Genomic DNA, 114017 nt, shown 5'->3' with positions numbered 1-114017 from the left:
GTGAAGGTGCAGGCGCGGGCTCCGGTGAAGGTGCAGGCGCGGGCTCCGGTGAAGGTGCAGGCGCTGGCGCTGGCGCTGGCGCTGGCGAAGGGTCCGGCTCCGGCGCCGGCTCGGGCGACGGCACGGGTAACGGCTCCGGTTCAGGTGAAGGCTCGGGCGCGGGTTCGGGTTCGGGTTCGGGCGCGGGTTCGGGTTCTAGCAGCGAGGGCTCCGGCACGGGTTCAGGTTCAGGTTCAGTTAGCGAGGGCTCCGGCTCAGGCCCGAAGTCCACCTCCGGCCCGAAGTCCGGTTCCGGCTCCAGCTCCGGTTCGGGCTCAAGCAGCGAGGGCTCCGGCTCAAAGGGAGCCACCAAAACCAAGGACAAGTCCAACGACCACAAGAAGGCCGGCCGCGACTCGAAGGGTGGAGGCTCCGATTCTGAGTAAGCGGAGGCTCTGACCAGAGCCATCAGAAGCACCACCAAATGGGCCCACCATTACAAGTGGGCCCATTTGTGTTGCGCTACAAGCGTTGCCGAACAATCCGAAGGTTCAGGCCGCCCCCGAGGAGGAGCCCCAAGGGTGCAATTCGGGCGTCAGCCGAACACGTTCACCCCGTCGACATGACGACGCGCCACAGAACCCCTCCGCGGCTACCCGGCAATATCGCATCAGCGTCAATTTACCCTGCAGAGAGCGCAGTTGCATACATTTACAGCAAACCTACCAACAGACGATCCTGAGCCTGTATTCATCATCGCAAAAATTTGCTGGATCGCCACGACTGGCCCACAAGGCTGAGCAAAAGGCCTGAGATTGACGGTTAGGTAAGCCTATTTATCAGGGATTTCTTGACATTCCTGAGCTAAGACTGAGAATAGGCTTATACTTGTCCACGCATCAGCCTGTTAACCCCAGAGGACTCCTTACATGCAGATCTCAGCCCGCTCGTATCTGACCGCCGGCGTCTCGCTAACTGCCGCGACTGCCATCGCCCTGACTCCGCTTGCGATCCCCGCAAACGACCACGCAGTGACGATCCCGAACGTGACGATCTCGGATATCCAGCTGACTGTCACTCCCGCGGATATCCAGGAGTTCTTCACAAATCTGCAGACTCAGCTCAGTGGCTTCAACGAATCCATCGCCGACCTGGTGTCACTTCCCGGGGCCGCGGTGAGCGATGTTCTGGCCATCACCATCGATCTGACCGACAACCTCTACGCCAGCCTGCGCGGCGCCACCTCCAACGCAACGCTGATCGCACTCTTCGACGCGCTGCAGGCCAGCTCCAACACCGGGCTGGGCTCGCTGCTCTACGCGTCCGAGGGCGTAACCGGGACGGTCTGGTTCACCACCGACGACGTGCTCAACCTGGTGAGCAGCGCGATCACCGGCTCGCTGTCCAATGTCCTTTCCGCCGTCGTCGCGGTGGCCAACAACCCGCTGACCTTCGCCAACTACGCCGGGCTGCTGACCTCGGGTGTGGCATCCGGCCAGCTGGTCATCAACAACGGCCTCGGCCTGGTCGAGACCGTCGGCAACGCCGGTTTCGAGCTCGCCCAAATTGGCGTCAGTACCGTCGGGCTGCAGATCAACAACGTCGTGACGACCGTCCGCGACCTGATGGATGTCGGCGCCGGTGCCACCGGACTCGAGATCATCGAGGCGTTCAACACCGCAGTCCAGGCCATCGTGATTGCACCCATCCAGCTCGGCCTCGATATCCCGTTCTGGGTCTCCGACCTGACCTTCGGCTACCGCCAGTTGGGCTGGGATGAAATCTTCGGGGGATTGATCAGCACCACCCCCGGCGACCTGGGCGTCGTCAACATCCTCGGCAATTCCATCCAGGGCGCGATCACGTCGATCGGCAGCAATCCCCTGGACCTGACCAACTACGTCCTGGCGACCGGCGCACTGATCGCCGGCGGCTTCGACTCGTTCAACCGGACCGTCGAGACCACCGCTGATGTGGCTCAGCTGCCGTTCATGCTCGGCGTCGACCTCTACGACCCGAATCCCGGAGCCGGAGCCATCAGCCTGACCAGCGCCATCACCGGTCTCAACACCGAGATTGCGCAGGCCATCTCCGGCGTCCTGGCGGCTCTCAACATGCCCGAGAGCGTCTACAACCTGCCGCTGGTGATCGCCGCACAGTACAACTCCGTGATCAACGCCAGTGCGGAGTACACGGTCCAGGCCCTGGTGTTCGGCCAGGACCTGATCCAGGACGGCGCCGGCATCGTCATCGGCGTTTCCGACGCCATCCGGAACGCAATCCTCGGCGATCAGTCCGGTGTTGATCCGGGCGCCGGCATTTCGGCGTTGTCGGCACCGGCCGAAACCGCCGCGCTGAAGTCCGCTCCCGCCGGATCGGAAGGGCCTTCGGCCGCAGCCGTTGTCAACGAAGACGACGACGATGCCGATGCCGATGCCACCGACGGTGTGACCGACGAAGCACCTGTTGAGAAGCCTGAGGCTCCGGCCGCGGATGACGTCGACGCAACCGATGATGATGTCGATGCAGCCGATGACGACGTGGACGCAGCCGACGATGACGCCGATGCATCCGAGGACAGCACCGGATCCACCAAGTCCGGGTCCACCAAGTCCGGATCCAGCAGCACCGGATCGGACAGCGACGCATCGGACAGCGGTTCCAGCAGCAGCGGTTCCAGCAGCAAGTCCGAGCGCGCCTCCAAGAGCTCGGCCCGTGAGTCGAAGAAGAGCGCCAGCTCCGAGTAGGTAGTAAGCAACAAGGATGGGCCCACTCCAAAGAGTGGGCCCATTTTTGTTGCAGGACCGACAGATACGGCAGGACTGGCACAAAAAGAAACCGCCCTACCTGAATTCCAGGAGGGCGGCTATGGCGGTGGCGGAGGGATTTGAACCCTCGGACGGGGGTTACCCGTCACACGCTTTCGAGGCGTGCTCCTTAGGCCGCTCGGACACGCCACCGTGTGGCAGCTTACCGGTCACGTGGCTGTGTCCCTAATCGTGTGAAACCGCTCAGCGCTGGCGGGCGAAGAACTGTTCCATGAGGGCGGCGCACTCGTCGGCGAGGACCCCGCCACGCACCTGCGGGCGGTGCGTCAGCCGACGATCACGTACCACATCCCACAACGAACCGACGGCGCCTGTTTTGGGTTCCCAGGCTCCGAACACCACCCGCGCCACCCGGGCCATCACAAGCGCACCTGCGCACATGGTGCACGGCTCGATCGTCACCGCCAGCGTCGCACCTTCCAGCCGCCAGCCGTCGCCGCCTGCGGCCGCCGCCGACCGCAGTGCGAGGATCTCGGCGTGCGCGGTCGGGTCACCCAGCGCCTCACGCGCATTGGCAGCCCGCGCCAACTCGACTCCGGCAGCGTCGAAGACCACCGCACCGATCGGCACATCGCGCGGACCGACGGCAGCCGCCGCGTCCAGAGCGGCCCGGATCAACTCCTGGTCAGTGAGTGGAAAGCTCAACGATCGAATTTGTCGATGATCGCCGACAGCTGATCGGCGAAGCCCATCTCCCTGGCGATCCGGATCAGCTGTTCGTCGGCGTAGAGGTCGACGTCGGCCAGGATCACCCCGAGCACGCCCTCGGTCAGTCCGAGATCGGCCAGTACCCCGAGGTCACCTTCCTCGAAGGGATCGGACTCTTCCAGTTCGTCTTCGTCGACATCGATCTCCAGGTTCTCCAGGACCTCGTAGGCGATGTCGTAGTCCAACGCGGCGGTGGCATCGGACAACAGCAACCGGGTCCCCGCCGGGGCCGGACGCACGATGACAAAGAACTCGTCGTCGATATCCAGCAGTCCGAACATGGCTCCGCTGCTGCGTAACTCGCGCAGCTCGGTCTCCGCGGCGGCCAGGCTGCTCAACGCCGCGCTCTTGAGCGCCGTACAACGCCACTGGCCCTCTTCGCGAACCACGGCCACACCGAACCCGTCGGGGCGTTCAGAACCTTCCGGCACATCTCGCTGCGTCGTGCGTTGCGGTCCCATGGGTGGTAACGCTAATACTCAGCCACCCCGTTGACCAGCGGGTCACTGCCGCCGAGGGCTGATGTGGAACGCTTGGGCGGTGACGCCATCACCCATCTGTGTGCTCGGGCTCGGGCTGATAGGCGGCTCGTTGATGCGGGCGGCCTCCGCCGCGGGCCGACGAGCCTACGGTTACAACCGTTCCGCCGAGGGTGCCGAGCTGGCCCGTGCCGACGGGTTCGAGGTGTACCTCGATCTCGTGGACGCGCTGAAACGCGCCGCCGACGACAACGCGCTGCTGGTCGTGGCCGTCCCGATGCCGGCGGTACCGCCGCTGCTGGCTCGCATCGCCGAGGTCGCCCCCGGATGCCCGCTCACCGATGTTGTCAGCGTCAAGGGCGCGGTGCTCGACGCAGTGACCAAAGCGGGACTGCTCCCCCGCTATGTCGGCGGGCATCCGATGACCGGCACCGCATATTCGGGCTGGGCGGCCGGTGACGCCGGGCTGTTCGCCGGCACCCCATGGGTCCTGTCGGTCGACGACCACGTGGACCCCGACGTGTGGGCGGCAGTGATGGGGCTGGCATTGGACTGTGGCGCCTTCGTGGTGCCGGCCCGATCCGGGGAACACGACACCGCCGCTGCCGCGATCTCTCATCTCCCACACCTGGCTGCCGAAGCGCTTGCGGCCACCGCGGCCGAAATACCGCTGGCGTTCTCACTGGCCGCCGGCTCGTTTCGGGATGGCACTCGGGTGGCGGCCACGGCACCGGATCTGGTGCGGGCGATGTGTGAAGCGAACGCCGACGAACTGCTGTCGGTGCTCGACCAGGCTCTTGATCTGCTCACCACCGCACGCGCGGCCCTGGCCGAGCGCGGTTCCGTCGCCGACCTGGTGGAAGCCGGGCACACGGCCCGCACCGGCTACGACAGTTTCGGCCGACCCGACATCACGACAGTGGCCATCGGGGCCGACGGGTGGCGCGCTGACCTCGCCGCAGCCGGGCGCGCCGGCGGGGTGATCAGATCCGAACTGCCAAGCCGGGATAGTCGACGATGAAACCGTTGCCGTCGACGGTGACCGTGGTTTCGGCGATCGGGGAATGCAGCTTGATTCCGTCGTCACCACCGCTGCTGTAGCTGATGATCGACGGCACCACCTCGATATCGGGGATGTGCACATACACCACCGGCAGACTCACCGATTCGGCGGTTTCGTTGAGCCGGGCCCGCCGGATCGCCAGCGCGTTGAAGAACGGGCTGAACATCATGTCGACGTCGAGCGCCCCGTCGAACTCCGAGCGCGATGTCTGCCCGGAATGCTGCTGGATCACCCACATGTTCTCTTCGTCACGCGCGATCGACAGTTGCCGATCCCGTTCGGCCACTGTGACCGTCAGCGACAGGCGTTTGGTGGCGCCCTTCTCGTCGGTGACCAGGTCATAGGAAGCGCTGAAGGCGGGGGTGGTCTCGGTGGCGGCAGAAACGATCCGACCGTAGGCCTTGATTCGATCGCTCGTGAGCTGCACCCGCACCGACTCCATGCGTGCCCCGTCGGGGGCACGCCACGTCAGGATCGCCGGCCAGGAGCTCTCACTCTGAGCGGTGGCTGCACTCATTCGTCTACCGTAGGCGACGGCCCGCCGCGTTCGTAGCCCGGTCCAGATCTCGATCTGATCCCAGACTCCGGCCCGCGTGATTCCAGCGCCACCTCATCGTCGAGAAGCGGCTGCGGCAGTCTCCGCATCCGCCCTGTTCCAGGCACTGAAGCCCATACCGCCAGCGCCAGCAGCGCGTCGAGGATCAGCGCCAGCAGCGTCACCATCAACGCGCCGACCAGTGCCAGGTAGAACTCGCGCACCTTGATTCCGTCGATGAGGTAGCGGCCCAGACCGCCCAGGCTCGCGTACGCCGCGACTGTCGCCGTCGCCACGATCTGCAGGGTTGCGGTCCTCAACCCGCCGAGGATCAGCGGCATCGCGTTTGGCGTCTCGACGCGCAGCAGGATGCGGGTCTCGGTCATCCCCATCGATCGGGCGGCGTCGACAACAGCACGGTCGACGTTGGCGATCCCGGAGTAGGTTCCGGCCAGCAGCGGCGGGATGCCGAGCAGCATCAGCGCCACCGTGGGGGGCACCAGGCCCAGCCCCCACAGCAACACACCCAGCAGCAGGACACCCAGCGTGGGCAGCGCCCGCAGCGCGTTGACGCCCGTGACGACCAGGAAGGTGCCGCGACCGGTGTGCCCGATGAGCATGCCGAGCGGGACCGCGATCACCGCGGAGAAGAACACGGCGATGGCGGTGTACTGCAGGTGCTCGACGATGCGGGCCCCCAGTCCGGCCGGTCCACCCCAGTTGGCCGCGGTGAAGATGAAGTTCAGCGCCTCGGTCAGGAAGCTCATCGGCCCCATCAGGCACCCACCTTCGCTGTGACGCCGGTGGCCCTGGTCGCGCGTGTCCAGGGGGTGGCCGCCTTACCGAGCAGCATGATCAGGGTGTCGATGATGATGGCGAGGACAAAGATGGCGATGATGCCGGCGACGATCTGATCACTCTTGTTGGACTGATAGCCCTCGGTGAACCAGGTGCCCAGACCGCCGACACCGATCACCGAACCCACCGACACCATCGAGATGTTGGTCACCGCGACCACCCGCAAGCTGGCCACCAGCACCGGAATCGCCAGCGGCAGTTCGATTTTCAGCAGCCGGGTCAGCGGCTTGTAACCAACTGCGGTGGCGGCGTCGAGCACCGCGGGCGAGACGGCATCCAAGGCCTCCGGTACCGCGCGCACCAGCAGCGCGACGGTGTAGAGCGTCAACGCCACGATCACGTTGGCCTCGTCGAGGATCCGGGTCGGGATGATCAGCGGCAGCACCACGAACAGCGCCAGCGACGGAATGGTGAAGATGATGCTGGCCGTAACCGTCGTCAACCGCCGCAGCGTGGTGTTGCGACGCACCAGCGCACCGACCGGCACTGCGATCAGCAGTCCGAGCAGGATCGGCACCAGCGACAGGCGCAGGTGGATCACGGTCAGCGCCCACAGGTTGTCGAGGTGGGTGAACAGGTACTGCACGTCAGGCCCGACTCGCCCGGTGTTCGTTCAACGCGTCGAGCACCTCGTCGGCCTTGACGCCGCCGCTCACCTGCCCGTCGGCGTCGACGGCCACCCCCAGCCCGGACGGTGAGGACAGCGCCGCATCCAGCGCCTGACGCAGGGTGTCATCGGGGCGGAACAGCGAGCCGCCGGCGATGGTGCTGTCGTAGAGCGAGCTGCCGCTTCGGTGTAATGCGACGCCGGCGTGATCGATCCACGCGTACGGGGTGCCGTCGTCCTTGGTCACCAGCATCCAGTCGCCCGGCGCCAGGCGCAGGGCGTCGATGCCGGCTTCGGTGACGTGCGGCAGGTCGTGCAGAGGTATCCCGGTGCCGCCGTAGAACTGCAGGCCGCGGTAGCCCCGGTCGGCACCGACAAACGCCGACACCTCGTCGTTGGCAGGATTGGACAGCAACCGTGACGGAGCGTCGTACTGCTGCAACACCCCGCCGCGGCCGAACACCGCCACCTTGTCGCCGAGTTTGATGGCTTCATCGATGTCGTGGGTGACAAACACGATGGTCTTGCGCAATTCGCTCTGCAATCGCAGGATTTCGGCTTGCAGATCTTCCCGGACCACCGGGTCCACCGCAGAGAACGGCTCGTCCATCAGCAGGATCGGCGGGTCCGCGGCCAGCGCCCGGGCCACCCCGACACGCTGCTGCTGACCGCCGGAGAGCTGCGCGGGATAGCGGTTGCCCAACGCCGGGTCCAACCCCACCCGTTCCAGTACCCCATAGGCGGCTTTGCGTGCGGCCCTTCGTGATTCACCGCGCAGGACCGGAACTGTCGCCACGTTGTCGATGACCCGCTGATGCGGCATCAGGCCGGCACTCTGGATCACGTAGCCGATACCGAGCCGCAGCTTGACCGGGTCGACCTTGGTGACGTCCGCACCGTTGACGACGAGGGTGCCCGATGTCGGGTCGATCATCCGGTTGATCATCCGCATCGAGGTGGTCTTACCGCATCCCGACGGACCCACGAACACCGTCAAGGTGCCTTCCGGCACTTCGAGATTCAGGGTGTCGACGGCGATGGTCCCGTCCGGGTACTGCTTGGTGACGCCATCGAAGGTGATCATCTACCCACCAATCGGCTGGTCAAAGCCATTGTCCTGCACCCATTTCTGGGCAGCCTCGTCCGGATCGACACCCTGATTGCCTTCCACCGCGCTGTTGAGTTCGATCAGCGCCTCGGTGGTGAGCTTGGCCGACACCGCGTTCAGAATCGTCTTGATCTCGTCGGACATCTTCTGCGAACTGAGTACCGGCACCACATTCGCGGCCGGAAAGTTGTTCTTCGGGTCCTTCAGAACAACAAAGTTGTTCTGTGGGATCGCCGGTGAGGTGCTGAAGATGTTGGCTGCGGTGACGGTCCCGTCGGCCAGCGCCCGCACGGTGGCCGGCCCGCCGCCGTCGCTGATCGCGATGAAGTTGCTGGGCGCGATGTCCAGCCCGTAGTTCTGCCGTAATCCCGGCACACCTTCGGTGCGGTTGAGGAACTCCGAGGGGGCACCGAGCTTCACCTCCGCCGAGTGCGCCGCGAGATCGGCGATGGTCTCGAGGTTCCAGCGTTGCGCGGTCTCGGAGGTGACGGCCAGGGTGTCGACATCCTCGGCCGGTGACGGGGTGAGCATCGAGATCGCTCCGGGAAGGGCGCGGTACAACGCCAGTTCGACGTCATCGGGTGTGGTCGCGGTGGCCTCGGGATCGAAGTATTTCAGCAGATTGCCGGTGTATTCGGGGACCAGGTTGATCGAGAAGTCCTGCAGTGCCGGAATGTAGGTCTCGCGGCTACCGATCCCGAATTGACGCGAGATCGTGAAATCGTTGGCCTCCAGCGCCTGTGCATAGATCTCGGCGATGATCTTCGATTCCGGGAAGTCGGCCGATCCGACGGTGAGCGTCTTCAGGTCACCCGATATCTGGCCGCCGCCGAGCGGGTTGGAGCTCCCGCAGGCCGTCATCGCGGCGCCCAGACAGATCACCGACACCGCCACCAGCATGGTCCGCATGCGTTTGCGCAGCGTGGTCATGTGGCCGACCCTAGCGTGATACGGCGCGTGACGAGATGCTTTGACTCCCCCGCAATGGTTTGCTTCCGTGGCAGAAGGGGCAAAGATGGGCCTATGAGCAGCGACCCGACCTTGCCGCCTCTCCCGGGAGAGCCGGATCCGTACGAGGCGTCCGACCCGGTGTATCCGTCCGACACGAAGGCGCCGCCACCACCCGAATCGGCGGTGAAGTTCACCCGGGCCGCGGCGTTGTGGGGATCTCTCATCGTCGGCTTCCTGGTCTTGATCGTGCTGCTGATCTTCATTGCGCAGAACACCGAGTCCGCCGAGTTCGCCTTCCTCGGCTGGCACTGGAGTCTGCCGTTGGGGGTGGCGATCCTGTTCGCCGCGGTGGCAGGCGGGTTGCTCACCGTCGCCGTGGGCGCGGTGCGGATCTTCCAGCTGCGCCGGGCGGCGAAGGCGAACTTGCGCGCCGGACTGTGATCAGCGGATGGCAACCACCTGGTCAACGGAATCTTCGGGCAACTCACCATCCACCACCGCGGTGACAACGCTGCTGTTCAAGGTGATGGAGCCCTTGTGGTTGTCCAGGAACGCGGTGTCGGCGGCGTCGCGTCCCGTGGCGATGCGCACCATGGTCTGCCGGGGCGCAAGACATGTGGCGTCTACTACCCGCCACTGTCCCTCGACAAACGCTTCGGCGACCGCATGGAAGTCCATCGGCCGGCAGCCCGGGGCATAGACCGCGACCAGGCGGGCGGGCACGTTGACCGCGCGCAGCAGCGCCACCGACAGATGCGCATAGTCGCGGCACACCCCGGCACCGGCCAGCAGGGTGTCCACGGCGCCGTCGATCGGATCCGAGGATCCCGGAACGTACGACAGCCTGGTCCCCACCCACGACGACACCTTGGTCAGTAGCCCCGCCGAGTCGAGGTAGTCACCGAATTCGGTGGCGGCGAAGCCGAAGAACTTGTCGGCCTCGGCGTAGCGGCTGGGCCGCAGGTAGGTCGACAGGTCGATGTCGGTGACGGGCACCGGGTCGGCCTGTCCGACGATGCTCGCCCGGTAGCTCGCTTTGAGATTGCCGACACCGGCGTCGAATTTGTGGATCCGGTTGCCGTGCTGGCCGACGATCTCCGTCGCCTGAATCGGCTTGCCGTTCAGGATGAATGACAGCTCTTCGGTCACCGCCGCGCCGGGCTGAGGTGCGACGGCGATCTGGAATTCAAGGGTGGTGGGTGCGGTGATGTCCACATCCAGTTCAGCACCGACGTCACGCTTCATCTCCGCACGCTTTCTTCTGGATGTCCGAACAGCATGCCGCTATCTACCCTGGCCGTCATCTGGTGAAACTGTGACCCCCGCCATACCCCGCGCGTCGACGCCGGCACCGGCACCGCCTCAGGTGTGGCGTTGGTTGCGCGGCAACAGATCCCACACGTGTTCGGTGCCGTTGACGGCGGCCACACTGGCCTGCCCGGTCCGGGAGTAGAGCAGCCGGGTCACCGACACATAGTCGACGGGGAACGACAGCAACCGGCGGGTGCCCAGGATCTCGTGTAACAACACATTGATCACGCCGCCGTGGCTGAAGATCGCGACGGTGTCCTCATGGTCGGAGGTCGCGACGATATCGGCGATGCCCGCCCCGATCCGGGCGCGGAACGCATCCTCGTCGACCCCTCCCGGGAGGTGCCCGTCAGCCATCCTGGCCCAGTCCTGCGGCCGTTCGGATCGCAGCAGTTCCACCGGCACATAGGCTGCCATGTCGCGGTCGTACTCGGCGAGGCGTTCATCGATCTCGACGGGAAGTCCACGGGCTGCTGCCAGCGGTTGCGCCGTCTGCACGGCGCGCTGCTGTGGACTGCTGACCAGTCGGGCCAACGGATAGCGCCGGACCGCCTCGGGAAGTCGCTGCGCCTGCTCTAGACCCGCGGGCGACAGTTCCGGGTCCGAACCCTGCCCAAGCTCGCTGCGATTGGGCAGTGCGTGACGGATCAGAAGCAGTTGCATACATGCAACGATATGGCCCATGCGCGCGTTCGCTTGTCCGGTGTGCCACCACTTCACTCCCTTCGAGTGTGCCAACTGCCCGAACTGCGCCGCAGCCGTCGGCTTGCATCTGCCAAGCAAGTCGATGCTGGCGATTTCCGACGGTGCCGCCGTGCTCGACGGGCAGCTCTGGGTCCGGTGCACCCAGAGCGACACCCTCGGGTGTAACTGGCTGACACCCGCTGAGCAGGACGAGGCCTATCAGCGCGGCAGATGCCCGGCCGACTCCCTGATCCGCCACGAGCCGGCTCCGGACGACACCCTGGCCCGGGAAAAGCTGGTGCCCACGACGCAGGCTCTGCGACGGCTGGTCTACCAACTCACCGATATCGGCTTGCCGATCCGACCGTGGTGGCGAGGTGACGGCGGCCTGGCATTCGACTTGTTGTCCAGTTACACCACCGGGCAGACGGTGATCATCGGCCACGCCAACGGTGTGATCACCATCGACCTCGTGGAAACCCTCGACGCCTACCGAGAACAGTTGCGGGTCAACCTCGGTGAGCCCTACCGCACGATGCTGGGCCACTTCCGCCACGAAGTCGGCCATTACTACCAGAACATCCTGGTGGAAAGCGGTCCGGGCGCGGACCGCTATCTCCAGGAGTGCCGCACCCTGTTCGGCGATGAAACCGCCGGCTACAGCGACGCAATCGCGCGGCACTACAGTCTCGGCGCCCCCGAGGGCTGGCAGGCCTCGTTCATCTCCGAATACGCGACGATGCACCCGTGGGAGGATTTTGCGGAGTGCTTTGCGCACTACCTGCACATCACCGACACCATCGACACCTGCCGCGAAGCGGGCATGGTGTTGCACGCCGACCAGGTGCGGTTCCGCGGCCAACGCGATATCGCCGCTTTGGAGTCCTACGCCGACCAGCCGGTCGAACGGCTGCTGTACGACTGGAAATGGATGTCGTTGTTCTTCAACAGGGTCAACACCGCGATGGGCAAGAGTCCGCTCTACCCGTTCGAGCTGCCACCGCCGGTGGCAGCGAAACTCGGCTTTGTGCATCGAGTCATCCGGGAGTCCTCGACACCTACGGCGTGACGATGTTGAACGCTGGGTCCGGATGGTCGAGCACCGCCACCAACTGCTGTAGCACCGCGGGATCGCCGCCGATCTCCAGGCCCGGCGAGCTGAGGTCGCCGCCGACCAATGTCAGCAGACGCACCTTGGTGGCCAGCGTCAGCGTCGCGCCTGCCGTTTCCGCATGGGCGGGCACCTTGCGGTAGACCAGCACCCCGTTGCGCAGGGCCAACCGATAGTTGGACCCCAGGTCGGTGAACGAAACATCAATTGCCAGATCAAGATCCCACGCTTGCGGGCCGTTGACACTGACGGCCAGGGCATCGAACATCTGCTCCGGGCTGAGCTGGCCCAGCATCGACATCGACGTCGCCTGGGTGGGGGTGCCGAAGTTCCCCACCCGCAGTTCTGTGGCACCGGCGAGGAAGAAGTTGCGCCAGGTCGCGTTCTCCGCACCGTAGGCCAGCTGCTCCAGCGTGTCGGAATAGAGCTCACGGGCGGCGCCGTGATTCTCGTCGGTGAAGATGACGTGATCGAGCAGTGTTGCCGCCCAACGGAAGTCACCGTCTTCGAAGGCTTTGTGAGCAATCTCGACCACCCGGTCGAGACCGCCCATCGCCTCGACGTACCGGGGACCGACGGCCGCTGGTGGGTGAGCCCATAGCCGGGCGGGGTTACCGTCGAACCAACCCATGTAGCGCTGGTAGATGGCCTTGACGTTGTGACTGACCGAACCGTAATAACCGCGGGCGTGCCAGGCCTTCTCCAGAGCCGGCGGCATCACGAAGTTCTCGGCGATCTCGATGCCGGTATGTCCCTGGTTGAGCAACCGCAGCGTCTGATCGTGCAGGAAGCCGTACAGATCACGTTGCAGGCCAAGGTATTCGAGGATGTTCTCGCGGCCCCAGGTCGGCCAGTGATGGGAGGCGAACACCACGTCCGTGCGGTCACCGAAGCTGTCGATGGCCTCGGTCAGGTAACCCGACCAGCCGTGCGGGTCTCGTACCAGTGCACCGCGCAGCGTCAGCAGGTTGTGCAGGTTGTGAGTGGCGTTCTCGGCCATACACAGTGCCCGGAACCCGGGGAAGTAGAAGTGCATCTCGGCGGGCGCCTCGGTTCCCGGTGCCATTTGGAACTCGATCTCGACACCGTCGATGGTGTGCGTCTCACCCGTGGCGACGATGTCCAGCGTCGGCACGATCACCCCGACTTCACCAGTGGACGGGGTCTGCCCCAGCCCACAGCCCACCTGACCTTGCGGTCCCCGATCGAGCACGGTGCCGTACATGTAGCTGGCGCGACGCGCCATGGCGGTGCCGGCGTAGACGTTTTCCTGTACGGCGTGCTCGATGAAACCCTCCGGCGCGATGACCGCCACCGTGCCTGCATCGACGTCGGCCTGGGTGGTGACGCCGAGCACGCCACCGAAGTGGTCAACGTGGCTGTGGGTGTAGATCACCGCAACCACCGGGCGGTCACCGCGATGCGCCCGGTAGAGGGCCAGCGCCGCAGCGGCGGTTTCGGTGCTCACCAATGGGTCGATGACGATGATCCCGGTATCGCCCTCGATGAAACTGATGTTCGACAGGTCCAGGCCGCGCACCTGGTAGATGCCCTCCACCACCTCATAGAGACCCTGTTTGGCGGCCAGTTGCGACTGTCGCCACAGGCTCGGATGCACAGAGGTCGGCGCGTCTCCCGCAAGAAACCCGTAAACGTCGTTGTCCCACACCACGCGGCCATCGGCGGCGGTGACCACACACGGTTCGAGTGCGCCGAGGAAACCCCGGTCGGCGTCATCGAAATCGGCGGTGTCGCCGAACGGAAGGGTGCTGAGGTGCCGAGCGTGGGCTGCGACGATGGGCGCAGTCGGTGGCCTTTGGTGCATGGATGAATCTCCTGCCGCTCGGCTGGTGAACGTGCATGACGACCACAGGGTAGACGGTCCTGTGGAGGAAAACAGGTGTGTGGATAACCCCGGGATTCTGGGGATTACGACGGCCGACATCAATGGATTTGGATAGAATCGAAAGTATGTTCGAGACGCTTTCGGATTCCGAGTCGCGGTCTGACCTCGATGATGCTGCCCTGGTCGCAGCCATCGACGAGTGGACCCGCGCCGCGGCGACGGCAGCAGCGCACCGATTCGCCTTCGTCGCCGAAGTGACCACCCGGCTGTATGACGAGAACTGGGAGGTCGCCGAGGCAGCCCGCGACAACTGGAACTCGGTGGCCGCCGAGATCGCGTTGGCCTCGGGGATCTCTCAAGGCCGGGCGTCGGAGGACATGGAGATCGGAATGGCGTTGCGCCACCGACTACCGAATGTTGCCGCCCTGTTGTTGTCCGGACAGATCTCCGAGCGGTTGGTCCGCCGCATTGTGGCCCGCACCGAACTGGTGCAGGACCCGGCGTTGGTGGCTGCGCTGGATGCTTCGGTGGCCGAGGCAGCGTTGGGGTGGGGCACGTTGTCGGCCAAGGCGCTCGATGAGGCGATCGATGTGTGGGTGACCCGCCACGATCCGGGAGCACTCAAACTGGCCCGCAGCCGGGTCCTGGATCGGGATCTGGATTTCGGCGCTGCCGAGAACGGGACCATCGAGATCTACGGGCGGCTCTCAGCTATCGATGGGGCGCTGTTGAAGCGGCGGGTAACGCTGATGGCCAAAGGGGTCTGTGGGGATGATCCGCGAACCTTCGCCCAACGCCGCGCCGATGCCGCGGGTGCATTGGGAGCGGGGTCATGGCAGTTGCGGTGCCTCTGCGGCAACTCCGCGTGCCCGGCGGCGAGCGTTGACGATGGCCGCGCATCGAGTGTGGTGATCCACGTCTACGCCGAAGAAGCCGCCCTGTCCGCCGAGCCGGACCCGCGAATGCACGGCGATGGCATGCCCGAACCCGAACCGGATGTGACTGCACCCGCCTGCGCACCCGACGGTGACAACGCGACCAACAACGTGGTCACTGAGGCTGAGTCGCCGGCGGCGGCGCCGATCATGTCTGACTGCAGTGCTGGGGTCTGCGCCCCCGACAGCATGGCCGACGGTGTTGTCGATGGGCCGGAACCGACTGTCGTGGAGGACGATCCCCGCGAGAACAGCGCAGTCGAGGCTGATACCGAAGCCGAAGCCCCAATGCCTTCGCCGGATGGTGACGACGACGCGGCGGGTGTTGCTGCTGAGGAAGATTCTGGGGATCCCGAGAAATCACCGGACCCATCGCCGTCACCACCACCCTCGAACTCACCGCGCCGTCCTCTGGGTGCGGTGGCGTTCCTACCTGGGTTCGGGATTGTCCCCACGCCGTGGCTGGCAGAGCTGATCGCTGCTGGAGCAATGGTGCGGCAGGTCAAACCACCCGCAGTCGACCCGGACAACAGGTACCGCATCCCCACCGCGCTGGCCGACTTCGTCCGTGCCCGCGACCTGTGCTGCCGCTGGCCCCACTGCGACCGCCCCGCCGACGTCAGCGACCTCGACCACACCATCGCCTGGGGTGACGGCGGCCCCACCCACGCCTCCAACAACAAGGCCTACTGCCGCCTGCAATGTCGACTTCGTGAAATAGACTTTAAGGCGTGCCCACCGCCGCTGTGTACTTGCGCATCAGTTCCGATCCGACCGGCCTGCAACTCGGCGTCACGCGTCAACGTGAGGACTGCCTACGCCTTTGCGCCGAGAAAGGTTGGGAGTCAGTCGAATACGTCGACAACGATGTCAGCGCGTCGTCGGGCAAGAAACGCCCGTCGTACGAGCGGATGCTCGCCGATGTCCGCGACGGCCGGATCGGCGCCGTGGTCGCGTGGGATTTGGACAGGCTGCACCGTCGCCCGATCGAGCTTGAGGCGTTCATGGCACTTGCCGACGACCGCCAGCTCGCCCTGGCGACAGTCTCCGGTGACGTTGACCTGTCGACTGCGCAGGGCCGCCTGACGGCTCGGCTCAAGGGCAGCGTCGCCGCCCACGAGATTGAGCACAAGCGTGCCCGCCAATTGCGGGCCGCTGAACAGAAAGCGGCGCAGGGCCGCCCGCAGTGGCGCCGAGCGTTCGGGTACCTCGACGACGGCAGCCACCAGCACGACCCGCGTACCGCGCCGCTGGTCGACGAGGCGTATCGGGTGGTGCTGGCCGGTGGGTCGATCAGCGACATTGCCCGCGACTGGAACGCTGCCGGTGTGCACGGGCTGACCGGCAAGCCGTGGTCACCATCGACGGTCAGCCTGTTTCTGCGGGCGCCACGCAACGCCGGGTTGCGCGCGCACCGCGGCGAGATTGTCGGACACGGCACCTGGCCGCCACTTGTCGACGAATCAACCTGGCGGGCCGCACAGGCCGTCCTGAACGCACCTGGCCGGGCCCCAGGCCGCAAGACGGTCCGTCAGCACCTACTGACAGGTGTGCTGCTGTGCGGCAAACCCGACTGCGGCGGCCATCTGAACGGGCAGTGGGTAATGCTGCACCCGACGGGCCGCAAGCCGGGGCGACGCAAGGCCGGTGTACCGCTAGAGCCACCCACCGGCAAGGTGGGGCACCGAATCACGTACGCCTGCCTGAACTGTCACGGGTGCAGCATCCGCGCCGAGCACGTCGAGCCGCTGGTATACGGTGCGCTGACTGAGCGTCTGGCACGCGAGGATGCGGTCGACCTGCTCAAGGCCGAGGTACACGATGAGGCCCAGACCGCGCGGCTCACCGGTGAGGCAAACGCGCTGTACGCGCAGATTCGCGCGGCCGAGGCTGAGTACGACGAGGGCATTATCGACGGTCGACGGCTTGCCGCCCGACGGCAGCGCGTCGCCGAGAAGCTCGCCGTGATCGAGACGGCGCTGCAGGACCAGGAACGGCTGCGCGTGTTCGATGGCATCCCGCTGGGCACGCCCGAGGTCGCTGAGGCCATCAAGGAACTTACGCCGGATCGGCTGCGGGCCGTGCTCGATGTGGTGGTGCGGTTCACCGTCATGCCGGTTGGGAAGGGCGGCAGGGTGTTTAAGCCCGAGCGTGTGCGGATCGACTGGAAGCAGTGAACGCGCTCAAGCGGCGTGATTGAGTTGTAGCGGTTGTAGCGTGTTCAGCGACCCGGTTGGGCCGCGTTGCCGCTGACTCACGACGTGCAGCGCGGGGTACAACTCGCCGGGCCGTGCCCTTCGGGGTGCGTACCAGGAGCGCCGTAGAGCCCTCCCGGTCGCTGCTGTGACGCCCGGAATCGTGGGGGGCGTGCTCGCAGGGCGCCGGGGTCGATTCGTTGACCCCGAGGAGTTCCGGCGATGCCGAACAATCCAAACACTGAGCACTTTCGGGCGATGGCCCGAAAGGCCGCCAAGAGCCGCAGCGCCAACTGCGCACGACGCGACGCAATCGCGGCCCAGCACCGTGCCGACGACGCCCAGCGTGTCGCCGACCAGCTCGCAGCCCGCGCCGACCAGCTCGCTGCCGAGATGACCGCGCCATGACACCCGAAACGGCTGCATACGTGAAACGTCAAGTGGCGCAGGCCCCGCCATTCACCGGCGAGCAAAGAGCCAGGCTGGCCGAGCTGCTAAGGCCTGTCCGTCGCACCGTGCGGCAGTCGGGGCGGGCAGCATGAGCACGCAGACGCTGTCGCTTGAGCAGCGGGCAGAGATCGAGTCGCTGGCTGAGCAGCATGACCGGGCGGCGGCAGCGTGGCTGCTCGTGCAGCATGACATCGCAGACGGCCGCAAGCCCATCGAGCGGTTGATCGTGACTTCGTTCGCGTGCGATTGCCGACCCTGCATTGACGGTTCGGTCGAGCAGGCCCGCGAGCTTGGCGACTGGATACGGCCGACAGCTATTGAGCGGTTCGTCGCCCAGTGCTGCGAACTGTCGCCCAGCGCATCGGCCAAGCCCGCTGAACTACTTGCGGCATACCGAGGTTGGGCACACGGCGCCGGGGAGGACACGACGGTGACCGGGGTCAAGCTCGGCCGCGAGCTGGCCGCGCGCGTCGGTGTCCGGAGTCAGGTGTCGCATAGCCAGCGGACCTACCGAGGAATAGGGCTGCGCCGATGATCGGGCCACCGCTGCCCTTTTTCTGCGGCGGCAGCAAACAGTACAAGTCGCTTGAATCTCGTACTGAATCCCGTACTGCCAGTACGGGATTCAGTACGACTCGCGCGACGGGCCGCCGGGGCTCGTCTGCCCAGGTCAAGGCCCGTAAATCATCGGACCGCATAGGCTTTTCAGTACGAGTCGAAAAGGTAATCTGTACTGGGCAAAGCTGCAGTTCAGCCTGTATAAACCGCCAGATCAGTACGCCAGTACGCGATTCTCCCGGTTGGCGCTTCTATGTGCCCATCGCAGCACTGTTTCTGCAGGTCGGGGTACTCGCCTATACCGTGTGTGGACTCAATGCCAGAAATGCCACGGACTCGTACTGCCGTGGCAGCAGCAAACGTGACCAGTCGGGCGGGAGCGGCGCCACCGCAGGCGTGTCAGCAAACGGCACAGATCCGTGCCAGAAACGCCCCCGCGGGCACAGATCGGCACAGATTGGCACAGATCGCTGCGGCCAAAGTGTGCCGGTGTTTCCGCAGTTCAATACACCTAAAGATGCTCTGGGCACAGATGGCACAGACATTTACAAGTTGGGCTCACGTGTAGAGATTCCGGGCGTTTTCCCTGGTCGAACACTTCGGGCCGCTCTGTGTGGGGCTCATATGCAGAAAGCGTCCAATCTGTGCCCGAGTCGTGCGCAGCTAATCCACGAGGGACCCAAGTGAAAACGCGAGGTTCCGACCCGCAGGTCAGCCACCGCGGCGTGAGTGTGCCGCCGTCGATGACGCTCGATGACGCCAGCCGCGTCATGGCATGCCTGCGCGCCGGTGCTCTGGATGATCTGCTGCCCGCTGCGGCCGTGGCGCTTCTGCGGTGTGAGGCCCGCCGGGTTGCGTCATCGGCGCCGCAATGGGTGCTGCGGCTCGACGACGGCATGGTGGTGCACGCCTCGGCGTTGCGCCGCATGCGCAAAGTGCCCGCCGTCGAGATGGACGAGGCGCTGGGTATCGCTTCGCGTCGCCCAAGTCAGCTCGACCGACTGGTCGCCATCGGGCGCACCGCGTCGGGGGAGCTGGTCAACGTGGCGGTGCTGCCTAGGGGCGGCTGGCGGCCGGTGGATGGGCATTGGCGGCACGACGCAAAACCTGATTGGCGGGCGTCAGCCGAGGACAGGGCGGCGCATGTGTGGCTGTCCGGTGCACCTTATATCGCCTGGGAGTCGCCATCCGGCGGCATTAACCATTCAGCTACCCAATCGAAAACGAAGGAATCGCATGCAAATTGAGCACGACAACCAGGACGGCCGCGACCCGCTACGCGCGGCGTTCACCGACTACCGGCGGGCGCCCCGTGACGTTGTGCCGTGTGTCGAGCACTCGGTCGACGACCTGCAGCGCCTCGCCGACGGCGGCGCCACGGTCCAGATCACGCACTACAGCCTCGACGAGCACGGCATCAGCAGACACGCCGAGCACGTCACTATCACAGCCCCAATCACCCGAAAGGATACAAACCAATGAGCGAGAGCATGATTGACGAACAATCCGCGGGCGTTGAGACCCTCGACGACGCCGACATCATCCCCGACGACGGGGCTACCGTCGCACCCGACGCTGACGTTGTGGACCAGGCCGACGACGACCTCGACGGCACCGGCGACACGTTCCCGCGCAAGGTGGTTGAGAAGCTGCGCAAGGAGTCGGCTGACCATCGCGGCCGAGCCAAGGCGGCCGAGGACCGGGCACAGGCCGCGGAGAACCGCGTCGCAGCGATGCAGCGCCAAACGGCCGAGGCGCGTATCACCGCGGCAGGTATGCGCCCGTCGGCGGTGTGGGCTGTGTCCAAACTTGACGACGTGCTCGCCGAGGATGGTTCAGTCGATATGGCCGCCGTGGACCGGGCGATGAAGACGGCACGGTCAACCCTCGGTATCCCACAGAAGGGACGCGCGCGCTTGGGCTTGGACGGCTTGCATTCTGGCGCAACAGCACCGGGCAGCCACAGGGGTGGGCCGAGCTTCGTCGATTCGTTCAGGCCACGCAAGCACGACTGAGCAGGCAAGCGCACACGCCACCCCGCTGACAGCTCCTCCGGGGTGGCGTGCTGCGGCGAGATTGAGCGCGGCCAGCGGCATGATCGATCCTGTTGCCCGCCTGGCGCGGGCGCGGATTCGATCGCAGGCCCGGCGCCCGCATCAGCCAACACACGCCCCTTGTTGATTCGCGCACGCCATTGATATGCGGCGCAATAGCCCTGAAAGGCAACTGAAATGACTATCACTACTGGATTCTCTGCCGGTGCACACCGCCCCGACGTGTACACCCACGCGCCCGGCGACGTGATTCCCGACGCCCTAATCCTGCAGGCCAGCACCGTAGCGGGCCGGGTCGACGGCGACGCTCCATCTGTTCGCGTGGCCTACCTCGTCGACGACGACGCACAGTTCACCGCCGAGGGCGCCGTCATTCCCGACGCCGCACCGCAGCTCGCCGAGGCAGTCGTGCATACCGCGAAGATCACCAAGCTTGTCCCCGTCTCCAATGAGCAGTGGCTACAGGAACAGACCGCCGGGGAGCTTGCGCAGTCCGTCGCTCGGGCAATCGTCCGTCGCGCTGACCGCGCCTTCCTCGCCGAGGACGCCCCGGTCTCGCCCGCGCTGGCCCCCGCGGCGGGCCTGGCGAACACGGGCGGGCTGGTCGACGGCGGCGCCATCGCCGACAACCTCGACGCACTGGTCGACCTCGTGGCCGAACTGGAAGAGAACCTGTCCACACCCTCACTCATCGTCGTCTCGCCGACCACCTGGGCGGCGCTGCGGCGGTTGAAGGTTGGCGGCACCGACACCAACGAGAGCTTGCTCGGCGCGGGCACCACCGACGCCCAGCCCATGCTGCTGTCACTGCCTGTGGTGCGCAACATCGCCGTGCCCGCCGGTGTCGGATTCGTGATCGACAAGTCCGCGATCGTGTCAGCCGTCGGCGACGTGCGCATTGCCAACAGCGAGCACGAGCGATTCAGCGCAGACACCGTGGTTCTTCGCGCGACTTGGCGCATCGGTCACAGCGTGATGCGACCCGAGCGCATCGGCAAGTTCACCGTCGCCCCATAGCAACACGGTGGTGTGCGGCTGTCGTGTCCCGTTGCCCTGGACTTGGGCAGCCTCCTGGGATGAAGCGCCGCCGTTCGACTCGCGGAAACGCTGCAGCCACACCACCACATTGAGCGCCCTGCGCGTCGCTACAGCCATCGTGCCGCGCAGGGCGCTCACACCCACGGGCGCCGCGAACACGCGCCACCTGGCGCACAGGCCCCCGGGGGGAGGCCCCCGCGAGACGCCGCAGCGCACCTCGGTGGCATATGCATCCGTCTCTCTCTGACCTGAAACGATTGGCCCTGATTGGAGCCCCACATGACTGACCGCCAACCGCCCGACGGCCTCGCCGCCGCAGGTACGGCGCTATGGACCGCCGTCGCCAACGTCCTAGACCTCGATGAGCACGAGGCCCTCGCGCTGCGCGAGCTGTGCCGCACGGCCGACGCTCTCGACTTGCTACAGGCGATCGTGGACCGCGACGGCTTGCTCGCGGAGTCGTCGCAGGGGCTGAAAGCGCACCCGGCCCTCGTCGAGCTACGACAGCAGCGGATCGCCTTCGCCCGGCTCGTGTCGGCCATGCAGCTGCCGTCCGGTCTCACCGCGCCGACCCAGGGCGGCGGCCAGACGGTGCAGCCGACCCAGCAGCGTCCCGGCGTGAGGGGTGTCTATGCGATCGACGGGCGAAGCGCATGAGGTGGAAGCAGGTGCCCGAGGCCCCCGGCGCGGTCGATGCTGGGGTGCCCGACGCGTTGGCCGTGTTCGAGGGCGGCGAACTGGTCAGCTGGGACCAGTCCGCGGTGCACGCCTACTACGCCGAGCGCGGCGAGCTGTGCGACGGTGAATGCGCCGCCCGCGGCCATATCGAACCGTCGTGACCACGATATGCGGGTCACACCCGGTTATCGTGCGGTTGGCTCAGGTACTTGACGGGCGAGTGCCGTTGCAAGCGGCGTCTGGCCGGGCGTTGTAGATGGCAGGAAAGCGGCTCTGCGATGAGACAAAATCGCGCACGTCCTCGCAGATGTAGCCCAAGAGCCTAAGCACCTCGTCGTGGCGGTAGTGGAGCCTTGTCCACCAAATCGGCTCATGGTGAGCAATGCGATTTCGCAGGTCGTAGGTCGTGGAGACCAGCTTGTTTAGGTCGCTCACATCGTTAGCACGTACTGCTTTGGGCGCATTCGGAAAGGCGCCCCTGACTGTTGAGCCGATCGAACTCTCACGGTCCTTGGTGAATAGAAATCGCCAGAACCCGAAGTTGAGTTCGGCAATCACGTGGTCGGTCGTGACCGTGTACTTGCCGCGCCGAGCGGACTTCTCGGCATGCTTAAGCGCGTCGTCAATGTCCTCCTGCGCACGGGAGCCTAACTCTCGCCCGACCTCGGCGTGCCACAGCCAGTCTTCCTCGCCGTCACGGCCAAGTCGTATATGCCGTTGCGTGAGCGCGCTATCGAGCGCATGTCGGATCGCGACCTCAAGGTGTCCGAGCACCTCCCAAAGGGCGGCGCCTGCCGCGCAGTTCCACAGGTAAAGGTTCATCGCCGCGGATTCGTCTTGACCTGTGGCTGCTAGGTACGGTGCCATCCGCACTGGTGAGAGCTTGCGGAATAGGGCACCCGCATCGGGCGACGCCGCATCGCCGAGTTCCGTTGACACCCATTCCCACTTTCGGTACTGTGAACCGCGAAGGCCCCGGAATACACGGGCAGCATAGCTGCCCGTCCCGGGGTTTATTATTTTGGTGTGTAGGTTTTTCGTAGAACGGCCCGCCATCGCAAGATCTGCGATGGCGGGCCGTTCTACGTAGGTGCCTAAGCGGCGCAGTCCACCACGGCAGTCGGACTTCGCGATGCGATGGGTACCGAGTACCGCGCCCAACGGTTAGAAGCGGCTGCGCATACGCATCTGGTTAAAGGATTCGCGATACTGCTCTGTTGCAGCCTTCGCCCGCTCGTAGCCTCCACCGAATAGACCGGCCTGAAGTGGCTCGTAACTGGAATACAGCTTTGAAAGATTCTCGGTGAATTCGTCCAGCGGGTTCTCGTGGCGCTCTGACCGCCAAGTCGACCGTCCAAGCCAATTTGTCTCACGCAGCCACGCTCGCTCCTGATTTGGACCGTGGCGCAAATTCAAGAGATCTTGGTCCACCAACCCCAGAATAACTTCGGTTGCGTCGAAGGCAGTGTCGTATTCTTCGTCGTCCGGAAACTGCTCGTTGAAGATTGGCCGAAGGATAGCGTGGAGCCACGCCGCCGGGGCCGTCTTGTACCTAAAGCCCTCGTTCCTATCGAGGGCAGCCTGAGTAGTTTCGATGCCTTCGCCCATTGTGAGTGAGTTGACGAGCAGTTGTGTGACTGAGTCCTGGTCGAAAGGCTTATACGGATTGACAGCCTCGACTAGCGGAAGTTTGGGCGACGCATCATAACTTCGGTCGGTCACTGTCGTGTCGACCAGCAGTGTCTTGAAATTGACCCACTTGCCTTGACCTGATGACGCCATCGCGGCGACAAACACCGCGACAAGCGACGGTACGTGCCGCAAATTGATCAAAAAGGTATGCCCACCCGCAATTTTGTGGGCCTCTGTCGCAAATGCTTTCAAACCCTTGACCCACGGGGTCAGGTTTTCGGGGGTGCCGTAGCGAGCCGCTACCTGCAGTGACCAGCAGAAAGGTTCCGCGAGGCGCCAGTAGTCATTAGCTGTGCGTGCACCATCGATCGCAAGTTGGCTCGGTGTTCCTCCCTTCCAGTCCGTGGGGAAGCGCTCGGCATCACGCATGGCACTTCTGACGCGCGCAACCTCGGCGCTGACAAGATCGTCGAGTTCGATCTCTCTATCACGGTCTCGAAGCAGCTCCTTCGTGAGCTGCCTAAACGATTGGGGTTTGTCAGAGTCGGGGGTTTCTTCGAGCGCCGCCCGTCGAATAGACGGGTCGATGCCGGTTAACCCCAAGGCGCGCTTGACCGCCTCCATTAGCTTGATTGCGTTGTCGGCGTAGTCGGCCCCGAACAAATCAGCATAGTCGAGGTCACCCAAAGTCTCGGTCGCTGAAAGTGGCCAGACGGGAATGTCGCCACTATCAAAGCGCACGGGGATGAGCCACGTTCGATCTGGCGGTCGCAGTCGATACTGTTCGACTGCTAAGTGCAACTCCTCGTTCATGTACGACTTGTCTTTTTCCCTCGATCGTTCAGAGAAGCAGGCAAGAAATGCGATCGATCCGGATGCGATGGCGTCGCGAATCTTGGCTTTCCATTTGTCGCCCGGGGCGAGGTCTTTCCGATCTCTCCAGTACGGAATGCCAGCGTTTTCCAGGTGTCGACACAACCTATCGACCTCATCCTTGTCCTCTCGGACGTACGAAATGAAGGCGTGCTTGCCGTCGGCAGCGGTGGCGCTCAAAGAACTCCCCTATGGCTCTCGTACTTGCTGTGGCTCGCGCGTCGGGAGACGGCACCACCACATGCGTAAAGCCTAACCGCGACGGACGATCGGGCTGGGAATCATGCAGTTCTGGCGGCTTGGTGTCGCGGGTGCCGTTCTAGTGCTTCCGGTCCTCAATGCTCACCACGTACGCCCAGGCGGTGATAGAGGCGTGTTTAAGTGTTTTCCATGTAGTCGTTGTCACCACATCATCAAAACCTTCGACGCCGGCTGGACCGACCGTCAACTCCCCGACGGCACCATCATCCTGACCACCCCGATCGGTCGGACCTACACCACGAAACCCAGCTCAGCACTGTACTTCCCGACCATCACCACCACCAGCGCGCCCATCGCCGCCGGCCCGTCTCGCCCCAACACCCCGGACAAAGCCACCAAGAAACCGACACGACAACGCAGCCGAGCGCGACAACGCGCCTACCGCATCACCGCCGCACGCAAACTCAACAACGCATACGTCGCCGAACGCACCGCACCACCACCATTCTGACGATCCCGGCCGCCCAGCCCGCGCTATCGGAAGCCGGCCGCAATCTGGAACACGGTGGAGCATTAACCTCCCGGAATGACCTTCATCGAGATCGTCGAGCTCATCGGAACCGTGATCGACGGCGTGGGTGTCGCCGTGATCGCGCTCGGCGCGGTTCTGGCGGCCGGCATGGCCATAGCGCGTCTGTTACGCAAGACTCCCGGTACCTACTGGAAGTTGCGCCAGCAGCTCGGTCGCTCGATCCTGCTCGGGCTCGAACTGCTGGTGGCCGCCGACATCATCAAGACCGTTGCCATCACCCCCACCTGGCAGAGCGTGGCCATACTGGCGGGCATCGTGCTGATCCGGACGTTCCTGAGCTGGACACTGGAGCTCGAGATCAGCGGCCGGTGGCCCTGGCAAAAGAAGGCGGCCGAGGAACAGGAGTCATGAGCGACTCCCGGGCAGCTCGCGCGCTGCGCACATTTCGCAAGTCGGTGCCGGATCCGATCGGTGCACCCGATACCCACGATCGCGCCGACATCGCAGCGATGCTACGCGAGTTGGGGATCGCCCTGGTCGAGGTGGAATTGCCCACCAATCAGATCGCGACACGGCTGAGGCGTATCGGGGCGCGGTACACCACGGAGAAGGTCAGCGTGGTGGTACTGCCGACGGTGCTGCTGATCCAGATCGGCACAGAGGCGTCCGAAGTGGACGTGACCAATCGCACCACCACGCAGCTGAACCTGGCGGGAAAGATCGACGCCATCGCCGAACTGGCCGAGGCCGGTGCCATCAGCCCTGTCGAGGCGGTAGCGGCCGTCGCCGCTGCCCGCCGGACCAAGCCCCGGTTCGGACCGGTCACCACTGTGATCGGGTACGCCATCACCACATTGGGTTTCGGCCTGGTGCTGAACCCGACGTGGGCGTCGCTGTGGGGTTACGTCTTCCTCGGCACGGTGGTCGGTATCATTGTCGTTGCGGCGCAGCCCTTCCCGTCGCTGCGGCCGGTGGTTCCGCCGCTGTCGGCCCTGGTCGTCACCCTGTTGGCCACCTGGTTCGTCGCCGACGCAGCCAATGACGGCCTGCTGCGGGTGATCACCCCCGCCCTGGTGGCGGTGCTGCCGGGTATCGCGCTGACCATCGGCGCCATGGAACTGGCCAACTCGGCGATCATCGCCGGAGCCAGCCGGGTGGTGTTCGGCGTGACACAACTCGGGTTGATGGTCTTTGGGCTGGCGATGGGCCTGCACATCGCCGGACCCCTTGCCCCACAACATCCGTCGCCGCAGATGGGACCCTGGTCGTTGTACGTCGCGATCGTTGTCATCGGGGTCGGTCTCTACATCTACCTGTCCGGCCCGCCGGGCACCTTGATCTGGGTGATGTCCGCAGTGGCGGTGGCATTGCTGGGTCAACAGTTGGGCGGGCTGTTCCTGTCGTCAGCCCATTCGGCGGCAGTGGGTGCCTTCCTGGTGGTGCCTTTCGTGATGGTCGTCCGCCACGTCCGGGGTGCTCCGCCCGGCATCGTGCTGATGCTCGTGGCGTTCTGGACGCTGGTCCCCGGTGCACTCGGGTTCGAGTCGCTGTCCGAAGTTGCCGCCGGTGTCGACGTCAACATCACCACCCTGGGAGTCACGGTGGCGGCCATCTTCTCGATCACCCTGGGCACGTTGATCGGGTGGAGTGTGTTCCACGCCCAAATACGCCGGACAGCTGTTCAGTAGGGCGTTCTGAGATCGGGGAACGTGTCATCGCCGACCACGCTCCCCGACCCCGTGGTTCGATACACGTCTCAGCCCAACGCCACGGTGACCGGCCCGCCCTTACGGTCGGCATCGTCGACGAGACTCGACGGGATCCGGAACACCCGGCCGGGAGCGGCCGGCCACGGCAACGTCCGCCGCCCGATCACCTGACCATCCTGCCGTGCAACCACTTTCGGCACCCGTACGAACTTGTCGGTCCAGGCCAACAAGCGGTGGCGCGCCGGGGCCGGATCACCCGGGCGCAGGATCGACGGGGCGATCCAGCGCAGCGGTGCCTCGACATGGATTGCTACCCCGGCCTCGCAGCCGCGGCGACCGGCCAGGAACGCCCGCACCTGGCCGGCGACGTGCCGGCCGTCGAGAGCGGCGATGTCGGCGGTGTCGACGGGATGCAACAGATTGCCGACCGCAAAAACGCCGGGCCGGCTGGTGCGAAACGCGGTGTCGACGGCCGGGCCCAGGCTACCGGCGTCCAGGTCGAGTCCCCCGAGCCGGGCCAGCTCGTGATCAGGGATCCAATCGCCGGTGAAAACCACTGTGTCACAGTCGATGATCCTCCGTTGCCCGGTGTCGAGGTGCTCGACCTCCACACCTTCGACGGTGGGCTTACCCAGAATCCGGGTGACCCGGGTCCGGGTGGCGACATGGGTGCCCAGCAGCGGGGTGCGTCCGGCGAGATTGAACAGGGCGTAGGACTCCGGTTCGGCATAGCGGCTGGTCATCAGTACCGTCTGACAGCCCGCATGTTTGAGGGTGAGCACCGCCGAGTAGCTGACCAACTCGGCTCCCACCACAACCGCGCGGGTGCCGACCTTCCCGTGTTTGAGGTGCACGGCATTCTGCAGATGCCCGGTCGTGTAGATCCCGGCGGCACGATCCCCGGGGATCAGCCGGGCAGATCGGGGCCGCTCCCGGGCCCCGGTGGCGAGCACGATCGCGGCGGCCGAGATCAGCTCTCTTCCACGCGGTGAGGTGACCTCCAGGGAACCGCCCTCGGACCACCCCGTGACCATGGTGTCGGTCCGTATAGTCGCGGCCGCGGACTGGCGCACCAACCGGCGGGCATACTCCGGGCCGCTGATGAACCGTCTCATGTCGCGGATGCCGTAACCGAGATGGTCACTGTGCCGGGGTATCCCGCCGGCTTCGTGTTCACGTTCCAGGACAACCACATTCAGCCCGCGGGCCAGCTCCGCGGCCGCAGTCAGGCCCGCGGGACCGCCGCCGACGATGGCGACGTCGAAGTTGGTCATCGATGCGCCTCCAGCAGAGACTGCACTTCGGCACCGCAGAAGAAAGCCTGGCAGCGACCATTCATCACCCGGGTGCGCCGACGCAACCCCTCCAGCGCGGCCGGCGGGATGACCGATCGGCAGGCGTCGCGGACCTCCCCCTCGGTGACGCGTTCACAGAAACACACGATGCGCCCGTATGCCGGGTCCGCCTCGATGAGGTCCTGTCGTTGGTAGGGCCGCGGGAACGCCTCACCGAGATTCGGCATCATCGGCGGCGCCGGCAGGTCGGCGCGAACCGTCAATTCGGTTCCGGCTTCCCGTAGTTGGTCACGCGCATACTCCGCGACCGCCATTCCCGAGGTCAAACCCGTCGACCTGATGCCACCGACCAGCAGGTAGCGCTGCTGCGGATCGACCTCGATGAGATAGTCCGGGTGATCGATGGCCGCCCGCAGCCCCGCATAGGTGGCCGTCACCTCCTCGTCGAGCAGTTCGGGCATCAAGACCCGCCCCTTGTCCAGCAGGAATTCGAAACCGGCCTCGGACGTGCCGGTGGCGGTACGGTCCGTCAGATCCTCCGATGTCGGCCCGAGCATGACGTTGCCGTAGATGGTGGGGCTGACCAGAACCCCCTTGCCGCGCGCAGTCGGCACCGGCAACACGATCTTGTCGACCAGCGCCCGGGCCAGTTTGTCGTACACGATCAGCTCTCCGCGGCGCGGAGTGACGGTGAACCGGGAGTAGCCGAACAGCCCGTCGACCTTGTCGGCGCCCAATCCGGCGGCATTGACCACCCAACGCGCCGCGACCGTTCCGGCGCTGGAGTGCAGGATGGTGTGTTCGCCGCCGACCTCGACCGCCTCGATTCGGTGGCCCGTCAGCAGGGTGGCACCTCGATTGACGGCGTCGGTGGCCAACGCAAGATTGACCGTCCAGGTGCAGATGATCGACTCATCGGGCACGGTGAGACCACCCAGCGCCCCCGCACCCAGATGGGGCAGTTGCTCATACACTGTTTCCGCGCCGACGATCTCAGTGCGGTGGTAGCCGTTGGCCTCGGCTTTGACCTTGAGTGACGGCAGGGTGTCGAGCTGCTCCTGATCCCAGGCCACCAAGATCGCCCCGGTGTGTTCGACCGGGATACCGGTTTGCACAGCGTATTTCGACAACAGCTGGTAGCCGCGGCTGACCAGCTTCGATTCCAGGGTGCCGGGGGTGGCATCGAAACCGGTGTGCAGAATCGCGGTGTTCGCCTTGCTGGTGCCGTCACCGACGTCGTCGCGCGCTTCCAGAAGCGCCACCGACAGCTGGTGACCCGCCAATTCACGGGCGATGGCGGAGCCCACGATACCGGCTCCGATCACGACCACATCAAACGTCATCCAAACGTCCTCTCTGCCAACATCCGCCACTGAGAACGGAATTCGCCGGCACGTTCACTGGTCCACGCCGGTTCATAAGTAGCCGAAGGCGTCCACGCCGGGACAACCTCCGGCAGCGGCCGGCGCGGTGTCAGGCTCAGCTGAGCCAGCGCTGCGGCCCCGAGCGCAGTGGCGTGCGGCGACGGGTAGACGTCGACCGGGACGCCCACGATGTCGGCACACGCCTGCATCAACACCTTCGACTGGGTGAGACCACCGTCCACCCTCAGCCGGCTCAACGGTGGGGCGGTGTCGGCGTTGATGGCCGACACCAGTTCCGCGATCTGGGCGGCGATACCCTGCAGCACCGCCAGGACAATGTGACCGCGGCCGGTGGACAGTGTCATACCCGCCAGGATGGCGGTGGCATTCGACTTCCACCACGGGGCGGCCAGCCCGGCCAGCGCAGGCACACACAACACCCCACCGGCATCCGCGGCAGCGATCAGGTCCATCTCCGCGGCGGCCGCGATGACGCCAAGGGAGATCAGCCATTTCACTGCCGAGGCAGCGGTGTAAACCTGCCCGTCGACGCAGAAGGTATCGGTGCCGCCGATCCGCCACGCCACCGACGAGGTCAGACCCGCCGTGGAGCGCACCCCGGAGCCACCGGTGTTGGACAGCAGGAAGGCCCCGGTCCCCAGCGTGCACTTGGCCATACCGGGTTCCAGGCAGCCTTCAGCCAGCAGCGCCGCCTGCTGATCGACGACAACACCACCCACCGGGATATCACCGCCGAAATCTGTTGTGGTGCCGATGATCTGATCATTACCGACGATCTCCGGGAGGCGCTCGTCAGTGAGATCGAACAGCGCCAGCAGGTCGGCACTCCAGCCGGTGTCACCGAGTTCGGTGACCAGCGACCGGCTGGCGGTGGTGGCGTCGGTGACAAAGGCTCCCGTCAACCGGTGCAGCAGCCAGGTGTCCGTTGTCGTCACCACCCCGTCGGATCCGAAACGCTGCCGCAGCCAGGCCATCTTCGGCGCGGAGAAGTACGGATCGAGCACCAGTCCGGTCCGTGCGGCGATCAGCTCCCGGTGGCCATCGAGTGCGGCACAGAGGCTTTCGGATCGACGGTCCTGCCACACGATCGCCGGACTGAGCGGCTGCCCGGTGTCCGGGTCCCAGATCAGCACTGTTTCGCCCTGGTTGGCCAGCGAAACGGCATCGACGGGCCGGCGTGCCTGCGCGACGGCGGCTCGGCCGGCGCTGAGCACGGACTCCAGCAGTTCGGCGGGGTCCTGTTCGACACCACCGCCGCCGAGATACTGCGGATGCACGGGCACCTCGGAGACCCCGACTATTGCGCCGTCTGGTTCAACGACGATGGCCTTGGTCCCCGAGGTGCCCTGATCGATGGCGAGCACCGTCAACGTGCGGCCCGCTGGTCGAGTTCGGCATCGATGGAGTGCATATCGGGCATCTTCAGTCCGTTCTTACCGCGGGTGACCAACAGATAGCCCAGGTACGCCGCACCGATGGCCACCATCACGGCCAGGTAGAGCCACGGGTCGCGGAAGGAGGCGTCACGGAACAGCGACAGCGCAAACACCAGCCAGATGACGGCGACCACCATGATCGGCACCTCCCAGCGACCGAGGCTGAACCCCGCGCTGGGCGGCAGCTTGCGACGGGTCGCGATGTAGAGAGTGACGGTGATGGCGTAGATGATCGCCGGCAGCAGTGTCGCCGCACCGAACAGCTTGAACAGGGCATCGGTGCTGGTGGAAAAGAGCCCGAGGATGATCGCGGAGATCAGCGTCAGAGCGATCGTTGCGTTCAGCGGGGTCTTGGTGCGCGGGTTCACCTTTCGCAATACCTGCCAGCCGGGAAAGCGCTGGTCACGCGACATCGCCCACACCAGCCGCACCCCGGACAGCAGGATCACCAGGCCGCAGGCGAATATCGCGATGGCGACCAGGATCAACAGCGCAGTGCCGACGAAGGAGCCGAGGATGTCGCGGATGACGTCGGCGATCGGGGTGCCGGACTCTGCCAGGGCCACCGGGTCGTTGACCGCGGCCGTCACCACCAGCAGGAACAGGAACCCGAGCACACCGGAAGCCAACACCGCCTGCCACATCGCCCGGGGCACAACCACTTCCGGACGCAGGGTTTCCTCAGCCAAGTTGGCCGCGGATTCGAACCCGACGATGGTGAACGCACCCAGCAGAAAGCCCAGCATCCAGGGGCCGGCGGCTGTGGCGGTCCCGAAATCCCAATAGCCCTCCACCGGAATGGCGCCGCGGGAGAACAGGTTCCCCACCGACAGCTTGTGGGCGATCACTCCGACGATGAACAGCAGCACCACCAACGCCACCATGCCGATGAGCTCTGCCGTCACGGCGAAGTTGTTGACACGTTCGGTCCATTTCATGGACAGCCCGACCAGCAGCGCCTGGAGCATCAGCACGCCCGCGGTGATGAGGAACGCGGTGGCGGGGGTGCCCTCGAAGGAGAACAGGGCGGGCACCACGGTGGAGGCGACGGTGTAGTCGACCGCGACGACCACGATCGCCAGGAAGGTGAAGGAGATCCAGCCGGTGATCCAGCCCAGGATCGGGTTGGCCAGCCGGGACACCCACTGGTAGGCGTAGCCGGTCACCGGGATGCGGGCGGCCAGCGAACCCAGGAGCAGGGCGACGGCGAGCTGGCCGACGATGACGATGGGCCAGGTCCAGATGCCCATCGGACCGGAGGTGTTGAGCACGCTGCCGTAGGTGGTGAAGATGCCGGTGGCGATGGAGACGAACGCGAAGGCAACGGCAAACGAGGCAAATCGGCCCGTCGACCGCTCGAGGGTTTCGGTGTAGCCGAACTGGGCGACCCCAGAGGCTGGAGAGGTTCTGGAAGAATCGGTCATTGGATCGAGCTTTCTGACTGGAATTGACTGTTTGGTCGAGCTGGTTCGGTCCTGCGGGCGGCGCTGCAACGCCGCCCGCACCCGTCTTCAGGACAGCACCACACCTCCTGCCCGTTCGATGGCGGCGGCGACGTCGGTGTCGGTGTTGTTGTCGGTGATCAGCCCGGTGACCGCGCTCAGGTCACAGACCTGGTACGGCGCGACCTGGCCGACCTTCGACGAGTCGGCCAGGATGTAGCTGCGGGCGCTGTTGGCGATGATGGTGCGCCGGACATCGATTTCGTCGAGGTGGAAGTCGGTGAGCCCGGCCTCGGCGTGCACCCCACCGGATCCGAGTAGGGCGATGTCCGGGTAGATGCCGGCAAAAAATGCTGTGGTGAATGCGCTCGAGCACGCCAGGTCACCGGCGCGTACCCGGCCGCCGGCCAGCAGCACCTCGATGCCGGGCCGGTCCGCGAGCTCGACCGCTACGGGCAGTGACGGGGTGGCGACCGTACCGGTGAAGCTGCGCGGGATGGCTTGGGCGACGGCCACCGCGGTGGTGCCGATGTCGATGACCACGGTCTGCCCGTCTTCGAGCAGGCCGGCCGCCACGCGTGCCAGCTGCACTTTTGCCTGGTGGCCGATCATGGCGCGTTCCGAATAAGACGGCTCGATGCCCCGGCGGTTTGCCACCGGGGCCGCTCCTCCGTGTACGCGGCGCAGCGCGCCACGTTCCTCGAGCAGCGCCAGGTCCCGTCGCACGGTTTCGGCGGACACCCCCAGTCGCCGGACCAGCTCGTCGGTGCTGACGGCCGGCGCGGTGCTGATGGCCTCGACTATCGCCTCATGGCGTTCGACGGGCAGCATCTAACGCCTCGATGTGGATTTCTGACTGTGCATGACTGCAAGTGTGGAGTGCCCTGGGTCACTCGTCAACCGGAACGGCGCGACTCGGCACGGCTCGACTCAGGCGGTGATACCTGAAGTGAGAATGGCCGCGAGCTCCCGATAGGCGGCCGCGTCGTCCAGTCCGACACTGCGCTGCACCGCACGCTGCTGGATGCGCACCATCATGGTGCTGGCCAGATCAGCGGCAAAAGCCGCATGCACCTTCCGGAACTCGCCGCGGGCCACCCCGTCGGCAATCATCTGCTGCACCCGCTGCGCCGCCATCCGGGTGTTGAGCTCGTAGGCCTCGCGAGCCGGGGCAAACGCATCGAGGTCGGCCATGAACTGGGGTGACGCAACAGCCAGCACGTCGCCGACGGCAGCCAGGTAGGTGCTGATCAACTCCCGCGCACCGTTGACCTCGGCGACCCGCTTCTCGACGTCGAGGGTGGCGCGCCGGAAGAAGTGGACCACGCCCAGCGAGACCAGCTGCTCCTTGCTGCCGGCCAGCGTGTAGAGCGTCGACTTCGAGCAGTGCAACCGCCCGGCGATGTCGTCGAGTGTCAGATGCACAAAGCCCTCAGCCAGGAAGATCTCGACGAGCGCATCGAACAGCTGGGCACGCCGTTTGGTGCCGAACTCCGAGCGTCCCGCCGTAGCCATGGCCCAAATAGTACTGAGACGACCATTGCAGTACTGGGTACTCCACCGATACTCTGAGCCAGACTTCAGTACTACATGCAGTATTAGCGAAGGAGACCCGATGGCGGTCGAGCGCCTGCTTCCCACGGCCGAAGCCCACGAGCTGATCGAACTGGTCCGCGACATCGCCGACAAGACGCTGTCGCCGATCGTCGATGACCACGAGAAATCCGGCGACTACCCCGCCGAGGTGTTCCCTACGCTCGGCGCCGCCGGGCTGCTGAGCTTGCCCTTTCCCGAAGAATGGGGCGGCGGCGACCAGCCCTACGAGGTGTACCTCCAGGTACTCGAAGAGCTCGCGTCCCGCTGGGCGGCAGTGGCCGTCGCCGTCAGCGTCCACAGCCTCGCCTGCCAGCCCGTGCTGCTGTTCGGCACCGACGAACAACGGGCGAAATGGCTGCCGGAGATGCTCGGCGGGACCACCGTCGGCGCGTACTCACTCTCGGAGCCGCAGGCCGGTTCCGACGCTGCCGCGCTGACCTGCCGCGCCGAGGTCACCGACGGCGGGTACGTCGTCAACGGGGCCAAGGCCTGGATCACCCACGGCGGCATCGCCGATTTCTACAATCTGTTTGCCCGCACCGGGGACGGCTCCCAGGGCATCTCCTGCTTCCTGGTTCCGGGCTCGACACCGGGCCTGACCTTCGGGAAGCCGGAGGAAAAGATGGGCCTGCACGCGATTCCCACCACGGCGGCCTACTACGACGACGCCGTTGTTCCCGCTGAGCGCCGGATCGGACACGAGGGGCAAGGCCTTCCCATTGCGTTCAGCGCCTTGGATTCCGGCCGCCTCGGCATCGCCGCGGTGGCCGTCGGGCTGGCCCAGGCCGCGCTCGACGACGCCGTTGCGTACGCCCTCGAACGCACCGCCTTCGGCCGGAAGATCATCGACCATCAGGGGCTGGCGTTCCTGCTGGCAGACATGGCCGCGGCCGTCGACTCCGCGCGCGCCACCTATCTCGACGCCGCCCGGCGGCGCGACGCCGGGCTGTCGTACTCGCGGCAGGCGTCGGTGGCCAAACTCATCGCCACCGACGCCGCGATGAAGGTGACCACCGATGCGGTGCAGGTGTTCGGCGGATACGGCTACACCCGCGAATACCGCGTCGAGCGGTACATGCGCGAAGCCAAGATCATGCAGATATTCGAAGGCACCAACCAGATCCAACGCATGGTGATCGGCCGGGCACTCGCGAGGTCGTAACCCGGTCACCACTGTCTCGGTGGGCCCGCACCCGTCCCGATCAACCGTACGGTAGCTTCCCTGGAGTGGATGCCCTTGCACCGATCGGCCCATGGATGACCGAGCGCGGTCTCGGTGCGGGACCACTCGAGAACATCACCCCGATCACCGGCGGCACCCAGAACGTCATGCTGCGGTTCGAGCGCTCGGGACGGCCCTATGTGTTCCGGCGCGGCCCCCTGCACCTGCGCCCGGTGAGCAACAAGGTGATCCTGCGCGAGACCCGCGTCCTGCAGGCACTCGCCGGATCCGACGTGCCGCATCCCCGGCTGATCGCGGTGTGTGACGACACGTCGATCCTCGGCGACGCGGTGTTCTACCTGATGGAACCGGTCGACGGGTTCAACGCCGGAGCCGAGTTGCCCGCCCTGCACGCCGGAGACGCACAGATCCGCCACGCCATGGGCCTGTCGATGGCCGACGCGCTGGCCAGGCTGGGCGCCATCGACCATCGGGCCGTCGGCCTCACCGACTTCGGGAAACCTGATGGGTTCCTCGAACGGCAGGTGCCGCGCTGGCTGTCCGAACTGGAGTCCTACAACGGATTCGACGGTTACCCCGGTGCGCAGATCCCCGGACTCGACGCCGTCACGACCTGGCTGCAGCAGCATGTTCCCGCGCACTGGCAGCCGGGCATCATGCACGGCGACTACCACTCGGCCAACGTCATGTTCTCCCCCACCGGACCCGACGTGGTCGCGATCGTCGACTGGGAGATGTCCACCATCGGCGACCCGCTGCTGGACCTCGGCTGGATGATGGCCACCTGGCATCTGCCCGGTGAGCCGGAAGTGCTCCACCACGCGCTGATGCAAGCCGGCGGTGTCGCCTCCCCGGCCGAGATCATCGCCCGCTACGGGCAGAACACCACACGCGACCTGTCCGCCATTTCCTGGTACGCGACCATGGCGTGTTTCAAACTCGGCGTCATCCTCGAAGGTAGCCATGCCCGCGCAGGCGCGGGCAAGGCACCCAAAGAGCTTGGCGATCTGCTACATGCCGCGACGCTGCTGCTCTTCGAGCGTGCGCAGAAGTTCATCGACGGAATCCTGTGACCGATCTGCGATTCCCGATGAGCTGGCCGCGCAGCGCGCCAAAAGTTCACAACCAACCCATAACCCACCGAGTAACGAGGAGCCCGTCACCATGAGTGTGCTCGATTCATTCCGCCTCGACGACAAGGTCGTCATCGTCACCGGCGCCTCCTCCGGGCTCGGCGTGGCGTTTGCGCAGGCATTTGCCGAAGCCGGCGCGGATCTCGCACTCGGTGCCCGCCGTGTCGAGAAGCTCTCGGACACCGCAGCTTTGGTATCCGCAGCCGGGCGTCGCGTGATTGCGGTGGGCACCGACGTGTCCGACCCGGCCGCCTGCCAGGCACTGGTCGACGCCACCGTGGCCGAGTTCGGCCGAGTAGATGTGTTGATCAACAATGCCGGTATCGGCACCGCCGTCCCCGCCACCCGGGAAACCCCCGACGAGTTCCGCAACGTCGTCGACGTCAACCTCCACGGCTCCTACTGGATGGCACAGGCGTGCGGCCGGGTGATGCAACCGGGCAGCGCCGTGATCAACATCGCCAGCATCCTGGGGATCACCACCGCCGGGCTACCGCAGGCGGCCTACGCCGCCTCCAAGGCCGCGGTCATCGGCCTGACCCGAGATCTGGCCCAGCAGTGGGGCGCTCGTAAAGGCATCCGAGTCAATGCGCTGGCGCCCGGCTTCTTCGCCTCCGAGATGACCGACGAGTACAAACCCGGCTACCTGGATTCGCAGCTGCCGCGGGTGCTGCTGGGCCGCACCGGCGACCCGGCCGAACTCGCCGCAACCGCCGTCTGGCTGGCCTCACCGGCCGGCGGCTACGTCACCGGCCAAACCATCGTGGTCGACGGCGGTTTGACAATCAACTGAGCGAATCAGGCTGACTGTCAACCAGTCCTGCGAGCGGCGATCGCAAAGTTCAAGGGAATGCGCGGGACACCGGCAGGCAGGACCCAGCCCTGTGGACTCGGAACCAGTGCGGGAAAGGCCCGCCAGTCCATGTAGGGAAGCTCCGCGAGCGCCTCGATGCGCAAGCCGGCGTCCAGGAGCGCACCGGTGACACAGCAGATGGCCGCAGATCTGCACACCGTGCTGCTCGACGCCCTCACCGAGATGGACGTGCCCGAACCGGCCCTGGAAGCGCGACGGCCGGCCTCCCTGGTGGCCGGCCTGTCCCTGGACGCCGTGACCGCCCACGGGAGCGTCACGCCCGCCACCATCCGGAAGGTCCTGCGACTGCACGTGGACGAGCTTTCACCGGGCCGCGACGGCTGACTGAAATTCTCTGTCGAGTGCGCCCAGACTCCGGACGTTCTGCCCGGGATGACCAGGGCCCGCGTTCGCCAACCGGAACACCGGGCGGATGCCTCTGCACAACAGGCGCGGCGGGACGCCTCCCCAGAGGGCCTGGCGTGGATTACGCGGCGCCCGTATCAGCGGACCATGGCCACCCGTCGTCCGGAACGCCCTGAGCCCGACAAGACACAGCAGCAGCTCTCACACTCCGAGCTGTCGACGACCGAGACGCACTGTCACCACGAGCACACCCGCCCCCCGATATGCGGTCAGCGCTAGAGGGTTTGACAGGCCCTGAGACCGGCGAGTGAAAGTGGGCAAAAAGCAACAGCTCCCGGGCGTGTCGCTCATGCCGCGGGAGTCGTTGGTGCTGCTTCCAAAGTGCGCCCGAAGGGATTCGAACCCCTAACCTTCTGATCCGTAGTCAGATGCTCTATCCGTTGAGCTACGGGCGCTTGGGTGGTGCTATTCAGTTATGTGGCGGAGGCGAGAGGATTTGAACCTCCGGTCCCCTTTAAGGGGGACAACTCATTAGCAGTGAGTCCCATTCGGCCGCTCTGGCACGCCTCCTTGAACGTCCTTTGGAGATTACCGGACCCGCTTGGAGCACCGGAACCGCCGAGGCAAGAGCGTACATGCACTCACATATGCTGACCAAATGACCGCCCGACTGCGCCCACTGATGGCCGACCTTCCGGCCTACACACCGGGCAAAACCGTGCCCGGCGCGATCAAGCTGGCCAGCAACGAAACCGTCGACGGACCACTGCCCAGCGTGCGCGCCGCCATCGCGAAAGCCGCCGACAATCTCAACCGGTACCCGGACAACGGGTACGTCGAGCTGAAAGAACACCTGGCCAAGCATGTGAACTTCGCGCCGGAGAACATCGCGGTCGGCTGCGGTTCGGTGAGCCTGTGCCAACAACTGATCCAAATCACGGCCACCGTCGGCGACGAGGTGATGTTCGGCTGGCGCGCCTTCGAGGTGTACCCGCTGCAAGTCCGGGTGGCCGGCGCCACTCCGGTGCAGATTCCGCTCAAAGATCACATCCACGACCTGGACGCGATGCTGGCGGCCGTCACCGAACGCACCCGGCTGATCTTCATCTGCAACCCGAACAACCCGACCTCGACAGTGGTGGACCCGGCGAAGCTGGCGGCCTTCGTCGAGGCGGTTCCCAGCGACATCCTGATCGCCATCGACGAGGCCTACGTCGAGTACATCCGCGACGGGTTGAACCCCGACAGCCTCGGCCTGGTTCGCAACCATCCCAATGTGGTTGTTCTCCGCACGTTCTCGAAGGCGTACGGGCTGGCCGGGGCCCGGGTCGGCTACGCCGTGGGTGATCCCGACGTGATCGTCGCGCTCGGCAAGGTCTACGTGCCGTTCACGGCGACCAGCCTGAGCCAGGCTGCCGCCATCGCCTCGGTGCAGGCAGCAGACGAGTTGATGGCCCGCACGGACGCGGTGGTCGCTGAACGCGCCCGGGTTTCGGCGGCGCTCCGCGACTACGGCTACCAACTGCCGGACCCCCAGGCCAACTTCGTCTGGCTGCCCCTGGGGCCCGACCGCACCGCCGACTTCGTCGAGCAGGCCGCCAACGCCCGGATCCTGGTGCGGCCGTACGGCACCGACGGGGTGCGTGTCACCATCGGCGCCCCACACGAGAACGACGCCTTCCTGGCCTTCGCTCAGGGCTGGATCTGACGCCGGTCTGGCCTGGCCACCGTCGTGGCACTACCGTCGTGGGCATGAAAGCCCTCGTCGTCGCGGCTCTCACCGTGGGGTGCCTGTTGTCCGGCTGCACCAAAACCACCGACGGCGTGGTGGCTCAGACCACCGAGCCGGTGTCGGCTGCCGGTATGACGTGCAGAGATTTCAACACCCTCGGTGAGCGGGACCGCGCCGCGGTGGTCGACGAGATCCTCGCCGGCGAGGACAGCGAGCCGCCGCCGTTTGTCGCGGGCCTCGCCCAGGTGATCTGCCAGGCAATCCCCCAGGCCGACCTCGAGGACGTCTTGCTCGGCTTCTCCAGGCCCTGACCCGACACCCCGACCAACGGGTCCCTACCAACCGGTTAGCCTGGTCTCTCATGGGTGACGTTTACGAATCGCTGTCGATCGACATCACGGACCACGTCGCACGGGTGACCCTGCTGGGTCCCGGCAAGGGCAACGCGATGGGGCCGGCGTTCTGGGCCGAACTTCCCGTGGCGTTCCGCGGCCTCGACGCCGATCCCGACGTGCGGGCCATCGTGTTGACCGGTTCGGGCAAGAACTTCAGCTACGGCCTGGATCTGGCGGCCATGGGCGACACCCTGTCACCGATGCTCGCCGACGGAGCCCTGGCGCGGCCCCGCGCCGACTTCCACACCCGCCTGCGGCAGATGCAGGACTCGATCACCGCCGTCGCCGACTGCCGCACCCCCACCATCGCGTCGGTGCACGGCTGGTGCATCGGCGGTGGCGTCGACCTGATCAGCGCGGTCGACATCCGCTACGCCAGCGCCGACGCCAAGTTCTCGGTGCGTGAGGTCAAGCTGGCGATCGTCGCCGATGTCGGCAGCCTGGCCCGGCTGCCGCTGATCCTGTCCGACGGGCATCTGCGTGAACTCGCCTTGACGGGTAAGGACATCACGGCTGCCCACGCCGAGAAGATCGGATTGGTCAACGACGTCTACGACGACGCCGAAGCGAGCCTCGCCGCAGCGCACGCCACCGCCGCCGAGATCGCGGCCAACCCCCCACTGGTGGTCCAGGGCGTCAAGGACGTGCTCGACGAGCAACGGACCGCTCAGGTGGCCGCCAGCCTGCGCTACGTGGCGGCGTGGAACTCGGCATTCCTGCCGTCGAAGGATCTGACCGAGGGAATCACGGCGATGTTCGCCAAGCGCCCGCCCGAGTTCACCGGCGAATAGCACTCACCTGGGCTTGGCTGCCGGCCAGCGGGACCATCAGCATCGGCACCAGGAATGGTGGCACCGTCACCATCGACAAGGACGGAAACTTCACCTACACCCGGAATGTCAACAACGCGCAATCACATCAGGCCGCCAAGATCGGCGCGGCCGACAACGAGCGCAATGACTACATCGACATCACGGTGGCAGACGGTTACGGTGGCAGCAAATTGCCGGCAACATCGACACCATCAATGTCAACGATGCCGACGGCGACAGCCTGACGTTCTCGCACAACGGGTCGAGCTTCACGTTCGGTGGTCACGGTGTCTCCACCAGCACCCTGCGGGGCGGAAACACGCTCACCGTGCACGACGGGTACTACGTCGTTGTACACGGCGTGGCCACCAGCACACCGTCGAGCACCACGAGGTCGTGGTAAGCCCGCGCGGAGGCTGACGGACGACACGGGATGCCAAGCACCGACTCGTCTCCCCGGGCCGATACAGCGGCAAAACGGTAACGAGTTCTCGGCACGGCACCGGCAATGGGTAACCGGCCCTGAACAGCGATTATTAGCCAGATATGGCCTTCGAGCCGACTAGCTTAGAGGTTTATATTGCAACGCGTTCTACTTTGATTATTTACGTGACTGTAACTTTATTTTCGGATACGGTCCGCGGTGCCTGACATCACGCTCAACCTAGGGGTCCCCATGCATGTAAGCGCTCGCTCGTACCTCACCGCCGGGGTCGCGATGATGGGAGCAACCGCCCTCATCGCCGCACCGATCTCGGCAACACCGCCCGACATCCAAGTCCCGGCCATCTCCTCGGTCGAGGTCAACCTGGCGGCAGCAGTGGACCCCATCACACCGTGGCTGAACGTCTTCGAAGATGCCTTCAGCAACGTGGTGGGCATCGGCACGGCGGTAGCGTCCGATCCCGCACCGGCCCTGCGCCAGCTGATCATCAACTGGCTCGGCTACAGCGAAACGGTGGTCACCGGCCTCGTGGGCACCGGGGAGTCCTTCATCACCTGGGCGACCGAAAACGTCCCGGCAAGCTTGCAGGCGGTAGCCGCGAATCTTGCCCAGGGTGACGTCACGGGCGCGGCCCAAGAAGTCAACAACCTCATCGTTTCGGTGCTGCTTGCCGCCTTCCCCCTCTTCGATGTCCTGGCGATCCCCAGCCAGATCGCGGACTCCCTTGCCCGGGTCGTCACCACGGTCACGAGTCTGGACACCATGCTTCCGCTCATCTCCGGCGTTCTGAGCCCAATCATGAGCGTCGTCTCGGTACTCGGCACCCAGGGTCAAGCACTGGTCGACGCCGTCGATACCGGCGATCTGCTGGGCGCACTCAACTCCATCATCAACACCCCCGCCGCCGTCACCGGCGCGTTCCTGAACGGCGACGCGGACAACTACCCGGGTCTTCTCACCTTCCTGCCGCATGCCCCGGGCGCCGGCCTCATCGGAGCGCTGCTCGTCGCAATTCCCAAGGCCATCGCGGAGGCCCTCGCTCCGCCGTCATCCGCACGATTCGCCTCGCAGACGACTGGGGACCCCGCCGCCGCCGTGCCCGACCTGACCGCTGCGACGATCACCCTGGACACCCCTGTCGACACGGTCATCGAAACACCGGAGACCGCGGTGGTCCCCGCGTCCAACACTGCCGGCGCCGAGGAAACTGCCGAAACCACCACTGCCACTGCGGATGTCACTGCCGAAGCAGAGCCGGTCGCAGGTGGCACCGAAGCGCCGGACACGGGAGCGACGACTGGCGGCGACTCCGACTCCACCGCGGAGGTGGAAGCGCCGACCAAGAAGGCCGCTGAGAGCCTGAAGCGCTCTGCCGCCACGGATCGCACCGCGGCCGGCAAGACCGGCGACAGTAAGTCCGGTGACAGCGACCGCAGCAGCCAACGCGGCAGCAAGTCCAGCAGCAACGCATCGACATCCGAGCGTAAATCGTCTGCGGGAAGCAGCTCATCCGGCAGCAGCGACAGCGACTAGAGATTTCAGGAGTACCCGTCGGCCCCCCTTCCGCAGCGGCGGGAGGGGTCGACGTGCGTCCGCAGCAGCGCCAGTCGTTTCGTTCGCTTGCCCTGTCACCTCGGGACCAGCCGGTTGTCGTACCCCGCTGTCAGTATTCGCCTATGTTGCCGGTCGCCCACAGCCCCTGCGCGCGCGACGTCGCGCTATGGGTCGCGGGCGGCGATCAGCCGGCGTTCACGTCCGCTCTGGCCGCGCACGAGAACGCCTCGTGGACAAGCGGACATACGGGCGGCGTTGACGAATCCGTGGCGACCTTCGACGACCGGGAGTGGTGGATTGCCCGCCGCCTCGCCCGCCAGGGGTACAACGTCATCGCTCTACCACTGCGGCAAGTCTGCGGCCTGCGCTCGCCCGACGCCGCTGTGGGCAGTCTGCTGGTCGAGTTCAAAACCTACACGGGTCTGGATCCCAAGCAGCTGCTCTGCAGAGTCGGTCATGCGCGGCCGCAGGCAGACCGCGTGGTGGTCGGCCTTGAGGCGCAGTGGGATTCAGCGCTGGTGCGGAGTGTGTTCCGCGTGGCCAGCGATTCGGCTCACCGGCGCGGAATGCGGGCGGTGATGTTCACCGGCGATGACTTCCAGTTCGAGTGGGGCGATTGGAACGCGTCCCTCATCGGTGGCTGACCGACGCTCAGCCACCGATGCGATTCCAAACCTTGCCGCGGCCGACACCCACGGACTCACAGTGCATCCCGAACTGAGCCGAGTCCGGGAACTGCTCCCGGATCGCTGCCAGCAGGTCTTCGCCGAGGGATTCCCGAAGCCGCGCAGTCTGATCGGTGCTGGTCCTCGAACACATGCCGATCGAGCACCGGATCTCCCCTTGCTGAGTAACGGGCACGAATCCCGGTCACACCGTCGCCGAGCACCATCATGGCGGGTCCGGCGGTTCGCGGCCCCCGCAACCAGGAGAGATGGACGATCCAACGAAGTTCACTAGACCGCTATCATCTCGCGGTGACCGACAGCAACGTTCCTCCTCAGTACTCGTACGACCCGCAAAACCCGTACGGAGCATCCGCTCCGCACCCGGCGGCCGTCGAAGTGTCTGAAAAGTGGCGCAGCCGGTTCGACTTCTTCTCACGCTACGGTCAGCCCGGATCCTCCCCCAAAGCGACGGTCGCGTTCAAACAGCTCTCATTCGGACAGCGGATACGGCTGGGAGCGAACGGTCCAGCGTTCGTCTTCGGCCCGATCTACTTTGCCATCAAGGGTCCCTGGCGAAAGGGCCTCAGCCTCTTCGGTATTTCGATCGTCTTGAGCTTCTTCGTTGCGCTCGTCGAGTACCTCCTGGACTTCGATTTCCCGGCAGTCAGCTACGGCGTCGCCATCGGGCTGCTCTACTCCAGCACCGCGAACTGGGCCTACTTCCTCCACGTCACCCGCGGCAGCACCAGCTGGAACCCGTACGAGGGCACCCCATTGTTCCGGCGAAAGAGCTGACGCGGAAGCGCGCAGAGCTGGAGCGCCGATCGGTAAGACAGAGCGTCTGGTGGGTGTAGCACCAGCGACGCGATATTCGGTGACGAGGTAGTCCGATCGGCTGGCGGTAGCCGCGCGGCCTTTTACCGGTCGAGCCGACCCGGTGCGTGCTACGTTGTGCGGCTCGAACCGATCACGCGGAGAGGACATCAGGATGCCCGGCTTGTAGACAGGCTGCCGCCCCCGCAGCCGTACGGACGCTGCGGGCAGCCTGCCGAAGGCAGGGAATCCGATGTCCGACACCGACGCTCACCGCCCCGACTGGGTGCAGTGCAACGACCAGCGAGGCGACGCCGTCGCCGCGCACTCCTACCGATGCCACGAGTCCGGCGGTGTTGCGTGCGACCTGCCCGCGTGGCCGGTCGACAAGCACCACCTCGACACCAGGTGCAGCTACGTCCCCACCGCAGAGCTGTGGCAGCGGATCTACGGGGACACCTACGTGACACCTCGGGGTCGCAGGCTCCACCGCCGTGCCTGGTCCGCCTCCGAGCGCGCCGCGCAGCGGGCGATCCTGCGGAGCCTCACGCGAGACGCGATGCGCGGTGGCCACGTGGACGAAGACGTGATCGACAACCGGCAGACCCACCGTCACGTGGTGTACGGCGGCGGGTGGTGGGACTGAGGCAGGGATACCCGGCCCGATATCGCAGCCCAGGTGTCATGAGGCGGATTCCCGGGCGCTGTACCCAGCCCCGGAAACCGGACTGAAGAGCGGTGGCGGAGGGATTTGAACCCCCGGTCGGTGTTAGCCGACTCTCGCTTTCAAGGCGAGTGCATTAGGCCGCTCTGCCACGCCACCGTCGACCAGCGTAGCGGTGCGGCACCGCGTCCCGAAATCGACATACGGGCCGGTGGCGATCAGGCCCGGCCGAACTTTCCGGGCCGATCCACATGTTTGAGTGCGGTGCTGATCCGACGACAGTTTTCCCCCATCGCCGCCATCTGCGGACGGGAGAGCTGACCGAGAAAATGTGCCCGGACACCGTCGCAGTAAGTGATCATCGCCTGCTGCACCGCCTCGCGGCCCTCATCGGTGATGGCCGCCAACACCCCGCGTCCGTCATCCGGACTCGCAGTGCGTCGGACCAATCCCTGCGCCTCGAGCCGCCTGATCTGACGCGTCACCCGGCTGGGCAGCGACAACAGCGCCTCAGCCAGATCCCCCATTCGCGCCGACCCGGTGGCAGACCTATCCAGAATGTCGAGCAGCCGTACATCGCTGAGCGTCAGCTGATGCGAATCGGTGAGGCCCCGATTCAAAGCGGCGTATATTCGCAGCGCCGAATCGAGGAAGTGTTGCCACGCCCTCTCCTCGGCAATATCGAGCCCAGGCATATCGCTTGCAGTACGCCCGGCAATCATCCCCTCCATCAGCTGATGGTAAGCCCTAGACGCCGCGCAGGGAGCGTGAATTTGAGGGTAGTAGCGTAGCGAATATGCATGCAATTGTCGCGGATTCGCCTGTTCAGCTGGCGTGGCGGGAAACACCGGAGATAACCCCTGGCGACGGAGAAGTACTGATCAAGGTCGCCTGCGCGGGAGTCAACCGGGCAGATCTGCTTCAGGCTGCGGGCAACTATCCGCCCCCACCGGGGGCCAGCACCACCATCGGGCTGGAAGTGTCGGGGACGGTGGCAGCGCTGGGCTCCGGGACCACCAACTGGCAGATCGGGCAAGAAGTGTGCGCTTTGCTGGCGGGTGGGGGCTATGCCGAGTACGTGGCTGTGCCCGCCGGTCAGGTGATGCCGATTCCGGCGGGGGTCGGCCTGGCTGAGGCAGCGGCGCTTCCGGAGGTCGCGTGCACCGTCTGGTCCAACCTGATCATGACGGCTCACCTGTCCCCTGGACAGCTGCTCCTAGTCCATGGCGGCGCCAGCGGCGTCGGCACTCATGCCATCCAGGTGGCGCACGCTCTCGGCGCCCGCGTAGCCGTCACCGCCGGGTCACCCGAAAAGCTCGAACTGTGCCGCGATCTCGGCGCCGACATCACCGTCAACTATCGCGGTGAGGACTTCGTGTCCCGGGTCAGGGAGGCCGCCGGCGGCTCCGGTGCCGACGTCATCCTCGACATCATGGGCGCCGCCTACCTCGACCGGAACGTCGACGCCCTGGCCGTAGACGGGCAGCTGATCGTGATCGGCATGCAGGGCGGGGTCAAGGGCGAACTGAACCTGGGCAAGTTGATCGGCAAGCGGGCCCGCGTCATCGGCACGGCGCTGCGGGGACGGCCCGTTGAGGGCACGACCGGCAAGGCCGCCATCGTGCAGGCAGTCACGGACTCGGTGTGGCCGATGATCGCCTCCGGGAAGGTCCGCCCGGTGATCGGCGCCACCTTGCCGATCGAACGCGCAGCCGAGGCGCACCGCCTGCTGGAATCGGGCGACGTCACCGGGAAAGTCCTGCTGACGGTGTCCTAGCCCGGCCGACGATGCGGGCGTGGGCGCCACCCCCAACGAAGCCAGGGGGCACACAAGCCCGGGGAGTGAGGGCCGGGCTCAGAGTTCCTAGCCGAGACTGGCCAGGGCCCGCACCAGCTGGTCCACCTCGTACATCGTCGAGTAGTGCGCCAGCCCGACGGTCACCGCACCACCGATGTCGTTGACCCCGATGACGTCGAGCACCCGCGAGGTTGCGTTCGGAATGGCCAGTACGCCGTTGTCCGCCAGCCGTTGCACCACACGTTCGGCGGGCACGTTCTGCACGGCGAAGCTGACCACCGGGATCCGCTCCTCGGGCGCACCGATCACCATCACCAGCGGCAACGACCGCAGCGACGACAGCAGATAGGCGTACACCCGGTCCAGGTATGCCGACGCGGATTGCATTGAGACCGCAAGCCTTTCGCGGCGCGAGCCACTGGCTGCCTCATCCAGACCGGCCAGGTACTCGATGCTGGCCACCACCCCGCCCAGCAGGCCGTACTGATGCACGCCCATCTCGAGACGCGCCGGACCCACCGCATAGGGATTCATCGACACCGAACCGAAAGTGTCGATGAGCGCCGGATCACGAAACACCAGCGCACCGATCGGCGGCCCGCCCCAGGCCACAGCATTGACCGCCACCACATCGACATCCAGCTCCTGGATGTCGATCAGTCGGTACGGAGCCGCCGCCGTGTGATCGACCACCACCAGACCGCCGATGTCATGGGCCACCTTGCTGACCTCACGCAGATCGACCAACGTGCCCAGGGTCGCCGACGCCGACGCGATCGCGACCAGCCGAGTGGGCTTGGTGATCAGGCCCTCCCACTGCCAGGACGGCAGCTCACCGGTCTCGATGTCCACCTCGGCCCACTTCACCTTGGCGCCGTAACGGTTCGCCGCCCGCAACCACGGAGAGATGTTGGCCTCATCGTCGAGCCTGGTCACCACCACCTCGTAACCGAGGCCGGCCCGCGACGACGACGCATCGGCCAGGGATGTCAGCAGAATGGCCCGATCGGCGCCGAGCACCACACCGCGCGGATCTCCGTTGACCAGGTCCGCTACCGCCTGCCGTGCCGCTTCCAACACTGCCGCGCTGCGGCGCGCCGACGGGTGCGGCCCGGCCGCGCTGGACATCGAGGTGCGGAAAGCGGTGGAAACCGTGGTCGACACCGAATCCGGCACCAGCATTCCGGCCTGGGCATCCAGGTGCACCCAGCCGTCGCCCAGAGTCGGATGCAGACCACGCACCCTGGCGACGTCAAATGCCATGCCAGCCACCTTAGAGGTCTCGATACACGCCCGACGACGGGTAGCCCCACTACCCAAACCCCCACCGGGCCACTGGCTGGCCATATTAGTCCAGGGAGGGCGCCGCGCGGAGCCCTAACCGGCCTGCAGTTGCTGACACAGCAAACCAGGTTGTTTGAAATGACCAGACACGTGGCGACAACGTTTGCCCGGTCGGTAGGGTCGGCACGTGAACCGGTCGGCCGAGCGGTTACCGGCGGGCGCCGGCACCCGGAGCGGGCGGCGCTCCGAAGCGACGGGCACCGGACGGACTACTGTCGCTAGGCAGACAGCGCATCGAGTGGGCACCACCACGGGCCCAGAACACCACGGGCAAAGAGGACAAAGAAGTGAGCACGGACGACGACAACATCGAGATCATCGGAGTCGACCCGCAGCTGATGGGAGGCGGCGACGACGACAAGTCGGTGACCGACCTGGTGCAGCAGCCCGCCAAGGTGATGCGGATCGGCACCATGATCAAGCAGCTCCTCGAAGAGGTGAAGGCGGCGCCGCTGGACGACGCGAGCCGCAACCGGCTGCGTGACATCCACCGGACGTCGATCGCCGAACTCGAAGACGGCCTGGCCCCTGAGCTACGCGACGAGCTCGAACGGCTGGCGTTGCCGTTCAGCGATGACGCGGTGCCCTCGGACGCCGAGCTGCGGATCGCGCAGGCACAGCTGGTGGGCTGGCTCGAAGGGCTGTTCCACGGCATCCAGACCGCGCTGTTTGCCCAGCAGATGGCCGCCAGGGCGCAGCTCGAACAAATGCGTCAAGGCGCTCTCCCACCGGGGGCCGGCGTGCCGGGCCAGCCACGCAGCGGAACCCATCCGGGCACCGGGCAGTACCTGTAGGACGCCGTGAGCTCCCCCACTCAACCGCATATCGAGACCCGTGAGGCCTGGGTCGAGTTCCCGATCTTCGATGCCAAATCGCGGTCACTGAAGAAGGCCTTCCTGGGCAAGGCCGGTGGAACCATCGGGCGCAACGCCTCCAACGTCGTGGTGATCGAGGCGCTGCGCGACATCACCCTGTCGCTGGAGATGGGCGACCGGGTGGGTCTCGTCGGGCACAACGGTGCCGGCAAGTCCACCCTGCTGCGGCTGCTGTCCGGGATCTACGAGCCCACCCGCGGTTCGGCGACGGTCCGCGGCCGGGTGGCCCCGGTGTTCGATCTCGGCGTCGGCATGGATCCCGAGATCTCCGGATTCGAGAACATCATCATCCGCGGCCTGTTTCTCGGCCAGACACGCAAACAGATGCTCGCCAAGGTCGACGAGATCGCCGACTTCACCGAACTCGGTGAATACCTGTCGATGCCGCTGCGCACCTACTCCACCGGTATGCGGGTGCGATTGGCGATGGGTGTGGTCACCAGCATCGACCCCGAGATCCTGCTGCTCGATGAAGGTATCGGCGCCGTCGACGCCGAATTCCTCAAGAAAGCCCAGACCCGGCTGGCCGCGCTGGTGGAACGCTCCGGAATCCTGGTGTTCGCCAGCCATTCCAACGAATTCCTGGCCCGGCTGTGCAAGACCGCCATGTGGATCGACCACGGCACCATCCGGATGAGCGGCGGCATCGAAGAGGTGGTCCGCGCCTACGAAGGCGACGACGCCGCCCGCCATGTCCGCGAGGTGCTCGCCGAGACGGCACGCGATCGGGCTGTGCCGAATGACTGACACGGTGTTCGCCGTGGTGGTCACCCATCGTCGTCCCCAGCAACTGGCGCAATCACTGAATGCGCTGACGACCCAGACCCAACGACTGGACCACCTGATCGTCGTCGACAACGACTGCGACGATCAGGTACGGGAACTCGTTGCTGCACAGCCTGTTCCGACCACCTACCTGGGTTCGCAGCGAAACCTCGGCGGTGCCGGCGGGTTTGCGCTCGGCATGCTGCACGCGTTGGCGGCCGGCGCCGACTGGATCTGGCTGGCCGACGACGACGGCCGCCCGCACGGCTCCGATGTGCTGGCGACCCTGATGAATTGTGCGCAGACCCATCAGCTCGGCGAGGTGTCACCGATGGTGTGCGATCTCGCCGATCCGCAGCGGTTGGCATTCCCGCTGCGCCGCGGGCTGGTGTGGCGCCGTCACGTCGACGAACTGCGGGTTGACGGCGCCGGCGATCTACTGCCCGGTATCGCGTCACTGTTCAACGGAGCGCTGTTCCGGGCGGCGACGGTGGAAGCCGTCGGGGTACCGGATCTGCGGCTGTTCGTGCGCGGCGACGAAGTGGAGCTACACCGGCGGCTGGTGCGCTCCGGGGTGCCCTTCGGCACCTGCCTGAACGCGGTCTACGTGCATCCGCAGGGCAGTGACGAGTTCAAACCGATCCTTGGTGGCCGGATGCACACCCAGTATCCCGACGACGCCACCAAACGCTATTTCACCTACCGCAACCGTGGATACCTGCTGTCCCAGCCGGGGCTTCGCAAGCTGCTGCTCCAGGAATGGGTGCGGTTCGGTTGGTTCTTCCTGGTGTCCCGGCGCGATCCCGCCGGGCTGCGTGAGTGGATCCGGCTGCGGCGGTTGGGTCGACGCGAAAGGTTCCAGCGATGACATTCGTCGATGCGGCGGCACAGTCCAAGACGTTCTACCGGGCCCGACGTGACCTGGTCGACGGGTTCAACAAGCGCGAGCTGTGGCTGCACCTGGGTTGGCAGGACATCAAACAGCGCTACCGGCGTAGCGTGCTGGGCCCCATCTGGATCACCATCGCCACCGGCACCATGGCTGTGGCGCTGGGCGGGCTGTACTCCAAGTTGTTCAATCTCGAATTGGCCGAGCATCTTCCGTACGTGACGCTGGGCCTCATCATCTGGAACCTGATCAACGCCTCGATCCTCGAAGGCGCTGACGTGTTCGTCTCCAACGAAGGCCTGATCAAGCAGCTACCGACACCGCTGTCCGTGCATGTCTATCGACTGGTGTGGCGCCAAGTGCTGCTGTTTGCCCACAACATCATCATCTTTGTCATCATCGCCATCATTTTTCCGCAGAACTGGTCGTGGGCCGATCTGATGTTCATTCCGGCGCTGGCGCTGATCGTGGTGAACTGCATCTGGGTGGCGCTGTGCTTCGGCATTCTTGCCACCCGGTACCGCGATATCAGCCCGCTGCTGTTCAGCTTGGTGCAGCTGCTGTTCTACATGACGCCGATCATCTGGAACGACCAGACGCTGCGGAACCAGGGCGCCGGCAACTGGGCCAAGATCATCGAGTTCAACCCGCTGCTGCACTATCTCGACATCGTGCGGGCGCCGCTGCTGGGCGCCGAGCAGGAGCTGCACCACTGGGTGGTGGTGATCGTGCTGACCATCGTCGGCTGGACGGTCACCGCATTTGCCATGCGCCAGTACCGCGCTCGCGTGCCCTACTGGGTCTGACCGGCCGGGGATCGGCAGCCGTGGTTCACGGATCGTCGGGGGCGCCGGTCTTGAATTCATGCTGCGTCTGGTAACCAAACCGAGGCGTCGTGGGCCGCCTTGATTTCGACGGCTGGAGCCACAAGTCGCACTACGCTCCCTATCCTGAAGTACGGAGCTCTTCATGGGCGGTCGGTGGCCGTACAGTCGCCTCTCAGAGAATCTGGCGAGTTTCACGGCCTGCGCCCTTTCGCAGCTATTGGCATTATCATTAGCCCATGAGCACTGACAACACCCTGCGGTCGGCGCAGCCAGCGGTTGACGACATTTTCAGTCGCGTGAACGCGGGAAGGGCCTCGGAGCTGATTGTTGATCAGATTCGCTTACTCATCCGTGATGGCTCGTTGCGTCCCGGCGACCGCCTACCCGCCGAACGCGACCTGGGTGAAAAGTTCGGAGTCAGCCGAGTGACGGTCCGCGAGGCCCTCCGCGGGCTCGAAGCCAATGGAATGGTGGCAATCAAGGTAGGAGCCCGCGGCGGCGCTTTTGTGACCGCCCCGACCAGCGCGCGCGTCGGCGAAGGCATCGTCGACCTGATGACCATGTCGGACGTCACAGCCCAGGAGGTGACCGAAGCACGCCAGGTCTTCGAGCTGGGCATCATCCCCATCGTGTGCCATCGCGCGACCCAACAGGACATCGATGACCTCCTGGAGATCTGCGACCGTGGCGACGCGGCATTGGCAGACGGTGAATACTCCATGGAGATCTCGGCCGAGTTCCACACTCGAGTAGCGCTTGCCACCCACAACGCCGCGATCTCGTTGCTCGCTGAATCGTTCCACGGACCCACCTTGACCTCCCTTCAGCAGGTCAAGGAAGACCACCCCGAGAAGGGCGTCAAAGGCAATCGCGCACACCGACAGTTCGTCGCCGCAGTTAGCAAGGGTGACGTCGAGAAGGCAACGGCGATCATGCGGACCCACATCGGGCGTACTGCGCGTCAACTCTCCAAAGACTGAGGACCGAACCGACTCTCGGGTTTGCCGGACTGACCGAGAGACCCCCGTTACAGCTTTTCCAGTTCCGGCCAGATTGGGCCTTATGGTGTTACCATAAGGCCCAATGCCATACTATTGCCCAAACTCGTTAGACTGCAACGGTATCGGCTCCTGCTACCCCCCGGATACTTCAACGCTCCACTTGCAACCTGCACCCGTCGGCAAGTCGTCGTGAGCCTGGTCAGCACAACCCTCGGCCTCCAGGCAATACTGTTTCAGATTGCGTGGGTGGGTGCTCGAATCATGCTTGTTTACAGGGCAATCGACGGCGGTGCCAGCCCGCTCATGCTGGGCGTCCTGACATCTGCCTTCGCCCTGCCCGCCCTGTTGACCGCGCCGCTGGTCGGTCAGTTGGCCACCCGCCGCGGCGGCTCGCGTACCTGCTTGGTCGGCTTGTCCATGCTCGCCACTGGCTGCCTGACGTCCGCCGTGACACCCGAGCTCGGCTGGCTGCTGCTCGGCGCCGTTATCGCTGGCATCGGTCACCTGCTGATCTCGGTCGGCCAACAGATCTATGTCGCGCAGAGGAGTGACAGAAACGCCAGCGACGCCGGGTTCGCATCACTGTCAGCCGCCTCGTCCATCGGCCAGGTTATCGGCCCCCTATTGGTGACTCTGGTGGCATCGACACTGCTTTTCGGGTCGGCTCCCAACGTATCCGGCACCAGTGCAGGACTTTTCGTCTGCGCAGCGGTAGCGGGCGCCGCGCTCCCCCTTGGGTTGATACTCGGCCCACACGACGCCGTTCACACTCTTACCCGGGAGCAAATCACCAGCACCGCATCATATCGATCCGTACTGTCCACACCACAGATGAAGCGCGCGTTGCTGGCAGGTACCGCGGTGACGGTGACCCTCGAATTGATGTACACGTTCGTGCCGATCTGGGCCGTGGAACGCGGCATCGACCCAGTGGCTGTGGGTTGGCTACTGGCTTTACGCGCACTGGTCTCGGTCACCAGCCGGTTCGGTATAACTCGGCTGATCGCCCGATTCGGCCGGAAAGTACTGATGCTGACCGCATTGAGTTCCGGGGTCATCGCGCTCGTGGTTCTGCCGATGTCCGACATCACCGGGGGTGTGGTCGCCATGGTGGCGCTCGGGGTCTGCCTGGGCATCCCGCCCCCGTTGACCATGGCGTGGCTCGTTCAGATCACCAAACGTAATCAACACGGGGCGGCACTCGGTATCCGCGTCAGCATGAACCGCCTCGCCCAGGTGAGTATCCCGTTGGCTGTCTCGTCCACTACTGCATCACTTGGGGTAGCCGGCGTTTTCTGGTCGAATGCGGCGCTGCTGACCGCCGCGATCGCCGTGATCGCTCGGTCGGATCCGAATCAGCCACCAGCCGGATCCGCCTGATCACCGATCGGATCCGGCATTAGAAAGCCGTCCCGGAGAATCATCACCGGGACGGCTTGCCGAAGAGCTGACTACCGCCCTCTCAATCCCCCTCAGCGGCAATGAGTTGGTTCAGACGGTCGATGGTCTCCTGGGGAGTGGCGTAGAGGACCTCGATGATCGCCTGCAGTTCGTCACCGTCGATCGGATCCACCACAAGACCAAGTTGTTCGGCCTCAGCGAGATACTCAGGGTCCTCGGTCATCTCGATGAATGACGCGCGCAACGTCCCGATCATGTTGGCAGGAGTGGTCGGCGGAGCGATGAACGGGTTGGCCCAACGGGCAAATTGCGTCGCGAGCGTGACCATATCGGACTTCTCTTGATCGTCAGCGGGTACCAGCTCTGTGAGGTTCGGCGTACCCGCGAAGATCGGGTCTTCGAGCGGGATCACGCCGATGTATGCGATAGGAACCAGGTTGCCGGCTTCGAATTCGGCACGCTGGTCCACCCAGTTCGGCCAACTTGCCCACGCCGCCGCGACCTCGCCGCGCCGGAGACCAAGAAGCCGCTCACCACTGCCGTCGTATCCATACTTCGGATCGAGCTTCCACTCCAGCGCCTCGTTGGCGGCCAAGGTCACCGCGGATGAGTTGTCACCGGCAGTCTGTTGGGCAAGGCCAAAGCTCTGCTCGGTGACCGTGTCGAGGGTCATCCCGGATTCCTTCGACGCCACCAGCACAGCGCCGTAGGTGCCCGGAGAACCTATCCACGCCATTTTGTCGAGCTCGAACCTGACGCCCTGGGCCGCATCGCCGCCACGAAGCTCCGGCAGAGCCGGTGGTCCGCCGCCCAGGATGGTCAGACCGTCACCGGCGGCCTCGAACACCTGGTTGGTGGCCACAGTACCGTCAGCACCGGTGTTGTTGTTCACGATGATTCGTGGATTGCCAGGAAGGAACTTCGACCAGTGGCGCGCGTTCAGTCGCGCCCAGGTGTCACCATTACCGCCCGCTGAATCGGGCACGATGACAGTCATCGTCTTGCCACGCCAACCATCTGCGAGCGATTCGTCGATGATCATCGGAATATTGGTCGGCAGTGATGCATCAGATGTACCGGGCGGCTGATTCGTACCCGATGGCGGGCTACACGACACGAGCAGCATCGCCGAAAAAAGCGCTGCCGCAGCCGTGGTGGCCTTGGCCAAGCACTTGACAGTGGACATTCTCTTGTCTCCTCCTTGCGATCGGAAATGCTGAATCGTTGGTCGAACTGAACCTGCTCACATCGAAAGCAGGAATCCTTGGAAGAAGTTCAGGGACAACAGCAAAGAGAACAGCCCGAAGAGCGCGGCCGAATTGAGTGCCGTTCCGACCACTACGAACCACCAGGGCGCCTTAGCCGCTCTCCACAGATAGAGAGCGGTGTAGACCGGGATGGCGATCGTGAACCCGAGACCCCAGACCATGAAGAAGAACAGGGCGAACCAACACACTCCGGCACCGACGGTCTCCAAGACTTCACGACGGACCTCGTACTGCCGTTGCACCCGGACCCGCGCGGTACGCAGAAGTGTTCCTCCCGAGCCTGTTTCGTAGACGGGGACAGATGGTCCCGATGACCCGGATCCGCCGCTGCCAGAATCAGATTCATTGGTCACGTCCCGATGAACACCCATGAGTGCTGTGACATCACGGAAGACCTGGATGATTCCGATCGCGATGATGAATGCGCAGAGAATCAAGGGAAACCGACTTGCCCGCGACGGCAGACTGCCGTCGAACATCTGGACCATACCGAAGGCCGCAATCGCAACGATGATCAGCGGAAACGCCACCCTCCCGATGCTGGGTTGATGTGTGTCCTCTACTTCGTCGTCGTGACCTGCCATGTCTTCGGCGGCAACTCGACGCTTGCGCATCGAACGCAGCTGCGGCGTGAACACGCCCAGGAGGATCACCAACGCGATGACGATGACTCCGGGATGGGTGAGCCAGCTGTAGCCACCAGACAGCGAGGTCGCCAGATACAGATTGGTCTCCGCGGTATACCCCAGCACCAATCCGAGCAGGAGCGGCGGCACCGGCCAGCCGTAGCGCTCAGCCGCCACTCCGATGGCACCGAAGATCAGGACGAACACGATGTCGAGCCACTGCTGACTGGTGGCGTAGGCACCGACTGCGATGAAGAACAAGAGGAACGGCACCAGAAAGGTGACTCGCACCTTCGTCACAGCGAGCACGTACTTCAAGCACATGATGCACAGCACAAATGCGATTATGTTGGCCGCGATGATGGTCCACACCATGCCGAACGTGACGTCCAAATGCTCCTCGAGCATGCCCGGGCCTGGCGCAATTCCGGTAACAACAAAAGCTGCCAACAAGATCGCCATGCTGGTACTGGCCGGCACACCGAACGCGATCGTCGGCACCAGTTGTGCACCATCGTTGGAGTTGTTGTTGGAGCCGGCCGCGATCACGCCCTCGATCGATCCCTTGCCGAACTCCTCCGGATGCTTGGAGGTCTGCTTGGCGTGGCCGTAGGCAAGGAATTGCGAAGAGCTCCCGCCGATACCCGGGATCAGCCCCACGCCTGCGCCGATGGCGCTGCAGCGAGTGATCAGCCACCAATGCCGGACCGACTCCATGAAGCCCCCGCGCCATCCGCTGTCGACGGTTGCGCCTGGCGAACTGTCCCCGGAGATGGCCGATCGGCGGATCATCATCACCACCACCGTTGGCACTGCGAACAACCCGATGGTGGCGACGACCAGGTCGACGCCGTCGAAGAGATAGGTCTCGCCGAATGTGAACCGCATGGCGCCCGTTCCCGGGTGCTGGCCCACTGTGGAGATCAACATGCCCACGGCCGCCATGATCAGACCCTTGACGACGGCCTTGCCACTGAGCACCACAACGAAGCTGAGCCCGAGGATTGCGAGCATGAAAAACTCAGCGGGGCCAAAACTGAGCACCAGAGGCTCCACCAAGGGTAGCGCGATCAAGAGGAAGAGCGCGCCCAAGATCCCCGCGATCAGGGAGCCTCCGAGTGCGGCGCCAACTGCTCGGCCGGCTTGGCCGGCACGCGCGAGCGGATGTCCGTCGAACACCGTTGCAGCGGCTGACGAGTCGCCAGGAATGCCGAACAAGATCGACGTGACATCACTCGAGGTACCCGCCACTGCTCGCATCGACAGGAGGAACGCCACCGCGGTGATCGGCTCCATCGTGAACACAAACGGCAGCATCAGCGCCATGGCCGTGGTACCGCCGAGTCCGGGCAGGATTCCGACCCAGAAGCCGATGAAGACGCCCAGGAAGATGTATCCGATGGTCGGCCACATGAGTACGGTGCCGAGACTCTGTCCGAATATCGCGAAGTCGTGCAACAAGACTGCGAACTCCTTTTCATCGCGCATCTGATTGCCAAGGAAACGACGCTATGACGCCTCATCCGGGCTCGTCAATTGGTAGGACAATAAAACCGTATGACGTCACATGAATTTAACATTGACTCGGCCCGCCGTCGCAGAGTTCGGCAAAAGAACCATGGCCCAAATCGAGGCCACAAAGGCAGAATTGCCCGAGCACACCGTATTCGTCGTCGTGCGTTTCCGAATGCCGACGACACAGCCTCTAAGTGACGACGGAGCCTATCCGTGAAAGGTTAGGCTCCGCCGGCTCACAACGCTCGCGTCACGCCTTGACGCGAGCGATCTCACCGTCGATCTCGAAGCTCGCACCGAGGCCCGCCTCACGGCTTATGTGTTCGATGTAGCCGATTACTTCGGCACCCTCGGGATCGGACGCAGAAACAGGAACGGGCTCCTTGTTGGAATTGATCCGCACTGGCCGCATCCCGACATCGGAGATCAGACCGTCGCCGAACTCGACCTCGATCATCAGCCCGAAGTTGGCTTCGAGTTTCTGTCGGTACTCCCCTGGGCCGGGCGTTCCGAACTTGCGATAGACCGCCTTGACGCCCTCTTTCCAGGCCACGTCGGGCTTTCGGCCCTCGTTGAAGTCGAGGGCGAAGTTGCCGATGCCGTAGAAGATGACCTTCCCGTTGTAGACCTCTACACCCTTCGGGATGTGCGCATGGTGACCGAGAATCAGGTCCGCGCCGGCATCGATGGCCGCGTGAGCCACGACAGGCTGGTAGTCGGCGATGAGCGCCGGGATATGGTGCACTCCCCAGTGCAGGCTGACGACCACCACATCGACCTTGCGACGCAGTTTCTCGACATCATCCACCAGCGCTTCGAGATCACGGGCAAGCGGCCACGTGAGGATTTCGCATGGCGTCCCGGGCTGATCGTCCTCTACCGGTTCGTAGTGCGTGATCGCCCGCATCGGCGCAACCCCAGTTCGGCCCTCCACCGCGTAATAGCTCTTGGGGGCAACCGAACAGTATCCGAGGAAGCCGATCGTGGTGCCGTTCACTTCGACGATCGCAGGGGTTCTCGCCTCGACGATATCCCGGCCTGCGCCGATGGTCCGACTCCCGTCGGCGCGCATCTTCTCGATGGTCTCGAGCAAGGCGTCCTGGCCCCAGTCCATCGTGTGGTTGCTCGCCATGGAAACGATGTCGAACTTGCCGTCTCGGAAAGCCGGGTAACCCCTGGGGTCGTTCGGCCCGGCACCTCGAAGCCCGGATGAGCCCATGGAGCCGGACTCGGCGTAGGTGCCTTCCGACTGGCAGAATCGCAGATCTGCACTCTGCAGCACGCTGTGCACATGCTGCAGCATCGTTTCAGGTCGATCCCGGAATATTCGAATGTCGCCTACGGCGACAAGTTTTGACACAGTTCCTCCTACAGTTCATTGAGTTCATCTGCAGCTTCTTAAAAGGCCAGTCCATATTACCTTTGGAGACCACAGGCTGCAGCGAAACAAACAACCCGGGCAAAAGCCGACTACGTGACGGCGGCGATCACTTCCGCCGTGGTCCTCACCCTGCAGGCCCGGGGAAAGATCTCCTCCATGAAGAACGAGCGCTGCGGTTCCCGTCCGTGACACCCGTCGCTGGCGACCAGCACCTGGAAGTCCATGTCCCGCGCGGCGTACATCGTCGCCGCGATGCCGACGTGAGTCGATCCACCGACGAGCACGATGGTGTCGACTCCACGCCGCCGTAACGACAGTTCCAGGTGAGTCCCGAAGAACGCCGACCATCGATGTTTCGGGATGTCGTACTCAGAATCTCGCGGTGCGAGCTCCGCAAGAACCGCCAAACCTGGTTCACCACTTCCAACTTTCGGCTTCGTGCGAATCGGGTTGTCCGGGCCGAAGGGTTTGTGGTTGATGTCGACGTCCGAAATCGTCGCCGCGAGATCCGCGCCGTCTTTGCGGTGATCGGCACGCGCAAAGAACACCGGAGCGTCGTGCTGCCGCCAGTGCTCGAGGAGCATCAGGACGTTGGGCAAGGTGCCGGCTGCCTCGATCGGTGCCCGATAGATCTCGAGCATGTCGAATATCACCAGGCCGGTTGTCCTGGCGTCGAACTGGTGGTCAATGTTCGTCATGGCTGCCACGCTTTCCGCTCCCGGTGTCCGCTAACCGCGGGGCTCGCTGGTCCCGAGCACCTCACCATAGGGCAGCCAACCACGATGCCCGCTGTTGCGAACCCGGAAGAGGCAGCCGCCGGTCTCGTCGCGGTAGCCCGAAGACGTGATGTAGAGATCACTGAGATCCGGCCCGCCGAAAGTGATGTTGGTGGGGCGGTCAACCGGGACCGGATGGGTCTCCAGCACCCGGCCTGTCGGGGAGAACACATAGATCATCGGCCCAGGTCCCGCTTCGCGCCATCCGGTGCAGGCGATGATGTTGCCATCAGTGGTCAGCACCATGCCGTCGATTCCCCGGTGCACTCCGTAGACGCCCCGGTCGCGGTTCAGCTTGTCCTGCCCGAAGGTGAACAACGTACGGTAGTCACCGAGAGTGTCATCGTCTCGCAACGGATAGGCACGGAGCTCACGTCGCACTTCGAGGCTGTAGCCACTCTGCGCGACGTACAGCGTCCGTTCGTCCTTGGATAGCAGGATGCCGTTCGGGAAGTCGGTATCGAAGGTCATCCGCTTCAGCGTGTATCCGCCTTCGGCGTCCGGATCCGGGTCGAGCCGCAGCACCGACTGATGGTCGAGTTCGAACTCGTTTGGATCGAGTCCCCGCCCCGCAGAATCGGTGAACCAGATCCGCCCGAACCGGTCGATGGCGAGATCGTTGGGCCGATTGTGCCTCTTGCCGTCGAGCCGATTGGGCAGCATGACGACAGTACCGTCCGGCTTGTACAGCGCGATGCAATGATCGCCGGCGCGACAACCGAAGAAGTTGCCACGCGAGTCGATCATGTTGCCGTTGTTGCGATTCGTGTCAGAGAACTTGACTGTGGTCTCACCCGTCACCGGGTCGTAACGCAGGATGCGGTCCTGGGCGATGTTGCTGAACAACAGCGCGCGTCCGTCCCAGGCCGGCCCCTCGGTGGTTCCACCGACCGGTCCGGCAACGAGCTCGAAATCCCATTCTTTGGCCATACTCAACTCTCCTCGTGTTGGGGTGGGGAACTGCGGAATCGGGACGAAATTCAGTGGGTCAGGAATGGTCCGAGGTCCACAGCGCTTGACAGGTCCGGCAAACCGTCCACGTACGACTCGAGTGATTCGACCTTCTTCGCCGAGAGGTGTTTGCCCGCCAGCATCCGGAACTTCTCCCTGAGATCCGCGTCGGGCAACGGATTCTGCTCTGTCCCAGTGGAGTACCGGACCTCCACCGGAATCTCCCGGCCGCCGACCGTGGTGACCGTCATGCGGACCCCGCCATGGTCGTGGTCGGACAGATAGTTCTGCTGAATCACCGGGTCGATGTCCCCGCTGATCTTGGCTGCCAGCGCCACCACCGCCGGATCGTCGAGATCCATCTTCCAAGTGTCGGGATCACGTAGGTCGTACAGGAACTGGGCGGCGATGAGGAACTGGAGATGCTTCTGACCCTCCATGACAGTCACCGGCCAGGGCATCCTGACGTTCTCGAGGTTCTTGTCCGAAACTCCGACGGCGATCGCGGCGATGTCGGCCGCCTCGATCCCATGCTGATTGCGCAGAATCCGCACCGCATCGAGACTGGTGTGGGCTCCACCCCAGGATGAGTAGGGCTTGGTTTCCCACGTCCGTATCGCAAAGCTCTCGCCGAGCCCCTTGGTGAGCTCCTCGACGTTGGGTTCGGCGCTACCAGTGGAGAAAGCATGGATCAAGCCCAGCGGTTCTTCGAGTGCGGTCGGTGATGCGGTGAGCCCCCGTTGGCTCAGCAGTGCGGCCGTCAGCGCGTTGTGCGCCGGCCAGCCGCCACCCTGAAGACGTTTGACAAAGTATCCATGCGCAGCCTCAGATCCCGCCGCGAAAGTACCTGCCACACCGATCGCCCTGGTGGTCGCGTCGGCACCGAGCCCGAGGATCTTGGCAGCGGCGCTGGTGGCGCCGATCGTGTTTCGGATGGCACTCCCATAGAACCGGGGCCGGATGGATCCCTGGGTCGCACGCGCAACACGATGCGCCACTTCGTAGCCGGCAACCAGCCCGGTGATGAGATCACGACCGGTCGCGTCGGCCTGCTCGGCAGCAGCAAGCGCAGCTGGTACAGTGGCCGCCCCGTTGTGCAGATCCAAAGCTGCACTGCGATCATCCATCTCGATACCGTGCACAGCTGTCCCGTTGGCCATGGCCGCCAACGCGGGCGCCACCTTCTCGCCGGTAGCGATGATCGACGCCTTACCTGCACCACCGGTGGCGCTGGCGTACGCCGCGACGATCTGGGTCCATTCCAGTTGGGAAGAATACAGTGCGACGCCCAATGCATCCCGGATGGCCGTCTGAGCCAACGCAATAACATCCGGCGGCAAGTCCTCGAATCTGAGGTCACTGACGTACTTCGAAAGAGTTGCGGTCTCGTCCAAGATTCTCCTTCATTCGGATGTTTGCGACTTCGCGTGTTGCTACCGTACAGACTGCCGCACAAATGACCAATGGTCAAACCATTGACGGGCCCGAGGCATGAGCGTAGATTCTCGAAAAATTTGTGACGACCCGGAACCACACACTCGAAACAAAAGGAGTCCCAATGAGAATTCGAATCGATCGATGGCAAGCACTGTTGTGTTTCGGCGCAGCCGGAGCTCTTGTTCTCAGCGGCTGTGGCGGCGCGTCGAAGTCAACCGATGACCAGCCGGAAAGCTTCTCCGCCAGTAGGATCGAGATCTTGGTGGGCCAGAGTCCCGGTGGCGGGCATGACACAACGGCGCGCGCCATTGCGGACAATCTGGGCAATCACCTGCCCAACAATCCAACCATCATCGTGCGCAACATGCCGGGCGCGGACGACAAGGTGATGACCAACTATCTCTACAACGACGCCAAGGCGGACGGCAGCTTCCTGGGCGTGATGAATTTCAGTATCCCGACCTATCAACTCCAGGGCGAGGGACCCGATCAGGGCGTACGGTACGACTCTGGGAAGTTCAACTACCTTGGCAGTCCGACGGTGACGACCTATGTTCTGGTGCTGCACAAACGCCTCGGCATCGGGGCCGACAACCTCGACGAACTGGCCACCAAAAAAGTGCGTATGGCCAACGAAACACCGGGTGACGGTCCACACGCAGCGCAGGCCGCCCTGGAACTCGGATTGGGCTGGGACCTCGAACCCATCTTCGGCTACGAAGGCGACTCGCGCACTCTGGCGATCGAGCGTGGGGAGGTCGACGGTGTCATCACCACTTGGGAGAGCCTGGAGCAGCGCGAGGCCGCCGGCATCGAATCCGGCGATCTCATAGCGGTTCTCACGATGGGCGTCGACGGCCCAGCACTCGAAGATCCGCGACTGAAGGACGCCAAACGTGCCGACGAGCTTTTCGCATCCCGGTCCGAAGAAGACCGTCAGATCCTGGCGGTTGTCCAGTCGAAATTCGGCTATGCACGCGCACTTGCCGCACCGCCCAACATGTCTCCGGAAATGGTCGAGCAATTCCGCACGGCGTTCATGGAGATGAACGAGGACCCGGCCTACATCGAACGGGCCGAGGCCAGCTATTTCGTCGTGCCAACCCCGGGCGACGTGGTTCAGGAACGCATCGAGAAGTTCATGGACACCCCCCGGGAGGCCGTTGACGCCCTGGCCGCCAAGATCGCCGAGGAGAGCCCAAACAGGTAGCCACCGATCTCACTTCCGGAACTCCGACGAATCATCCCGAAGGGCAGAGCTGTTGACAGATATCATCCACTTGCTGGGCACATTCGGAGGGAGCCTGGGGCAGGTCTTGGGCTGGCCCACCTTCGCCTATCTGCTGGCCGGACTCGCACTCGGGTTCGTGGTGGGAATCCTCCCCGGTCTGGGGGGCGGCACAACGATGGCGTTGATGCTGCCGTTCACGTTTGCACTGGACCCCTTGACCGCCGTTGTCTTTCTGTTGGCGATGCACTCGACGTGTGCCACCACCGGCGATGTCACCGCGATTCTCTTCGGCGTTCCCGGTGAAGCATCTTCTGCAGCAACCGTTTTCGATGGACACCCGATGGCTCGCATGGGGCAGGCCGGGCGTGCCATCGGCGCTGCGCTCGCCAGCTCGCTCGTCGGTGCCTGGCTGGGTGCCTTCTGTTTGGCACTGTCGATACCGATCATCAGACCGATGGTGCTGAGTTTCGGCCCGCCGGAAATCCTGCTCTTGACCATCCTCGCACTGAGCTGTGTCGCCTCGCTCAGCGGCGGAGCCGTGGTGAAGGGTCTGGTGATGGCGGCGCTCGGGTTGCTGCTGTCCACCATCGGACAGGACGCCGGCACCGCAGAACTGCGGTTCACCTTTGGGGAGACCTATCTGTTCGACGGCCTGGCCATCGTGCCCGTGGTCATCGGACTGTTCGCCGTGCCCGCCATCATCCAGATGATGGCGACCGGACGCCAGGGTGACACCGCAACCGGTGTCGAGGTGGAAGACAGTTGGTGGGAGGGTGTCAAAGACACCTTCCGGCACAAGTGGCTGGTGTTGCGAACGAGCCTCATCGGCATGTACATCGGAGTGATCCCCGGGGTCGGTGGCACCAGCGCGCAGTTCATCGCATACGGCCATGCTCAGCAGACCTCCAAGCACCCCGAGAAATTCGGCCACGGCTCCATCGAAGGGCTGCTGGCGGCGGGTTCGGTGAACAACTCCAAGGAGGGCGGCAGCCTTCTCCCCACTGTCGCCTTCGGAGTGCCCGGCAGCGGCGCGATGACGATCCTCCTGGGCGCACTGCTGATCACGGGAGTTCAGCCCGGACCCGAGATGTTGACCACGAGCCTGAACGTCACGTTTGGGATGGTCTGGGCCATCGTCATCGCCAACCTGATCGTCGTGTTGCTGTGCCTCTTGCTGATCCGGCAGATCGCCGGATTGACCAAGGTCCGGGTTGCTCTGATGGTGCCGATCCTGATGACACTCATCTCGGTCGGCGCGTTCAGCGAGCACTACCAGATGCTCGACGTCGCCACGATGATCGTCTTCGGTCTCATTGCGTACGCGGCGGAACGGCTGCGCTGGCCCGTGGCACCGCTGTTGATCGGGTTGGTGCTGGGTACCCTCGGAGAAACGAATTTCTTCCTCTCCAACTCGATCTACGGCGGGCCGTCCGGGTGGATCGAGCGGCCCATCGTGCTGGTGTTGATCGTCCTGACCATCCTCGGCCTGCTGCTCCCCACGTACGCCAGACGGCGGCAGGCACAACGGGCCGGCGCACCGACACCGGCGAGTGCCATCGAGGAATCTGGACAGCAACGGGCATTCCAGATGTTGTTTGCACTCGGTGCCGGCATGATCGGCGTGATCGCACTGTGGCAGTTGGCCGTTGCCGGTCTGACCAAGCAGGCCACCTCGTTCCCGGCGATCGTCGCGGTGATCCTGGTGGTCCTGGCACTTGTCCAGATAGGTCAGGAGGGTCTGCAGACGGTCAAGGCGCGGCGACGTGTAGTCGAACCGGTGAGTGTCACTGCGGGCGCCGGTTCAACCGATCCGGACTCCGCCTCCAGTATGAGCCGACTTCGCGAGCTCACCGAGCAAGCCGAGTTGGACGAGCAGGTCACTGGGGGAGCCCGGGACACCTGGCGAGCATTCGGGCACGCCGCGATCTTCTTCGTCCTGCTGTGGCTACTCGGGTTCATGGTGGCAGTACCGCTGTTTGCGTTGATCTACCTGCTGTGGGTGGGGCGGGAGAAGCTGTGGATCGCGGCCGTGACCGCAACGAGCACTTGGGCATTCATGTATCTACTGTTCGTCGAGTTCATCCCGATACCGTTGTTCGGCGGCGTGCTGTTCGGCAGCTAGACACACCAGGTCCATCAGCTTCGAAGACGCTCGGCTCCCGGGACCGATCGTGGTCTCCCCGGGGCCGGGCGTTCCCTGGCGCCGAGGATGAAGCAAGTCCCGGCGCTTGCACCTGGCGGTTTGCGCAAGAGCTGGCGTCGGACTTGGCGTCCGAGAAATGGCAGCTGCTGTAGCGGGCAGCCGCCATAGGGATTGTCCGAACGTAACGGTGCTCAGTCGGCGCGATATCCCATCAATGCCACAATCGCAGAAACCGGCCCGATTCAATCGGGCCGGTCTTTCTGCGATTCGGACAGCCGAGCGGGACAGTTGGATTCAGAGGGCTACGGACGACAGAAAATCGACGACGCGAGCTGGCGCCGACTGTGCCGTCTGACGACCGACTGGCATATCCCAGAACTGCGCACTGGGAAGGCACTCACCGAGATAATGAGCGGCGGAGGGCGCGTGCGAATCGTCTGCCCCGGGCACGATCAGCGCGGGCGTCTGCAACGTCAGCAGCTCTTCGGGCTCGGCGCCGGGAACCGTGTCCCTGTCGAACAGCAGACGGGACATCCCGACAACCACACACTGATACACGTCGGCATCCTGGCTGCGGTAGCCGGCGGTGAACCCCGGATCACTCCGAATACTGTTGGCCCACGGGCCGACCCGGCCATCCTCCGAGAAGCTCGACGTACTTCCCTCTACGAGGTCCACCACACCGGCAAGACCGTGCTCGGCGACATAGGCCAGGTGCGCGGTGAACCTCTCGTGTTGCTTCATCCGGTACTTCACACCTCCCGCCGGTGAGTAGAGCACCATCGCGGCCACACGGTCAGGGTGCTCCGCGGTCATCCGGAGCGCGATCGAGCAGCCGACACAACCACCCATGACAAAGGCGCGGCCGATTCCCAGGTGGTTGAGCAGTGCGATGCCCTGACGGGCAAAACCTGACCACGTGAGCCTCTCAAACCGGCCGCCGGAACGACCAGACTCACGTTTGTCAAACGTGATACAGGTGAACCGCGCGCGCAGGCGATCAAGCATCTCGGTTCGGCGATAGACACCGTGAGTGCGCCAATTCTCCCGCACCGCATTGAAACCGCCCGGGGAGAACATCAGTAGCGGTGGCCCGGATCCGGCAACCTCATACCTGGTGGGGATTCCATCCAGGACGACAGTCGCCTGCCCTTGACTCAAGTCGACCAGGTCCGCGGTCACTTTCCCTCGATTCTCATCGTGCGATCCCACCGGCGATCTGTTGTCCCGATCGCACATCGCGTGTGTAGGCGGTGATCGCGTCGTAGGTGATCTGGGCGACGTTGGCGTAGGTGCTGGGCGGATCGTCCAGCCCATCGGCGCTGTATCCGATTGCCGCGGTGACCATTCGCATTCGGCCATCCAGCCACGGACCACCACCGAAGCCACCCACCACAGGTATCGACACCGCCTCTGCAACTACCGGTCCGACGACCGGGCCAGAATTGGTGAAATTAAGCAGTACCGCGCCGGCTTCCTGCAGCCGTTTCGCGTCTGCCACCATCTCGTCGAGCAACTCGTCGGGAACGGTGTCGCCCGCATCCGGCGTCGCGCTGTAGGCGGTACCGTACTTCAGCGATGTCTGTGGAGTGATCCCGAACTGGGCGAACACCGGAATCCCGGCGTTCGCGACGGCAGTGACGGCCTCGAGTTGGTCGACGGCACCGTCGAGTTTGACCATATCGACCCCGGCCTCCTTCACCAGCCTGATCGCGGCCTTCACGGCGCTCTTGGAGCCCTCCTGGAGCGGTCCGTACGGGAAGTCACAGCTCAACAGTGCGTTCTGAACACCCCGACGGACCGCCTGGCAAACCACGATCATCTGTTCCATCGTGATCTCGAACGGGTTGGACTGCCCCCACAGGTTGATGCCCACGGTGTCGCCGACGGACACGATGTCCACTCCCGCCCGGTCGACGATCCGTGCCACCTGGTAGTCCCACGCGACAACACCGACGATCTTGCTTCCCTGCTGTTTCATCTGCTGTAGATCAGTGATGTGAATATCCATGTCCACGTTCTCCTTCAAGCGCGCAAGGCGGTGAGTACCTCGATGACGTCCCGCTCGTCTTGGCTGGTCATGATCACCCGGGCGTGTGGGCGCAGGGCCGACACGGCGCCGCTGGTCTGTGCTCGTTCGCCGATCACCAGTCCCGCCGTCACGATGGCGCGGACGGTGCACGCGGCGCCGATCTGCGCGACCACCCGGGACTCGGCACGTCCGGTCGCCACCATGACGACCACATCCGCGGAGCTCAACTCGTCGCGCAGATCGGCTGGGCTCCCCCGGAGGGTGCACAGCGGAACGCAGTCGCCGACAACGATATCCGGCTGACCGGGCCGTTCGGTGACATAGAAGAACCGGGCACCGCCCCAGCCGTGCCTCGACACCTGTTCGACGATGGAGCGCGAGCCCCGGTCCAGGGCGATGATCCGCGCCCCCTCACGGCCACGGATGGCGTGGTCTATTCGGTGTCGCATCTCCGAAGGCATTGTTGCCCTGGCGCAGCTGCTGCTCGCGCTCGGCAGCGACGTCCGGTTCACACCGAACTCTGCGGCACGCCCGCGCGAACCGTCAGGTCATCTCGACAGGCTTCTACGAACGAGGCCTCCCGTGGCAGGACAACGGCCGCCGACCGTACATGGTGATGCGCAGGATCCACTCCCGGTGGTGTGATGTTCTTGTCGCGCAGCGCCTCTGCTGCGCGACGCAGTTTCTGTCGAGCCTTGATGATCCCCGTGTCGGCAGAGACCAGCATCTCCTTTGTCCGATCGACAATCGGCCCCATGCTCTCCTGTAACGAAGAATCCTGGATGGCAATACCGGCGATACCCGAGTACGTTTCGCCGCGACGCTGCGCATCACGGTCCATCAAATAGTCGTTGTCCTTGTTTCGTACCGGGAGGTAGGTGCCCGGGATGTTATCGCTGTGCACCCCGTGGCCGGCCTTCATCGCCTCCACTTCGGCGACAGTCAGCGCACGGGTGGGGTGATAGTCGAAGGAATAGGTCCAGCAGTTCTCATCGTCGATCGGGATCCAGAAGTGACCGTGCACCGGATGATCGCCGCGCGGCGGGACCATCGTGAAACAGGGCATTACCCAAGGGGTGATCCGCCAGTAGTAGCTGTCTTCTTCGGCATTGCGGCGCGCGCCGACGAACAGGCCACCGTCAGAGTCCGCCACCTCGAAGTACGGCATGAGATCTGCCATGTTGTAGTCGTTGCCCTTGGTGCCCTTGAACAATGGATCGGTCTTCAGTCCACCGGAATGCAGGAATGAGACGTGACTCGAGTCGATCCCACCCTCGAATGCCTGCAGCCAGTTGCATTCCTGCCAGCGCTTCGAGGTGAACGTCCGCTCAGGGGGAACGAGAGCAAACTCGAATTCAGGCAATGGCGGCTGCCGGGCCGGGTCCCCCATGTAAGTCCACAGGACATCCCCGATCTTCACCAACGGATACGAAGTCAACTTGACGTGGGCGCAGAAGTTCGAGTTCTCCGGCTCGGAGGGAATCTCGATCGCTTGTCCGGTGACGTCGTACTTCCAGCCGTGGTAAGGACACCGCAGACCGGCTTCCTCATTGCGGCCGAACCACAGCGATGCACCACGGTGAGCGCAGAACTCGTCGATCAGGCCGTACCGGCCCTCGCTGTCCCGGAATGCGATCATCCGTTCACTGAGCAGTTTCACACGGACCGGGGGCGAGTCGTTCTCCGGAATCTCCTCGGCCAGGATCGCGGGGATCCAGTATTGACGAAACAGCTCCCCCATAGGTGTTCCGGGACCTGTCTGGGTCAAGAGGTCGTTGATTTCTCTTCTCAGCACCGCATACCCTCCAGCCGCCGGCCGCAACGCCAGCTAAACGTAGTACCAAATTATGGTTAGACCATTACTGTAGCCTGCATTGTCAAGCCAGGGGTAGCCGTGGTGCGTACCGACGCCGCGCTGCCTCCACGCGTTGACCGATCGTAGCTGCAACAGCCGGCGACACCGACTCCCCACTCAACAGGTTCCCGACGTGGAGAATTACCTTCTCGGGATCCGCAGAGATCGGAAACCCGTGAAATGCCAACACCGTCGACACTGCCCCGGGAACCGCCAATGCCTGGAAGTAGCGCTCGACGAACGGCTCTGTCAGTTCCTTGTGACGAGGGTGCCAGAACACCCTGACAGCTGCCGAGCGCTCGGCCACCGTCATTCGCCTCGGATCGCAGAGTTCCTGCCACACATGACTTTTAGCCTCAGCAGAAGCGATCGCGGCCCGGCAGCGGGCTAGCGCGGTCTCCGAAACACCACCTCGCTCGCGATACGTGTAGACATCGTCGGCAGTCACCTGCCCCAGCACAGCCAGCCGGGTCAGCGCCCGCCAGCGCGAACTGTCCTCCAGTCGGGGAAGCACCTTCCGCAGCGGGGTCACATCGGCGGTATCGAGCCAGTACCTTCCTGCAATCGACTGGATGTCAGCAGCTTTCGACGGACTTGTCATGATCCGCCCCAGCACGCCGGCCAACGTTTGCTCGCCCGGCTGCCCGCAATACGGCAACAGTTCACGCGCCACCCAGCCCGCCGTGACATCAAGAACAGCTGCGTCGTCCTCGGACTCCAACAACACCGCCGATATGTCGAGTGCCAGCTCCGGACAGACCTCCTGTCCCGCGACCGCACACTGGAGCGCGGTCCAGAACACGTGTCTCGCCCGACTCGCGAGTGCCGAACCGCCCGCAGCCAGGATTCGCCACTGCTCGTCGGAGAAGCGCATGCGCCACCAACCGTCAGCCCGCTCCGCCACGAACAGCGCCGCCGCGGCCAAGTCGGCGGCCTCACCCGCGGCTCCGGCCCGCCACCCGGTCAGCGTCATTGCCGACAATTCCTGGGGCGCTGGTTGATTGAGCACCCGGAAACGGCCTGATTCGACCACCGCTTCCCCGACTCCAGTGCTGTCGAGCCAGTCCGCACACCACCGGTTTAGGCCCAACGCGCCGGCCTGCCGGAAAGCGGAAATCAACTCTGGCACACCCGCCCGGCCGTCCGCATGCGCAGCAAGGAACCCACGCAAGCCGGCCAACAGCGTCCGCTCGCCCAGCCTGTGCCCGAGCGCGGTGACGGCCGCGGCACCCTTGACGTACGCCAACCGGGTGGGGAGCGCATTCTCGTGCTGCAGGCTTCCTGCACCGAGAAGGGCTACCGCAAATCCATCGGGTTGTCGCCGCAATCTCGTCAGCTTCGGCGCGACGGTGCCTGGCATTCCGGCCGTCACTCTCTGCGAGAAGTACTCCGAAAGTGCCTCGAAAATCCACACATCGGATGTCCGGAGGGGTGTCACCAGGTGGCCGAACCACAGATGTGCCAGTTCGTGGACAAGGATTCCCCGCCAGTCGGCGTTATCTGCATCATCGGGGAGCAGCCGTTCGTCCAGCTGCATACAACCCGGAAATTCCATGGCTGCGCGGACCACATTCGGCAGGTACACCACGTCACACTGAGGAAGCGGAGATGAAGTACCGAGCAACCGACTCAACTCGGCCAGCGCCGACGATGCCACCGTGATCAACTGCGGCCCCAGTCGATCCAGGCGATCGGCGGCTGAAGCCCGCACGTGGAAGGACAATGCCGGTTCGAGACCCGCAGCGGAAAAAGTGTGGAAGGGTCCCGCCGCGAAGGCCGCCAGATGCGCCGCCAGCGGCCGATTCGACTGCGACCGCCAGTGACCGCGCGCCACCTGTTCCGATCCGCCCGAGATCACCACAGTCCAGTCGCCCGGACATCGGACCTCGAGCCGGATGGCGGACTTGTCGGTGCCGTCACCGAATCGGGCGAGCCAGGTCGGTGCACCGAGATGATCGGCTCCTGCCGCGACGTAACGTCTGCCGTCCGCAGGGTCGATCTTGTTGTACAGCACGTCCTGGACCACTTCACCGGTGACCACCAACGTGTGAGACTGCTGCGACCCGCACGCCAATGTGATCCGCTCCGAGACCGCACCGATGTCCACCCCGTCGAGACGGGCGATGGGCTGCTGCAGCCCGGTCAGGTCCATCGCCACCTCTGATGAGTACGACGAGAACTGCATAGTCGTGGTGGAATACACGCTGCCGTCGGAACGGATGTCCGCGACGACAGCGTGCTGGCGTATCCGCACTGTCATGGACGAGAATTCACGAGAACAACAATGACTTGATGACCACCGGGACAACGCCGGGCGGGTCCAGACGTTCTCCGATGTCGACAAAATCCAGCGGTTTCAGCTCGATTCCGTCGAGTGACACCAGCGGACGCCTCAGACCGAGATCAACCTGGAGGATTCGCCCGAGGGTCTGGCCGATATCGCCGTCGTTGACCAGTACCAGCGGCACATCGCTCTCGGGATCCAGCGCACCGACGACACCCTCGGCCATCGCGAGGAGGCGGTCATAGCTGGGTAGGCCCGACCAACCAAAAGCGAGGGCCACCGGACCTTCGATGTCGTGTTCGTGCAGTTGCGCCTCAGCCTGGATGCCACGGCTTATCACGCCAGGATCGATGTCCCCTGTCCCCGTATCTCCCAGATGCACGACTGGGATGTTCTGGAAGGGAAGCACTTCAGGGTCGGTCAGCAGTATCGTCTTCCCACTGACCTGGACAGTGAATTGCGAGGCACCTATCACCGTGGCCCGGATGCGCTGGCCGACCTCTACCGAGGGTACGGTGACACGATTGCGGAGTTGGCTGACGATCTCGGCTGCGAGTTCCAGCGAAATGTCTCCGTAGTAGCCCTTCTCACGACCGAACACATACTCGGAAACACCCCCCGAGAAGCTGATGTAGGCCGGTTGCGCAGACCGGGTGAGGGTCTCGGTGAGTTCGAGTTGTCGGCCCAGTGGGTCCAGTTCGGTGCCGACGATCTGGTCGACCACGAGTTCAGCCAGCCTGCGCGCGATCGTGGCTCGCGTCTCCGGCCGCGACAGGCTCTCCGGCGTGGTGGCGATCCCGAGTTCCTCGGCCACCACCACTGCCGAATCATCAACGCGTGTCCACAGTCCAGTCGAATCCTGGGCCAGCAGACGGCCGCCCACCGCAAAGGCGGCGACGTCCCGGATCTCACCGTTGTCGATCAGGGCCAGTTTTGTGGTTCCACCACCGATGTCGACGTGGAGTCCGACCGCGTGTCGCTTCGCCGACAACGCGACTGCCCCGGATCCGTGAGCCGCCAGGATGGACTCGAGACGATGGCCCGCGGTGGCGCACACGAAACGTCCGGACTGGCTGGCGAAGATCTCGTCGATCGCTCGCGCATTGGACCGCTTGATCGCCTCTCCGGTGAGGATCACCGCCCCGCTGTCGACGTCATCACGAGTGATCCCCGCCGAGTGGTAGGCGTCGTGCACAAAATGCGAGAGCGCATGCGCATCGATCGAACCATCGCTGAGGAACGGTGTGAGCAGAATCGGTGAAGCCCACACGACCTGTCGGTCGATCACCACGAACCGACTCGACAGATCGTGCGTCTGGCGCTGCAGGACGACGCGCGCAAACAGCAGGTGCGACGTCGAGCTCCCGATATCAATGCCAACCGTGAGTAGTTCGAGGGTGTCCTGCTCGACGATCGCTCTGGCGATGACTTCACGCTCGGCCTGGGTCAACCCGACTTCGTGCTCGTGATCGAAATCATCGTCGTGCATCCGGTCAGACCGCCGGCCCGACCGAGGCCGGCGTGTAGATCACGCCGGTCAACCTGTCGTCAGGAAGTGCCATGACGGCTGCCTCGTCGAAGACATCCCCCATCTCCGACGGGAGACCCACCGTTGTCATCTCCTCGAGGAATTTGCGGTGCACCCGAGGGTCCTGCTCGTCGTACTCGATCTGCCGACCGCCTTTGGACACCGAGACGGCTCCATTGCCCTCAGCGCTTTTACGCCTCAGGTCGATGAATGGATACTTGCGTGAACCCAGGCTGCACGCGACGTAGCGGGCCGGTGTCGGTCCGGTGTTGAAGTGCTGGTGGAACATCCAGAACGGCGGGGCGTACACGATCCCGTGGCGCCACGGCACCTCGACGAACTCCGAATCGCCTTCGTACCAGAGGAGCGTGTAGCCGACACCGTCCACGGCGTGCACGTGCGTCCCCGCGGCGTGGCGGTGGCCCTTCTTGTACCGGCCGGCGGGAATCTGCGACACGTGTGAGTGCATGGTTCCGTCCGCCAGAACGAAGTTGACGTTCATCGAACCTTTGCCGCGACCTTCGAACGAATACAGCTTGAAGCTGGTGAGATCGTTGACGAAGTTGGTCTCCCATAGATTCTGGACCTTCACGGAGTCCTTGTTGAAGACCGAATGCTCCCCTTCACCATCGAAGTGCTTTGGGTCGACGATCCTCTCGGGGAAGGCGAACCCGTTGTCGAACACGAAGTCGATGTTGTGGAACAGGTTGATCACTAGCGGCGCGTTGTTGGTGCATGACAGCCGCACCGCCTCACTACCCGATCCGTTGAAGATCTGGTACCGACAGTTGAGCGGTATGGCAAACAGTGCCTTCGGCCCGAATTCGAAAGTCCTGGTACTGCCGTCGGGCATCCATACGACTGTAGAACCGTGCCCCGCCAGGACATAGAAAAAGGCCTCGTATAGGTGGCTCACCGGCCGCGTTTCGCGCCCGGGCTTGACCTCGAGCACATAGTTGGTGATGAAATCGCCACGCCCGATCAAGTGGGCAAAACACCCATGTGCTCCGTACCGGTCCCAGGGCGCAGTCTCCAACGCCAGGAGATCGAGACCGAAGTCGCTGTGAATGGGAATGCCCTCGGCGTTCGCCCAGTCCAGATACGGGTCGAGCAAGTATTTGCTGTCGCTACCCTCGGCCGGCTTGGTAGTGACCATCATTACCTCCTTGTATGGCTGGTCGAGCATTGACCATTCCGCGGGACTCCGTAGAGCGGGACCGGGCGGACTGTTCACCCCATCTGCGGAAGGTGCTGTTGGCAAATCCGAACTGGTCGATCACTTTCCCACAAGTCTGGCTCAACAGATCGCTGATCGACTCGGGCTGATGGTAGAAGGCCATCACCGGAGGAAGGATTGTCCCGCCGGCCAGCGTCACCGTCCGCATGTTCTCGATGTGGATCAGGTTGAGCGGGGTTTCCCGTGCCACCAGCACCAGCCGACGCCGCTCTTTCAACGTGACATCTGCAGCCCGGGCCACGAGATTGTCGGAGTTTCCGGTCGCGACAGCCGCCAACGTCCGCATTGAGCACGGGATGATGACCATCCCGACCGTATGGAACGAACCGGATGAGATGGCAGCGCCCAGATCACGGGGGTCGTATACGACGTCGCCGAGCGCTGCCACCTCGTCAGGGTCGCGCCGCAGTTCCAACTCGATACTGCGACGCGCTCCTTCCGACATGACGACATGGGTCTCGAAAGACTGTAGTTCCCGGGCCAATTCGAGAAACCGGACTGCCAGTTGTGGCGCACTCGATCCGGACACTCCGACCACCAGCCGTGATCGGTCTCCGTCGGGCTGCGTCATCGGTACAGGTGCGGGTACTTGGCGCGCACCTCGGCCGCGAGTTCGCGTGACGTCTGGGCGACCTTCGGGAAGGTATCCCGCCGCTCGTACGGGATACAGGCGTCGATCACCATGCGCGAGTTGTAGAGCCGGTCGTAGTCGGTGACCATGGTGTCCAACCGAGAGGACCAGTTACGGTCCAGCATCGTGGTCATGGTCTTCGGGTCACAACGAGTTCCCATGGCCCAGATGACATCGTGGATGTCGGTCGGGTCGATGTCGTCGTCGACCACAACGATCCACCGTCCGACATAACCGACTGGATTCACCTGTGAGGCTATGAGACCCACCTGGTTGGCATGTCCGAAGTAGCGTTGTTTCACCGAGACCACCACAAACGTGCGTCCCGACCCCGCCTGATGCGTCCACGCACCGACCACATCGGGCACGCCTGCGCCCTCCAGGGAGTCCAGCAGTGCAGCCGACCGCAGGAAGCAACGCTCGAAGAGATGTGCGTGTGGCGGTTTCTGGCTTGCGGCGCAGGTGAGGATCGGGTTGTTGCGGTGGTACACCCGCTTGATCTTGATGATCGGCTCAGTGCGGACCTCACCCGCGTAATACCCGTGCCACTCACCGAAGGGCCCCTCTTCCACTTCCTCGGGGATGATTTCCCCTTCCAGCACGATCTCGGACGCGGCAGGGATCGGCAGCCCGGTCACTTCGCCTTCGATGACTTCCATCGGCCGGCCCAACAGCCCGCCGCACCACTCGAGTTCCGGCACGTTCTCGGCCATCGTGTAACCCGAGGCCAGATAGGTGATGGGGTCACAACCGACCACTATCACGACGGGACATGGCTTGCCGTTCTCCAGGTACTTGTCGCGCTGGATGCGTCCCTGCTTGCCGTTCGAGATGTATGAAGCGCAGATGTCCTTACCCTTCACCTGCACCCGATACGTCCCCATGTTGACGCGTCCGGAATCGGGATCGCGGGTGATCACGCTGCACGCCGTTCCGATGTAGCGGCCGCCGTCGAGTTCGTGGTGAATCGGCACCGGGAAGAGCTTCTCGAGATCGATATCGTCTCCTTCGAGCACGTTCTCCAGCACCGGCCCCTCGGCCACCACCTTGGGCGGGATCCCGTCGAGTCCCCGCTTGATGACCTTGCGGAACTCATTGAGCATCGCCATCCGGTCATCGGCGAGTCCGGGTTCCATACCCAGTGCGAGCGCCAAACGCAGTGGCGATCCGAACATTCCGTACTCGGTCCTGACCTGCTCTGGATAGCCGGGGATGTTGTCGAACACCAGCATAGGGGCCTTCTCGACCTTCTGCCGGTAGAGAACCTCTGTGACGGCTCCCATTTCCTTGTCCCAGTGCGCACCCGAGACGACCTCGAGTTCACCGCCCTCCGCCACCGCATCCATGAATGCGCGCAGATCGGTCTGGATGATGTCCCTCGGGTGTTTCGGCATGAAGGTTTGGACTCCTGTCAGCTCAGCGGATCGGCTTGTCGGCCGGACGGGCGATCCGCATCGGATGCGGTATCAGATTGAATTATGGACTATTGGTAAGGCCATTGTAAAGCGTCGTAGAGAACTATCTACCCTGAGAAACCAGCCGGACATCCAGCAACGGATAGACCCGCCGAGCATTGGCCTGGGTGATCGCACGCAACTCGTCCTCCACGAGCCCCAATTCGCGGATGTATCGGGCGGTGTCGTCCCACTCCACCCCGGTCTTGGGGTCGACTCCGCGCACAGCGCCGAGCATCTCGGACGCGAACAACAGGTTCTCCGAAGGGATCACCCGGTGGAGGAGGTCGATTCCGGCCTGGTGGTAGACACATGTGTCGAAGAAGACGTTGCGCAACAGCTCCGAGGGATCCGGCCGGCCCAACCGTGCGGCCAGACCACGGTAACGGCCCCAGTGATAGGGCACCGCCCCACCGCCGTGTGGGATGACAAACCGCAGTTCTGGGAAGTCCTTGAACAGATCCGCCTCGATCAACTGCATGAACACGCTGGTATCGGCATTCAGATAGTGCGCGCCCAGAGTGTGGAAGTTCGGGTTACACGATGTCGAGACGTGGATCATCGCCGGAACATCGAGATCGACCAATGCCTCGTAGAGGGGATACCAGAACCTGTCCGTCATCGGGGTGGTATTCCAGTGCCCGCCGGACGGATCCGGATTCACGTTGCACCCTACGAAACCCAGATCACTTACACAGCGGCGGAGTTCGGCGATGGCTGGGCGCAGATCACCAACCGGGGTCTGGGGCAGTTGAGCCACGGCTGCGAACTCCCTAGGGAACAACTCGACCACCCGGTGCACCAGATCGTTGGACACCCGTGACCACACGGTCGCGGTCGGCTGATCGGGTACATGGTGTTCCATGCCAGAGGCTTTGGGCGAGAACAGCATCACGTCACCACCGCGCTCCCTCTGGACTCTCAGCTGGTTGCGTTCGACACTGTCGCGGATCTCTTCGTCACTGATGGACGCCAACACCGGCGTGCCCGATCCCTCATCCAGTGCCGCCAGCTGCGCTCGACGGAAGCGCCCGACCTGCTCCGGCGCGGTGGTGTAGTGCCCGTGGATGTCGATGATCACTGGACCGAATCCCGATCCTCGACATACGTTGCATAGTCCACATAGGTCAGGCCCTTGTCGTGCAATGCATCCCGCATACTCGACGTGTCGAGACTCAGTTCACCGGACCGATAGCGGCGTCGCGAGGCAAGCTCCGAGTCGTGGCGTGCCTTCGTCGCCGCCAAGACATCGACCGCCTCGGCACGAGGGACGATGACCACCCCGTCGTCGTCACCGACCACCAGATCACCCGGGTGCACCCGCTGGCCCGCACACACCACCGGGACATTCACCGAACCCAGTCGCTGTTTGACCGTCCCCTGCGCGGACACACACCGCGACCACACAGGGAAGCCCATCTCCTGCAATTCTGCGACGTCGCGACACCCTGCGTCGATCACCAGACCGCCAACCCCGCGGTAGGCCAGCGCCGTCGCCAGCAGCTCACCGAAATAACCATCCTCACAGGGTTCTGTCGGCGCCACGACCAACACGTCCCCCGGCTGACACTGCTCCACCGCGACATGGATCATCCAGTTGTCCGAGGGTGGGACCTCCACAGTGACAGCCGTGCCGCGCAGGCGGGCTCCGGAGTAGATCGGCGTGATGTACGGCGCCAGCAGTCCCACCCTGCCCTGCGCCTCGTGAATGGTGGCGACCCCGAAGGCACCGAATGCGTCCCGGACATGCGCGTCGACGCGGGGAACGTTGCGAACTACGACTGACATGACCGTCACGATTCCTTTCCGAGCCAAGGCATCAGCGAGATGTGGATGACGTCGTCGTCACCAGTCTCTCCTGCCAGCGCCCGAATGGCCTGGTCGACCTGATCCAGCGTGAAGCGATGAGTCGCCAGCTTGTGTAACGGAAAGCGTCCGGAGGCGAGCTGCTGCAGCGCCAGTTCACACGAGCGGAAACTGTGCCCCCTGGCGCTCTTGATGGTGATCGCCTTCTCCGTGAGCAGCTTGACCGGGAAGTCCGGAAACTTCGCGAGCTCGCCCTGGATCAACAGCGTGCCCTCCCGACGCTTGAGGACGTCGATCCCGAAGAGCACCGGACCGACGCCCGCCCGCGATGTGCAATCCAGCACAAAATCGACTCCCCGCCCCGCCGTCGAATTCAGCACCTGCTCAGTGGCATTCGTCTTCTCGATGTCGATCACCTCATCGGCGCCGAGTTCCAGCGCAAGGTCCAGCCGCGCCCGGTCCCTGGACGTGCCGGTGATGATGATCTTCGATGCCCCCGCCTGCTTGCAGGCCACCACCTGCGACAGCCCCTGCTGCCCCGGACCCTGTATAAGCACCGTGTCGGAGTAGCTGACGCCGGCGGCGATGAGCGCCCATTCGATACCGTTGGACAGCGGTGTGACAAGACCGGCAAGCTCCGCAGTGACCGTATCGGGAACCTTGTGCAACACCGCATTCCACGGCAGATACATGTACTCGGAGAAGCCACCCCACAGCAATCCCGGGCGATCCATCGATGTATAGCCGTAGCGCCGTGCGTCCGCATTGGTCCGCCAGTCAGTGGCTTCACAATGCCGAAACTCGCCGATCCGGCACCACTCACAGTTGTAACAACCCACGTAGTGCTCGATGAAGACCCGATCACCCTCGCAAACGCCGTGGAATCGCTTGAATCTGGCTCCCGCCTCCACAATCGTCCCGACGTTCTCGTGCCCCATTATCACCGGGTCCCCGAACGGCGGGTTCAGGTACATCTTCACGTCGGTGCCGCAGATCCCCGCGACCTCGATGCGTAACAGTGCTGAATCTTCGTCGATCGTCGGCATGGGGACAGAGCGCAGCTCCGTCATGCCCGGTGCTGTTCGAACCGCCGCGAGAACCTGATCTGCCATTGGCACCCCTTGAGATCTTGATTTTGGTCCTTTTGAATAATGGTAAGGCCAACATACCAGCCAGCAATGCCGACCCGTAAAGACCGGAGACACAGGTGACTGAAACAAAACCCACGCTGCGCACCCTCACTCGCACTCAAGGCAACAACGCCGCCCTGAAGCGGGGCGAGGTTCAGATCGACAGCGCCACGCTGAAATTCGAGGAGGTCGACCCGCTGGTCCGGGGCTTTCGCAGAATGGTTCGCGGGCTGGACTTCGACGTCAGCGAGATGGCGCTGACAACCTACCTGACCGCACGCGAGCACGGCGTCGAATTCACTGCCCTGCCAATCTTCTTGGTTCGCGGCTTCCACCACGCGGCAATCGCGTACAACACCACATCCGATATCCGCAGTCCTCGGGACCTAGAGGGACGACAGGTGGGCGTCAATCGCGGGTACACCGTCACCAGCGGCGTCTGGGCCAGAGGAATACTGGCCGAGGAGCATGGGGTGCAGCTCGACAGCGTGACATGGGCACCCTTCGGCGACGAGCACGTTGCCGATTACCGTCCGCCGGCCAACGTGCGCGCCATCGAAGGCGGAAACCTCACCGAGATGCTGACCTCGGGAGGTATTGCGGCGGCGGTCGGCGCCGAGATCGAGCACCCCGATGTCGCCCACCTCATCCCCGACCCCGGGCAGGCCGCGGTAACCGCGCTGGCCGAGCGGGGGTTTTACCCCATCAATCACCTGGTGGTCGTCAAGAACAGCGTTCTCGACCAATTCCCCTCTGTGGCAGTCGATCTCTTCAACGCGTTTGCCGAGAGCAAGCTTCGATACGTGGAGCAGCTGCGGTCGGGTGCGGTCGAAACTCTCACCTCGACAGACCAGATGTACCTCAGGGTCGCCGAAGTCACCGGTGGCGACCCACTCCCGTACGGTATCGAGCCCAACCGGGGCATGCTGACCCAGCTCGTGGAATTCGCTACTGCACAAGGAATTCTGAGGAATCCGGTTGATATCGACGAGGTATTCGCGCGGGACACACGCGGCCTGGCCGCCTGACCCGGCCGGGTCAGGCGACCGCCACGATGTGATCGCGAAGCGCGGCAGAGCCGTCGGCCGCGACCTCCGGCGGGATGGTCGCGCCGATGGTCAGCGCCTTGCGGACGGCCATGTAGTCGGCCCCGGCGTTGACCGCATCAACCGCCAGCAACCGGGAGTCGCGATAGTAGACCACCGAAAACGATTCCGCGGCCGGATCCCCACGGACCACCGCGGTGTCGTAGCCCAGCGACAGGCCGGCGATCTGGAGCTTGAGGTCGAACTGGTCCGACCAGAACCACGGCACCGGGTCTATCCGCCCAAGGACGCCCAACAGGGCACCCGCCGCGGTCTTGGCCTGGCTCACCGCGTTCTGCACCGATTCCAACCGGACCTGACCGGCTCCACCCAGCGGATGGGGCTGCACTGTGCAGTCGCCGGCGGCGACGATATCGGGATTGCTGGTGCGGGCGTAGCTGTCGACCACCACTCCTGCGAGACAGCGCAGCGAGAGCTGCTCCGCCAAGCTGGTGTCCGGTACCACTCCGATGCCGACCACCACAAGATCGGCAGTGAGACACGAATTGTCGTCCAACTGTACGCCGATGACGCGGCCCTGCTGGCCGTCAACCGCAACCACTTGCGCACCGAAACGGAGTTCTACGCCCCGGCGGCGGTGCGCCGCGGCGTAGAACTCCGATACTGCGGGGGCGACGGCCCGGCCGATGAGCCTGTCGGACATCTCGACGACCGTCACCGACTTTCCCAGGCCGCGAAGGACAGCTGCCGCCTCCAATCCGATGAATCCTCCGCCGACGACCACAACCGACTGCGCATCGAGCAGGTCGCCGCGTAATCTGTGCGCTTCGCCGAGGTTTCGCAAGTAGTGCACTCCACCGAGATCACAACCCTGTACCGACAACCGCCGCGCCTCGGCGCCGACTGCCAACGCAAGCCGCTCGAACGCCAGAGCGCGACCACCGACGGTGTGCGCAACACCCGACGGGCCGTCACCGTCCAGAGCCAGATGCTCGACCCGCTCTCCCACGATCACCTCGATACGCTTGTCGTCCAGGACCTTCGGCGCCCGCAGCAGAATTGAGCCTTCTGCGACGTCACCCTTGAGATAGGCCTTCGACAGGGGCGGGCGCTGATAGGGCAGATGCGGTTCGTCACCGACGAGTGTGATCGGTTTGTCATAGCCGGCTTCCCGGAGCGACAGGGCCAGCTGTACTCCTGCTTGACCGGCACCGACCACGAGCGTGCCGGGAGAGCTCATCCCTGCACCTCCGGGACGTGGACTCTCAAGCCATCAAGGCACTCTGTCATCGCGATCTGACATGCCAGGCGGCTACCATCTCGGCGGTCGGCGACACCCATGTCGAGGAGGTCCTCCTCCATGTCCCCGACGGGGCCTAGACGGCCGGCCATCTCCTCCTCGACATAGACGTGACACGTTGCACAGCTGCAGTTTCCACCACATTCCCCGATGATCCCGGGTATGCCGGCCCGCACCGCCGCCGACATCACCGACTCCCCTGGCTGCGCGTCCACTACCCGTTCTTCACCGATAAAGCACACGAAAACGACTTTGGCCACATTGCCTCCTCCACAGTAAATTAATTGGTCTTACCATATTACTTCAGTGATTTTTCGCGGTGCTTACTTCCCGATTGGTGTTACCATATGTCCATTATGTACGAAAGTGCACCTCGACGCCGGCGGTTGATCCTTCTGCGGCACGGCGAATCCACAGCCAACGCCGAGGACATCTTCGGCGGTTGGCTGGATTACGCGCTGACCGATTCGGGGAAACACCAAGCCGCAGAAGCGGGCCGCCTGCTTGCCACCTCCGGGTTGATCCCCGATGTGGTGCACACGTCGCGTCTGAGTCGTGCGATCGACACCGCCCGGATCCTCATCCGCAGCTCTGGTGCGCAGCCGAGCATCGCTGAGACCTGGCGACTGAACGAGCGTCATTACGGCCTATTACAGGGCAGATCACGAGCTTCCGTGAAAGCAGAGTTCGGACAGGAGCAGTTCAGCAGCTGGCGGCGGTCCTACGATGCCCTCCCGCCGGGGCTGGATCGGCAAAGCCCGTCGCATCCCCGTTACGATCCGCGGTACCGCACACTACCGCCGCTTGAACTCCCCTGTTCGGAGGCACTCGCCGATGTCCGGCGTCGAGTGGTGCCCTACTGGCAAGATGTCTTGGCGGCACATCTCCTCGATCACCGCACCACGCTTGTTGTTGCCCACAACAACTCACTGCGCGCCCTCTGCATGCACCTCGACGACCTCACACCTGACGAAGTGCAGTCGGTGGACATTCCCACCGGGGTTCCGTTGCTCTATCTGCTCGACACATCGCTGCGGCCGCTCGAACGCGGCGGCAAGTATGTGCAAGCAGGGATCCCGGCTGCCGACTCGCGCCGCTTACCTCGATAAACCCGACAGCAAGCCGACGCCTAGATGGGGAGTTGAGAAAGTGCCCTCACCGCTGAGAGAGTTCGCCGTCAGCGTCTACTCTACAACCGGAGTGCCGGACGCCTGTCTGCAACTCCAGGACCGCCGCGGGGTCGACGTCAACCTGTTTCTGCTCGCCGCATTTCTCGGCGCGGCACAGGGCTGCGCCACCGCTGAGACGACTCTGGCAGAGGCCCGCCGCATCATCGAGCCGTGGCACCGGGAGGTCATCGTCGCACTGCGGACGGTGCGCAGGCGGCTGAAGTCGGGACCCTACCCCGCCCCGAGCCCCGCCTCCGGTCTGCTGCGAAAGCAAGTCGCCGATGCCGAACTGGAGGCAGAGTTCATCGAGCTGGATTGCCTGTCGCTGCTGTGCGAAGCTCCAACACAAGAACTTGGATTCGATGAGCGGCGGCGATTCGCAACCTCGGCAATGCGTTCGCTACTCGATGAGATCGCCCAACCGCTCGACCCAGCCGATAGTCGGGCCATCTCCGCAATTGCCGAGTCCAGTTCACTGGTCGCCATCCAAATGGCCAAAGCGCAGCAGGTATCCGAACGCAAATAGAGAAGGCTTGGGGATTTTCACTCGGCGGGCGGGCTTCCACCCGACTCATTCAGAATCGCGCCCTCCATGATTCGAACACTAGCTCGAGGCACCGACAGGTAGCCGTTGCACTGTGACATTCGAGACTCAAGTGGCGCAAGAGATTTCACCTCCACCGAGTTCCTAAGGTCGAGTTCATCTGGATGGCACCAGGATTTGAGGCGCGGCCCGTTCAATGAGCCCATGGACAGCAGCCACCCCGTGAACGCCGGCAGTGAAAGTGCCGCACCTGGGATCGTCAACCCTGACGACGATGCATTCGCCGCAGTCGAGATGACCGACGAACTCCAGGGCGGACAGCTCGACACCGAACACCTCGACGCCGGACAGCCCGAGCCCGAAACCGTGCGCACCGCAGTCGTCCTGCGGGAGGTCATCGAGCGTCAACTGGTCGCCTGCCGGACGCTGAGCGTGCAGATCACCTACGCCGCCACCGACATCACGGCGGCCGCCGTCGAGTCACCGGCACGGGTCATCTCGGCGGTCCGCGACGGTGCCACGCTGCCGGAGGCCATCGGACAGACCGGCGAGCTGTTCCAGGATGCCGCCGCCGAGGCGGGCAGTCGGCTCCGTGCGGCCGTCGGCAACTACGTCAACTCCCAGTCCGGGCTCTCGGATGCGCTCATCGTCGGCACCGCCGAAATCGCGGGCGCGGTGGCGCGGGCCCACGGCGCCGTCGCCGCCGGCGCATTCGATGCGGCCTTCACCGTCGCCACGGTGGTCAGCAAAGGCGGGGACATCCGCGATGCCGCCGAACACGAATGGCAGGACCTGCTGACCTCAGCGGCCTCGGCCCGCGACGAGATCGACGATGCCCTCAGCACCGCCGGTCATGCCCTCAGGGATGCGGTTCCCAGCTGATCTCAGCCCGGCACCGCGTCTTCATCGGGTTCCGGCCCGAAGACAAATCGCCTGCCGGTGATCTGCTCCGGGATGACCCGGACAAAACGCAATTTGCGGGTGGCGATCCACGGGTACAGCCCGGCCTGTTCGGCGTCGTGGATCTCGTCGGCACCGAACAGCACCTTCGCCGCACCGCGGACGATCACACTCCACCCTCGTGCCACATCGTGGTCGTCGGCTTCGAACAACACTTGGTCATTGGTGACTGCGCCAAACAGCTTGGTGCCCTCGGCAGTTCGGAACAACACGGTGCGGTGCTGCACCACGAAGTTGACCGGGAAGATCTCGGCGCGGCCGTCGACCACCGTCACCAGACGTCCCAGATGCACGCCCGACAGCAGCTGCCAACTCTCGTCGTCCCCGAGCGCGGTGACTGGTTCATCCATAGGGTCATCTTCGCTGACGCACCCGCGGCCGCCAAGGGCCGCAGGACCCTCATCTCAGGGTCGTTCGATCTTCAGTGCCGGTGCGGCGGGTGCACCCGGGTGCTGACACTGATCCGGTTCCAGGCGTTGATGACGGTGGCCATCGCAATCACCTGGCCCAGCTCCGCCTCGGTGAAGACCGCCGCCGCCCGGGCGTACACCGCGTCGGACACGTGGCCGCCGCGGGTCAGATCGGTCATGTCCTCGGTCAGAGCCAGCGCGGCCCGCTCCTGCTCGGAGTAGAGGTCGCCGGCCTCCTCCCACGCCGAGAGAAGGTAGATGCGCTGCTCGGTCTCACCCTGCTTACGAGCGTCATGGGAGTGCATGTCCAGGCAGAACGCGCAGTGGTTGAGCTGCGAAGCGCGGATCTTGATCAGCTCGGCGAGGGTGGGGTCGACGCCCTTGGCCGCCGCTGCAGACAGCGTCATCATGGCCTCGAAGAATTCAGGTGAGACGCGGTTCAGATTGATGCGATTGGTCTTCTCGACTGTCTGTGTCATGGCTCCACCGTAGGACGACAAAGGCCTACTCTGATGGTTCAATTCAGCCATGGTTACCTGGGCCAATTGGGATCTGCACCTCGACCTGAAAGACGCCCTGACGCCGGGAAGCCGAGGCGTCCGCGAGGTGCTGCTCAGCGCCCTACGGGAGGCGGTGCGCTCCGGCAGGCTCGCCGCGGGAACCACGCTGCCACCGTCGCGGGCACTGGCCGGCGACCTCGGATTGGCCCGCAACACCGTGGCCGATGTCTACGCCGAACTCGTCGCCGAAGGCTGGCTCGCGGCACGCCAGGGCGCGGGCACCTGGGTGCTGGACCCCGGGCACCTCAAACACCAACGCACCGAAGCGGCCGCTGCCCGGCCCCGCGGTGCCACCGCCGCCCCCATCCACAACTTCCTGCCCGGTTCACCGGACGTCTCACAATTCCCACGATCGGACTGGCTGACCTCTGTCCGGCGCGCGCTGAACGCCGCCCCCAATGAGGCGCTGCGGCTGGGAGATCCGCGCGGGCGTCCCGAACTCCGGCAAGCCGTCGCCGACTACCTCGCGCGTGTCCGCGGCGTATGCACCGATCCCGAGTCGGTGGTCATCACCGCGGGCACCCGGCACTCGATCGAGGTGCTGGCCCGACTGTTCGGCCCCACCCGGCCGATAGCGGTAGAAGCCTACGGCCTGTTCATCTTTCGGGACTGTATCGGCGCCGCCGGCGGATCCACGGTACCCATCGGATTCGACCAGCTGGGCGCCGTGGTCGACGACCTGGACGACGTGGACACCCCCGCCGTGCTGGTGACACCGGCACACCATTTCCCGCACGGTGTGCCATTGCACCCCAACCGGCGCTCCGCCGTCGTGGGCTGGGCCGAACGCGCGAATGGCTATGTACTGGAAGACGATTACGACGGCGAATTCCGCTACGACCGCCAGCCAGTCGGCGCTCTGCAGAGCCTGGACCCGGCGCGGGTGATCTATCTGGGATCGGCGAGCAAAGCCCTGTCCCCGGTGCTGCGCCTGGGCTGGATGGTGGTGCCCACCGGCCTGGTCGACGCGGTGGTCGCCGCCTCCGGCGGCCAGCAGTGGTACGTCGACGGCATCACCACGCTGACAATGGCCGACTTCATCGTTTCGGGCAGCTACGACAAGCACATTCGCCGGATGCGTCAGACCTACCGGCGCCGGCGCGACCTGCTGGTAACCCGGCTGGCACCCTTGGCGCCCGACGTCACCGTCACCGGACTGCCGGCCGGCCTGCACCTGCTGGTGACGCTGCCCGACGGTGCCGAACCCGAGTTGTTGCGGCGCGCCGGGGAGGCCGGAGTCGGCATCGCCGGACTGTCGCGGCTACGACACCCGCTCGCGGGTGCCGGCATCGCGCGACCCGACGCCGTCGTCGTCAACTTCGGCGCCCCCGGTGACCACGCGTTTCCCCACGCTGTCGACGCTCTGCTCAACGTGGTGACTAGCACCTTGCATTGAGCTTTGCCACACTCATTCGGATGCCGAAGAGCTCCCTGCCCGCACACCCGATCGGAGCCCTGGACACGTGGCCCTCCCTGGCCAACTGGCAGGTAGCCGGCGTGACCCTGGCGGCAATCGGCAGCGCGGTGTTCGGTGGTGTCGCCACGCTCATCGGCACCCTGCTACTGGCCCCGGTGGTCTATGCCCTGGCCCGGTTGCACAGCAGTTATCCGCAGGCCCGCTGTACGTCGGAGCTGATCGCCACGCCGCTGGGCGCCAGGTTCGGCCACGTGACCTCGACACTGCAGATTGTCGCCTACACGTTGCTGGCCGTCGGTGCGGCACGGACGGCCGGACTGTGGCTGACAGCCGTCGTATTCAACAAACCCGAACAGGTGACAGGCTGGCCGTGGCCGGTGTTCTCCCTGGCGGCGCTGCTGGTGGCCGCCGTCGTCGTCTATGCACTACCCACCGCGATACTGGTGTCGGTGGCCGCGGTCCTGGCGGCCGTCGCCGTGCTGATCTACTTCTACCTCGGGCTGGCGGTCACGGCGTGGCGGATGTCCGACAACACAATTCCCTACGAGATTCCGGCGCTCGTCGAGATTCCCGGCGTGGCAGACGATCTGGCCGGCTGGGCCGCGCTGGCCGGAATGGCGCTGGTGGTCACCGGATTCGAAGTGGCGACAGTCCGGAATCGGCGGCTGCGGTCGGGGTGGCCGATGGCAGTGGCGCTTGGTATCACCGCCTTCTGCGCCCTGACGGTGTGGTTGGCCGGCCCTACCAACCTGGCACTTGCGGTCAATGACCTCCTCGGACGCACCGGGGAACTCTTCCTGAACACCGCCGGCGTCGCACTGGCCGCTGCTGCCCTACTGGTGCTGCTGTGGGCGGCGATCACGGTTCTCCGTCAACGGCTGCATGCCCCTGGCGGTCCGCTGGCGATCAGCCTGCTGACCCTGGTCATGGCCTGGCTGGTGGTGCTGCTGTGGTTCGATCCGGCCAACCTCGCGAGCTCCGTCCGCAGCGTGCCCGCGCTACTGCTCATGGTGGTGTATGTGCTTGTCGCCCTGGCCTTCTCCCGACTTCCACAGACCGGGGAGACGGGCTGGTGGCTGCGGGTTCCGCCGGTGACACTCCTGGCTGCCGCAGTCGCCCTGCCGGTGCTCTACGCCGGTTTCACCGCGGACGTCCTGGTCGATGTCGCCCTTGCCGCCGTCGTCACCGGCGCCGCGTTTGTGGCCGCGGCGTTGCTGAACCCCCGAGGAGAACCCAACCTCGGCCGGCAGCGCCCCTCACCGTAACGTCGTCAGCTCGGCATCCATGTTGGCGCGGGCCGCGGCCTCCCACAGCCGTTGGCCCAGCGGGGTCCGGTACAGCCCCGGCCCGGCCAACAGCGCTTCGATCACCGCGGCACGACCGGCACGGAACGCCTCATCGGAAACATGCGCATACTCCTGGCGGATCAGCGCCGAGTTGCGCCGGTACTGCTCCCTCGGCAACGCCAGCACCGCAAGATCGGCATCGGAGAGCACCGCACCGTTGCGGTCATCGGGGGCCGGGTCGTGCTCGACGGTCATCCGCACCAACCGGGCCACCTCGGCGACAAACGCCGCCGACACGCCAAGTGCCGTCAGATCCTCCTCGGCCAACCGGGCGCTGCGTTCCTCGTCGTCGGGACGGCCGGCGTACACGGCATCGTGGTACCAGGCGGCCAGCCGCACCGCGTCCACATCGGTGGCGTGGTCGGCAAGCTCGTCGATATAGGACAGCACCTCGCGTAGATGCGACAGGTCGTGGTACCGGCGATGCGGCTCCGACCAACATTCCAGCAGTACCCGGCCGGTCGCTGTCACTTCCGTGACTTGCACAGCTCGACCGGCATGACGCGACACCGTCGCATCCCAGAGCTGAAGCAGATCCTGCACGCGCCCATTCTTACAGCCAGATCCAGAGCTCGGTCGACGATGCGGCGCGGGGCACACCCGCGAAGCGAGAGACCCGACAAGCCGGGGAGAGCGGAGCCGGGCGACGACACGCCAAGCTAAGCTTCCGGCGATGGCCGAGCCCCCGATGCCCCCGAACCTGAGCCTCGGGACCCAGATCTGGCGCTTCCTGGTGACCGGCGGCCTGGCCGCAGTAGTCGACTTCGGCCTCTACGTGCTGCTCTACCGTGTTGTCGACGTGCAGCCGGACCTGGCCAAAACCGTCGGATGGATCGCGGGAACCACGACGGCGTACCTGATCAACCGACGCTGGACCTTCCAGGCGCCACCGAGCCGGGCCCGACTCATCGCGGTCTGGGCGCTCTACATCACAACCTTTGTCGTCCAAGTCGGACTCAACCACGTGTTCCTTCGGGTGTTCGATTACTCCCCGACCGGTGTGATCATCGCGTTTGTCATCGCGCAGGGCACTGCAACCGTCATCAATTTTGTCGTCCAGCGCGCGGTGATCTTCCGGCTGCGTTGACCTGATCGATGCGCCATTGCTGGCCGCGTCACACCTCGGCGGAGTCGTTCCGCCAGCCAGGGGCGGTACCCTACGTCTCGATGTTCAAGACGACCACCCGCCAGTTGAGCGGCTGGGGACGCACGGCGCCCTCGGTCGCCGAAGTGGTGTCGACCCCAGATGCCGAAGAGATCGTCAGAGCCGTCAGCCAGGCCGGCCCACGAGGGGTGATCGCCCGCGGACTGGGCCGCTCCTATGGGGACAATGCCCAGAACGGCGGCGGCCTGGTGATCGACATGCCGGCGCTGAACCGCATCCACTCCATCAACGCCGACACCGCCACCGTGGATCTCGACGCCGGGGTCAATCTGGACCAGCTGATGAAGGCCGCGCTGCCATTCGGCCTCTGGGTCCCCGTGTTGCCCGGCACCCGTCAGGTCACCATCGGCGGGGCCATCGCCTGCGACATCCACGGCAAAAACCATCACAGTGCCGGCAGCTTCGGCAATCACGTGCGCTCGATGGATCTGCTGACCGCCGACGGGCAGGTACGCCATCTGACACCCGAGGGCGACACGGCCACCCTGTTCTGGGCCACCGTCGGCGGCAACGGGCTGACCGGGATCATCCTGCGGGCCGCCATCGAGATGACACCGACGGAGACCGCGTACTTCATCGCCGACGGTGACGTCACCGCCAGCCTGGACGAGACCATCGCCTTCCACAGCGACGGCAGCGAAGCCGACTACACGTACTCGAGTGCCTGGTTCGACGCGATCAGCGCGCCACCGAAACTGGGCCGCGCGGCGATCTCCCGCGGATCGTTGGCCACCCTGGACCAGCTGCCGGCCAAGCTGCGCAAGCATCCACTGAAATTCGATGCGCCGCAGTTCTTCACAGTGCCCGACGTGTTCCCCAACGGGTTGGGGAACAAGCTGATCTTCGGCGCCATGACCGACGTCTGGTACCGGAAGTCGGCCAGCTATCGCGGTAAGGCCCAGAACCTGACGCAGTTCTATCACCCACTCGACATGATGGGTGAGTGGAACCGCGCCTACGGTCCCGCCGGCTTCCTGCAATACCAGTTTGTGGTGCCGACCGAAGCGGTCGACGAGTTCCGGCGCATCCTCCACGACATCCAGCGTTCCGGGCACTACTCGTTTCTCAATGTGTTCAAGCTGTTCGGCCCGGGAAACCAAGCACCGCTGAGCTTCCCGATCCCCGGCTGGAACGTCTGCGTGGATTTCCAGATCAAGGCCGGACTCAGTGAGTTCGTCAGCGAGCTGGACCGCCGCGTGCTGGAGTTCGGCGGCCGGCTGTACACCGCCAAGGACTCCCGCACCACCGCCGAGACCTTCCATGCCATGTACCCGCGGATCGACGAATGGATCGCGGTGCGCCGCAGCGTCGATCCCGACGGCGTGTTCGCCTCCGATATGGCCCGACGTTTGGAGCTGCTCTAGATGGTGTTCGATGCAACCGGTAACCCCCAGGCGATCCTGCTCCTCGGCGGTACCTCCGAGATCGCCCTCGCGATCGGCCAGCGTTACCTGCGCAACGCCGGCGCCCGGGTCGTGCTGGCCGACCTGCCCGGTCATCCGCGCAAGGATGCCGCGATCGAAGCGCTGCGCGCCGCGGGCGCCAAGTCCGTCGAGTGGGTCGACTTCGACGCCCTGGACACCGAGAGTCACCCCGCGGTGATCGACGCAGCTTTCAAAGACGGTGATATCGATGTGGCCGTCGTGGCTTTCGGCCTCCTCGGCGACGCCGAAGAACTGTGGCAGAACCAGCAAAAGGCCGTGCAGATCGCCGGGATCAACTACACCGCAGCCGTTTCCGTCGGTGTGCTGCTCGGCGAGAAGATGCGGGCGCAGGGGTCCGGCCGGATCATCGCGATGAGCTCGGCCGCCGGTGAACGGGTGCGGCGGTCCAACTTCGTCTACGGGTCCACCAAAGCCGGCCTGGACGGTTTCTACCTGGGCCTCGGAGAGGCGTTGCGCGAGTTCGGTGTTCGGGTACTGGTGATCCGGCCCGGCCAGGTGCGCACGACGACCACGATCGAACACTGGAAAGCCACCGGAGCCAAAGAGGCGCCGCTGACCGTGGACAAGGAAGACGTCGCCGAACTGGCCGTCACCGCATCGGCCAAAGGCAAGGATCTGGTGTGGGCTCCCGGCGCATTCCGGTACGTGATGATGGTGTTGCGGCACATCCCTCGGTCCATCTTCCGTAAGCTGCCCATCTGACATGAGGAACGCGCTGGTCAGCATCACCCAGATGGTGCTGGCGGCCGTGATCGCCGTCGTCGTCTCGGCAGTCACACTGGTCGCGATAAGCCGGGTGCAGTGGCCGGCGTTCCCGTCCAGCAACCAGCTGCACGCACTGACCACCGTCGGTCAATTCGTCTGTCTGACAGCGCTGGTCGCCGCCGGCTGGTGCTGGCGGACCGGCAGGCGGCGGTTGGCGACGGGTACCGCGTGGGTGTTCCTGCCCACCTTTGTGGTCGCGACGCTGGCCATGCCGCTGGGAGCGACCAAGCTCTACCTGTTCGGCATCTCCGTCGACCAGCAGTTCCGCACCGAGTACCTCACCCGGTTCGCCGACAACCCGGCGCTGCGCGATATGACCTACGCCGGGTTACCGCCCTATTACCCGCCCGGCTGGTTCTGGCTCGGCGGGCGGGCCGCGGATATCGCCGGCATGCCCGCCTGGGAAATGTACAAACCGTGGGCCATCACCTCGATCGCGATCGCCGTGGCACTGGCGTTTGTGCTGTGGACCCGGCTCATCGAGTTCACCAAAGCCCTGATCGTGACCACCGCAACGGCCGCGGTGACGCTGGCCTACGCCTCCCCCGAGCCGTACGCCGCGATGATCACCATGCTGCTTCCGCCGGTGCTGATCCTGGCCTGGTCGGGACTGCGGGGCGCAGTGCGGACGAGCGACGAGGACGAAGCGGGCCCATCGGGCACCGGCGGTTGGGCCGCGCTGGTGGGCGTCGGGATCTTCCTCGGGGTCACCGCCACCTTCTACACCCTGCTGCTGGGCCTGGCGGCGATGACCGTCACGGTGATGGCCGTGGTGCTCGCGGTGTCGCGGCGCAGCTTCGAACCGCTGCTACGCCTGACGCTGGTCGCCGCGATATCGGTGGCCATCGCCCTGATCACCTGGCTGCCGTTCCTGCTGCGCACCATGCTCGAACCGCTGTCGGGAACCGGCAGCGCCATGCACTACCTGCCCGCCGACGGCGCCGTGCTCACCTTCCCGATGCTGCAGTTCAACCTGCTGGGAGCACTGTGCATGCTCGGCGCCATCTGGCTGATCGTCCGGGCACGATCCTCGGTACGCGCCGGCGCCCTGATGATCGGCATGCTGACCATCTATCTCTGGTCGCTGCTGTCGATGCTGACCACGCTGGCCGGCACCACCCTGCTGTCCTTCCGGCTGCAGCCCACGCTGACAGTGCTGCTCACCACCGCCGGAGTCTTCGCCTTCCTGGAGATCAGCGTGGCGGCCGCCGCGCGGTGGGGCCGCAAACTGCTGCCGGTGGCGGCGGCCATCGGCCTGGCCGGCGGCATGGCCTTCAGCCAGGACATCCCCGATGTGCTGCGCCCCGATCTGGCCGTCGCCTACACCGACACCGACGGCCACGGCGAACGCGGTGACCGCCGGCCCCCGGGCGCCGAACAGTATTACGCCGAGATCGACAGCATCATCAGAGAACGGACTGGCCGGCCGCGCGACGAGACCGTGGTGCTGACCGCCGACTACAGCTTCCTGTCGTACTACCCCTACTTCGGGTTCCAGGGCTTGACCTCGCACTACGCCAACCCGCTGGCCCAGTTCGACGCCCGCGCCGCCGAGATCGAGAGCTGGGCCGTCCTCGAGCGCAGCGACGAATTCCTGGCCGCACTCGATGACCTGCCCTGGGAACCGCCGACGGTGTTCCTGATGCGCCACGGCGCCGGCACCGGATCCGGTGCCACCTACACCCTGCGGTTGGCCGAAGACGTGTACCCCAACCAGCCCAATGTCCGCCGCTACACCGTCGAACTGGCTTCGGCGCTCTTCGACGACCCGGAGTTCCACGTCGAGACCGTCGGGCCGTTTGTGCTGGCTATCCGGAATCCCAGTTGATGAGCGGGCAATTACCATCTACCTCCGTGCAAGCCAAGGGGTCTGATTACCGGACGGCAAAGATGGTCGCCGTCGTGACCGGACTCCTGGGCGCGCTGGTCGCCCTGGCCACCCCGTTCCTGCCGATCACCCAGACCACCGCCGAACTGAACTGGCCACAGAACGGCGTACTCGACAGCGTCACCGCACCCCTGATCGGCTACGTCGCCACCGACCTGGACATCACCATCCCCTGCTCGGCCGCGGCCGGACTCACCGAAAACCGGACAGTGCTGCTGTCCACCGTGCCCAAACAAGCCCCCCAGGCCGTCGACCGTGGCCTGCTGATCGAACGCGCCAACAACAACCTCGTTGTGGTCGTCCGCAACACGCCCGTGGTCAGCGCACCGATGCAAGCGGTACTGGGCCCCGACTGCCAGCGGCTGGAATTCAGCGCCCACGCCGACACCGTGACCGCCGAGTTCGTCGGCCTCACCGAAGCCGACAACCCCGCCACCACATCCGAGGACGAGAGCAGCCCGCTGCGCGGCGAACGTGGCGGCTACGACTTCCGGCCGCAGATCGTCGGAGTCTTCACCGACCTGGCCGGCCCCGCCCCGCCCGGCCTGGAGTTCTCCGCCACCATCGACACCCGGTACAGCAGCTCCCCCACGCTGCTCAAGCTGGTGGCGATGATCCTCGGGACGGCGCTGACCATCGCCTCCCTGATCGCCCTGCATCGGCTCGACACCGCCGACGGCATGCACCACCGCCGGTTCCTGCCGCCGCGCTGGTGGTCGGTGTCCGGCCTGGACGCCCTGGTCGTCACGGTGCTGGTGTGGTGGCACTTCGTCGGGTCCAACACCGCCGACGACGGCTACATCCTCACCATGGCGCGGGTGTCGGAGAACGCCGGCTACATGGCCAACTACTACCGCTGGTTCGGAACCCCCGAGGCGCCGTTCGGCTGGTACTACGACCTGCTCGCCCTGTGGTCCCACGTCAGCACCGCCAGCATCTGGATGCGGCTGCCCACCCTGCTGATGGCCCTGGCCTGCTGGTGGATCATCAGCCGCGAAGTGATCCCGCGCCTCGGCGACGCCGTCAAACACAGTCGCGCCGCGGCGTGGACCGCGGCGGGCATGTTCCTGGCGGTGTGGCTGCCGCTGAACAACGGCCTGCGGCCCGAGCCCATCATCGCCCTCGGCATTCTGCTGACCTGGTGTTCAGTGGAACGCGCCGTGGCCACCAGCCGGCTGCTGCCGGTCGCGGTGGCCTGCATCATCGGGGCGCTGACACTGTTCTCCGGGCCCACCGGCATCGCGTCGATCGGCGCACTGCTGGTCGCGATCGGCCCGCTGCTGACGATCCTGCGGCGGCGCTCCAGCCAGTTCGGGCTGCTGCCGCTACTGTCGCCCATCCTGGCCGCCTGCACCGTGTCGGCGATCCTGATCTTCCGCGATCAGTCGTTTGCCGGTGAGATCGAGGCCAGCTCGTTCAAATCCGCGGTGGGACCGAGCCTGGCCTGGTTCGACGAACACATCCGCTACGAGCGGCTGTTCATGGCCACCCCGGACGGGTCGATCGCCCGTCGGTTCGCGGTGCTGGCAGTGCTGCTGGCGCTGGCGATCTCGGTGGCCATGGCGCTGCGCAAGGGCAAGATCCCGGGCACCGCGGCAGGCCCGAGCCGACGCATCATCGGCATCACCATCATCTTGTTCCTGGCGATGATGTTCACCCCGACCAAATGGACCCACCACTTCGGGGTGATAGCCGGACTGGCCGGATCGTTGGGGGCGCTGGCCGCCGTGGCCGTCACGGCGCACGCGATGAAGTCCCGGCGCAACCGCACGGTCTTCGCGGCCGTGGTGCTGTTCACGGTGGCCCTGTGCTTCGCCAGCGTGAACGGCTGGTGGTACGTCTCCAACTTCGGTGTGCCGTGGTCGAATTCGTTCCCCCAATGGAAGTTCGGATTCACCACCATCTTCCTGGGCCTGTCGGTGCTGGCACTGCTGGCCGCGACGTACATCCATTTCTCGAAAAGCGGGGAACGGCCCTGGCGCCCCACCCTGTTCGGCCGGATACTGCACTCGCCGTTGGCCATTGCAGCCTGGGCGTTGGTGCTGTTCCAGGTGGTGTCGCTGACCATGGCGGTGGTCGGGCAATACCCCGCCTGGACCGTCGGCCGATCCAATCTGCAAGCGCTGACCGGCAAGACCTGCGGTCTGGCCACCGACGTCATGGTGGAACAGAACGCCAACGACGGGATGCTGACTCCGATCGACGCCGAAGTGGGCGAGGCGCTGGGCGCCATGATGTCGCTCGGATTCTCCCCCAACGGAATTCCCACCGACGTCTCCCCCGACCCGGTGACCGACACGTCCAGCAGCGACAACTTCGCCGACTCCGACGGCTCCTCCGAGGAAACCGGGGAAGCCGGAACCGAAGGTGGCACCACCACCACGACCGGCATCAACGGCTCCCGAGCGCGGCTGCCCTACGAGCTCGATCCGGCCACCACCCCGGTGCTGGGCAGCTGGCGCTCCGGGGTCCAGCAGCCGGCCTTCCTGCGCTCCGCCTGGTATCAGCTGCCGCCACGCGAAGAGGCCGGACCGCTACTCGTGGTGTCGGCGGCCGGCCGCTTCGACCAGCGCGACATCCAGGTGCAGTGGGCCGGACCGGACGGGGAGCCCGCCGGCCAGATCGGGTTCGCCGACGTCGGCGCCGCCCCGGCATGGCGCAACCTGCGCGCTCCGCTGGACGCCATCCCGGCCGACGCCACCCAGATCCGCCTCATCTCCACCGAGGACGACCTGGCCCCCGACGCCTGGCTGGCGGTGACCCCGCCGCGCATCCCGGCGCTGCAGACCCTGCAGGACGTGGTCGGCTCCACCGATCCGGTGCTGCTGGACTGGCTGGTCGGTCTGGCCTTCCCCTGCCAACGCCCGTTCGGCCACCAATACGGTGTCACCGAGGTGCCCCAGTGGCGGATCCTGCCCGACAGGTTCGGCGCCGAATCCAACTCGCCGGTGATGGACAACCTGGGCGGTGGCCCGCTCGGGATCAGCGAGCTGCTGTTCCGCGCCGAGACCGTGCCCACCTATCTGCAGGACGACTGGTCCCGCGACTGGGGTTCGCTGCAGCGGCTGGTGCAGTACTACCCCGGCGCGGAGCCCGCCCGGCTGGATCTGGGCACCCAGACCCGCAGCGGATTCTGGAGCCCGGCCCCGCTGCGGCACTAGCCGTGACGGAGGCGGCTGACAGGCCAAAACACCGGCTTGATCGCATCCGGAACGGGTAGTGGCGGCCTGGCGGCGTGGACCACACAAATAAGTCGCCTACCATCGAGCCTCGTGCCCGCACACCGTTTAGCCCGTCTGATCGCTGTCGTTGCGGGCATTGCAGGGCTACTGCTGTGCGCGCTGGTTCCCCTGCTGCCGGTCAAACAGACCACCGCCACCGTGCTGTGGCCGCAGGGGCTGGGCTCCGACGGATTCATCTCCGACGTGACCGCACCACTGGTGTCCGGCGCTCCGCAGTCGCTCGACATCTCCATCCCGTGCCAAGCCGTCGCGACCCTGCCCGCCGAGGGCGGCGTCGTCGTCTCCACGGTGCCGGCCGACGGTATCGACGCCGGCCGCAACGGCCTGTTCGTCCGCGCCAACGCCGAGAGCGTTGTTGTTGTCGTCCGGGACACCGTGGCCGCCGTCGCCCCCCGGGCCGATGTCGAGGCCGGCGCCTGCAGCGTCATCCACGTCTGGGCCGACATCAGCGGCGTCAACGCCGATTTTGTGGGCATCCCCGACGCCAGCGGAACCCAGCCCGCCGAGAAGCGGCCCCAAGTGGCCGGCATCTTCACCGATCTCGAGGTGGCACCGCAAGACGGGTTGTCGGCCCGCGTCGACATCGACACCCGTTTCATCACCTCGCCGACCGCGCTCAAGCTGATCGCGATGATCGTCGGCACCGGCGCCGTCATCGCCTCCGTGGTGGCGCTGGGCCTGCTGGACCGCCGGATCCGCGCGCCGGGCAGGTGGCGGCGGTTCCTGCGGGTCGGGGTCGTCACCTGGATCACCGACATCGGGGTGATCGCCACTCTTCTGCTGTGGCACATCATCGGCCCCACCTCGAACGACGACGGCTACAACCTGACCATCGCGCGGGTGTCTTCGGAGGCCGGCTACACCACCAACTACTACCGCTACTTCGGCGCAACCGAAGCACCGTTCGACTGGTACCAGTCGGTGCTCGCCCAGCTGGCCTCGATCAGCACCGCCGGCGTGTGGATGCGGATCCCGGCACTGCTGGCCGGGATCGGCACCTGGCTGGTGCTGAGCCGCTGGGTGCTGCCGCGCCTGGGCCGGCGGATCGCCGCCAACCGGGTGACGGTGCTGACCGGGGCCGCGGTGTTCCTGGCGAGCTGGTTGGCGTTCAACAACGGACTGCGTCCCGAACCGCTGATCGCGTTCGGCGCCGTCGTGGTGTGGATGCTCGTCGAGAACAGCATCGGCACCCGCCGATTGTGGCCGGCCGCCGCCGCCATCATCGTCGCCGTCTTCTGCGTCACCCTGGCGCCACAAGGCCTGATCGCGATCGCCCCGTTGCTGGTCGGCGCACGCGCCATCGCCAAGGTGATCGCCGCCCGCCGCGGCACCCTCGGACTGACCGCCCAGCTGGCTCCGCTGGTCGCGGCGGCCTCCCTGCTGTCAGTGGTGGTGTTCCGCGACCAGACGTTGGCCACCGTCGCCGAATCGGCCCGCATCAAGTACGTCATCGGCCCGACGATCCCCTGGTACCAGGATTTCCTACGGCCCTACTTCCTCACCGTCGAAGACAGCATCGACGGCTCCCTGACCCGTCGCTTCGCCTTCTTTGTGCTGCTGCTGTGCGTGTTCGGCATCCTCGCGGTGCTGATGCGGCGCGGCGGTGTGCCCGGAGCGGCCAACGGTCCCGTCTGGCGGCTGATCGGGACGACGCTCGTCAGCATGCTGCTGCTGACCTTCACCCCCACCAAGTGGGCCATCCAGTACGGCGTGTTCGCCGGTCTGGCCGGAGCGCTGGGAGCGGTCACCGCGTTTGCGTTCTCCCGGGTCGGACTGCACAGCCGCCGCAACCTGGCGCTGTATGTGACCGCATTGCTGTTTGTCCTGGCCTGGGCGACCTCCGGCTGGAACTCCTGGTTCGACATCGGCAACTACGGGGTGCCCTGGTTCGACCGGCCGCCGGTGATCGCCGGCCGTCCCGTCACCTCGATGTTCCTGGTGCTGGCGATCGGGACCGCACTGGTCGCCGCGTGGCTGCACTTCCGGATGGACTACGCCGGGCACACCGAAGTCAAGAACAACAAACGCAACCGGGTGCTGGCGAGCACACCGCTGCTGATCGTGGCGACCATCATGGTGATCCTGGAAGTCGGCTCCATGGTCAAGGGCGCGGTGCAGCGCTACCCCGCCTACACCAACGCCTCGGCGAATGTGGCGGCGCTGACCTCGAAGAGCAGCTGCGCGCTGGCCGACGCCGTCCTCGTCGAAAGCGACACCAACGCCGGCATGCTGTCCCCGGTGCCCGGCCAGGAATACGGCGAGTACGGGCCGCTCGGCGGGCAGGACCCGGTGTCCTTCAAACCCAACGGGGTCAGCGACTCACTGGACGCCGTCGAACCCACCTCGATCAAACCGGGAACACCGAACTCCGACGGCTCACCGAACAAACCCAACATCGGCAGCGGCTATCAGGCCGGCACCGGCGGCGGCTATGGCCCCGAAGGTGTCAACGGCTCGACGGTGTTCCTGCCGTTCGGCCTCGACCCCGCCACCACCCCCGTGATGGGCAGCTACGGCGAGAACACCGTGGCGGCCGAGGCCACCTCAGTCTGGTATGAACTGCCCCCGCGTACCGAGGACCGGCCACTGGTCACGGTCGCGGCCGCCGGTGCCATCTGGTCGTTCAACGAAGAGGGCGAGTTCAGCTACGGCCAGTCCCTGAAACTGCAGTGGGGTGTCCGCGGACCCAACGGTGAGTTCACCGAGCTCGACGAGGTCCAGCCCATCGACATCGCGCCGCAGCGGGCCTGGCGCAACCTGCGGTTCCCGCTGGCGTGGGCGCCGCCGGAGGCCAACGTCGTCCGGATCGTCGCCGACGACCCCAACCTGTCCGAAGATCAGTGGTTCGCGTTCACCCCGCCGCGGGTGCCGGTGCTGCAGACCGCCGAGGAATTCCTGGGCGACAACACCCCGGTGCTGCTGGACCTCGGCATCGCCGCGAACTTCCCCTGCCAGCGCCCGTTCTCGCAGCGCCTCGGCATGGCCGAACTCCCGGAGTACCGCATCCTGCCCAACTTCGCCCAGATGCAGTCATCGTCGAACCTGTGGCAGAGCGCCGCCGACGGCGGCCCCTTCCTGTTCATCCAGGCACTGCTGCGCACCGCCACCATCCCGACCTACCTGCGTGACGACTGGTACCGCGACTGGGGTTCCATCGAGAGCTACGAACGGGTGGTGCCGGCGGCGGAGTCGCCGACGGCCGTCATCGACGAGGGCACCACACAGGTGTTCGGCTGGAGCCGGTCCGGACCGATTCGAGCCCTGCCGTGACCGAAGCATTGAAGGGCAGTTCGGTGGCCCAGGACGTGAAGACGGCCCGCTGGGTGGCGATGGTCGCGGGACTGTTGGGGTTCCTGTTTGCGGTGGCGACACCGCTGCTACCGGTGACCCAGACGACGGCGACGCTGAACTGGCCGCAGCAGGGGCAGCTGTCGAATGTGACCGCGCCGCTGATCTCACAGGTGCCGGTGTCGATGACGGCGACGGTGCCCTGCGAGGTGATCCGATCCATGCCGGCCGACGGCGGCATGGTGCTGGGCACCGCGCCCGCCGAGGGCAAGCAGGCGGCACTCAACGGGCTGTTCGTCAACGTCACCGATGAACGCGTCGACGTCACCGACCGCAACGTGGTGGTGGCCAGCGTCTCGCGGGAACGGGTGGAATCGCCGGCCTGCCAGACCATCGAGATCACGTCGTCGGAGGACGGCACCTTCGCCGAGTTCGTCGGCCTCGATCAGGTGTCCGGCCCGAACGCCGGCGACCCGCAGCGCACCGGATTCGCCGACCCGAACCTGCGCCCGGCCATCGTCGGGGTGTTCACCGATCTGACCGGGCCCGCCCCTGCGGGGCTGTCGCTGTCGGCGGAGATCGACACCCGTTTCACCACCACGCCGACCACGTTGAAGATGGTCTCGATCGTGCTGGCGATCGTCTCGACGATGATTGCGCTGCTTGCCCTGTGGCGGCTGGACCGCATCGACGGTCACCGCATGCAACGCCTGATCCCGACGCGCTGGCGGACCTTCACCGTCGTGGACGTGACGGTGATCGGCGCCTTCCTGGTCTGGTACGTGGGCGGGGCCAACTCCTCCGACGACGGCTACATCCTGCAGATGGCCCGGGTGGCCGAACATGCCGGCTACATGTCGAACTACTTCCGCTGGTTCGGCAGCCCCGAGGACCCGTTCGGCTGGTACTACAACCTGTTGGCGTTGATGACCCAGGTGAGCACCGCCAGCATCTGGATGCGGCTGCCGGACCTGGTGTGCGCACTGATCTGCTGGCTGCTGCTCTCGCGTGAGGTGCTGCCCCGCCTGGGCCCGGCCGTCGCGGCCAGTCGTCCGGCCCTGTGGGCCGCCGGGCTGGTGCTGCTGGCCGCGTGGATGCCGTTCAACAACGGCTTGCGCCCTGAAGGCCAGATCGCCACCGGCGCCCTGATCACCTACGTGCTGATCGAGCGTGCGGTCACCTCACGGCGACTGCTGCCCGCCGCTCTGGCCATCATCACCGCCGCCTTCACCCTCGGCATCCAGCCGACCGGTCTGATCGCGGTGGCCGCCCTGCTGGCCGGTGGCCGGCCGATCCTGCGGATCGTGGCACAACGCCGGCAACTGGTGGGCACCTGGCCGCTGCTGCTGCCGCTACTGGCCGCGGGCACCGTGATCCTGCCGGTGGTGTTCGCCGACCAGACGTTCGCAACGGTGTTGGAAGCCACCAGGATCCGCACCGAGATCGGGCCCAGCCAGGAGTGGTACACCGAGAACCTGCGGTACTTCTACATGATCCTGCCCACCGTCGACGGGTCGCTCTCGCGCCGGTTCGGGTTCCTGATCACCGCCCTGAGCCTGTTCGCCGCCATGTTCATCATGTTGCGGCGCAAACGGGTTCCCGGTGTGGCCCGCGGCCCGGCCTGGCGGCTGATGGGCATCATCTTCGCCACCGTGTTCTGCCTGATGTTCACCCCCACCAAGTGGGTGCACCACATGGGCCTGTTCGCCGCCGTCGGCGGCGCCATGGCCGCGCTGGCCACGGTGCTGGTCTCACCGATGGTGCTGCGCTGGGCCCGTAACCGGATGGCCTTCCTGGCGGCGCTGCTGTTCATCCTGTCGCTGTGCTGGGCCACCACCAACGGTTGGTGGTATGTGTCCAGTTACGGTGTGCCGTTCAACAATTCGACGCCGAAGATCGGCGCTGTCTCGATCAGCACCATCTTCTTCGCCCTGTTTGTCATCACCGCGCTGTACGCGCTGTGGCTGCACTTCGCGCCACGCGACCGCGGCAACGGCCGGTTCGCCCTACTGGTGACCAAGGCCCCGATCCCGGTGGTGGCCGGTTTCATGGTGGTGGTTTTTGTGGCATCCATGGCGATCGGCGTGGTTCGGCAATACCCGACCTACTCCAACGCCTGGTCCAATGTGCGGGCGTTTGCCGGTGGCTGCGGGCTGGCCGACGACGTGCTGGTCGAGCCCGATCCCAACGACGGTTTCCTGGCACCGCTGCCCGGAAACTACGGCGCACTGGGACCCCTCGGCGGAGTGGATCCGGTGGGTTTTTCAACCGATGGCGTGCCGGATCGTATTGTCGCCGAGGCACTTCGACAGCCCTTCCCGATGCCGGGCACCGACTACGACTGGGATGCACCGGCGAAGTTGGACGATCCGGGGCTCAACGGCTCCAAGCTCCCGCTGCCCTATGGACTGGACCCGAACCGGGTACCGGTGGCGGGCACCTACACCGTCGGCGCGCAACAGCAGAGCACCCTGGCATCAGCCTGGTACCAGCTGCCGCCCCGCGACGACGCACACCCGCTGGTGGTTGTCACCGCGGCGGGCGTCATCACCGGCAACAGCCTGTTCAACGGCCTCACCGAAGGTCAGACCGTCGAATTGGAGTATGCGACAACAGGTCCCGATGGCACACCAGTGCCGGCCGGCCGGGTGGTGCCCTACGACCTGGGCCCGATCCCGTCATGGCGCAACCTGCGGTTCGACCGCTCGGAGATCCCGGACGACGCCACCTCGGTACGGATCATCGCCGAGGACCTGTCGCTGACCCCGGGCGACTGGATCGCCGTGACCCCACCGCGGGTGCCCGAACTGCGCTCCGTCCAGGAGTACGTGGGCTCGGAGCAGCCGGTGTTGATGGACTGGGCCGTCGGCCTGGCCTTCCCCTGCCAGCAGCCGATGTTGCACGCGCACGGCGTCACCGAGGTGCCGAAGTACCGCATCACCCCGGACTACAACGCCAAGCGCCTGGACACCGACAGCTGGGAAGACGGCATGAACGGCGGCCTGCTCGGCATCACCGACCTGCTGCTGCGGGCACATGTCATGGCGACCTACCTGTCCAGGGACTGGGGCCGCGACTGGGGCTCGTTGCGTAAGTTCGACACCGTCGTCGACGCCGAGGTGGCAACACTGGACTTCGGCACCACCACCCACTCCGGGCTGTACAAGCCGGGCCGAATCCGGATCGGGCCCTAGACGTTCGGTGACGCGGTGAGGTAAGAGAGACAGCATGACCGACCGCGTCGCCCTGGGAAATGCCGTCGTCACCCGAGTTCCGGAACTGGAAGTCGAGGTGACGACGGCGTTGTTTCCGCAGACGCCGCCCCAGGCGTGGCCGGACAACGCCGACCTCCTGGCGCCGACGTTCTGGAACGCCGAGACCGATCGGTGGCGAATTGCCATGCAGACATGGGTGATCGAGGTCGACGGGTTGACCGTGCTGGTGGACACCGGCGTGGGCAACGATCGACATCGACCACACATGCCGCCTCTGCACCAGCTGTCCACGGACTTCCCCGAACGCCTGCAGCACGCCGGATTCTCCTGCGAAGACGTCGATGTTGTGGTCAACACCCACGTGCACACCGACCACGTCGGTTGGAACACCCGGCTGGCCGGCGACCAGTGGGTGCCAACTTTCCCCAACGCCCGTTACCTGATCCCCGAGGCCGACTACCGCCACTTCGCGCCGGACTCCCCCGGTAGCGACGATGGGATGCGAATTGTATTCGCCGACAGCATCATTCCGGTGGAGTCGCAGATGGAACTGGTCAGCGGCGATCACCGGATCAGTGAGTGCCTGACCTTGCGCCCGGCCCCCGGCCACACACCGGGCTCTTCGGTGCTGTGGCTCGAAGCGGGCGCCCCCGCGGTGTTCGTCGGCGATCTGGCCCACTGCCCCATCCAGATCGCCCGCCCCGAAGATCCGTGTGCCTTCGACGTCTCCCCCCAGGAGGCGGCCGTGACCCGGCGGCGAGTGTTCACCGAGGCGTCGCGGCGGCGGGCCGCGGTGCTTCCCGCCCATTTCCCCGGCCGCGGCGGTGCTTCGCTGGTCGCCCGGGGAGACCGCTTCGACGTCGACAACTGGCTGGAGCTCTCGCCCCGCTGAAAGTGCGCTGCTACCGGCGCTGCTTGGTTCGGCGGGCCGACAGCAGGCCGTGACGGGGGCTGAACAGGTAGGCCAGGGAGAAGGCCGCCCCGTTTGCCAGGACCACCATCGGACCGGATGTGGTGTCGAGGTAGTAGCTCGCATAGAGGCCGATGAATGCGCTCACGATCGCGATGGCGGGCGCGATGAGCAACATCCGCTGGAATCGGTCGGTCAGCAGGTAGGCGGTGGCGCCGGGGGTGATCAGCAGGGCGACCACCAGGACAACACCCACCGCCTGCAGCGCCACGACGGCGGTGAGCGCAAGTAGGCCCAGCAGCGTCGCACCGAGTAGTCGTGGGTTGAGGCCGATCGCGTGGGCGTGGCTCGGGTCAAACGCGTAGAGGGTGAAGTCACGGCGTTTGTAGACCAGCACGGCCAGCACGATCGCGGCCAGGACCACCACCTGGATCAGGTCCGCGCGGGACACCCCGAGCAGGTTGCCGAAGATGATGTGGTTGAGGTCGACCTCGCTCGGGGTGATCGAGATGAGAACCAGGCCGAGGGCAAACAGGGTGGTGAACACGACGCCGATGGCGGCGTCCTCCTTGGTCCGGCTGGTGTCGCGCACCACACCGATGAGTGCCACCGCAAGAAACCCGAAGATGACGGCGCCGACGGCAAACGGCGCACCGACGATGTAGGCGAGTACCACGCCGGGCAGCACCGCGTGGGAGACGGCGTCACCCATCAGCGACCACCCGATGAGCACCAGCCAGCACGACAGGATGGCGCACACGGCGGAGGCCACCACGGTGGTGATGGTGGCCCGGACCATGAAGTCCAGCCGCAGCGGCTCGAGGAAGAATTCCAGGAGATTCACCGGTTCTCACCTGCGTCGCCGTCGTTGCCGAGCCCGAAGGCACGCGCCAGGTTGGATGGTTGCAGCACGACGTCCGGGTGATCGTGCATCAGCACGGTCCGCATCAGCAGGACAGCTTCGTCGGCCAGGCCGGGCAGCGCGTGCAGATCGTGGGTGGACACCAGAACGGTGGCTCCGCCGTCGGCGAGCTCCCGCAGCAGGGCGCAGATGGTCGCTTCGCTTCGCTTGTCGACACCGGCAAACGGCTCATCGAGCAGCAGGACGTCGGCCCCTTGGGCGATGCAGCGCGCCAGGAACACCCGCTTACGCTGGCCACCGGAGAGCTGCCCGATCTGACGGTGCCGATAGTCGGTGAGTTCGACCCGGGCCAGGGCGTCGTCGACGGCCCGTTGGTCTGCGGCGCGCGGCCGCCGGTACGGACCGAGGTGTCCGTACCGTCCGGTCATGACAACATCTCGTACCGACAGCGGAAACGCCCAGTCGATGGCCTCGCTTTGTGGCATGTACCCGACGACGCCGGCCTTGCGGGCCCGGGCCGGTACCTCACCATGGATGTGCACGGTGCCGGTTTCGGGCCGCAGCAAGCCCATGACGGCCTTGAACAGGGTGGACTTCCCGGAGCCGTTCATGCCGACCAACCCACAGATGCGGCCCGGGCGCAGCGTCAGCGAGGCGTTCTCGAGCGCAAGTACCGGCCCATAGTGCACGGTGATCCCGGCTACCTCCAGTGCGGCGGTCATCACGCGGGGTCGTCGGTCAGGGCCGAGGCGATGGTGTCGGCGTCGTGGCGGATCAGATCCAGATAGGTGGGCACCGGGCCGTCTGCTTCGGAGAGTGAGTCGACATAGAGCACGCCGCCGAAACTGGTTCCGGTGGCTTCCACAACTCGTTGCATCGCCGCGTCCGAGACGGTGGATTCGCAGAACACCGCGGGCACGTCGTTGGCGCGGACGAACTCGATGACCGAGGCGATCTGCATCGGAGTGGCCTGCTGTTCGGCATTGACCGGCCAGATGTACTTCTCGGTCAAGCCGGCGTCCCGGGCCAGGTAGGAGAACGCGCCTTCACAGGTGACCAGCGCACGCTGCGCCGACGGCACGGCCTCGAGACGGTCGACCAGTCCGTCATGCACCTGCTGCAGCTGTGCCCGGTAGGCCTCGGCGTTGGCCCGGTAGTCATCGGCGTGATCGGGGTCCAGGTCGGCGAAGGCGGCGGCCATGGTGTCGGCGTAGCGCTGGACATTCAGCGGCGACATCCAGGCATGCGGATTGGGGCGCCCGGCATAGGCATCGCCGGTGATGTCCAGAACCTGCACCCCGTCGCTGACCACCACGTGCGGAACATCGAGGCCGTCGACAAATCGGGTGAACCAGGCTTCCAGGTTCATGCCGTTGTCGAGGATCAGGTCAGCGGATGCGGCCCGTTTCAAATCCCCGGGTGTCGGCTCGTATCCGTGGATTTCGGCTCCCGGCTTGGCGATCGACTCCACCACCAGGTGGTCACCGGCCACGTTGGCGGCGATGTCGGCCAGCACCGTGAACGTGGTGAGCACCACGGGACGCTCATCGGCGGGGGTGTTGTCCGCCGAGCAACCCGCCAGGGTCACCAACGCGACGGCCAGACCTGCCGCCAAGAACGCCTGTCCGCGACGACGCATGAGAGCCCTCTTGATTCGAAGTATCGATACTTTGGTTTCGGCTGGCCGAAACTTTAGTATCGGAGGGTCCGCCGCCGCAAGCCCATCGGTCGGCCTCCAGGCTCAAGGCTCAGCCGGACCCGAGCACCTGCCGCGAGAGCCAGGCGCCGATCCCGCGCGGATCAGCGATATGGTCCGGATCCACCCGGCGCAGCGCAGCATTGACCGCCGCCGGAGCTTCACACGTAGCCGGATCCTGGAGCACCACCCGTCCCCCGGCCGCCTTCACCGCCTCACAACCCGCCGCTCCGTCGTCGTTGGCACACGAAAGCAAAACGGCAGTCACCGAATTGGAGAGCTCCGCCGCGCTCGAGAAAGTCACGTCGAGCGACGGCCGCGAGTAGACGACAGGCGCATCCAGCGCCAGCTGGGCCCGCACACCGGGCACCGTCTTGTACTGGGCCACAGGATCATCGGAATCCCTTGCCAGACACCGGTTCCGGCCCAGCAACAGGTGGTAGCCGGCCGGGGCGACGGTCACCGCGCCCACCGGACAATCCCACGGGCTGTTGCCGGGTTCGCCGACCGGCAGTGCGGTATAGCCCTGCAGCACTTCCGTCAGCGGCGAATACTCGGGTGGACGATGCAACACAACACACACCACAGCGTCCCCCATCCCCACCAATGTCTGAAAGACACCTCGGAGCGCTTTCAAACCGCCGGCGCTGCCGCCGATGACGATCACATCCGGGGCCGGCATGTCGCCCTCGAATCGTGACGCTGCCGTAGATTCGTGACATAGACACCGAGACGGCGATCCACCGGCATGAACAGCCTCATCCCGTCACCGGTGAGACTCTCCCGCGGACCGATCACCAGATTGCCGAACGGAGAGAGACTTTCGCGGAAGACCCGCTCGGCCCGGCTCTGCAGAGTGTCCTCGAAATAGATGAACACATTCCTGCACATGATCAGGTTGAACTCCCCGAAGGTGCTGTCGGTGGCGAGATTGTGGGAGAAGAACTCCAGCCGCGATCGCAGATCCGGACTCAGGATGCACCGATCATATTTGGCGACATACCAATCGGAGAACGGCCGCTGCCCGCCACTGGCCTGGTAGTTCCGGGTGGCCCGAACCATCGCATCCGCCGGATAGATCGCCGATGTGGCCACCCGCAGCGACTCGGTGTCGATATCGGTGGCATAGATGGTGCTCCGGTCCAGCAGACCCGCCTCATCGAGCAAGATCGCGATGGAATAGGCCTCTTCCCCCGTCGCGCAGCCCGCGATCCAGATCCGGATTCTCGGATAGGTCGCCAACCGAGGCAACAACTCCGAGCGAATCTTCGCGAACACCTCTGGGTCCCGGAACATCTCGGTGACATTCACCGTCATCGCGGACAGCAGCGCGGCCAGCAGCTGCGGATCCCGCAGCACCCGGCCCTGCGCCTCGGAGATGCTGCCCAAGGAATTCCGGTCCACAAAGGACATCAACCGTCGGTTTCGGGAGGCGTCGCTGTAGTGACGAAAGTCGTAACCCAGATACTCGAACACCGTGTAGAAGAAGGCATCGGCCTCGATCTGGGTCAGATCCCGCGGCCGAACCGAATCACCTTCTTCGGCAGGCTCTTTCATCAGTCCCCTGACAACTTCCGCTGACCTCGTGGCCGGCTGGCCAGCCAGACCCGCAGCACCGAGGTGAGCTGATCCATGTCGACAGGCTTGGTGACGTAATCCGAAGCACCCGAATCCAGGCACTTCTGCCGGTCACCCTTCATGGCTTTTGCCGTCAGCGCCACGATCGGCAGGTTGCGCCAGCGAGGGTCGGCCCGGATCCGGCGCATCGCCTCGTAACCATCCATCACCGGCATCATGATGTCCATCAACACCAACCCGACCTCTGGATGGGCAGCCAGACTGTCGAGCCCCAACTGTCCATTGCGCGCCGGGATCACAGTGATCCCATAGCGCTTCAGCGCACTGCCGAGAGAAAAGACATTCCGGACGTCGTCATCGACCAGCAGAACGGTGTTGCCCTCCAGCGATTCGTCGATCCGCCTCGGGTTGGACAGGATCTCGCGAGCCGAATCCGGCATGTCGTTTGCCACCCGATGGAGGAACAACGCCGTCTCGTCCAACAGCCGCTCCGGCGATTTGGCGTTCTTCAAGACGATCGCGGCGGCCAGCGCCTCGAGGCGCTCCGTCTCGGCGGCCGTCAATTCCCGGCCCGTGTGCACGATCACGGGCAGGCTCTTCTTCTTGAGCTGGTCCTTGATCCGCTCGATGAGATCAATACCGTCGATATCGGGCAATCCGAGGTCCAGAACCAGGCAGTCGTAGGACGTTGCACCCGAAAGCTCGGCCAGCACCTGTTGGCCGGTACCGACACAGGTGATGGCGATGTCGTCACTTTCGATCATGTGCTTCACCACATGCCGCTGATTGGCGTCGTCCTCGGCCACCAGAACATGCCGCGGTCCGGGCCGCAGGAAGTCGGCGGTGGCGGTGAACATCGAACGGAGATCCGAGATCTCGGCAGGCTTGTTCAAGGTGTGGATGGCACCCATCCGGCGGCCACGCCCGTCGTCGTTGGATCCGGAGATGACGTTGACCGGGATGTGGCGGGTCGCGAGATCGTGTTTGAGCACATCCAGGACCACCCAGCCGGCCATATCCGGCAGGCCGATGTCCAATGTGATGGCCGCGGGCTGGTTCTCCTTGGCCAACGCCAAGGCAATCCGGCCACTCGGGGTGACCACCGAATCGAACCCGGCTTCGGTCGCCAGCTCGGCGAGCATCCGGGCGAACGTCGGGTCGTCTTCCACGACCAACAGCACGGGTTTGGCACCTCGCGGCCAACTGATCCCTGAAATGTCCACTGTGCCAAAGCGCGCGGCCGGATCCTCCTCGACGGGCCCAGCAACGGGCGCCGGGGACCGGGCCGCAGACACCGCACGATCGGCAGCCGCCGCGGGTACCTCGGGTTGTTCGGCCCCACTCACCGGTGCCGGCACAACCGGCAGGTAGCAGGTGAAGGTCGAGCCCTGCCCCAGCGCACTGCGCAACACGATGTCGCCGCCGAGCTGACGAGCCAGTTCCCGGCTGATCGCCAGCCCGAGACCGGTGCCTCCATACTGTCTGGTCGAGCCTCGGGCAGCCTGCTGGAACGATTCGAAGACCAGATTGTGGTCCTTCTCGTCGATCCCGATTCCGGTGTCGACAACCGCCAGACTGAGATAGCGCTCACCCGGATCGCTTCCGATATCGCGTGTCCCGGACAACTGCACCGTCACCGATCCGCCCTCGGTGAACTTGATCGCATTCGCCACCAGATTTTTGGCGATCTGTTTGACCCGGGTGTAGTCGCTGGTCAGGGCCTGCGGTGCGGAGCTGTCCACCGCCACCCGGTAGGACACGCCTTTGGCCTCCGCGATCGGGCCGAATGTGCGCTCCAGGAAGCTGACCAACTCGGCGGTCTCGATCGATTCCCGCTCCAGGTACAACGATCCCGATTCGACCTTGGCGAGGTCGAGAACCTCGTCGATGAGATTGAGCAGGTCCTTCCCCGACTGCTGGATCGTTTCGGCGAATTCGTGCTGTTTCTCCGAGAGCGGGTCCTCCGATTCGGTCAGCAGACCCGCCAGGATCAGGATGCTGTTCAGCGGCGTCCGCAACTCGTGCGACATGTTCGCCAGGAACTCCGACTTGTAGCGTGACGAAACCGCCAGCTCTTCGGCTTTGGCCTCGAGGGAGTCGCTGAGGTGCTGCAGCTCGCTGTTCTTCTGCTCCAGCGAGTTCGCCTGCGTCTCGAGCCGTTCCGAACTGGCCCGCAACTCCTCCTGCTGGGAGCGCAGTTCCTCGGTGGTCTCCTCCAGTTCGGCGTTCTGCGAGGACAGCAGATCTTCGCGTTGGGTCAGCTGTTCGTTAGCCGCGCGTAGCTCTTCTTCCTGGGCCTGGAGCTCCTCGGTCTGCGCCTGCGACAGTCGGAGCAGCTCACGGGTCTTCTGCGCCGCCTTGATTGCGCTCAGGGCCACGCCGACGCCCAGGGCGATGCTCTCCAGCAGCTCGATGTCGTCATCGCTGAACAGTCGGAGTCCGGCCAGCTCGAGCACCGCGAGCACCTCGGACTCGAACTTGACGGGGACCAGGATCAGCGACAGCGGTTCGGTCTTGCCCAGTCCGGACACGATCTCGACGTAGTCACCGGGAGCACCGGACACCTCGATCCGGTTGCCCTCCAAGGCACATTGACCGATCAGGCCGTCACCGAGGCCGTAGGAATTGGGCAGCCCCTTGCGACGGTGGAAGGCATACGACGCGGTGAGGGCAAACCGCCCGGCATCGTCGGGCTGCTGCAGATAGAGGGCTCCATGTTTGGCATCCAGAGCCTGCGCGGTGCGGGAGACGATGATCGCGCACGCCGCGGCGAGATCGTCGACACCTTGCACCTCGGTCATCAGGTTTGCCTGAATTTCCTTGGAACGCCGTGCTCTTTCGTTCTGCTGCGCCGCTCTGGTGACGGTTTGGTGGATGTTCCGGCTGGTGAGAAGGAGCAAGATGCCCAACGCCACGACGATGGCGACCGTGGCGATCCACACGATCGTGTGGCTGGCCCGAGTCGCCTGCGCTGCTTGCTCATTCGCACGTTCGACCGCCCGGTGTTTCTCCTGCTCGATCTGGCGGATCTGATCCCCGAGAAGTGCGCCGTCGTCGTCGATTCGCGTCACCGACCCCGCGACGTCCCTGGTGTCCCGGAACCGTTCCACTTCAGCCCGGTAGTCCGCCTGGAACGCCGTCCAGGTGGCCACCGCCTGCTGGTACTGCAGGCGAGTGGTGCCGTCGGAGTCGGCCTCGGCCGCGGCACGGAGCTCGGTGTCGATGGAACGTTCGAGTTCGTCGAGCCTGTCGGCCAGTGCGGTGAACCGAGCAGGATCGTTGGCGAACACCAGCCGGTCGTAGGTGGTAAGAAACGTCTGCAGGTCGCGCCCGATCTCCAGAGAGGCGACCTGAGCGTTCCTGGCGTCGGCCCGCTGTTCGTAGAAGCCGGCGATGCGGGCGCTCTGCACGGTGAACAACAGCGCGGCGGCGATGATCGCCAGAAGCGCTGATCCGCACAGAATCGCCAACCGGTTCGCGAGTGTCATCTTTTCCTAGCTCTCGATGGCACCGCGGGCGACCAGCGCCGCAGCCGGGTTCTGCAGGTACGCGGCCAGATCAGCCACCTCGATCGGGCGAGCGTACAAGAAGCCCTGCTGCAGAACACATCCCGCTTCCCGTAGCCAGTCCGCCTGCTCTTGCTTCTCGACCCCCTCGGCGATGAGGTCCACCTGCATGCAGGCGGCCACGGCGATCTGACTCCGCACCAGTCGCTGGACACGTTCGTCGTGATGAACCTCGGCGATGAACGAGCGATCGATCTTCAACCAGTCCACCGGAACGTAGAGCAAGTTCGTCATGCTGGCGTGGTCCACCCCAAAATCGTCGATGGCCAAGCTGAATCCGATGTCCCGGGCGTGACGCAACGCCACATGTGCGGGTGCCGGATCTCCGTTGAACGCACGCTCGGTGAGTTCCAGGCAGACGTTCTCCGGAGCGATCCGGTTGTCCCGGTGCGCACCGATCAGGTGATTGAGGAAGTTGCTGTCGAGTACCTGATCCGGCGACAGGTTCACGTGAAGTTTCAGGTTGTTGCTGCCCAGGGAAACGAAGTCCTGGAAGCTGCGGGTCACGATCCAACGCCCCAGCTGCCCGACCTGTCCGGCAGCCTCAGCCAGTGCGATGATCTCGCTCGCCGGGATCTCTTCTCCCCGAACCCGCCAGCGGATCAGGGCTTCGAGTCCGAAGAGTGCTCCCGTGGCGGCGTTCACGATGGGCTGGTACACCATCCGAAACTCCGATCGCAGAATCGCATCGGACATCTCTGCCTGCAGATACGCCTTCCCCTGGTGGCGCGATCCGATCACTTCGGTGTAGAGCACACACTCCGATGACCGGGTCTTCTTTGCTTCGAACATCGCCATGTCGGCCTGCGACAGCAACGCCTCCGGGGTGAGGGCACCGGGCTCCATGCAGGAGATCCCCATGCTGAGCGAGGGCAGTAGCGTCGCGTTCTTGCAGCGCACCGGCTGCGCCTGCACCAGGTCCAGGATTCGGTTGCCCGCCGCGACGGCGGCAGCGGCCGAGGGCATGTTCTCGAACAAGATGACAAACTCGTCCCCGCCGATCCGACAGACCAGCGCGTCGTCCGGCACCGCCGACCGAAGTCGCGCCGCGATCTCCAGCAGCAGTTCGTCCCCGGTGTCGTGACCGTAAGTGTCGTTGACGATCTTGAACTGGTTGACGTCCGCATACAGCAGCGCCACCAGCTCTCCCAAGTCGTGTGGCGCACCGGCGATTGCCGCAAGTTGTTCGTTGAGCTGTCGCCGATTTGCCAGATCCGTCAACGGGTCATGACTTGCAAGATGCCGGATCTCCGTTTGGGCACGTTTGATCTCGGTCAGGTCGTGGACCACCACTGCCACGTTCAGGTCGACCCAATCGCCGATCGGGGACAATGTGACCGTCGCATCGACGGGCCGTCCGTCACCGGCGGCAAGCGTCATCTCCAGCGAGATCTCCCGATGGGTGGCCAGGGTGACATCCAACTGCGCCCTCAACAGCTGCTGGTGCAGGCCGACCGCAAGGTCCACGATGGACCGGCCCAGTAAGGTGCGGCCATCCCCGCTGAACAGCGCGGTGGCGGCCCTGTTGCAGCTGCGGATCTCCCCCGAGACGTCGACGGCGAGGATCGCATCGCCGGTGGCTTGCAGCACCGCGGCATACTCGGCCTGCACCCGATACAGAGTCGCATTCGAGATCGCCAAGGCCGCCGCCGCCGATGCACCGCGGAACAACGCGGCCTCGGTCTCCGAGAATTCCGGACCCTCGGCCCGGCCGAGGCACAGTATCCCGACGCGCTGGGCACGCGCGGTCAGCTCCTCGACCATGACCGCCCCGTACGCGGCGGAAACCTGATCAGAGCCGGCCACGTGCCCGGCCAGCCACTCCTGCAGCGGTTCCGAGGTTCCACCCGAATCCGGATGCGACAGCGAGTCATGCCATCCGTGATCCGGTGTCGGCACCCGAAGCACACATTCGGCATCGAACATCTGGCTCAGCTCGGCGACGATCGTCTTCTCCAGGGAAGCCAAGTCGATACTGGCTTCGGCGAAGATGTTGGTCAGCCGTTCCCGTCGCCGGGTGAAGGCCAGCTCGCCCCGCTGCCGGATCTCGGCGAAGCGGGCCGCCTTGAGTTGTTCGTCATGGAGATAGGCCGCCTCGGCCCGAAGCCGGGAAAAGGACTGATCCAACTCCAGCAGGGCCTTGACCTTCGCGTAGAGCACTTGCCGGGACACCGGTTTGACCAGGAAGTCGACCGCGCCCAAGTCGTAGCCCCGGTGCAGATCACCGTCCTCGGACATCCCGGTGAGAAAGATTATGGGCGTGGAGGCCAGCTCGTCGGCGTCCCGGATCAGCTGGGCGGTCTCGAATCCGTCCATGCCGGGCATGTTGATGTCCAGGACGATCACCGCCACCTTGTGCTGCAGCAAGGCCGTGAGCGCTTCTTCGCCGGATGCCGCCTGGGTGATCTCGCAGTTCAGCGGGGCCAGCACCGTGCACAACAGGTCGCGAAGCCGCGCGTCGTCGTCGACCACCAGGACCTTCTGGGTGTCGGCCGCCGCGACGCCGCCCCGCGTGCCACCTTCGATCGGCGCGGCGGTCGGCGAACCCTCTTGCGCCACTTCCGGAATCAGCACGCCGACTTCCACCCGTCCAGGTCTTACGAGAAATCAACTCGTTCCAATTCGAGCCGCTACGGCATCGTGGCGGGGTTCGACTGCTGTCACAGCATAATTGGATTGTCCGGAATCGGCACCGGACCTGGCCGAATACCCCGGCAGGACACACCAGCGTACGCAGTTGGACATCTTTTCCCGGCGTGGGGGGG

General features: G+C 65.0%; 101 protein-coding genes, 4 tRNA genes and 2 pseudogenes. 51 read left to right on the top strand and 56 right to left on the bottom strand.

Features of this window, described 5'->3' with window-relative positions; genetic code table 11:
- The first annotated feature begins 908 nt into the window (after window positions 1-908).
- A complete protein-coding gene (locus tag WBB07_RS15690; protein ID WP_526309244.1) occupies window positions 909-2726 on the top strand; it encodes a hypothetical protein in 1818 nt (605 codons plus the stop codon).
- A 122-nt stretch (window positions 2727-2848) separates the two neighbouring features.
- Here the strand turns inward: WBB07_RS15690 and WBB07_RS15685 are convergent.
- The 3 genes from WBB07_RS15685 to WBB07_RS15675 all read right to left on the bottom strand — a co-directional run bounded on the left by WBB07_RS15685 (window position 2849) and on the right by WBB07_RS15675 (window position 3976).
- Window positions 2849-2939: transfer RNA gene (locus tag WBB07_RS15685), tRNA-Ser, on the bottom strand.
- A 51-nt stretch (window positions 2940-2990) separates the two neighbouring features.
- Window positions 2991-3452 carry a nucleoside deaminase gene (locus WBB07_RS15680; RefSeq protein ID WP_526309242.1) on the bottom strand — a complete coding sequence of 154 codons (462 nt, stop codon included), beginning with the start codon at window positions 3450-3452 and terminating at the stop codon, window positions 2991-2993.
- On the bottom strand, window positions 3449-3976 hold the full coding sequence (locus WBB07_RS15675; protein ID WP_526309240.1) for a tRNA adenosine deaminase-associated protein: 528 nt from the start codon (window positions 3974-3976) through the stop codon (window positions 3449-3451). Before WBB07_RS15675 ends, WBB07_RS15680 begins: the two co-directional genes overlap by 4 nt.
- Window positions 3977-4070: 94 nt before the next feature.
- On the opposite strand from WBB07_RS15675, the gene WBB07_RS15670 reads away from it, so the two are divergent.
- A complete protein-coding gene (locus tag WBB07_RS15670) occupies window positions 4071-5015 on the top strand; it encodes a prephenate dehydrogenase (RefSeq protein ID WP_526309256.1) in 945 nt (314 codons plus the stop codon).
- On the opposite strand, the gene WBB07_RS15665 is transcribed toward WBB07_RS15670, so the two are convergent.
- The 5 genes from WBB07_RS15665 to WBB07_RS15645 are packed head-to-tail and all read right to left on the bottom strand — an operon-like array spanning window position 4978 to window position 9095.
- Window positions 4978-5574 (bottom strand): putative glycolipid-binding domain-containing protein, encoded by a 597-nt coding sequence (locus tag WBB07_RS15665; protein ID WP_526309238.1) that lies wholly within the window; start codon window positions 5572-5574, stop codon window positions 4978-4980. The two genes, WBB07_RS15670 and WBB07_RS15665, sit on opposite strands and share 38 nt — an antisense overlap.
- Window positions 5571-6359 (bottom strand): ABC transporter permease, encoded by a 789-nt coding sequence (locus WBB07_RS15660; protein WP_526309254.1) that lies wholly within the window; start codon window positions 6357-6359, stop codon window positions 5571-5573. Before WBB07_RS15660 ends, WBB07_RS15665 begins: the two co-directional genes overlap by 4 nt.
- Window positions 6360-6367: 8 nt before the next feature.
- Window positions 6368-7036, bottom strand: a complete 669-nt coding sequence (locus WBB07_RS15655) for an ABC transporter permease (RefSeq protein ID WP_526309236.1) — start codon at window positions 7034-7036, stop codon at window positions 6368-6370.
- A gap of 1 nt (window position 7037) precedes the next feature.
- Window positions 7038-8141 (bottom strand): ABC transporter ATP-binding protein, encoded by a 1104-nt coding sequence (locus tag WBB07_RS15650; RefSeq protein WP_526309234.1) that lies wholly within the window; start codon window positions 8139-8141, stop codon window positions 7038-7040.
- Window positions 8142-9095: a glycine betaine ABC transporter substrate-binding protein gene (locus tag WBB07_RS15645; RefSeq protein WP_526309232.1), complete on the bottom strand. Its 954-nt coding sequence runs from the start codon at window positions 9093-9095 to the stop codon at window positions 8142-8144.
- A 93-nt stretch (window positions 9096-9188) separates the two neighbouring features.
- Here WBB07_RS15645 and WBB07_RS15640 point away from each other — a divergent pair, with 93 nt between their 5' ends.
- The gene (locus WBB07_RS15640; RefSeq protein WP_526309230.1) at window positions 9189-9557 is read left to right on the top strand and encodes a LapA family protein; all 369 of its coding nucleotides are present in this window, start codon (window positions 9189-9191) and stop codon (window positions 9555-9557) included.
- Here WBB07_RS15640 and WBB07_RS15635 read toward each other — a convergent pair whose 3' ends face one another.
- Window positions 9558-10361: a transglutaminase-like domain-containing protein gene (locus tag WBB07_RS15635; RefSeq protein ID WP_526309228.1), complete on the bottom strand. Its 804-nt coding sequence runs from the start codon at window positions 10359-10361 to the stop codon at window positions 9558-9560.
- 117 nt (window positions 10362-10478) lie between these two features.
- Window positions 10479-11090: a histidine phosphatase family protein gene (locus tag WBB07_RS15630; protein ID WP_526309226.1), complete on the bottom strand. Its 612-nt coding sequence runs from the start codon at window positions 11088-11090 to the stop codon at window positions 10479-10481.
- Window positions 11091-11109: 19 nt separating this feature from the next.
- Between WBB07_RS15630 and WBB07_RS15625 the strand changes: the two genes are divergently transcribed.
- The gene (locus WBB07_RS15625) at window positions 11110-12180 is read left to right on the top strand and encodes a zinc-binding metallopeptidase family protein (RefSeq protein WP_526309224.1); all 1071 of its coding nucleotides are present in this window, start codon (window positions 11110-11112) and stop codon (window positions 12178-12180) included.
- Here WBB07_RS15625 and WBB07_RS15620 read toward each other — a convergent pair.
- On the bottom strand, window positions 12170-14047 hold the full coding sequence (locus tag WBB07_RS15620) for an alkyl/aryl-sulfatase (RefSeq protein ID WP_526309222.1): 1878 nt from the start codon (window positions 14045-14047) through the stop codon (window positions 12170-12172). The two genes, WBB07_RS15625 and WBB07_RS15620, sit on opposite strands and share 11 nt — an antisense overlap.
- Before the next feature lie 122 nt (window positions 14048-14169).
- On the opposite strand from WBB07_RS15620, the pseudogene WBB07_RS15615 reads away from it, so the two are divergent.
- The 10 genes and pseudogenes from WBB07_RS15615 to WBB07_RS15570 all read left to right on the top strand — a co-directional run.
- A pseudogene (locus WBB07_RS15615) lies at window positions 14170-15057 on the top strand (DUF222 domain-containing protein); the annotation flags it as partial.
- Window positions 15058-15734: 677 nt separating this feature from the next.
- Window positions 15735-17180: a recombinase family protein gene (locus WBB07_RS15610; RefSeq protein WP_526309220.1), complete on the top strand. Its 1446-nt coding sequence runs from the start codon at window positions 15735-15737 to the stop codon at window positions 17178-17180.
- A 240-nt stretch (window positions 17181-17420) separates the two neighbouring features.
- Window positions 17421-17606 (top strand): hypothetical protein, encoded by a 186-nt coding sequence (locus WBB07_RS15605; protein WP_526309219.1) that lies wholly within the window; start codon window positions 17421-17423, stop codon window positions 17604-17606.
- A gap of 130 nt (window positions 17607-17736) precedes the next feature.
- Window positions 17737-18183 carry a hypothetical protein gene (locus tag WBB07_RS15600; protein WP_526309217.1) on the top strand — a complete coding sequence of 149 codons (447 nt, stop codon included), beginning with the start codon at window positions 17737-17739 and terminating at the stop codon, window positions 18181-18183.
- A gap of 748 nt (window positions 18184-18931) precedes the next feature.
- Complete coding sequence (locus tag WBB07_RS15595; RefSeq protein ID WP_526309215.1) at window positions 18932-19453, top strand: hypothetical protein; 522 nt, start codon at window positions 18932-18934, stop codon at window positions 19451-19453.
- A complete protein-coding gene (locus WBB07_RS15590; protein ID WP_526309213.1) occupies window positions 19443-19688 on the top strand; it encodes a hypothetical protein in 246 nt (81 codons plus the stop codon). Before WBB07_RS15595 ends, WBB07_RS15590 begins: the two co-directional genes overlap by 11 nt.
- A gap of 8 nt (window positions 19689-19696) precedes the next feature.
- Window positions 19697-20221 (top strand): hypothetical protein, encoded by a 525-nt coding sequence (locus WBB07_RS15585; RefSeq protein ID WP_526309211.1) that lies wholly within the window; start codon window positions 19697-19699, stop codon window positions 20219-20221.
- 216 nt (window positions 20222-20437) lie between these two features.
- On the top strand, window positions 20438-21277 hold the full coding sequence (locus tag WBB07_RS15580; protein ID WP_526309209.1) for a phage major capsid protein: 840 nt from the start codon (window positions 20438-20440) through the stop codon (window positions 21275-21277).
- Window positions 21278-21577: 300 nt separating this feature from the next.
- Window positions 21578-21955, top strand: a complete 378-nt coding sequence (locus tag WBB07_RS15575) for a terminase (RefSeq protein WP_526309207.1) — start codon at window positions 21578-21580, stop codon at window positions 21953-21955.
- Window positions 21956-21966: 11 nt separating this feature from the next.
- A complete protein-coding gene (locus WBB07_RS15570; protein WP_526309205.1) occupies window positions 21967-22137 on the top strand; it encodes a hypothetical protein in 171 nt (56 codons plus the stop codon).
- A gap of 40 nt (window positions 22138-22177) precedes the next feature.
- Here the strand turns inward: WBB07_RS15570 and WBB07_RS15565 are convergent, their stop codons facing one another.
- Window positions 22178-22915 carry a hypothetical protein gene (locus WBB07_RS15565; protein ID WP_526309203.1) on the bottom strand — a complete coding sequence of 246 codons (738 nt, stop codon included), beginning with the start codon at window positions 22913-22915 and terminating at the stop codon, window positions 22178-22180.
- A gap of 225 nt (window positions 22916-23140) precedes the next feature.
- Entirely contained in the window at window positions 23141-24661 is a 1521-nt protein-coding gene (locus WBB07_RS15560) for a TIR domain-containing protein (protein ID WP_526309201.1), read from the bottom strand.
- 193 nt (window positions 24662-24854) lie between these two features.
- Between WBB07_RS15560 and WBB07_RS15555 the strand changes: the two genes are divergently transcribed.
- From WBB07_RS15555 to WBB07_RS15545, 3 genes are all read left to right on the top strand, one after another.
- Window positions 24855-25193, top strand: coding sequence for a hypothetical protein (locus WBB07_RS15555; RefSeq protein WP_526309199.1), 339 nt, complete (start codon window positions 24855-24857; stop codon window positions 25191-25193).
- Window positions 25194-25268: 75 nt separating this feature from the next.
- Window positions 25269-25625 (top strand): DUF1622 domain-containing protein, encoded by a 357-nt coding sequence (locus tag WBB07_RS15550; protein ID WP_526309197.1) that lies wholly within the window; start codon window positions 25269-25271, stop codon window positions 25623-25625.
- Window positions 25622-26902, top strand: a complete 1281-nt coding sequence (locus WBB07_RS15545) for a threonine/serine exporter family protein (protein WP_526309195.1) — start codon at window positions 25622-25624, stop codon at window positions 26900-26902. Before WBB07_RS15550 ends, WBB07_RS15545 begins: the two co-directional genes overlap by 4 nt.
- Window positions 26903-26970: 68 nt before the next feature.
- Here the strand turns inward: WBB07_RS15545 and WBB07_RS15540 are convergent, their stop codons facing one another.
- The 6 genes from WBB07_RS15540 to WBB07_RS15515 form a co-directional block, all read right to left on the bottom strand.
- Window positions 26971-28197 carry an NAD(P)/FAD-dependent oxidoreductase gene (locus WBB07_RS15540; protein WP_526309193.1) on the bottom strand — a complete coding sequence of 409 codons (1227 nt, stop codon included), beginning with the start codon at window positions 28195-28197 and terminating at the stop codon, window positions 26971-26973.
- Complete coding sequence (locus WBB07_RS15535) at window positions 28194-29561, bottom strand: NAD(P)/FAD-dependent oxidoreductase (RefSeq protein ID WP_526309191.1); 1368 nt, start codon at window positions 29559-29561, stop codon at window positions 28194-28196. The genes WBB07_RS15540 and WBB07_RS15535 overlap by 4 nt, the downstream gene beginning before the upstream one ends.
- On the bottom strand, window positions 29558-30973 hold the full coding sequence (locus tag WBB07_RS15530; RefSeq protein WP_526309189.1) for an FGGY family carbohydrate kinase: 1416 nt from the start codon (window positions 30971-30973) through the stop codon (window positions 29558-29560). The genes WBB07_RS15535 and WBB07_RS15530 overlap by 4 nt, the downstream gene beginning before the upstream one ends.
- Window positions 30970-32463, bottom strand: a complete 1494-nt coding sequence (locus WBB07_RS15525; RefSeq protein WP_526309187.1) for an amino acid permease — start codon at window positions 32461-32463, stop codon at window positions 30970-30972. Before WBB07_RS15525 ends, WBB07_RS15530 begins: the two co-directional genes overlap by 4 nt.
- A gap of 87 nt (window positions 32464-32550) precedes the next feature.
- On the bottom strand, window positions 32551-33312 hold the full coding sequence (locus WBB07_RS15520) for a DeoR/GlpR family DNA-binding transcription regulator (RefSeq protein WP_526309185.1): 762 nt from the start codon (window positions 33310-33312) through the stop codon (window positions 32551-32553).
- A 99-nt stretch (window positions 33313-33411) separates the two neighbouring features.
- Window positions 33412-33996, bottom strand: coding sequence for a TetR/AcrR family transcriptional regulator (locus tag WBB07_RS15515; RefSeq protein WP_526309183.1), 585 nt, complete (start codon window positions 33994-33996; stop codon window positions 33412-33414).
- Window positions 33997-34096: 100 nt separating this feature from the next.
- Between WBB07_RS15515 and WBB07_RS15510 the strand changes: the two genes are divergently transcribed.
- The 3 genes from WBB07_RS15510 to WBB07_RS15500 all read left to right on the top strand — a co-directional run bounded on the left by WBB07_RS15510 (window position 34097) and on the right by WBB07_RS15500 (window position 37186).
- Entirely contained in the window at window positions 34097-35239 is a 1143-nt protein-coding gene (locus tag WBB07_RS15510; protein ID WP_526309181.1) for an acyl-CoA dehydrogenase family protein, read from the top strand.
- Window positions 35240-35334: 95 nt separating this feature from the next.
- Window positions 35335-36333 (top strand): phosphotransferase family protein, encoded by a 999-nt coding sequence (locus WBB07_RS15505; RefSeq protein WP_526309252.1) that lies wholly within the window; start codon window positions 35335-35337, stop codon window positions 36331-36333.
- A 91-nt stretch (window positions 36334-36424) separates the two neighbouring features.
- On the top strand, window positions 36425-37186 hold the full coding sequence (locus tag WBB07_RS15500) for an SDR family NAD(P)-dependent oxidoreductase (RefSeq protein ID WP_526309179.1): 762 nt from the start codon (window positions 36425-36427) through the stop codon (window positions 37184-37186).
- Between the two features lie 17 nt (window positions 37187-37203).
- On the opposite strand, the pseudogene WBB07_RS15495 reads toward WBB07_RS15500, so the two are convergent.
- A pseudogene (locus WBB07_RS15495) lies at window positions 37204-37377 on the bottom strand (class I SAM-dependent methyltransferase); the annotation flags it as partial.
- On the opposite strand from WBB07_RS15495, the gene WBB07_RS15490 reads away from it, so the two are divergent.
- Entirely contained in the window at window positions 37343-37591 is a 249-nt protein-coding gene (locus WBB07_RS15490; RefSeq protein WP_526309177.1) for a TetR family transcriptional regulator C-terminal domain-containing protein, read from the top strand. The pseudogene WBB07_RS15495 and the gene WBB07_RS15490 overlap by 35 nt on opposite strands.
- Before the next feature lie 403 nt (window positions 37592-37994).
- Here WBB07_RS15490 and WBB07_RS15485 read toward each other — a convergent pair.
- Window positions 37995-38067, bottom strand: a tRNA-Arg gene (locus tag WBB07_RS15485).
- A 23-nt stretch (window positions 38068-38090) separates the two neighbouring features.
- Window positions 38091-38182: transfer RNA gene (locus WBB07_RS15480), tRNA-Ser, on the bottom strand.
- Between the two features lie 88 nt (window positions 38183-38270).
- Here WBB07_RS15480 and hisC point away from each other — a divergent pair.
- From hisC to WBB07_RS15455, 5 genes are all read left to right on the top strand, one after another.
- Entirely contained in the window at window positions 38271-39320 is a 1050-nt protein-coding gene (hisC, locus tag WBB07_RS15475) for a histidinol-phosphate transaminase (protein ID WP_526309175.1), read from the top strand.
- A gap of 44 nt (window positions 39321-39364) precedes the next feature.
- Window positions 39365-39655, top strand: coding sequence for a hypothetical protein (locus WBB07_RS15470; protein ID WP_526309173.1), 291 nt, complete (start codon window positions 39365-39367; stop codon window positions 39653-39655).
- Between the two features lie 50 nt (window positions 39656-39705).
- Window positions 39706-40530, top strand: a complete 825-nt coding sequence (locus tag WBB07_RS15465; protein ID WP_526309171.1) for a crotonase/enoyl-CoA hydratase family protein — start codon at window positions 39706-39708, stop codon at window positions 40528-40530.
- A gap of 697 nt (window positions 40531-41227) precedes the next feature.
- Window positions 41228-42529 (top strand): hypothetical protein, encoded by a 1302-nt coding sequence (locus tag WBB07_RS15460; RefSeq protein WP_526309169.1) that lies wholly within the window; start codon window positions 41228-41230, stop codon window positions 42527-42529.
- A gap of 143 nt (window positions 42530-42672) precedes the next feature.
- Window positions 42673-43194 carry a hypothetical protein gene (locus WBB07_RS15455; protein ID WP_526309167.1) on the top strand — a complete coding sequence of 174 codons (522 nt, stop codon included), beginning with the start codon at window positions 42673-42675 and terminating at the stop codon, window positions 43192-43194.
- Window positions 43195-43201: 7 nt separating this feature from the next.
- Here the strand turns inward: WBB07_RS15455 and WBB07_RS15450 are convergent, their stop codons facing one another.
- A complete protein-coding gene (locus WBB07_RS15450; RefSeq protein ID WP_526309165.1) occupies window positions 43202-43411 on the bottom strand; it encodes a hypothetical protein in 210 nt (69 codons plus the stop codon).
- A 116-nt stretch (window positions 43412-43527) separates the two neighbouring features.
- Between WBB07_RS15450 and WBB07_RS15445 the strand changes: the two genes are divergently transcribed.
- Window positions 43528-44013: a DUF2628 domain-containing protein gene (locus WBB07_RS15445; protein WP_526309163.1), complete on the top strand. Its 486-nt coding sequence runs from the start codon at window positions 43528-43530 to the stop codon at window positions 44011-44013.
- Between the two features lie 271 nt (window positions 44014-44284).
- Window positions 44285-44677 (top strand): hypothetical protein, encoded by a 393-nt coding sequence (locus tag WBB07_RS15440; protein WP_526309161.1) that lies wholly within the window; start codon window positions 44285-44287, stop codon window positions 44675-44677.
- A gap of 90 nt (window positions 44678-44767) precedes the next feature.
- On the opposite strand, the gene WBB07_RS15435 is transcribed toward WBB07_RS15440, so the two are convergent.
- Window positions 44768-44854 (bottom strand) — tRNA-Ser (locus tag WBB07_RS15435).
- A 59-nt stretch (window positions 44855-44913) separates the two neighbouring features.
- A complete protein-coding gene (locus WBB07_RS15430) occupies window positions 44914-45426 on the bottom strand; it encodes a MarR family winged helix-turn-helix transcriptional regulator (RefSeq protein ID WP_526309159.1) in 513 nt (170 codons plus the stop codon).
- A gap of 65 nt (window positions 45427-45491) precedes the next feature.
- On the opposite strand from WBB07_RS15430, the gene WBB07_RS15425 reads away from it, so the two are divergent.
- The gene (locus tag WBB07_RS15425) at window positions 45492-46472 is read left to right on the top strand and encodes an NAD(P)H-quinone oxidoreductase (protein ID WP_526309157.1); all 981 of its coding nucleotides are present in this window, start codon (window positions 45492-45494) and stop codon (window positions 46470-46472) included.
- 87 nt (window positions 46473-46559) lie between these two features.
- Here the strand turns inward: WBB07_RS15425 and WBB07_RS15420 are convergent, their stop codons facing one another.
- Window positions 46560-47756: a cysteine desulfurase-like protein gene (locus WBB07_RS15420; RefSeq protein ID WP_526309155.1), complete on the bottom strand. Its 1197-nt coding sequence runs from the start codon at window positions 47754-47756 to the stop codon at window positions 46560-46562.
- 419 nt (window positions 47757-48175) lie between these two features.
- Between WBB07_RS15420 and WBB07_RS15415 the strand changes: the two genes are divergently transcribed.
- From WBB07_RS15415 to WBB07_RS15390, 6 genes are all read left to right on the top strand, one after another.
- Window positions 48176-48631: a proteasome activator gene (locus tag WBB07_RS15415; RefSeq protein ID WP_526309250.1), complete on the top strand. Its 456-nt coding sequence runs from the start codon at window positions 48176-48178 to the stop codon at window positions 48629-48631.
- A 6-nt stretch (window positions 48632-48637) separates the two neighbouring features.
- A complete protein-coding gene (wzt, locus tag WBB07_RS15410; RefSeq protein WP_526309153.1) occupies window positions 48638-49459 on the top strand; it encodes a galactan export ABC transporter ATP-binding subunit Wzt/RfbE in 822 nt (273 codons plus the stop codon).
- Complete coding sequence (glfT1, locus tag WBB07_RS15405) at window positions 49452-50345, top strand: galactofuranosyltransferase GlfT1 (RefSeq protein WP_526309151.1); 894 nt, start codon at window positions 49452-49454, stop codon at window positions 50343-50345. The genes wzt and glfT1 overlap by 8 nt, the downstream gene beginning before the upstream one ends.
- Window positions 50342-51172, top strand: a complete 831-nt coding sequence (gene wzm / locus WBB07_RS15400; RefSeq protein WP_526309149.1) for a galactan export ABC transporter permease subunit Wzm/RfbD — start codon at window positions 50342-50344, stop codon at window positions 51170-51172. The genes glfT1 and wzm overlap by 4 nt, the downstream gene beginning before the upstream one ends.
- 257 nt (window positions 51173-51429) lie before the next feature.
- Window positions 51430-52173, top strand: coding sequence for a FadR/GntR family transcriptional regulator (locus WBB07_RS15395; RefSeq protein WP_526309147.1), 744 nt, complete (start codon window positions 51430-51432; stop codon window positions 52171-52173).
- Window positions 52174-52383: 210 nt separating this feature from the next.
- Window positions 52384-53574: an MFS transporter gene (locus WBB07_RS15390; RefSeq protein WP_526309145.1), complete on the top strand. Its 1191-nt coding sequence runs from the start codon at window positions 52384-52386 to the stop codon at window positions 53572-53574.
- 82 nt (window positions 53575-53656) lie between these two features.
- Here the strand turns inward: WBB07_RS15390 and WBB07_RS15385 are convergent, their stop codons facing one another.
- The 6 genes from WBB07_RS15385 to WBB07_RS15360 form a co-directional block, all read right to left on the bottom strand.
- On the bottom strand, window positions 53657-54781 hold the full coding sequence (locus tag WBB07_RS15385) for a Bug family tripartite tricarboxylate transporter substrate binding protein (protein ID WP_526309143.1): 1125 nt from the start codon (window positions 54779-54781) through the stop codon (window positions 53657-53659).
- A 57-nt stretch (window positions 54782-54838) separates the two neighbouring features.
- A complete protein-coding gene (locus WBB07_RS15380) occupies window positions 54839-56950 on the bottom strand; it encodes a tripartite tricarboxylate transporter permease (protein WP_526309141.1) in 2112 nt (703 codons plus the stop codon).
- Between the two features lie 304 nt (window positions 56951-57254).
- On the bottom strand, window positions 57255-58364 hold the full coding sequence (locus WBB07_RS15375) for a CapA family protein (protein ID WP_526309139.1): 1110 nt from the start codon (window positions 58362-58364) through the stop codon (window positions 57255-57257).
- Window positions 58365-58474: 110 nt separating this feature from the next.
- Window positions 58475-59083 (bottom strand): cysteine hydrolase family protein, encoded by a 609-nt coding sequence (locus WBB07_RS15370; protein ID WP_526309137.1) that lies wholly within the window; start codon window positions 59081-59083, stop codon window positions 58475-58477.
- Window positions 59084-59113: 30 nt separating this feature from the next.
- Entirely contained in the window at window positions 59114-60091 is a 978-nt protein-coding gene (locus WBB07_RS15365) for an SMP-30/gluconolactonase/LRE family protein (protein ID WP_526309135.1), read from the bottom strand.
- Window positions 60092-60141: 50 nt separating this feature from the next.
- A complete protein-coding gene (locus tag WBB07_RS15360) occupies window positions 60142-61506 on the bottom strand; it encodes an MmgE/PrpD family protein (RefSeq protein WP_526309133.1) in 1365 nt (454 codons plus the stop codon).
- Between the two features lie 164 nt (window positions 61507-61670).
- Here WBB07_RS15360 and WBB07_RS15355 point away from each other — a divergent pair, with 164 nt between their 5' ends.
- Both WBB07_RS15355 and WBB07_RS15350 read left to right on the top strand, forming a co-directional pair.
- On the top strand, window positions 61671-62759 hold the full coding sequence (locus WBB07_RS15355) for a Bug family tripartite tricarboxylate transporter substrate binding protein (protein ID WP_526309131.1): 1089 nt from the start codon (window positions 61671-61673) through the stop codon (window positions 62757-62759).
- 52 nt (window positions 62760-62811) lie between these two features.
- Window positions 62812-64902: a tripartite tricarboxylate transporter permease gene (locus tag WBB07_RS15350; RefSeq protein ID WP_526309129.1), complete on the top strand. Its 2091-nt coding sequence runs from the start codon at window positions 62812-62814 to the stop codon at window positions 64900-64902.
- 315 nt (window positions 64903-65217) lie between these two features.
- Here the strand turns inward: WBB07_RS15350 and WBB07_RS15345 are convergent, their stop codons facing one another.
- From WBB07_RS15345 to WBB07_RS15290, 12 genes are all read right to left on the bottom strand, one after another.
- Window positions 65218-66105 carry an alpha/beta fold hydrolase gene (locus tag WBB07_RS15345; protein WP_526309127.1) on the bottom strand — a complete coding sequence of 296 codons (888 nt, stop codon included), beginning with the start codon at window positions 66103-66105 and terminating at the stop codon, window positions 65218-65220.
- Window positions 66106-66118: 13 nt separating this feature from the next.
- Window positions 66119-66934, bottom strand: coding sequence for a 3-methyl-2-oxobutanoate hydroxymethyltransferase (locus tag WBB07_RS15340; RefSeq protein WP_526309125.1), 816 nt, complete (start codon window positions 66932-66934; stop codon window positions 66119-66121).
- A 14-nt stretch (window positions 66935-66948) separates the two neighbouring features.
- Window positions 66949-67404, bottom strand: a complete 456-nt coding sequence (locus WBB07_RS15335) for a 3-methyl-2-oxobutanoate hydroxymethyltransferase (RefSeq protein WP_526309123.1) — start codon at window positions 67402-67404, stop codon at window positions 66949-66951.
- Between the two features lie 59 nt (window positions 67405-67463).
- On the bottom strand, window positions 67464-68696 hold the full coding sequence (locus WBB07_RS15330) for a Rieske 2Fe-2S domain-containing protein (protein WP_526309121.1): 1233 nt from the start codon (window positions 68694-68696) through the stop codon (window positions 67464-67466).
- Between the two features lie 136 nt (window positions 68697-68832).
- Window positions 68833-71070 carry a M1 family aminopeptidase gene (locus tag WBB07_RS15325; protein WP_526309119.1) on the bottom strand — a complete coding sequence of 746 codons (2238 nt, stop codon included), beginning with the start codon at window positions 71068-71070 and terminating at the stop codon, window positions 68833-68835.
- A gap of 10 nt (window positions 71071-71080) precedes the next feature.
- Window positions 71081-72583 carry an ethanolamine ammonia-lyase reactivating factor EutA gene (locus WBB07_RS15320; RefSeq protein WP_526309117.1) on the bottom strand — a complete coding sequence of 501 codons (1503 nt, stop codon included), beginning with the start codon at window positions 72581-72583 and terminating at the stop codon, window positions 71081-71083.
- A gap of 4 nt (window positions 72584-72587) precedes the next feature.
- Window positions 72588-73778 (bottom strand): cupin domain-containing protein, encoded by a 1191-nt coding sequence (locus WBB07_RS15315; protein ID WP_526309115.1) that lies wholly within the window; start codon window positions 73776-73778, stop codon window positions 72588-72590.
- Window positions 73750-74430, bottom strand: a complete 681-nt coding sequence (locus WBB07_RS15310; protein WP_526309113.1) for a UbiX family flavin prenyltransferase — start codon at window positions 74428-74430, stop codon at window positions 73750-73752. The genes WBB07_RS15315 and WBB07_RS15310 overlap by 29 nt, the downstream gene beginning before the upstream one ends.
- Window positions 74427-75884 carry a UbiD family decarboxylase gene (locus WBB07_RS15305; RefSeq protein WP_526309111.1) on the bottom strand — a complete coding sequence of 486 codons (1458 nt, stop codon included), beginning with the start codon at window positions 75882-75884 and terminating at the stop codon, window positions 74427-74429. Before WBB07_RS15305 ends, WBB07_RS15310 begins: the two co-directional genes overlap by 4 nt.
- A gap of 124 nt (window positions 75885-76008) precedes the next feature.
- Window positions 76009-77025 carry an amidohydrolase family protein gene (locus WBB07_RS15300; protein WP_526309109.1) on the bottom strand — a complete coding sequence of 339 codons (1017 nt, stop codon included), beginning with the start codon at window positions 77023-77025 and terminating at the stop codon, window positions 76009-76011.
- On the bottom strand, window positions 77022-77732 hold the full coding sequence (locus WBB07_RS15295; RefSeq protein ID WP_526309107.1) for a 4-carboxy-4-hydroxy-2-oxoadipate aldolase/oxaloacetate decarboxylase: 711 nt from the start codon (window positions 77730-77732) through the stop codon (window positions 77022-77024). Before WBB07_RS15295 ends, WBB07_RS15300 begins: the two co-directional genes overlap by 4 nt.
- 5 nt (window positions 77733-77737) lie before the next feature.
- Window positions 77738-78862, bottom strand: coding sequence for a zinc-dependent alcohol dehydrogenase (locus WBB07_RS15290; RefSeq protein ID WP_526309105.1), 1125 nt, complete (start codon window positions 78860-78862; stop codon window positions 77738-77740).
- A 95-nt stretch (window positions 78863-78957) separates the two neighbouring features.
- Here WBB07_RS15290 and WBB07_RS15285 point away from each other — a divergent pair, with 95 nt between their 5' ends.
- Window positions 78958-79908, top strand: a complete 951-nt coding sequence (locus WBB07_RS15285; protein WP_526309103.1) for a substrate-binding domain-containing protein — start codon at window positions 78958-78960, stop codon at window positions 79906-79908.
- Window positions 79909-79918: 10 nt separating this feature from the next.
- Here WBB07_RS15285 and WBB07_RS15280 read toward each other — a convergent pair whose 3' ends face one another.
- Both WBB07_RS15280 and WBB07_RS15275 read right to left on the bottom strand, forming a co-directional pair.
- Window positions 79919-81166 carry an NAD(P)/FAD-dependent oxidoreductase gene (locus tag WBB07_RS15280; protein ID WP_526309101.1) on the bottom strand — a complete coding sequence of 416 codons (1248 nt, stop codon included), beginning with the start codon at window positions 81164-81166 and terminating at the stop codon, window positions 79919-79921.
- Window positions 81163-81486, bottom strand: a complete 324-nt coding sequence (locus WBB07_RS15275; RefSeq protein ID WP_526309099.1) for a 2Fe-2S iron-sulfur cluster-binding protein — start codon at window positions 81484-81486, stop codon at window positions 81163-81165. The genes WBB07_RS15280 and WBB07_RS15275 overlap by 4 nt, the downstream gene beginning before the upstream one ends.
- Window positions 81487-81582: 96 nt before the next feature.
- On the opposite strand from WBB07_RS15275, the gene WBB07_RS15270 reads away from it, so the two are divergent.
- The 3 genes from WBB07_RS15270 to WBB07_RS15260 all read left to right on the top strand — a co-directional run bounded on the left by WBB07_RS15270 (window position 81583) and on the right by WBB07_RS15260 (window position 83821).
- Window positions 81583-82335, top strand: coding sequence for a 2,3-bisphosphoglycerate-dependent phosphoglycerate mutase (locus tag WBB07_RS15270; RefSeq protein WP_526309097.1), 753 nt, complete (start codon window positions 81583-81585; stop codon window positions 82333-82335).
- A 40-nt stretch (window positions 82336-82375) separates the two neighbouring features.
- Window positions 82376-82921: a TIGR02444 family protein gene (locus tag WBB07_RS15265; RefSeq protein ID WP_526309095.1), complete on the top strand. Its 546-nt coding sequence runs from the start codon at window positions 82376-82378 to the stop codon at window positions 82919-82921.
- Window positions 82922-83143: 222 nt separating this feature from the next.
- Complete coding sequence (locus WBB07_RS15260) at window positions 83144-83821, top strand: hypothetical protein (RefSeq protein ID WP_526309093.1); 678 nt, start codon at window positions 83144-83146, stop codon at window positions 83819-83821.
- Window positions 83822-83823: 2 nt separating this feature from the next.
- On the opposite strand, the gene WBB07_RS15255 is transcribed toward WBB07_RS15260, so the two are convergent.
- Window positions 83824-84249, bottom strand: a complete 426-nt coding sequence (locus WBB07_RS15255; RefSeq protein ID WP_526309091.1) for a pyridoxamine 5'-phosphate oxidase family protein — start codon at window positions 84247-84249, stop codon at window positions 83824-83826.
- Window positions 84250-84320: 71 nt separating this feature from the next.
- Window positions 84321-84788: a carboxymuconolactone decarboxylase family protein gene (locus WBB07_RS15250; protein ID WP_526309089.1), complete on the bottom strand. Its 468-nt coding sequence runs from the start codon at window positions 84786-84788 to the stop codon at window positions 84321-84323.
- 49 nt (window positions 84789-84837) lie between these two features.
- Here WBB07_RS15250 and pdxR point away from each other — a divergent pair, with 49 nt between their 5' ends.
- Both pdxR and WBB07_RS15240 read left to right on the top strand, forming a co-directional pair.
- A complete protein-coding gene (gene pdxR / locus WBB07_RS15245) occupies window positions 84838-86265 on the top strand; it encodes a MocR-like pyridoxine biosynthesis transcription factor PdxR (RefSeq protein WP_526309087.1) in 1428 nt (475 codons plus the stop codon).
- Between the two features lie 20 nt (window positions 86266-86285).
- Window positions 86286-87551 (top strand): hypothetical protein, encoded by a 1266-nt coding sequence (locus WBB07_RS15240; RefSeq protein WP_526309085.1) that lies wholly within the window; start codon window positions 86286-86288, stop codon window positions 87549-87551.
- Here WBB07_RS15240 and WBB07_RS15235 read toward each other — a convergent pair.
- On the bottom strand, window positions 87543-88175 hold the full coding sequence (locus WBB07_RS15235) for an HD domain-containing protein (protein WP_526309083.1): 633 nt from the start codon (window positions 88173-88175) through the stop codon (window positions 87543-87545). The genes WBB07_RS15240 and WBB07_RS15235 overlap by 9 nt on opposite strands.
- A gap of 145 nt (window positions 88176-88320) precedes the next feature.
- Here WBB07_RS15235 and WBB07_RS15230 point away from each other — a divergent pair, with 145 nt between their 5' ends.
- The 8 genes from WBB07_RS15230 (at window position 88321) to WBB07_RS15195 (ending at window position 103532) form a co-directional block, all read left to right on the top strand.
- Window positions 88321-88719: a GtrA family protein gene (locus tag WBB07_RS15230; protein WP_526309248.1), complete on the top strand. Its 399-nt coding sequence runs from the start codon at window positions 88321-88323 to the stop codon at window positions 88717-88719.
- A gap of 80 nt (window positions 88720-88799) precedes the next feature.
- The gene (dprE1, locus tag WBB07_RS15225) at window positions 88800-90161 is read left to right on the top strand and encodes a decaprenylphosphoryl-beta-D-ribose oxidase (RefSeq protein ID WP_526309081.1); all 1362 of its coding nucleotides are present in this window, start codon (window positions 88800-88802) and stop codon (window positions 90159-90161) included.
- Entirely contained in the window at window positions 90162-90944 is a 783-nt protein-coding gene (dprE2, locus tag WBB07_RS15220) for a decaprenylphospho-beta-D-erythro-pentofuranosid-2-ulose 2-reductase (protein WP_526309079.1), read from the top strand.
- Window position 90945: 1 nt separating this feature from the next.
- Complete coding sequence (locus WBB07_RS15215; RefSeq protein ID WP_526309078.1) at window positions 90946-92835, top strand: arabinofuranosyltransferase; 1890 nt, start codon at window positions 90946-90948, stop codon at window positions 92833-92835.
- On the top strand, window positions 92835-96056 hold the full coding sequence (locus WBB07_RS15210; protein WP_526309076.1) for an arabinosyltransferase domain-containing protein: 3222 nt from the start codon (window positions 92835-92837) through the stop codon (window positions 96054-96056). The genes WBB07_RS15215 and WBB07_RS15210 overlap by 1 nt, the downstream gene beginning before the upstream one ends.
- A gap of 111 nt (window positions 96057-96167) precedes the next feature.
- Complete coding sequence (locus WBB07_RS15205; RefSeq protein ID WP_526309074.1) at window positions 96168-99407, top strand: arabinosyltransferase domain-containing protein; 3240 nt, start codon at window positions 96168-96170, stop codon at window positions 99405-99407.
- Between the two features lie 59 nt (window positions 99408-99466).
- A complete protein-coding gene (locus WBB07_RS15200; protein ID WP_526309246.1) occupies window positions 99467-102619 on the top strand; it encodes an arabinosyltransferase domain-containing protein in 3153 nt (1050 codons plus the stop codon).
- A 34-nt stretch (window positions 102620-102653) separates the two neighbouring features.
- Complete coding sequence (locus WBB07_RS15195; RefSeq protein WP_526309073.1) at window positions 102654-103532, top strand: MBL fold metallo-hydrolase; 879 nt, start codon at window positions 102654-102656, stop codon at window positions 103530-103532.
- Window positions 103533-103542: 10 nt separating this feature from the next.
- On the opposite strand, the gene WBB07_RS15190 is transcribed toward WBB07_RS15195, so the two are convergent.
- From WBB07_RS15190 to WBB07_RS15160, 7 genes are all read right to left on the bottom strand, one after another.
- Window positions 103543-104394: a metal ABC transporter permease gene (locus WBB07_RS15190; RefSeq protein ID WP_526309071.1), complete on the bottom strand. Its 852-nt coding sequence runs from the start codon at window positions 104392-104394 to the stop codon at window positions 103543-103545.
- Window positions 104391-105134, bottom strand: a complete 744-nt coding sequence (locus tag WBB07_RS15185; protein WP_526309069.1) for a metal ABC transporter ATP-binding protein — start codon at window positions 105132-105134, stop codon at window positions 104391-104393. The genes WBB07_RS15190 and WBB07_RS15185 overlap by 4 nt, the downstream gene beginning before the upstream one ends.
- Window positions 105134-106051, bottom strand: coding sequence for a metal ABC transporter substrate-binding protein (locus tag WBB07_RS15180; RefSeq protein ID WP_526309067.1), 918 nt, complete (start codon window positions 106049-106051; stop codon window positions 105134-105136). The genes WBB07_RS15185 and WBB07_RS15180 overlap by 1 nt, the downstream gene beginning before the upstream one ends.
- 109 nt (window positions 106052-106160) lie before the next feature.
- Complete coding sequence (locus tag WBB07_RS15175) at window positions 106161-106790, bottom strand: chemotaxis protein CheB (protein ID WP_526309065.1); 630 nt, start codon at window positions 106788-106790, stop codon at window positions 106161-106163.
- Window positions 106772-107665: a CheR family methyltransferase gene (locus WBB07_RS15170; RefSeq protein ID WP_526309063.1), complete on the bottom strand. Its 894-nt coding sequence runs from the start codon at window positions 107663-107665 to the stop codon at window positions 106772-106774. The genes WBB07_RS15175 and WBB07_RS15170 overlap by 19 nt, the downstream gene beginning before the upstream one ends.
- Window positions 107665-111174, bottom strand: a complete 3510-nt coding sequence (locus WBB07_RS15165) for a response regulator (protein WP_526309061.1) — start codon at window positions 111172-111174, stop codon at window positions 107665-107667. The genes WBB07_RS15170 and WBB07_RS15165 overlap by 1 nt, the downstream gene beginning before the upstream one ends.
- 6 nt (window positions 111175-111180) lie before the next feature.
- Window positions 111181-113826 carry a two-component system response regulator gene (locus tag WBB07_RS15160; RefSeq protein ID WP_526309059.1) on the bottom strand — a complete coding sequence of 882 codons (2646 nt, stop codon included), beginning with the start codon at window positions 113824-113826 and terminating at the stop codon, window positions 111181-111183.
- Window positions 113827-114017 lie beyond the last annotated feature (191 nt).

The sequence above is a fragment of the Mycobacterium sp. genome, assembly GCF_049647605.1.
Lineage (GTDB): Bacteria > Actinomycetota > Actinomycetes > Mycobacteriales > Mycobacteriaceae > Mycobacterium.
Note: the sequence above shows the minus strand (reverse complement) of the source record. Positions and strands in the feature narration are given on the sequence as shown.

Excerpts from the sequence above, each read along its gene's own strand:
- WBB07_RS15540 (WP_526309193.1), bottom strand. The coding sequence starts at position 28,197 with ATGACCAACTTCGACGTCGCCATCGTCGGCGGCGGTCCCGCGGGCCTG.
- WBB07_RS15600 (WP_526309217.1), top strand. The coding sequence starts at position 17,737 with ATGAGCACGCAGACGCTGTCGCTTGAGCAGCGGGCAGAGATCGAGTCG.
- WBB07_RS15455 (WP_526309167.1), top strand. The coding sequence starts at position 42,673 with ATGTTGCCGGTCGCCCACAGCCCCTGCGCGCGCGACGTCGCGCTATGG.
- WBB07_RS15415 (WP_526309250.1), top strand. The coding sequence starts at position 48,176 with ATGGGAGGCGGCGACGACGACAAGTCGGTGACCGACCTGGTGCAGCAG.
- WBB07_RS15580 (WP_526309209.1), top strand. The coding sequence starts at position 20,438 with ATGACTATCACTACTGGATTCTCTGCCGGTGCACACCGCCCCGACGTG.
- WBB07_RS15340 (WP_526309125.1), bottom strand. The coding sequence starts at position 66,934 with ATGGATATTCACATCACTGATCTACAGCAGATGAAACAGCAGGGAAGC.
- WBB07_RS15330 (WP_526309121.1), bottom strand. The coding sequence starts at position 68,696 with ATGGGGGAGCTGTTTCGTCAATACTGGATCCCCGCGATCCTGGCCGAG.
- WBB07_RS15170 (WP_526309063.1), bottom strand. The coding sequence starts at position 107,665 with ATGAAAGAGCCTGCCGAAGAAGGTGATTCGGTTCGGCCGCGGGATCTG.
- WBB07_RS15630 (WP_526309226.1), bottom strand. The coding sequence starts at position 11,090 with ATGCAACTGCTTCTGATCCGTCACGCACTGCCCAATCGCAGCGAGCTT.
- WBB07_RS15620 (WP_526309222.1), bottom strand. The coding sequence starts at position 14,047 with ATGCACCAAAGGCCACCGACTGCGCCCATCGTCGCAGCCCACGCTCGG.
- WBB07_RS15420 (WP_526309155.1), bottom strand. The coding sequence starts at position 47,756 with ATGGCATTTGACGTCGCCAGGGTGCGTGGTCTGCATCCGACTCTGGGC.
- WBB07_RS15505 (WP_526309252.1), top strand. The coding sequence starts at position 35,335 with ATGACCGAGCGCGGTCTCGGTGCGGGACCACTCGAGAACATCACCCCG.
- WBB07_RS15430 (WP_526309159.1), bottom strand. The coding sequence starts at position 45,426 with ATGGAGGGGATGATTGCCGGGCGTACTGCAAGCGATATGCCTGGGCTC.
- WBB07_RS15650 (WP_526309234.1), bottom strand. The coding sequence starts at position 8,141 with ATGATCACCTTCGATGGCGTCACCAAGCAGTACCCGGACGGGACCATC.
- WBB07_RS15165 (WP_526309061.1), bottom strand. The coding sequence starts at position 111,174 with ATGACACTCGCGAACCGGTTGGCGATTCTGTGCGGATCAGCGCTTCTG.
- WBB07_RS15500 (WP_526309179.1), top strand. The coding sequence starts at position 36,425 with ATGAGTGTGCTCGATTCATTCCGCCTCGACGACAAGGTCGTCATCGTC.
- WBB07_RS15215 (WP_526309078.1), top strand. The coding sequence starts at position 90,946 with ATGAGGAACGCGCTGGTCAGCATCACCCAGATGGTGCTGGCGGCCGTG.
- WBB07_RS15250 (WP_526309089.1), bottom strand. The coding sequence starts at position 84,788 with ATGACACAGACAGTCGAGAAGACCAATCGCATCAATCTGAACCGCGTC.
- WBB07_RS15185 (WP_526309069.1), bottom strand. The coding sequence starts at position 105,134 with ATGACCGCCGCACTGGAGGTAGCCGGGATCACCGTGCACTATGGGCCG.
- hisC (WP_526309175.1), top strand. The coding sequence starts at position 38,271 with ATGACCGCCCGACTGCGCCCACTGATGGCCGACCTTCCGGCCTACACA.
- WBB07_RS15515 (WP_526309183.1), bottom strand. The coding sequence starts at position 33,996 with ATGGCTACGGCGGGACGCTCGGAGTTCGGCACCAAACGGCGTGCCCAG.
- WBB07_RS15255 (WP_526309091.1), bottom strand. The coding sequence starts at position 84,249 with ATGGATGAACCAGTCACCGCGCTCGGGGACGACGAGAGTTGGCAGCTG.
- WBB07_RS15665 (WP_526309238.1), bottom strand. The coding sequence starts at position 5,574 with ATGAGTGCAGCCACCGCTCAGAGTGAGAGCTCCTGGCCGGCGATCCTG.
- WBB07_RS15210 (WP_526309076.1), top strand. The coding sequence starts at position 92,835 with ATGAGCGGGCAATTACCATCTACCTCCGTGCAAGCCAAGGGGTCTGAT.
- WBB07_RS15355 (WP_526309131.1), top strand. The coding sequence starts at position 61,671 with ATGAGAATTCGAATCGATCGATGGCAAGCACTGTTGTGTTTCGGCGCA.
- WBB07_RS15310 (WP_526309113.1), bottom strand. The coding sequence starts at position 74,430 with ATGACGCAGCCCGACGGAGACCGATCACGGCTGGTGGTCGGAGTGTCC.
- WBB07_RS15335 (WP_526309123.1), bottom strand. The coding sequence starts at position 67,404 with ATGCGACACCGAATAGACCACGCCATCCGTGGCCGTGAGGGGGCGCGG.
- WBB07_RS15575 (WP_526309207.1), top strand. The coding sequence starts at position 21,578 with ATGACTGACCGCCAACCGCCCGACGGCCTCGCCGCCGCAGGTACGGCG.
- WBB07_RS15545 (WP_526309195.1), top strand. The coding sequence starts at position 25,622 with ATGAGCGACTCCCGGGCAGCTCGCGCGCTGCGCACATTTCGCAAGTCG.
- WBB07_RS15585 (WP_526309211.1), top strand. The coding sequence starts at position 19,697 with ATGATTGACGAACAATCCGCGGGCGTTGAGACCCTCGACGACGCCGAC.
- WBB07_RS15460 (WP_526309169.1), top strand. The coding sequence starts at position 41,228 with ATGCATGTAAGCGCTCGCTCGTACCTCACCGCCGGGGTCGCGATGATG.
- WBB07_RS15305 (WP_526309111.1), bottom strand. The coding sequence starts at position 75,884 with ATGCCGAAACACCCGAGGGACATCATCCAGACCGATCTGCGCGCATTC.
- WBB07_RS15675 (WP_526309240.1), bottom strand. The coding sequence starts at position 3,976 with ATGGGACCGCAACGCACGACGCAGCGAGATGTGCCGGAAGGTTCTGAA.
- WBB07_RS15370 (WP_526309137.1), bottom strand. The coding sequence starts at position 59,083 with ATGACGAACATTGACCACCAGTTCGACGCCAGGACAACCGGCCTGGTG.
- WBB07_RS15175 (WP_526309065.1), bottom strand. The coding sequence starts at position 106,790 with ATGCCGGCCCCGGATGTGATCGTCATCGGCGGCAGCGCCGGCGGTTTG.
- WBB07_RS15645 (WP_526309232.1), bottom strand. The coding sequence starts at position 9,095 with ATGACCACGCTGCGCAAACGCATGCGGACCATGCTGGTGGCGGTGTCG.
- WBB07_RS15470 (WP_526309173.1), top strand. The coding sequence starts at position 39,365 with ATGAAAGCCCTCGTCGTCGCGGCTCTCACCGTGGGGTGCCTGTTGTCC.
- WBB07_RS15605 (WP_526309219.1), top strand. The coding sequence starts at position 17,421 with ATGCCGAACAATCCAAACACTGAGCACTTTCGGGCGATGGCCCGAAAG.
- WBB07_RS15325 (WP_526309119.1), bottom strand. The coding sequence starts at position 71,070 with ATGACAGTGCGGATACGCCAGCACGCTGTCGTCGCGGACATCCGTTCC.
- WBB07_RS15440 (WP_526309161.1), top strand. The coding sequence starts at position 44,285 with ATGTCCGACACCGACGCTCACCGCCCCGACTGGGTGCAGTGCAACGAC.
- WBB07_RS15625 (WP_526309224.1), top strand. The coding sequence starts at position 11,110 with ATGCGCGCGTTCGCTTGTCCGGTGTGCCACCACTTCACTCCCTTCGAG.
- WBB07_RS15690 (WP_526309244.1), top strand. The coding sequence starts at position 909 with ATGCAGATCTCAGCCCGCTCGTATCTGACCGCCGGCGTCTCGCTAACT.
- wzm (WP_526309149.1), top strand. The coding sequence starts at position 50,342 with ATGACATTCGTCGATGCGGCGGCACAGTCCAAGACGTTCTACCGGGCC.
- WBB07_RS15240 (WP_526309085.1), top strand. The coding sequence starts at position 86,286 with ATGCCGAAGAGCTCCCTGCCCGCACACCCGATCGGAGCCCTGGACACG.
- WBB07_RS15260 (WP_526309093.1), top strand. The coding sequence starts at position 83,144 with ATGGACAGCAGCCACCCCGTGAACGCCGGCAGTGAAAGTGCCGCACCT.
- WBB07_RS15635 (WP_526309228.1), bottom strand. The coding sequence starts at position 10,361 with ATGAAGCGTGACGTCGGTGCTGAACTGGATGTGGACATCACCGCACCC.
- WBB07_RS15270 (WP_526309097.1), top strand. The coding sequence starts at position 81,583 with ATGTACGAAAGTGCACCTCGACGCCGGCGGTTGATCCTTCTGCGGCAC.
- WBB07_RS15520 (WP_526309185.1), bottom strand. The coding sequence starts at position 33,312 with ATGCTGCCCGTCGAACGCCATGAGGCGATAGTCGAGGCCATCAGCACC.
- WBB07_RS15525 (WP_526309187.1), bottom strand. The coding sequence starts at position 32,463 with ATGACCGATTCTTCCAGAACCTCTCCAGCCTCTGGGGTCGCCCAGTTC.
- WBB07_RS15425 (WP_526309157.1), top strand. The coding sequence starts at position 45,492 with ATGCATGCAATTGTCGCGGATTCGCCTGTTCAGCTGGCGTGGCGGGAA.
- WBB07_RS15640 (WP_526309230.1), top strand. The coding sequence starts at position 9,189 with ATGAGCAGCGACCCGACCTTGCCGCCTCTCCCGGGAGAGCCGGATCCG.
- WBB07_RS15290 (WP_526309105.1), bottom strand. The coding sequence starts at position 78,862 with ATGGCAGATCAGGTTCTCGCGGCGGTTCGAACAGCACCGGGCATGACG.
- WBB07_RS15315 (WP_526309115.1), bottom strand. The coding sequence starts at position 73,778 with ATGGTCACTACCAAGCCGGCCGAGGGTAGCGACAGCAAATACTTGCTC.
- WBB07_RS15365 (WP_526309135.1), bottom strand. The coding sequence starts at position 60,091 with ATGGCCAAAGAATGGGATTTCGAGCTCGTTGCCGGACCGGTCGGTGGA.
- WBB07_RS15550 (WP_526309197.1), top strand. The coding sequence starts at position 25,269 with ATGACCTTCATCGAGATCGTCGAGCTCATCGGAACCGTGATCGACGGC.
- WBB07_RS15660 (WP_526309254.1), bottom strand. The coding sequence starts at position 6,359 with ATGAGCTTCCTGACCGAGGCGCTGAACTTCATCTTCACCGCGGCCAAC.
- WBB07_RS15510 (WP_526309181.1), top strand. The coding sequence starts at position 34,097 with ATGGCGGTCGAGCGCCTGCTTCCCACGGCCGAAGCCCACGAGCTGATC.
- dprE1 (WP_526309081.1), top strand. The coding sequence starts at position 88,800 with ATGTTCAAGACGACCACCCGCCAGTTGAGCGGCTGGGGACGCACGGCG.
- WBB07_RS15490 (WP_526309177.1), top strand. The coding sequence starts at position 37,343 with ATGCGCAAGCCGGCGTCCAGGAGCGCACCGGTGACACAGCAGATGGCC.
- WBB07_RS15465 (WP_526309171.1), top strand. The coding sequence starts at position 39,706 with ATGGGTGACGTTTACGAATCGCTGTCGATCGACATCACGGACCACGTC.
- dprE2 (WP_526309079.1), top strand. The coding sequence starts at position 90,162 with ATGGTGTTCGATGCAACCGGTAACCCCCAGGCGATCCTGCTCCTCGGC.
- WBB07_RS15535 (WP_526309191.1), bottom strand. The coding sequence starts at position 29,561 with ATGACGTTTGATGTGGTCGTGATCGGAGCCGGTATCGTGGGCTCCGCC.
- WBB07_RS15590 (WP_526309213.1), top strand. The coding sequence starts at position 19,443 with ATGCAAATTGAGCACGACAACCAGGACGGCCGCGACCCGCTACGCGCG.
- WBB07_RS15320 (WP_526309117.1), bottom strand. The coding sequence starts at position 72,583 with ATGCACGACGATGATTTCGATCACGAGCACGAAGTCGGGTTGACCCAG.
- pdxR (WP_526309087.1), top strand. The coding sequence starts at position 84,838 with ATGGTTACCTGGGCCAATTGGGATCTGCACCTCGACCTGAAAGACGCC.
- WBB07_RS15200 (WP_526309246.1), top strand. The coding sequence starts at position 99,467 with ATGGTCGCGGGACTGTTGGGGTTCCTGTTTGCGGTGGCGACACCGCTG.
- WBB07_RS15230 (WP_526309248.1), top strand. The coding sequence starts at position 88,321 with ATGCCCCCGAACCTGAGCCTCGGGACCCAGATCTGGCGCTTCCTGGTG.
- glfT1 (WP_526309151.1), top strand. The coding sequence starts at position 49,452 with ATGACTGACACGGTGTTCGCCGTGGTGGTCACCCATCGTCGTCCCCAG.
- WBB07_RS15395 (WP_526309147.1), top strand. The coding sequence starts at position 51,430 with ATGAGCACTGACAACACCCTGCGGTCGGCGCAGCCAGCGGTTGACGAC.
- WBB07_RS15180 (WP_526309067.1), bottom strand. The coding sequence starts at position 106,051 with ATGCGTCGTCGCGGACAGGCGTTCTTGGCGGCAGGTCTGGCCGTCGCG.
- WBB07_RS15385 (WP_526309143.1), bottom strand. The coding sequence starts at position 54,781 with ATGTCCACTGTCAAGTGCTTGGCCAAGGCCACCACGGCTGCGGCAGCG.
- WBB07_RS15280 (WP_526309101.1), bottom strand. The coding sequence starts at position 81,166 with ATGAGCTCTCCCGGCACGCTCGTGGTCGGTGCCGGTCAAGCAGGAGTA.
- WBB07_RS15195 (WP_526309073.1), top strand. The coding sequence starts at position 102,654 with ATGACCGACCGCGTCGCCCTGGGAAATGCCGTCGTCACCCGAGTTCCG.
- WBB07_RS15295 (WP_526309107.1), bottom strand. The coding sequence starts at position 77,732 with ATGTCAGTCGTAGTTCGCAACGTTCCCCGCGTCGACGCGCATGTCCGG.